Below are 115,343 nucleotides of genomic sequence, written 5' to 3' on the forward strand. Positions count from 1 at the left end.
CTATGTCTCCCGACACCTGTTACCCATGTGTCCCGGCAGAACACTGCGCTCCACCCATCCTACCGATCACCACTCCACTCTCCACGCGGCTGGGCGGTTCGCGAGCAAGCTCGCTCCTACAGGTGTTCTCCTACCAAGTTCTGCGCAAAAAAAACGGGCCCGAAGGCCCGCTGCTAAACGAGGGTGTTGCTCTCTACTTCAATCAATGCGCGATGCACACCGACTTGATCTCGGTATAGGCCTCGACCACGGCGCGGCCGAACTCGCGGCCCATGCCCGACTGCTTGACGCCGCCGAAGGGCATGCTCGGGTCAAGCAGCACGTGGGCGTTGACCCACACGGTGCCGGACTCGATGCGCGGGACCATGTTCATGGCCTTGCTCAGGTCGTTGGTCCACAGGCTCGCACCCAGGCCGTATTCGCTGTCGTTGGCCATTTCGATGGCCTGCTCGTCCTCGTCGAACGGCAGCACCGCCAGCACCGGGCCGAACACTTCGTCACGGGCCACGGCCATCTGCATGGTCACGTCGGCCAGTACGGTGGGCTGCACGTAGAAGCCGCTGCCGCCAACCTGCTCGCCACCGCAGACGATGCGCGCGCCCTGCTCGCCGGCACGGGTGATGTGGTCGAGCACGCTGCGCTGCTGCTTGGCGGAAACCAGCGGGTTGATCTGTGCGGTCGGGTCCATGCCCTCGCCCAGGCTCATGCCGGCCACGGCGGCGGCCAGTTTCTCGACGAACTCGTCGTAGCGCGAACGGTGTACGTAGAAGCGCGAAGCCGCGGCGCAGACCTGGCCGTTGTTCAGCAGGCCGCCCAGCAGCGCGCCCTGCACGGCGTTATCGATGTTGGCGTCGGCAAGGACGATCATCGGGTTCTTGCCGCCCAGTTCGAGGGCGAAGCGGGTCATGTTCTGCACGGCAGCCAGGCCGACGCTGCGACCCACCGCGGTGGAGCCGGTGAAGGAGACCTTGTTGACCAGCTTGTGGCTGGCCAGGCCGCCACCGATGCGCGGGCCGTCGCCGGTCACCAGGTTGAACACACCCGCCGGCACGCCGGCCTCGAAGGCCAGTTCGGCCAGACGCAGAGCGGTCAGCGGGGTTTCCGAGGCGGGCTTGATCACCACACTGTTGCCGGTGGCCAGCGCCGGGATCAGCTTCCACACGGCGATCATCAGCGGGAAGTTCCACGGCACGATGCCGGCGACCACGCCCAGCGGCTCGCGACGGGTGTAGGCGGTGAACTTGGCGCCGGGCGGCAGCGGGATGGAGACGTTCAGCGACTGGCCTTCGATCTTGGTCGCCCAGCCGGCCATGTAGCGCATGAATTCGACGGTGGCGCCGACATCCAGCATGCGCGAGATGTTGATCGACTTGCCCTGGCTGAGGGTTTCCAGCTGGGCCAGCTCCTCGCCGTTGGCTTCCACCAGGTCGGCGAAGCGCAGCAGGATACGCTCGCGGTCGGCCGGGCGCAGGTCGGCCCAGACGCGGGATTTGTAGGCGGCCTGGGCGGACTTCACGGCGCGGTCGAGCAGGTCGGTATCGATGTCGGCGACGCTGGAGATCGCCTGGCCGGTGGCCGGGTTCAGCACGTCGGTACGGGCGCCCTCGGGCACCACCCAGGCGCCGTCGATGAAGCAGCCATGCTTGCGCGCCAGGAAGGCAGTGACCTGAGGCAGGGTCTGTGTGACGTTCATGGTCTCTCCTGATGGATCAGTGCTGCTGGCTCAGCCAGCAGGTGAGCGCCCGCCGCTCGGCCACGTCGGCCAGGCCTGCAAAGGGCATGTAGGTTCCGGGCACGGCGGCCTGGGGCTGGCTGACGAAGGCGTCGAGGTTGTCGCGCGACCAGGTCGCGCCCTTGCCCTTCATCGCCTGGGAATAGCTGAAGCCGGCGAGCGAACCGGCCATGCGGCCGACCACGCCATGCAGGTTGGGGCCCATCATGCCGGGGCCGTCGGCCTTGGCGGTGTGGCAGATCGAGCAGTCGCGGGCGAACACGGTTTCGCCCTGCTGGGCGTCATTGGCCGGGCAATCGCCGGCGTACGCCAGCAGCGGTTGCAGTAGCGCACCGGCCAGCAGCAGGCCGAGGGCGCCGAATCGGAGCTTGTTGCGGGACATCGGGACATCACCTTCGAGTACAGCTTTGCGGCCGGATGGCGCGCGTCATCGAAGGTGATTGTTGCCAGCGGCGCTGGGGAGGGTCTTTTCCTCTGTGCCAGACGTGTTGGCGGGAGTGCCAGGATGGCGGGAAAAGTGAGCGGTCTTACAAGATCAAGTGCCCCTCACCCTAACCCTCTCCCGCAAGCGGGAGAGGGGACCGTTCGGTGCAGGAGGAAACCATGGCGTCAGCCGGCACGGACTGCCCCCTCTCCCTGCGGGAGAGGGCTGGGGTGAGGGGCAAACACCTGCACAAGACTACCGAGGGATACAGTTGTTCTCGCTAAGCGCAGCTCAATTCGCGTAACGCTTGCGGTACTCGCCCGGCGACACCCCGAAGCGGCCCTTGAAGGCCGTGGAGAAGTAGCTCGAATCGGAGAAGCCCCAGGCATAGCCCAGCGCCGACAGCTTCTGCTCGAACTGGGCGTTGCGCAAGGTCTCGGCGCAGAAGTCCAGGCGGCGGTTCTTGATGTACTGCGCCACCACCAGGCCCTTCTTGGCGAACATGCGGTACAGGCCGCGCACCGAGATGCCCACTTCGCGGGCGATCAGCTCGGGGCAGAGTTCTTCGGCACCGATGTGCTGGTCGATGAAGGCGGTGGCCTTGCGGAACATCCGCTCGTGGTTGTCCTGCTCGGCGTCCTGGCCCGCCAGCGCCGGGCGCAGCAGGGTCACCAGGGCGTCCAGGGTCGCCTCGCTCTCCAGCATGCCGAGGCTTTCCTGCTGGCTGGTCTCGACGATCAGGCGGTTGGCGAGTACGGCGATCGGCGAGCTGGCCGGGATCTTCGACGCGCAGGTCACTTCCGACATGCGCAGGCTGCGTTCGATTACCTGGCGCGGCAGGATCAGCGAGAGCTGCCGGGATTCCTCCAGGTAAGTCATGTCGCTCGGCCGGCTGGCATCGATCAGGCTGATGTCACCGCGCGACAGCTCAACGCGGTTGTCACCCTGCTCCAGGCGCGAACGCCCTTCGAGCTGGAACACCGCGTAATAATGCCCGCCCGCGCTGGTGCCGACTTCCTTGCTGCTCCGGTACAGGTGCACCTGAGCCATGTCGACCACGCTGAGCTTGATCGCACCGCCCTGGTATTCGCGCAACCGTCCATGGAACTGGGGGCCGAGGGTGCGCGCATCGAAACGACCGCACGCCTGGTTGACCTGTCCCAGCCACGCCTCGAAGGCGTCATCCCTCAATGTCGATGAAGAATTCATGACCTGCAGAGCCTCACACGCATTGTTTGTTGTTATTCAGCGACGGCCTCCAGGGCCTGTCGTCATTGTCCGTCGCGGTTCTTCTCGGGAAGACCCCGCGCCGGTGTCCTCGCTCTGCAATCGCAGGGCTGCAAAGCGAGAGGCATCTTTCACGCCAACTCCTGTCAGTTCAATCCGCCGAAGCGTTTGTAGAAGCTTTCGCCGACGTCCGGTAGGGGGCCGTCGGCGGTCTCCAGGCTGCGGTTCAGCCAGTCCTCGGCCTTGGCGTGGATCAGTCGGTAGATATTGCGGCACAGCTGCCGCGCCGCGCGCCCTTCCCAGTCGCCCGGCAATAGCTCATCGGGCAGTTGTGGGTCACGCAGGAGCAGCCGGCGGTATTCGTGGATCAACAGGGTGCGCGCCAGGAAGCAGTCTTCCGGGCGCAGCTGCTCCTGCTCGCGCAGCGCCTGCCAGAGCGGGCGGAACAGCTGGATGAACTCGCTGTAGTGCTCGCCCAGCTCGTCGATCTTCCAGCTCTCGCGCACCTGCATGCGCATGGCGCGGGAGGCCAGCACGTCCTGGGCGCGGGTTTCGAAAACGATGCAGTCTTCGGCCACGTCCAGGTCCTGCAGGGTCGCCATGACGTCGCTGCGGTCGGCGCGCGGGCAGGCCATGACGGTCGGCGAGATGGCGCCGAAGCCTTGCCATTCCAGCTCCTCGCGGACCTGCTTGCGCTTGTCGGCGGCGATCTGCGCGAGCATCACCAGGGTCCAGGAACCGTCCCAGGCCGGCAGGCTGGAGCTGTAGACGCGCTTGAAGGCCTTCTCGAAACGCCGCCGGCCGGTGCCGGTCAGGCTGTAGTAGCTGCGCCGGCCGACCTTCTCGGCGGTCAGCCAGTCTTCCTTGGTCAGGCGGAAGATCGAGGTGCGGATCAGCCGCTCGTTGATGCCGAACGGCTCCAGCAGATTGATCAGGCTACCCAGCCAGACGGTGCCGCCATGGGGTTCGATGGCATCGCCATACAGGGTGATGATCAGCGAGCTGGCGCGGATCGGCGTCTGTTCCTGGAAGCGATTGATCAGCTGATTCAGCGGTGCTAGAGCGGTCATGGCACGTTGCGCAGTCGAAGGAGCGGCGACTATACCTGCCCGCCGCACCGCCTGGCCATTGGAGCGAACCCCAGTACTCATGCGTCCTTCCCCGCCCCTGTCTTGGGCCGGAAACCGGAATCGCCCAGGCGCGCGCGCTCTTCTTCTATTTCCGTCAGCGGCTGGCATTCCACCAGGCTGGTGATGCAGCGTTTGGCCAGGGCCTGGTATTCCTCGGTGCCACGGCGTTTCCAGGCAATCTCCTCGTCGCTCAGGCTGCGTTTGACGCTGGCCGGCGCGCCCATCACCAGGCTTTGCGGCGGGCAGTCGAACTTGGCTTTGACGAACGCGGCGGCTGAAACGATGGAGCGCGCGCCGATCCGGGCGTAATCCATGACCACGGCATTCATCCCTACCAGGGCGTCCTCGCCGATACGGCAACCGTGCAGCACCGCGCCGTGGCCGATGTGGCCGTTGCGCTCGACGACGGTATCGCTGTCCGGGAACCCATGCATGACGCAGGTATCCTGGAGGTTCGCGCCTTCTTCGAGGACGATCCGCCCGAAGTCGCCGCGCAGCGCCGCCAGCGGGCCAACATAGCAGCCGGGGCCGACAATGACGTCGCCGATCAGTACGGCGGTGGGATGGACATAGGCGGTCGGATGAACGACCGGGCGCACACCTTCGAGGCTGTAGCAGGGCATCGGGTTCTCCTGTGGCGCTGCCGGCGTTCCGGCATCACCGCACAAAGCGATTTGTTCTTTTGCAAATTTTGTATCACATCAAAACAAATACCTCCAATCTAAATCTGACGTATCACTTCCGGATGACGTCGACAGGACGGAAAGAAGGCTTACCAAACCAGCAAATACGCTGCATGGAAGACAGACTCCAACCACTATGGATACCCAATCGGTGGCACCGGAAGAAATACTTTAGACACGCGATTCAACTTTTGTAGTTGTTTTTCCGTATCGCTTTAGGCCTATACTGCGGAAAGGCCGGAGACGGGCAACGCCTGCCTCCCATAATTCCAATACAGCCGGCCATGCAGCCGCGCGTGCAGCCTGAGGACGATGTCATGCCTCGCACCCTTGCCGTTCAGATGCCTGAAGCGGGCGTCCGCCTGATTACCCTGCAGCGCCCCGAAGCGCTGAACGCCTTGAACACCGAACTGCTCGGCGAACTGGCCGCCGAACTCGACGCCGCCGAGCAGGACAGCGAAACCCGCGCCGTGGTGCTGACCGGTAGCCGCAAGGCCTTCGCCGCTGGCGCCGACATCAAGGAAATGGCCGAGCGCGACCTGGCCGGCATCCTCAATGACCCGCGCGTCGGCTACTGGCAGCGCATTGCCGCCTTCTCCAAGCCGCTGATTGCCGCCGTCAATGGCTTCGCCCTGGGCGGTGGCTGCGAGCTGGCCATGCACGCCGACATCCTTGTCGCCGGCGAAGACGCGCGCTTCGGCCAGCCGGAAATCAACCTCGGCATCATGCCCGGCGCCGGCGGCACCCAGCGCCTGCTGCGTGCCGTGGGCAAGCCGCTGGCGATGCAGATGGTGCTCACCGGCGAAGCCATCGACGCTCGCCACGCCCAGCGCGCCGGCCTGGTCAGCGAAGTCACCCAACCCGAATTCACCGTCGAGCGCGCCCTGCAGATCGGCCGCAGCATCGCCGCCAAGGCGCCGCTGGCCGTGCGCCTGGCCAAGGAAGCACTGCTCAAGGCACAGGACACCGATCTGGCCAGCGGCCTGCGCTTCGAACGCCACGCCTTCACCCTGCTGGCTGGCACCGCCGACCGCGACGAGGGCATCCGTGCCTTCCAGGAAAAACGCAAGCCGGCCTTCCTTGGCAAATAAAAGCCAAGGCCACTGAGCGTCAGCCCCCTTTCTGCCAATTGATGGAGCGAGTCCGCCCATGAACTTCGAGCACATCCTGTTTTCCATCGAGGACGGCGTCGCCCTCCTCAGCCTGAACCGCCCGGAGCAGCTCAACAGCTTCAACGCCGCCATGCATGGCGAAGTGCGCGAGGCGCTCAAGCAGGTCCGGCAGAACCCGGAAGCCCGCGTGCTGCTGCTGACCGGCGAGGGCCGTGGTTTCTGCGCCGGGCAAGACCTGTCCGACCGCAACGTCGCGCCCGGTGCCGAAGTGCCGGACCTCGGCCAGTCCATCGAGCAGTTCTACAACCCGCTGATCCGCACCCTGCGCGACCTGCCGCTGCCGGTCATCTGCGCGGTCAACGGCGTGGCCGCCGGTGCCGGGGCGAACATCCCGCTGGCCTGCGACCTGGTGCTGGCGGCGCGCTCGGCCAGCTTCATCCAGGCCTTCTGCAAGATCGGCCTGATCCCCGATTCCGGCGGCACCTGGACGCTGCCGCGCCTGGTCGGCATGGCCCGCGCCAAGGCGCTCGCGCTGCTGGGCAATCGCCTCTCCGCCGAGCAGGCCGAGCAATGGGGCCTGATCTACCAGGTGGTGGACGACGCCAACCTGCGCGAGGAAGCCCTCAAGCTCGCCCGCCACCTGGCGACCCAGCCGACCTACGGCCTGGCCCTGATCAAGCGCAGCCTCAACGCCAGCCTGAACAACAGCCTCGACGAGCAGCTGGAGCTGGAGCGCGACCTTCAGCGCCTGGCCGGCCGCAGCGAGGACTACCGCGAGGGCGTGTCCGCCTTCATGGAAAAACGCACCCCCAGCTTCAAGGGCCGCTGATCGATGAGCGCACTTTCGAAAGACGCAAACGTCGCAGTGATCGGTGCCGGCGCCATGGGCGCGGGCATCGCCCAGGTCGCCGCGCAAGCCGGCCACCCGGTGAAGCTCTACGACAACCGCCCCGGCGCCGCCGCCCAGGCCATCGACGGCATCGACCGTCAGCTCGGCCGCCTGGTGGAGAAAGGCAAGCTCGACGCCGCCGCCCGCAGCGCCATCGTCGCCCGCCTGCAACCGGTAGAGACCATCGAGGCACTGGCCGATTCGAAGCTGGTGATCGAGGCCATCGTCGAGAACCTGGAGGTCAAGCGCGGCCTGTTCCAGCAGCTGGAAACGCTGTGCGCCGACGACTGCATCCTCGCCAGCAACACCTCCTCGCTGTCCATCACCAGCCTGGCGGCCGGCCTCAAGCGCCCGCAGCAAGTGGTCGGCATGCACTTCTTCAACCCGGCGCCGCTGATGGCGCTGGTGGAAGTCGTCTCCGGCCTCGCCACCGATCCGGAGCTGGCCGACAACCTGTATGCCACCTCGCTGGCCTGGGGCAAGAAGCCGGTTCACACCAAGTCCACGCCCGGCTTCATCGTCAACCGCGTGGCGCGCCCCTTCTATGCCGAAAGCCTGCGCCTGCTGCAGGAAGGCGCAGCCGACTGCGCCACGCTGGATGCGCTGATGCGCGATGCCGGCGGCTTCCGCATGGGCGCCTTCGAGCTGACCGACCTGATCGGCCATGACGTCAACTACGCCGTCACCTGCTCGGTGTTTGCCGCCTACTACGGCGACTTCCGCTTCCAGCCATCGCTGATCCAGAAGGAACTGGTGGACGCCGGCCGCCTCGGCCGCAAGAGCGGCCGGGGCTTCTACGACTACGCCGAAGGCGCCGAACGCCCGCAGCCGGCGAGCCTGAGCAGCACCGCCAACATCACCACCTGCGTCGTGGAAGGCGACCTGGGCGTCGCCCAGCCGCTGGTGCAGCGCCTGAAAGACGCTGGCATCCAGATCATCCAGCGCGCCGGCAGCGGCCTGCTGCGGGTGGGCGATGCGGTTATCGCCCTCTCCGACGGCCGCCTCGCCAGCCAGCGCGCCAGGGAAGACGGCCTGCGCAACCTGGTGCTGATCGACCTCGCACTGGATTACAGCAAGGCTTCGCGCCTGGGCATTTCCGCCTCGGCGGATACCACGCCCGCAGCGCTGGATCAGGCGGTCGCCCTGCTTGCCAAGGCCGGCATCACCGCCAGCCGCCTGAGCGACACGCCCGGCCTCGCCGTGCTGCGCACCGTCGCCATGCTCGCCAACGAAGGCGCCGATGCGGTGCTGCAAGGCGTGGGCAGCGCCGGGGACATCGACCTCGCCATGCGTGCCGGCGTGAACTACCCGCAAGGCCCGCTGGCCTGGGCCGGGCAGATCGGCATCGGCAACGTGCTGCGCGTGCTGGACAACCTGCAGGCCGCCTACGGCGAGGACCGCTATCGCCCGTCCCTGCTGCTGCGCCGCCTGCATGCCGAAGGCGCGTATGCCAAGGAGAGCTGCTTCCATGACTGACGCCACCCAACTGGCCCGCGACTGCGCCGAAGCCATGTACGAGCGCGACCAGGCCACCCGCCGCATGGGCATCCAGTTGCTGGATGCCGGCCCGGGCAGCGCGAAGCTGTCGATGCGCGTGCGCGAGGACATGATCCAGGGCCACGGCACCTGCCACGGCGGCTACCTGTTCGCCCTCGCCGACTCGGCCTTTGCCTTCGCCTGCAACAGCTACAACGACGCCACCGTGGCCATCGGCTGCAGCATCGATTACGTGGCGCCAGCCCGCGAAGGCGACGAGCTGATCGCCAGCGCCTTCGAGCAGAGCCGCAGCGGCCGCACCGGCAATTACGACGTGCGCATCGAGAATTCCCAGGGCCAGCTGATCGCCCTGTTCCACGGCAAATCCTACAAAGTGCGCGGCACCGTGCTGGCGCAGGAGACCTCCGAATGAGCGATATGACCGACGCCCTGATCATCGACGCCGTACGCACACCCATCGGCCGCTACGCCGGCGCGCTGTCCGGCGTGCGCGCCGACGACCTCGCGGCGATCCCGATGAAGGCCCTGATGCAGCGCCACCCGGAGCTGGACTGGAGCGCCATCGACGACGTGATCTTCGGCTGCGCCAACCAGGCCGGCGAAGACAACCGCAACGTCGCCCACATGGCCTCGCTGCTGGCCGGCCTGCCGGTGAGCGTACCCGGCACCACGCTGAACCGCCTGTGCGGCTCGGGCCTGGACGCAGTCGGCAGCGCCGCGCGCGCCCTGCGCTGCAACGAAGCCGGCCTGATGCTGGCCGGCGGCGTGGAATCCATGTCCCGCGCGCCGTTCGTGATGGGCAAGTCCGAGCAGGCCTTCGGCCGCAGCGCGGAAATCTTCGACACCACCATCGGCTGGCGCTTCGTTAACAAGTTGATGAAGAACCAGTTCGGCATCGACTCCATGCCCGAGACGGCGGAGAACGTCGCCGAGCAGTTCAACATCAGCCGCGCCGACCAGGACGCCTTCGCCCTGCGCAGCCAGCACAAGGCCGCCGCCGCGCAAGCCAACGGCCGCCTGGCGAAGGAAATCGTCCCGGTGGAAATCCCCCAGCGCAAAGGCCCGGCCAAGGTGGTCGAGCAGGATGAGCACCCGCGCGGCGACACCACCCTGGAGCAGTTGGCCAAGCTCGGCACGCCGTTCCGCGACGGCGGCAGCGTCACTGCCGGCAACGCCTCGGGCGTCAACGACGGCGCCTGCGCCCTGCTGATGGCGACCCCGGCCGCTGCCGCACGCCACGGCCTGAAGGCCCGCGCCCGCGTGGTGTCCATGGCCACCGCCGGCGTCGAGCCGCGCATCATGGGCATCGGCCCGGTGCCGGCGACCCGCAAGGTGCTGGAGCTGGCCGGCCTGTCGCTGAACGACATGGACGTGATCGAGCTGAACGAAGCCTTCGCCGCCCAGGGCCTCGCGGTCCTGCGCGAGCTGGGCCTGGCGGACGACGACGCGCGGGTAAACCCCAACGGCGGCGCCATCGCCCTCGGCCACCCGCTGGGCATGAGCGGCGCGCGCCTGGTCACCACCGCCCTGCATGAACTGGAGGAGCGCGGCGGCCGCTACGCGCTGTGCACCATGTGCATCGGCGTCGGCCAGGGCATCGCCCTGATCATCGAACGCATCTGATCCATCGGCGGGATCGAACCCCGCACCGCCAGTCGCCCCAGTGCAGCGACTGGCAGGCAGAGCAAAGTCTCTGGCACGGGTTCGAATCCTTCCGCGAACGGGGGCGCTATGCTGCTCCCATGACACTCGCAGCCCTCACCGGGGCTGGCGTACAAGAACAAATCGAGTGAACCCATGAACATGTACCATGATGCCGAACGTGCCCTGCTTGACCCGATGGAAACCGCCAGTGTCGACGAGCTGCGCCAGCACCAGCTGGAGCGCCTGCGCTGGAGCCTCAAGCATGCCCACGACAATGTCCCGCTGTACCAGAAGCGCTTCGCCGAGGCCGGCGTAAACCCGGACGACCTGACCTCCCTGGACGATCTCGCCAAGTTTCCCTTCACCGGCAAGAACGACCTGCGCGACAACTACCCCTACGGCATGTTCGCCGTGCCGCAGCAGGAGATCGTGCGCCTGCATGCCTCCAGCGGCACCACCGGCAAACCCACCGTGGTCGGCTACACGCAGAACGACATCGACACCTGGGCCAACGTGGTCGCCCGCTCCATCCGCGCCGCCGGTGGCCGCAAGGGTGACAAGGTGCACGTGTCCTACGGCTACGGCCTGTTCACCGGTGGCCTGGGCGCGCACTACGGCGCCGAGCGCCTGGGTTGTACCGTGATCCCCATGTCCGGCGGCCAGACCGAGAAGCAGGTCCAACTGATCCGCGACTTCCAGCCGGACATCATCATGGTCACCCCGTCCTACATGCTCAACATTGCCGACGAGATCGAGCGCCAGGGCGTCGACCCGCACAGCCTCAAGCTGCGCCTGGGCATCTTCGGCGCCGAGCCGTGGACCGCCGAGCTGCGCCGCGCGGTCGAGGAGCGCATGGGCATCACCGCGCTGGACATCTACGGCCTCTCGGAAATCATGGGCCCGGGCGTGGCCATGGAGTGCGCCGAGACCAAGGACGGCCCGACTGTCTGGGAAGACCACTTCTACCCCGAGATCATCGACCCGGCGACCGGCGCCGTGCTGCCCGACGGCGAATACGGCGAGCTGGTGTTCACCTCGCTGTCCAAGGAAGCGCTGCCGATGATCCGCTACCGCACCCGCGACCTGACCCGCCTGCTGCCAGGCACCGCGCGACCGATGCGACGCATCGACAAGATCACCGGGCGCAGCGACGACATGCTGATCATCCGCGGCGTCAACGTCTTCCCGACCCAGATCGAGGAACAGGTGCTGAAGATCCGCCAGCTTGCCGAGTGCTACGAAATCCATCTGCACCGCAATGGCAACCTCGACTGCATCGACATCCACGTCGAACTGCGCCACGACCTGCAGAACCTCTCGGCGGACGAGCAGAAGGCCATCGGCAGCGAGCTGGGCAAGCAGATCAAGACCCACATCGGCGTCAGCGCCCGTGTGCTGGTGCAGCCCAGCCACAGCCTCAAGCGCTCGGAAGGCAAGGCCTGCCACGTTTACGACAACCGGCCCAAGGGCTGAGTGTCGGCGTGATCGAACAGCCCCGCTTCGGCGGGGCTTTTTCTTTGCGGTTTTCAGCGCCGCCCCATCCTTGCCGGCGAACCGCACTCTGCCGAGGTTTTGCAGTGGGCGGCTGGGGATCGTGGACGGAGTCCGCTTGTGTCTGCCCTCTCCCCCTGCCCTGGCTGCGCGCCCCGCTCCGAAGGGAGAGGGAGCCATCCGAGCCGGCTGACGCCATAGTTTCAGCCGGCACCGATCCAGTCCCCTCTCCCTTCATGGGGGGGACGCCTAGTCAGAGGGTTAGGGAGAGGGAAACACAGGCACGGGCTATCCAGAGGAAGACAGTCGGCCCTCGTCGGGCTAAGCCGCAACGCTCACGATCGAAGCCGGGCCCGCAGGGCCATTGGGAAAAAAGAAAACGCGGCCGGAGCCGCGTTCGACGAAGGCCGTCGCCCGAGGAAGTGGGCACGGAAGCGGACGGCCGCCCGAGCGGGCGCGTCGACACAAGGGATGCCTGGTGGAGTTCCAGGCGGAACACCAGAGAAGGGAGCCGGCGAACCTGATGGGGGAAGGCCCGCCGGCTTGCAGCAACGCTTTAGAAGAAGCCCAGCGGGTTGATGTCGTAGCTCACCAGCAGGTTCTTGGTCTGCTGGTAGTGGTCGAGCATCATCTTGTGGGTTTCGCGGCCGACGCCAGACTTCTTGTAGCCTCCGAACGCGGCGTGGGCCGGGTACAGGTGGTAGCAGTTGGTCCACACGCGGCCGGACTGGATGCCCCGGCCCATGCGCCAGGCGCGGTTGATGTCGCGGGTCCAGACCCCGGCGCCGAGGCCGAACTCGGTGTCGTTGGCAATCGCCAGGGCTTCGGCTTCGTCCTTGAAGGTGGTCACGCCCACCACCGGGCCGAAGATTTCCTCCTGGAACACGCGCATGCCGTTATGACCCTTGAGCAGCGTCGGCTGGATGTAATAGCCGCTGGAAAGATCCCCCTCCAGGCGCTCACTGGAGCCGCCGGTGAGCAACTCGGCACCCTCGCTCTGGGCGATGTCGAGGTAGGACAGGATCTTCTCGTACTGCTGCTGCGAGGCCTGGGCACCGACCATGGTCTCGGTGTCCAGCGGGTTGCCGCGCTTGATCGCCTTGATCTTCTTCATCACCTCGGCCATGAACGGCTCGAAGATCGACTCCTGCACCAGCGCCCGCGACGGGCAGGTGCAGACTTCGCCCTGGTTGAAGAAGGCCAGCACCAGGCCCTCGGCGGCCTTTTCGATGAAGGCCGGCTCCGCCTGCATGATGTCCTCGAAGAAGATGTTCGGGCTCTTGCCGCCCAGCTCCACGGTGGACGGGATGATGTTCTCCGCCGCGCAATGAAGGATGTGCGAGCCAACCGGGGTCGAGCCGGTGAAGGCGATCTTGGCGATGCGCTTGCTGGTGGCCAGCGCCTGGCCCGCTTCCTTGCCGAAGCCCTGGACGATGTTCAGCACGCCCGGCGGCAGCAGGTCGCCGATGATCTCGGCCAGCAGCATGATCGACAGCGGCGTCTGCTCGGCCGGCTTGAGCACCACGCAGTTGCCGGCGGCCAGGGCCGGGGCGAGCTTCCACGCGGCCATCAGCAGCGGGAAGTTCCACGGGATGATCTGCCCGACCACGCCCAGCGGTTCGTGGATGTGGTAGGCGACGGTGTTCTCGTTGATCTCGGCAGCGCCACCTTCCTGCGCACGGATGCAGCCGGCGTAGTAGCGGAAGTGGTCGGCGGCCAGCGGCACGTCGGCGTTGAGGGTCTCGCGCACGGCCTTGCCGTTGTCCCAGGTTTCGGCGACGGCGAGCTGTTCCAGGTTCTGCTCGATGCGGTCGGCGATCTTCAACAGGATCAGCGAGCGGTCCTGCACCGAAGTGCGGCCCCAGCTGTCGGCAACGGCATGGGCGGCGTCCAGCGCGCGCTCGATATCCTCGGCGGTGGAGCGCGGGAACTCGGCAATCACCTCACCGTTCACCGGCGAGGTGTTGCTGAAGTACTGGCCCAGCACCGGCGCGACGAACTCGCCGCCGATGAAGTTGCCGTAGCGCGGTTTGAGGGTGACGACGGCGCCGGGGGTTCCGGGTGCGGCGTAGATCATGGCGATGCTCTCCTGTCGGTTCCCGGCCTCCATCGGCCAGGTCATGGGACGATCTTAGGCAGCGCCCTTCCCGGCCCGGAATGCACCCATGGGAGCGGTGGCTTACTCATTTGGTAGTAGAAGCGCAGAGCGACTTTTTGTAGGAGCGACGGGGACACCCTGTCGTTGCTCGCGAACGATCTCTGCTGTGATGCCGGGTTCGCGAGCAAGCTCGCTCCTACAGACCGTAGGGCGCATAACGCGCCAGCGTTATCCGCCCGGGCGTACTACACGAGCTGGAGGCGATTGTGGCGTTTGATTGAAGGGTGTCGCCTTCACACAAGCGTCAGGAGGAACACGTCGTAGGATGGCGTGGAGCGCAGCGATACCCATCGATTCCGAGCACCGACAGCATGGGTATCGCCTCGCTCCACCACGTCCTACGTTGGAGCCCCGTCGGCGAGACCGGCGCTGGGGTAGACATAGAATCTCCTACGTAGAGCCCTGCGCGAGGGAAACCCAGGCACGGAGTTTCAGAGAACGACAGTTACTCCTACAAGCTCACCAGCGCGCCGCAAGAAACTCCGCCACGCGCCGGTAGTACCCCTGCACCTCCGGCACCAGGTTACCCATGCGCAGGAAGTCGTGGGTCATCCCGCAGCAGCGCTCCGCCTCCACTTCCACGCCCTGCTCCACCAGTGCGTGGGCGTAGGCGAGGCCTTCGTCCAGCAACGGATCGAACTGGGCCGCAAACAGCAGCGCCGGCGCGCTGCCCTGCAGCGCCACACCAGCATGGACCGGCGAGCAGCGCCAGTCACTACGCTGCGCAACCTCAGGCACGTACTGCTGATAGAACCAGTCCAGGCTGGCCGTCTCCAGCAGATAGCCTTCGGCGAACAGCTCCTGGGATTCGCTGCGCGCACTGGCATCCGCCGCCGGATAGAACAGCAACTGCGCGCAGGGCTGCTCGGCGCCCTCACCCGCCAGCTCGGCGCAGAGCACGGTGGCCAATGTCGCGCCCGCACTGTCGCCACCCACGGCCAGTCGGCGCGGATTCAGGCCGAGGCTGGCGGCCGACTCCAGCAGCCAGCTCCAGGCATCGCGCGCATCGAAGGTCGCCGCCGGGAACGGCGCTTCCGGCGCCAACCGGTAACCCACCGAAATCACCGCGCAATCGCAGTGCTTGGCCAACCACCGGCACAGCCCGTCATGGGAGTCCAGGCTGCCGACCGTGTAGCCGCCGCCGTGGAAATACAGGATCGCCGCGTTACCAGAACCTACTGGCCGGTACAGGCGCACCGGCAGTTGCCGGCCCTCCCGCGCCGGGATCAGCAGCGCTTCCACCGGCATCGACGGCGCCCCGGCCCTGAGCGATTCCGAGGAAGCCTCGAAGTCCTGCCGCGCCTGCTCCAGCGGCAGTTCGTGCAGCGCCGGGCGACCCGCGCGGCGGCCGTCGTCGACCAGGTCCAGGAAGGCGGAAATCTCCGGGTGCAGCATGCCGACCTCTTTCATCATTGCGTTCATACCGTGGCTTGCTCCTGGCGCGCGCCGCTTTCCACCTGGGCGCAGCAATGGCTGATCACCCCTTCCAGTTCCGTGCGCAACTGCGCCATCAGCGCCTCGATGCGCGACGGGCGGAACACCCGGCGGCTGAACAGGCAGCGCAGGGTCAGCTCGCCGTCGTAGACCTGGCCGACGATCTCCAGCCAGTTGTTCATCGGCGTGCTGGCGGCATAGGTGTCGCCGGGTTTTTCCTGCAGCGGCACGAACAGCGCCTTCTCGTCGAAGCTCTGGTCGAACTGGCCGAGGTAGTTGAAAGTGACGCGCGGCTCGGCGCGCGCGGCGAGCTGGCGACGCAACGCGCTGTCGCCCAGGTAACGCAAGGCGCCGTAGCCGATGCCCTTGTCCGGCACCGCGCGCAGTTGCTGGCGGATCGCCGGGATGGCCTGGGCGAAGTCGCCCTGTCCCGGCGTGAGTCGTAGCGGGAACAGGCTGGTGAACCAGCCCAGGGTGCGGCTGTGATCGACGGCATCGAGGATGTCCTCGCGGCCGTGGCCTTCCAGGCCGATCAGCACCGACTCGCTGTCGCACCAGTGGCACAGGGTGCGGCCGAGGGCAGTCAGCAGCAGGTCGTTGATCTGCGTGCGATAGGCCTCCGGCGCCACCTTCAGCAGGCGCTGGGTCTGCTGGCGGTCCAGGCGCAGGAACAGCTGCTCCAGATGCGCCATGCGCTCGGCGCCGCGCGGGTTGTCGCGCGGCGGCTCGCCAAGGCCAGCGGTGTCGGTCTGCTCCAGCCAGTACGGCAGGTCGGCCTGGGCCAGCTGGCTGTCGGCGTAGTTGCGCAGACCTTCGGCCCAGGCACGGTAGGCGCTGGTGCGTTCGAAGCTCGGCGCCGGCTCGCCAATGAGCTGCGCGGCATAACGCTGCTGCAGCTCCTCCAGCAGGATGCGCCAGGACACGCCGTCCACGCCCAGGTGGTGGATCACCAGCAGCAGGCGCTGGGTGCCGTCGGCCATGTCGGTGAGCACACCGCGCAGCAGCCGGCCTTCGCCCAGATCCAGGCTGCGCTGCGCCTGGTTGGCGATCAGCAGCGCCTCCTCGGCATTCGCCGCCTGACGCTGCCAGAGCAGTGCACCGGTGATCTCGCCGGCCTCGCGATAGCGCTGGCGCCACAGGCCGTCAGTCCCACGGGCGAACGACAGACGCAGGCTGCCATGCTCGGCCAGCAGGCCTTGCAGTGCCGCTTCCAGCGCCTCGGCGTCGAGACGCTGGCGGCACTCCAGCAACACGGCCTGGTTGAAGTGGTCCGGCTCCTCCAGTTGTTGCTCGAACATCCATTGCTGGATCGGCAGCAGGCCGAAGGATTCACCGTCGTCGGCCACAGCCACGGTCGCTGTCGGCGCCGCTTCGGCAACGCTCTCGGCGCGCTCCAGCAGGCCGGCGATAGTCTGGTACTGCAACAGGTCGCGCAGGCGGATTTCCACGCCCTCGCCCAGCGCCTGGCGGGCGCGGGAGACGATCTGCAGGCTGAGGATGGAGTCGCCGCCCAGGTCGAAGAAGTTGTCGCGGACGCCGACGCGCTCCACTTGCAGCACGTCCTGCCAGATGATCGCCAGGGCACGCTCGCGCTCGTTGCGCGGTGCCTCGTAGGCCTCGCCCTGCCAGGTCGGTTCGGGCAGCGCCTTGCGGTCGATCTTGCCGTTGGGCGACAGCGGGAAGCGCTCCAGCCGGAGGATCTGCGCGGGCACCATGTAGTCCGGCACCTGCTCGCGGAGGAAGTTGCGCAGCGTATCGCCTTCCGCTGCACCGACCACATAGCCGACCAGCTGCTTGCCGCTGATACCGTCGCGAGCCACCACCAGTGCCTCGCTGACCTGCGGGTGATCCTGCAGGCGCGCCTCGATCTCGCCCAGCTCGATGCGGAAGCCACGAATCTTCACCTGGTGGTCGATGCGCCCGACGTAGTCGATCACGCCATCGGCACGGCCGCGCACCAGGTCGCCGCTGCGGTACAGGCGGCCACCTGCCTGCTCTTGTGATAGGTCGAACGGATCGGCGACGAAACGCTCGGCAGTCAGCCCGGCGCGTTCGTGGTAGCCGCGCGCCAGGCCATCGCCGCCGATATACAGCTCGCCGGCGACGCCCAGAGGCACTTGACGCAGTTGCTCGTCGAGGATGTACAGCTTGCGCGCGCCGACACCCTTGCCGATGGGCGCATAGGCGGCATCGCAGGCGGTCGCGCGGTCGGCCTTCCACAACAACGGCGTGACCACGGTTTCCGTGGGGCCGTAGCCATTGATCAGGTGCTCGGCACGCAACGCGCGCTTGGCCAGTTCGAAGCTGGCGTTGGGCACCGCATCGCCGCCGAAGCAGTAGATGCGCACCGGCGGCGGGTTGCCGTCACGCAGCGCATGCTCGGCCAGTTGCTGCAAGTAAACCGGAGGGAAGGCCGCCACGCTCACCTGTTTGTCGTGCAGTACACGGTAGGTCTGCTCCGGGGTCCACAACTCGTCGCCACGCAGCACCAGGCTGCCGCCGTGCACCAGCGTGGTCAGCCAGCGCTCATGGGCGCCGTCGAAGGCAAAGGACATGAAGTGCAGCTCGCGGGTCGCGGCGTCCATCCGGTACAGCTCGCCAATGGCCGCACAGTGCATGGCCAGCGGGCCATGGCTGACCGCCACGCCCTTGGGCTTGCCGGTGGAGCCGGAGGTGTAGATCAGGTAGGCGAGGTTTTCCGGCTCCAGCGCCACCACTGGCAGGTCGCTGTCTTCGCCGGTCAGATCAAGACTATCGAGTTCCAGACAGGCCACACCCGCCGGCAGCGGCAGGCGCTCGCGCAGGCGGCTGTCGGTGATCAGCAGCGCGATACCAGCATCGGCCATCTGGAATTCCAGGCGCTCGCGCGGGTACTCGGCGTCCAACGGCACGTAGGCGCCGCCGGCCTTGAGCACCGCCAGCAGCGCCAACGGAATGCGCACGCTGCGCGGCAGGGCCACGCCAACGCGGACTTCCGGGCCTACACCGAGGGCCATCAGGCGATGGGCCAGACGGTTGGAGTCGCGCTCCAGCGCCGCGTAGTCGATCTCTTCATCGCCGCAGATCAGCGCCACCTCATCGCCACGCAGCAAAGCCTGGCGGGCGATGGCCAGGTGCACCGGCTCGGCCGGCGGCAGCGACTGCTGCGGGCCACGGCAGGCGGCCAGGGCCGTGCGGTCGCTGGCGGACAGGCACTGCAGCTCGCCGACGCGCTTGCCGGCGCCGTGCAGCAGGCTGTCCAGCACCTGCTCCATATTGCCGCGCAGACGTGCCACGGCGGCGGCGCTGAAATGCGCGCGCAGGTACTGGTACTCGATCTCCAGACGCTCGCCGACGCGCACGGCGAGGTCCATGGGGATGCTGGTCTCGTCCTTCGACTTCAGCTCGCCGAAACGCGGGCCCTGGGCGCTGCGCAGTACCTCGTCGACCGGGTAGTTCTCGAACACGATGATGCTGTCGAACAGCGCCTGCCCGGCCTGGCCGGCCCAGCGCTGGATGTCATACAGCGGCGTGTGCTCGAACTCGCGCACGTCCAGGTTGTAGGCCTGCAGCTCGCGCAGCCAGTCGCCGAGGTCGGCGTGCTCGGCCGGCGCCTGGACGATGGGCAGCGTGTTGATGAACAGGCCCAGCAGGCTGTCGGCGCCGGCCAGTTGCGCGGGACGCCCGGCCACGGTGGCGCCGAAGGCCACGCGCTGCTGCCCGGTGTAGCGCTGCAACAGGAGAATCCACGCCGCCTGCACCAGGGTGTTGAGCGTCACTCGCTGGCTGCGGGCAAAGGCCTTCAGGCGCTCGGTGGCCGCCGCGTCGTAGCGGCTGTATTCCAGGTCGTGGCCGCTGCCTTCGGCCGGGCGCGCCAGGCTGTCGGCAAGCACGGTGGGCTGGGCGAAGCCTTGCAGGCGCGCGCGCCAGAAGTCCTGGGCCTGCTGCTGGTCCTGCACCTGTAGCCAGTGAATGTAGTCGCGGTAGCGGCCCTGCTCGGCGATGCTCTCGCCGTTGTAGCGGCGCAGCGCCTCGGCGAACAGCTGGGCGTTGCTCCAGCCATCGAGCAGGATGTGGTGATGGGTGTAGACCAGTTGGTGGCTGGCCTCGGCACTGCGTACCAGCACCAGGCGCAGCAGCGGCGGCCGTTCCAGGTCAAAGCTGCGGCTGCGCTCGGCGGCAGCCAGTTGGTCCAGCGCCGCGTCCATTTCCTCGCGGCCACGCCAGTCGAGGACTTCAAGCGGCAGCTCGACGTGTTTGTGCACGGCCTGTACCGGCTGTCCGTTGGCTGTCCCAACAGCATGCCAATGCACGCCGGCACGCAGGTTGTCGTGGGCATCCAGCGCGGCCTGCCAGGCGGCGCGGAAGCGCTCCACATCCAGGTCCTGCACCTCCACGCGCAGCTGGTTGACGTAGACGCCGCCCTCGCTGCCATCCATGCCGTGGAACAGCATGCCCTGCTGCATGGGCGACAGCGGGTAGAGGTCTTCGATCTGGTCTGGATTCAGACCGAGTGCGGCCAGTTGTGCGGCGTCCGGTGCCTTGATGGCGGCAACGGCAACCGGCGTATCAATTGCTACCAAGTCACCGGCGACACGGGCCAGCGCCTGCAGCGTCTGGTGCTGGAACAGGTCCTTCGGGCTCAGTTGCAGCCCGGCGGCGCGGGCGCGGCTGACCACCTGGATGGAGACGATGGAGTCGCCGCCCAGCTCGAAGAAGTTGTCGTCCAGCCCCACCCGCTCCAGGCCGAGCACGGCGCGCCAGATGGCCGCCAGGGTTTGCTCGCGATCGCTTTCCGGCGCGCGGAAGGTCTTCTGCAGCAGACTGAAGTCCGGCTCCGGCAGCGCCTTGCGATCGAGCTTGCCGTTGGGGGTCAGCGGCATGCGTTCGAGCGGGACGATCTGCGCGGGGACCATGTAGTCCGGCAGCTCCTCCAGCAAGGCGGCGCGCAGGTCGCTGCCCCGCTCATTCAAAAGAGGGCCCGTCACGTAACCCACCAGTTGTTTCACCTGCCCCGCGTCGCGGGCGATGACTACTGCCTCGCGCACGCCGGGCTGGCCGAGCAGGCGTGATTCGATCTCGCCCAGTTCGATGCGGAAGCCGCGAATTTTCACCTGATGATCGATGCGGCCGAGGTACTCCAGCACGCCGTCGGCGCGCCAGCGCGCGAGGTCGCCGGTGCGGTACATGCGCGCGCCGAGTTCCCTACCGTAGGGATCGGCAACGAAGCGCTCGGCGGTCAGTTCCGGGCGCCCGTGGTAGCCGCGCGCCAGGCCGTCGCCGGCGATGTACAGCTCACCCGCTACACCGATAGGTGCCGGTTGCAGCTCGCTGTCGAGGATGTACAGCTGGGTATTGGCGATGGGCTTGCCAAGCAGCGCACGGGCGCCCTTGTCGATCTTCCAGGCCGCCGACCAGATGGTGGTTTCGGTGGGGCCGTAGAGGTTCCAGAGCGCTTCGCCGCTCTCTTTATCGAAGCGTGCGGTGAGCTTGTCCGCCAGTTCGGCGGACAGCGCCTCGCCACCGCAGAAGAAGCGGCAGCCGCTCAGGCGCGGGAAGTCCTCGTGGCCGCTGAGCAGCGTCCAGGTGCTCGGGGTTGCCTGGATCACCGTCACGCCCTGCTCCAGCGCCACACCGAGCAGGCGCGACGGGTCGCGGGCAACGTCGCGGTCGACCAGCACCACGCGGCCGCCGACCAGCAGCGGCAGGTACAGCTCCAGCGCGGAGATATCGAAGGACAGCGAGGTCAGCGCGAGCACGCGATCCTGCGCACCCAGGCCCGGCTCGCGGGCCATGCTCAGCATGAAGTTGACCACCCCGCCGTGGCGCACCGCAACGCCCTTGGGCTTGCCGGTGGAGCCGGAGGTGTAGATGACGTAGGCGAGATTGTCGGGCTGCGCCAGGTTCTCCAGATCGCTGTCGGCGTAGCCATCCAGCTGCGCCCAGTCGCGGTCCAGGCAGAACGCGCGGGCACCCGATTGCGGCAGCTCGCCGAGCAGGTGCTGCTGGGTCAGCAGCAGACGCACGCCGCCGTCTTCGAGCATGTGCGCCAGGCGTTCGGCGGGGAATTCCGGGTCCAGCGGCACGTAGGCGCCGCCGGCCTTGAGCACCGCCAGCAGGGCCACCGGCAGCTCCACCGAGCGTTCCAGCGCGACGCCGACGCGGCTGTCGGGGCCGACGCCCTGCTCGCGCAGCCAGTGCGCGAGGCGGTTGGCACGGCTGTTCAGCTCGGCGTAGCTGAAGCTGCGCTGGCCGTCGGTGAGCGCCACGTCCGCGGGCGAGCGCTGCACCTGCTGCTCGATCAGCTGGTGCAGGCAGGCGTCGCGCGGGTAGTCCATCGCGGTGGCGTTCCAGCCGTAGAGCAGTTGCTCGCGCTCGCTGCCATCCAGCAGCGGCAGGCGCGCCACCGGGCAGTCCGGGTCGCGCACCAAGGCATGCAGCAGGTTGAGGAAATGCCCGCCGAGGCGTTGGATGGTCGCCACGTCGAACTGGTCGGTGGCGTACATGAACTGCCCGCGCACCTGGCCGTCGCGGCTTTCCTCGGTGTTCAGGGTCAGGTCGAACTTGGCGATGCCGCTGTCCAGCTCCAGGCTTTCCAGTTGCAGGCCGCCGGGCAGCTCGCGCAGGGCGTCGCGGCGGCTCGGCTGGTGGTTGCAGGCCACCTGGAACAGCGGGTTGTAGCTCAGGCTGCGTTCGGGTTGCAGCGCGTCCACCAGTTGTTCGAACGGCAGGTCCGGGTTGGCCTGGGCACCCAGCACCGCTTCGCGGGTGCGGGCGAGGAAGGCGTTGAAGGATTCATCGCCGTCGATGCGCGCCGACAGCACCTGGGTATTCACGAAGAAGCCGATCAGCCGCTCGCTCTCGGCGCGGCCACGACCGGCGATGGGCACGCCCACGCGCAGCTCGCGCTGGCCGCTGCAGCGCGACAGCAGCAGCTGGTAGGCCGCGAGGATCAGCATGAACAGCGTGGCGCCCTGCCCCCGCGCCAGTTCGCGCAGGGAGTCGCTGAGCGCGCGCGGAAGCTCGAAGTCGAAGGTAGCGCCGCGATAGCTCTGCACCAGCGGGCGCGGCCGGTCGCCCGGCAGGGTCAGCAGCAGGGATTCGTCGCCCAGCTGCTGCTTCCAGTAGGCCAGCTGCCGCTCGCCCTCGCCGGCCGCCAGCCACAGGCGCTGCCAGCGAGCAATGTCGCTGTACTGGATCGGCAAGGCTTCCAGCTCGGCCTGGGTGCCTTGCAATTCAGCGCTGTACAGGGCTGCGCTGTATAACCTGGAGAAGTCATCGATCAGCACACCGATGGACCAGCCGTCGGCAATGATGTGGTGCAGGTTCACCAGCAGCAGCGCTTCGCCCGGCAGGCGTGCCAGGTGCAGGCGCAGCAACGGGCCTTCGGCGAGGTCGAAGGAGCGCTGGGCGCATTGGTTGAGCCATTGCCGCGCCTCGGCTTCGCTGCCGAAATCCTTCGCCTCCAGATGCGCCGGTCCCGGCGGCAGGATGCACTGCATCACCTCGCCATCTGCCGCCTTACCCGGCCCACCTTGCGGCGGATGACGCTGCGCGTCATTCGCCTTACCAGAGCAATCCTCTGCCGTGCCATCCGCCCCCCGTAGGGCGCATAACGCGCCAGCGTTATCCGCCGGATCATCGTGCCCGCCACCTGCGCTGCGGAATACGGTGCGCAGGCTTTCATGGCGCGCGATCAGCGCGGCGAAGGCCCGCTGCAGCGCACCCTCGTCCAGCGCGCCGCGCAGGCGCACGGCGGCGGGGATGTTGTAGGCGGCGCTGTGCGGCTCCATCTGCCAGAGGAACCACAGCCGCGCCTGGGCCGCCGAGAGCGGCGCGTGCTGGCGCCCCTCACGCAGGATCGGCAGGCGCGACAGGCTCACGCCTTTCTCGCGCAGCTGACGCAGGAAGATGATCTGCTTGTCCTCGGGCAGCGCGCCCAGGCGCTCCGCGACCTGTTTCAGCTGGGCGTCCATCGGCTGGTTCATTCCCCCACTCATCAAAGATTCTCCAGCTCGCCGAGCAGTTCATCCATCAGGTCCAGTTCCTCTTCCGCGCTGGCCGAATCTGCCCGCTGGGCTTCGATCCAGGCGGCCAGCGCTGCAATGTTGCTCAGCTCGAACAGGCGGTGCAGCGGCAATTCCAGGCCCAGGCGCTGACGCAACGTCAGGCCGACCTGGGTGAGCAGCAGCGAATGGCCGCCCAGTTCGAAGAAGTCGTCGTGCAGGCCGACGCGGTCCACCTGCAGCACGTGCTGCCAGATGCCGGCCAGCTCGACTTCCAGGTCGCTGCGCGGCGCCACATACTCGCGCAGGCTGTCGCCCAGTTGCGGGTCCGGCAGGGCCTTGCGGTCCAGCTTGCCGTTGGGCGACAGCGGCATGGCGTCGAGGGCGATGATCCGCGACGGCACCATGTAGTCCGGCAACTCGCCTTGCAGTGTCTGGCGCAGGGTTTCGGGCTCGGCGCTGGCGACCACGTAGGCCAGCAGCACGCCGTCCTTGGCCACCACCACCGCTTCGCTGACCTGCGGGTGGGCCTGCAGGCGCGCTTCGATCTCGCCCAGCTCGATACGCAGGCCGCGAATCTTCACCTGGTGGTCGAGACGGCCAAGGTATTCGATGGCGCCGTCTTCGCGCTGGCGAGCCAGGTCGCCGGTGCGGTACAGGCGTTCGCCACTGCCAAATGGGTCAGCGACAAAGCGTTCAGCGGTCAAGCCGGGACGTGCGTGGTAACCGCGCGCCAGGCCGACGCCGCCGATGTACAGCTCGCCGGCCACGCCTTGCGGCACCGGCTCCAGGCGCTCGTCCAGCAGCACCAGGCGCAGGTTGTCGATGGGCCGGCCGATGGGCACGACCTGCCGCGCGTTGTCCTCGTCACAGGCCCAGAAGCTGACGTCGATCGCCGCCTCGGTCGGGCCATAGAGGTTGTGCAACTTCGCACTGCTGCGCTGGCGGAACTGCTGTTGCAGCTCGTAGGGCAGCGCCTCGCCGGAACACATCACCTGCAGCAGCGACGGGCAGCGCTCCAGTTCGCCGGAAGCAACGAAGGCCTGCAACATCGACGGCACGAAGTGCAACATGGTGACCTGCCCCGCCTCGATCACCTGGCGCAGCGCCGCCGGGTCGCGGTGCGCGCCGGGCGCGGCAACCACCAGGGCGGCGCCGCTCAGCAGCGGCCAGAAGAACTCCCACACCGACACGTCGAAGCTGAACGGGGTCTTCTGCAGCACCCGGTCGGAGGCGTCCAGCGCGTAAGCCTTCTGCATCCAGTTCAGGCGATTGACCAGCGCGCGATGGCTGTTGCCGGCGCCCTTGGGCTTGCCGGTGGATCCGGAGGTGTAGATCAGGTACGCCAGGTTCTGCGGGCTGCCGGCGATGGCCGGGTTCTGCTCGGAGGCCGTGGCGATCTCGCCCCACTGGCTGTCCAGGCACACCATTTCGGCATTGCTCGCTGGCAGGCGCTGCAGCAGGTGCTGCTGGGTCAGCAGCAGGCCCACGCCGCTGTCGGCGAGCATGTGCTGCAGGCGCTCCTGTGGGTAGTCCGGGTCCATCGGCACGTAGGCGCCGCCGGCCTTGACGATGCCCAGCAGGGCCACCACCAGTTCCACCGAACGTTCGGCGGCCACGCCGACCAGCACGTCCGGGCCGACGCCCTGACCGCGCAGCCAGTGCGCCAGCTGGTTGGCGCGGGCGTTGAGCTGGGAGTAGCTCAGGCGCTCGTCGCCGAACTGCAGGGCCAGCGCCTCCGGGGTTGCGGCGACCTGTCGCTCGATCAGCTCCTGCAACTGCGCGTCGGCCGGGAAGTTCGCCTCGGTGTCGTTGAAGCGTTGCAGCAGCTTGTTGCGCTCCTCGCTGGCGAGCTGGCTGATGCGGCCCAGCGGGCGCTCGGCATCTTCCACCAGGGCCAGCAGCAGGTGCTCGAAGTGGCCACGTAGTTGCTCGATCTGGCTCGCGCTCAGGCGGTCGGCGCGGTAGGTGTAGCGCACGTCCAGTTGCTCGCCGGCGCTGGCCACCAGGGCCAGGGCGTAGTTGGTGCCGTCCACCGGGTGGTGGCCGAGGATGCGCAGGTCGTCCTCGCTGGACGAGGACAGCGCCGCATCCATGGGGAAGTTCTCGAACACGATGATGCTGTCGAACAGCGCCTGGCCGCCACGGCCGGCCCAGCGCTGGATGTCGTACAGCGGGGTGTGCTCGAACTCGCGCACGTCCAGGTTGAAGGCTTGCAGCTCGCGCAGCCAGTCGCCGACGTGCTGGGCGTCATCCGGCGTTTGCAGGATCGGCAGGGTGTTGATGAACAGACCGAGGCTTTCCTCCGCCCCCGGCAGCGTGGCCGGGCGCCCCGCCACGGTGGCGCCGAAGGTCACGCTGCGCTGGCCGCAGTAGCGTTGCAGCAGCAGCGCCCACGCGCCCTGCACCAGGGTGTTGAGGGTGATGCGCTGGGCCTGGGCGAAGCGTTGCAGCGGCGCGCTGTCGAGGCGGCTGTGCAGCTCGCGCAGCGGCTCCTCTCGGAAGCCGGCGTTGCAGGCGGTGGCCAGCAGGGTCGGCTCGTCGAAGCCCTTCAGGCGCTCGCGCCAGAAACTCTCGCCGGCCGCGCCGTCCTGCTCGTGCAGCCAACCGATGTAGTCGCCGTACTGCGCCGCGGGCGCCGGCAGTGCCTCGCCACGGTAGAGGGCAAGCACTTCGCCAATCAGCCGCGCGCTGCTCCAGCCGTCCAGCAGCAAGTGGTGGCAGGTCCAGATCAGGTGGTAGCGGCGTTCGCCCAGGCGTATCAGCGCCAGGCGTTGCAGCGGCGGCTTGGCCAGGTCGAAGCCAAGGTTGCGTTGCGCGTCGGCGACGTTTTCAAGCTGCTGCGCGCTCACCTGCTGGCCGCGCCAGTCGAAGGACTGCACCGGCAACTGCACGTCGCGCAGCACGAACTGCAACGGCGCCGCATCGGCACTGGCGAGGAAGCCGGTGCGCAGGTTGGCGTGGCGGGCGATTACGGCGCGCCAGGCATCGAGGAAACGAGCCTCGTCGAGGCCGTCCAGATCGACGCGCAGTTGGTTGACGTAGAGCGAGGAGCCCGGCACGTCGAGGGCGTGGAACAGCATGCCCTGCTGCATCGGCGACAGCGGATAGAGGTCTTCCACGCCGGCCGGCAGCGGCAGCGCGTCGAGCTGTTGCTGATCCAGACCGAGCACCGGCAGGTCATTTGCGCCGAGCTTGCAGGGATGGCTCAGGCACCAGGCGACCAGCGCTTGCAGCTCGGCACGCAGCAGTGCTTGCAGCTCATCGATGTCCGCCGCGTCGAACATCGCACGGCTGTAGGTGACCTCCAGGCTCAGTTCACCGCCGAGCACGCGGCCGGCGTAGACCAGCGCGTTGCCCAGCGCAGCGTTCAGCGGCTGGCTGCGGCCGACGCCTTCGAAGGCCGGCAGAAAGTCGGCGTCGGCGAAGGCCTGGTCGAGCTGGCCGAGGTAGTTGAAGGTCACCTGTGGCGCCGGCAGGTCGCGCAGGCTGGCGGCGTGCTGGCTGAGGTAGCGCAGTTGGCCGTAGCCGATGCCGGCGCGCGGCAGCTTGCGCAGGTGGTCGCGGGTGGCGCGCAGGTCCGCACCCGGCTCGCCGCCGGCTTGCAGGCGAACGGGATAGAGCGCGGTGAACCAGCCCACGGAGCGGCTCAGGTCCAGCGCCACGTCGCCGTCAACGGCGTCGCGGCCATGGCCTTCCATCTCCACCAGCGCGGAGCTTTCGCCGGTCCAGGCGCACAGGGCGCGGGCCAGCGCGGTCAGCAGCAGGTCGTTGATCTGCAGGCGCTGCGCCTTCAGCGCCGGGCCGAGCAATTGGCGGGTGGTCACGGCATCGAGGCTGAAGCGCGCGTTGGCGGCTTCCTTCCAGGTGGCCGGGGCACCGCTGCGGGCGCGGGTCAGACGCGGTGCATCGCGCAGTTCGGCCTGCCAGTAGCCCAGCTCAGCGGCAGCGCTATTGGCAGCTGCCTGCTGGCGGGCGCTCCAGGCCTGGTAGCTGTCGCTGCGCGGCAGCGCGGCGGGTGTGCGACCGGCGCGCAGTTCGCGGCAGGCGTACTGCAGGTCTTCCAGCAGGATGCGCCACGACACGCCGTCCACCGCCAGGTGGTGGATGACCAGCAGCAGGCGCTCGCTACCATCCGCCAAACTGACCTGCATGGCGCGCAGCAGCGGGCCGTTGGCGATGTCCAGGCTGGCCTGGGCGTCGTCGCACAGTCGCTCCAGGGTTTGCGCGTCGGCGGCGCGGCGGCGCCACAGCAACGTCATATCCAGCGGGCCAAGTTCTGCGTAACGCTGGCGGCTGCCGTCGAAACGCAGGCGCAGCGCGTCGTGCTGGCCGACCAGCCAGTGCAGCGCACGGGCGAGGACGTCGCCACCCAGTGCTTCACGCGGTTGCAGCAGCAGCGCCTGGTTCCAGTGATGACGCTGGGCGCTCGGCACACGCTCGAAGAAGCGCGCCTGTACTGGCGACAGCACCACCTCACCGCTGACGGCGGCCACCGGCGCGGGTGCTGCCGGCGCGGCCGGGGCACGGCTTTCCAGCCACTGCGCCAACTGGCGGACGCTCTGCCGCTCGAACAGCTGTTTCGGGCTGAGCTTGTAACCGAGTTTGCGGATGCGCGCGATGATCTGCAGGCTGAGGATGGAGTCGCCGCCCAGCTCGAAGAAGTTGTCTTCGGCATCGACGCGCTCGACCTTCAGCACCGCTTGCCAGATAGCGGCGATGCGCTGTTCCAGCTCGCTCAGTGGCGCGCTGTCCACGGCCTTGGCGACCGCTTCGACGCGCGGCAGCGCCTTGCGGTCAACCTTGCCGTTGGCGTTCAGCGGCAGGCGCTCCAGCAGCATCAACTGGGCCGGCAGCAGGTATTCCGGGACTTCGCTGGCCAGGGCTTCGCGCAGGCTTTCCACGCTCTGCGCCTCAGTCACGACCCAGGCCAGCAGCTTCATCGGGCCATCGCCGTCACGCTCAGCCAGCGCCACAGCATCGCGCACGCCCGGCAGGCGCTTGAGCGCCTGCGCCAGTTCGCCCGGCTCAACGCGGTAGCCGCGAATTTTCACCTGGTCGTCGACGCGGCCGAGGAATTCCACGGCGCCGCGACGGTTCAGGCGCACACGGTCGCCACTGCGGTACAGGCGCTCGCCGTCGATCTCTACAAAGCGCTCGGCAGTCATCTCCGGCAGGCCGAGATAACCCAGCGCCAGGCCGGCGCCGCCGATGTACAGCTCGCCGGGCACGCCCGGCAGCAGGTCGTGGCCGTTCTCGTCGAGCACGCGGATGGCGCTATTGGCCAGCGGCGTGCCGATGGGCAGGCTGGCGGCCGGCAGGTCGTCCAGCAGTGACCATTCGTGGGTCAGCACGCCCACGGTGGCTTCGCTGGGGCCGTAGTGGTTGACGACGCGCAGCTTGGGCGACAGCTCACGGATCGGCTGCAGCAGCGCGCGGTCGCAGGCTTCACCGCCCACCACCAGCAGGCGGCGCGGCAGCACGGCGGCGGCGTTGGGCGCGGCGGCCAGCAGGCCGGCGAGATGGCTGGGGACGATCTTCAGCACGTCCACGTCCTGCATGAACGCGGCGAAGCGCTCGGCGTCTGCCACGGCCTGGGCGTCCGCCAGGTGCAGGCGACCACCGCCACACAGCGCGCCGAACAGCGTAGTGTGGCCGAGGTCGGCGGCCACCGAGGAGACCATCGCCATGCCCAGGCCCCGGGCGCGGCCCTGGTCCAGTTGCAGGCGTTCGAGCACGGCCTGCACGTAGTTGGCCAGCGCCCCGTGGCTGACGCGCACGCCCTTGGGCTGCCCGGTGGAGCCGGACGTGAAGATCACATAGGCAGCCTGTTGCGGGTCGATGCTCCGTGCCGGCGCAGCAGCGCTGCCCTGCTCCGGGCCGCCGGCCGGGATCAGCGTGGCGGTGTCGCCGATGGTTTCCAGCAGCGCGGCATCACTCACCAGCACACGGCCGATGCCGTTGTCCGTAAGCAACTGGCGCAGACGCTCGGCCGGTTGCGCCGGGTCCAGCGGCACGTAGGTAGCGCCGGCCTTGAGCACGCCCAGCAGCAGGAGCACCCACTGCACGCTGCGTTCCTGGCAGATGGCGATGCACGCGCCCGATTCCACGCCGCTGGCAATCAGCGCGTTGGCCAGGCGGTTGCTGCGCTGGTCCAGCTCGGCATAGCTGTAGCGGAGGCTGTCGTCCTGCACGGCGATGGCGTCCGGCTGCGCGGCAACTTGTGCAGCGAACAGGCCGAGCACGTCCTGCTGCGGCCACTGGCGCGCCTCGCCGCGACGGCGCGAAGCCACCGGGCGCGGCAGTTCGCCGAGGGCGCGCTGCGGCTCGGCGCACAGCTGGCGCAGCAGCGCTTCGAACTGGCCGGCGATGGCGGCGACGCTGGCATCAAGGAACAGGTCGCGGGCATAGACGAAGCTGCCGCGCAGCTCATCGCCCGGCTGGCCGCTGGCGTCCAGCGCCTCGGCCATGTCCAGGGCGAGGTCGAAGCGCGCGCCGTACTGTTCTTCGCTGAACAGTTCCAGCTTCAGCGTGCCGGCATCGGGCAGGCGGCTGACGTCGAAGCCGAAGTTGAACTTCACCTGCACCAGCGGGTTGTAGGCCAGGCTGCGCTCGGGTTGCAGGGCTTCCACCAGTTGCTCGAACGGCAGGTCCTGGTGCGCCTGGGCGCCCAGGGCCAGCGGCTTGAGGCGGGCCAGCAGCGCGGCGAAGGATTCGTCGTCAGCCAGGGTGCAGGGCATGACCTGGGTGTTGACGAAGAAGCCGATCAGCCCTTCGGTTTCCAGCTGCTGGCGGTTGGCGATAGGCACCGCGATGCGCAGGTCGCGCTGGCCGCTGTAACGCTGCATCAGCACCGCGTAGGCACCGAGCAGCAGCATGAACAGGGTGACGTCCTGCTCGCGGGCCAGCTGCTTGAGGCGGCTGCCGAGGCCGGCGTCCAGGCTGAAGCCGAGGCTGCCGCCACGGTAGCTCTGCACCGCCGGGCGCGGGCGATCGGCGGCCAGTTCCAGCACCGGCGTTGCATTGCCGAGCTGCTCGGTCCACCAGTTCAGCTGACGCTGGCCCTCCTCGCCCGCCAGCAGTTTTCGCTGCCACTGGGCGTAGTCGGCGTACTGCACTGGCAGCGGCGGCAGTTGCAGCTCCTCGCCAGCGGCGAAGGCGCCGTAGAGGCGACTGAATTCGTCAACCAGCACGCGGATCGACCAGCCATCGGAGACGATGTGGTGCAGCGTCAGCAGCAGCACATGGTCGTCGTCAGCCAGCCGGATCAAGGTCAGGCGCAGCAGCGGGCCGTTGCGCAGGTCGAACGGACGCTGCGCTTCTTCCTCGGCCAGCTTGCGCGCGGCGCTTTCGGCATCGGTTTCAGCGGACAGATCGACCCGCGCGAGGTCCAGGGGCTGCGCCGGCTGGATGCGCTGGAAGGCCTGGCCGTCCACTTCATCGAAGGTGGTGCGCAGGGTTTCGTGGCGCGCCACCAGGGCATCGAAGGCACGGCGCAGCGCGGACTCATCCAGCTGGCCGCGCAGGCGCAGCGCGCCGGGCACGTTGTAGGCGGCGCTGGCCGGTTCCATCTGCCAGAAGAACCACAGGCGGCTCTGGGCGGCGGACAGTGGCAGGTCGCCGTCGCGGGCAACGGCGCGCAGTGCCGGGCGAGCGCTGGGTGCAAGAGCCGTCAGCCGTGCAGCGAATTCATCCAGGCGGCTGGCTTCGAACAGGTCGCGCAGCGGCACTTCGCAACCCAGGTCGCGACGCAGACGGGAGATGACTTGCGTGGCCAGCAGCGAGTGGCCGCCCAGCTCGAAGAAGTCGTCCTCGCGGCCTACGCCCGGCACGCCGAGCACTTCGGCCCAGACGGCGGCGACGCGGCTTTCCAGGCCATCGCGCGGGGCTTCGGTGATGCTGGCGGCTTCCTGCGGTTCGGGCAGCGCCTTGCGGTCGATCTTGCCGTTGGCGTTGAGCGGCATCTGCTCCAGCACGAGGAGGCGCGACGGCACCATGTAGTCCGGCAGCTGTGCTCGCAGGGCGGCTTTCAGTGCGTCCTCGGCGAGGCTGTCGCCACAGACGTAACCCAGCAGGCGCTTGCCGCGCTCGCTGTCGCGGGCGATCACCGCCGCTTCGCGCACGCCGGGCAACGCACGCAGGCGGGCTTCGATCTCGCCCGGCTCGATACGGAAGCCGCGAATCTTCACCTGCTGGTCGACGCGGCCGAGGTAGTCCAGCGCGCCGTCTTCACGCCAGCGCACGCGGTCGCCGCTGCGGTACAGGCGGAGGCCGTCGGCGTAGGGGTCGGCGACGAAGCGCTCGGCGGTCATGCCGGCGCGCTGGTGGTAACCACGGGCAAGGCCGTGGCCGCCGATGTACAGCTCGCCGGCGACGCCGCGCGGCAGTGGTTGCAGGCGGTCGTCGAGGATGTACAGGCTACGCTCGCCGACCACTTCGCCGATGGGCGCATAGGCCGCGCCGCAGGTGGTGCGGGCGTCGGCCTTCCAGAGCAGCGGGGTGACCACCGTCTCGGTCGGGCCGTAGCCGTTGATCAGGTGCTGCGGTTTCAGCGCCTGGTGCGCCAGTTGGTAGGCTGCCTCAGGCACCGCGTCACCGCCGAAGCAGTAGATGCGCATGCTCGGCGCGTGGCCGTGCTCTTTATCCGGAGCAGCCAAAGCTTGCTCAGCCAGCTGTTGCAGGTAGGCCGGCGGGAACGCGGCGACCGTCACTTCGTGGCGGCGCAGTTGCTGCAGGGTCTGCTCGGCGGTCCACAGCGCATCGTTGCGGATCAGCAGGCTACCGCCGTGGGACAGCGCGGTGAGCCAGCGCTCGTGGGCGCCATCGAAGGCGAAGGACATGAAGATCAGCTCACGGTCGGCATCGCTCATGGCGTAGCGCTGGCCGATGGCGCGGCAGTGCGCGGCGATCTCGCCATGGGCGACGGCAACGCCCTTGGGCTGGCCGGTGGAGCCGGAGGTGTAGATCAGGTATGCGAGGTTCTGCGCCTGGATGCGCACCAGCGGGCGCACGGCCAATGCGTTGCCGAGGTCGGCCTGTTCCAGCACCAGGCGCTCGACGCCTTCGGGCAGCGGCAGGCGTTCGGCCAGCTCGGCGTTGGTCAGCAACAGGTCGACGCCGGCGTCCTGCATCAGCCAGGCCAGGCGTTCCTCGGGGTAGTCGACGTCCAGCGGCAGGTAGGCGCCGCCGGCCTTCATGACGGCCAGCAGGGCCAACGGGATGTCCACGCCGCGCGGCAGGGCCACGGCGACCCGGCGTTCCGCGCCAATGCCGTGCTGGATCAGGCGTTGCGCCAGGCGGTTGGAGCGATCCTCCAGTTCGGCGAAGTTCACCTCGCGCTGCTCGTCGATCAGCGCGACCTTGGCCGGATGACGGCGGGCCTGGGCGGCGATGGTTTCGCTCAGCGCTTCGAAGGCCGGCGCGTCACCGGCCACGGCGATGCTCCAGTCATTGGCGGGCAGCCAGTCGCGTGCATCCAGCACGGCGTCGGCATTCAGCTGCGGCAAGGTGCGCAGCAGGTCGAGGAAGTGCCCGACGAGGCGCTGCATGCCATTGGCGGCGTAACGCTCGCGGGCATAGCAGAAGCTCACACGCAAAGAGTGCTCGCCCTCGCGGACGCGCAGAACCAGGTCGAAGGGGGTTTCCAGGTCGAGCTGTTCCAGGGCTTCCACGCTGACGCCGGGCAGGCCGTTGCCGGCGCGCGGCTGCCATTGGTGGTCGAAGGCGACCTGGCACAGCGGGTGGCGGCCGTGGCCGCGTTCGGGTTGCAGCGCCTCCACCAGTTGCTCGAACGGCAGGCCCTGGTGCGCCTGCGCTTGCAGCAGGTCGTCGCGCAGTTGGCGGAGCACGCCGCGCAGGCTCGCGCCTTCGGGCAGCTCGCTGCGCAGCACCAGCAGGTTGACGAAGAAGCCGACCAGCCGCTCGCTGTCGAGCTGCTCGCGGCCGGCCTGGGTCAGGCCGATGCGCAGGTCGTGCTGGCCGCTGTAGCGCTGCAACAGCAGGTTGTAAGCGCTGAGCAGGAGCATCGGCAGGGTCGCGCCGTGGGCCTGGGCCAGGCTGCGCAATTTGCCGGTCAGCTCGGCGTCCACTTCGCGTTCGATCAGCTCGGCGCTCTGGCCTTTTACGCCCCCGTTCTTTTCTGGAGTGCTGAAGGGCAGCTCCAGCGGCGAATGCTGGTTGCCCAGGCGCTCGCTCCACCAGCCCAGCAGGCGGGCACCCTCGCCCGCTTCCAGCTTGCCCTGCTGGGCGGCGGCGAGGTCGAGGTACTGCCGTGGCAGCGCCGGCAGCACGGGCTCGCGCTGTTCGACGATGGCGCGGTAGCACTCGGCAAACTCGTCCAGCAGCAGGTTCAGCGACCAGCCGTCGGCGATGATGTGGTGGACGCAGAGCAGCAGCGCCTGGCGACCACCGCCGAGGTTCTGCAGGCGCAGGCGCAGCAGCGGGCCGCTGGCCAGGTCGAAGGGCTGCGCGGCGAAGGCATCGGCGTCCTCGCGGGCGGCAATGTCGCGGCGGGCGTTGCCCAGGGAGCTGAAGTCGCTCTCGGTGAGTTCCACCTGGGTAGCGTTGGACAGGCTCAGCGACACCTCGCCATCGGCCCGTTCGATGAAGCGGCTGCGCAGGGTTTCATGGCGGCCCAGCAGTACGGCGAAGGCCTGCTCTACCACCGGGCGGCGCAGCTCGCCGCGCAGGTTCATGCGCCCGGCGATGTGGTAGACGGCGCTTTCCGGCTCCAGCCTCCAGAGGAACCACAGGCGGCGCTGGGCCGGCGACAGCGGCAGCAGGCCGGCGCGCGGGACTTGCGGAACGGGCTCGGCTTCAGTGGTCGGCAATGCTGCCAGGGCGGCGGCGAAGGCACCCAGTTCCGGCGCTTCGAACAGCAGGCGCAATTCCACGGCGCGGCCGAGGCGTTCGCGCAGGCGCGCCATCAACTGGGTGGCCTTGATCGAGTTGCCGCCGAGGGCGAAGAAGTTGTCATCGCGGCGGATCGCCGGCAGCTCCAGCACTTCGCTCCACAGTGCGGCGATGGCTTGCTCTTGAGCCGACAGCGGCGCGACCGGCTTGGCGCTGGCGCCGTCGCTGATCGGCTCGCCGGCGCGCTGGATCGCGTAGGCCTGCAGGCTGCCATCGAGCAACTGGGTGCGGCAGGCCGAACGTTGCAGCTTGCCGCTGGAGGTCTTGGGCAGTGCGCCCGGCTCCAGCAGCGCCACCACCAGCGGCGCCTCCTGGAAGGTTTCCGCCACAGCGGCGGAGATAGCTTTCGCCAGCGCCTCGGCGGAGATCAGCTTGCGCACGCTGCGCCCGACTTCGGCGGCGATGCCGATGCCCTCGCGGCCCTGGTGTTCGATGGCGAAGGCGGAGACGCGGCCCTTGCGCACCAGGTCCACCTCTTCCTCGACGCAGCGTTCCAGGTCCTGTGGGTAGAGGTTCTGGCCACGGACGATGAGCATGTCCTTGAGGCGGCCGGTGACGAAGAGTTCGTCGTTGTGCAGGAAGCCCAGGTCGCCGGTGCGCAGCCAGGTGCGGCCGTCCTTTTCGACGAAGGTACGGGCGCTGGCTTCCGGGTTGCGCCAGTAGCCGAGGGCGACGCTGGGGCCGCTGCTCCAGATTTCGCCGACACGGTCCGGGCCGAGGCTTTCACCGCTCACCGGGTCGACCAGCTGGATTTCATGGTCGGGCTGGGCCCGGCCGCAGTTGATCAGCGAGGTGCCACGGCCTGGGCGGGCGATGTTTTCGCCCAGGGCATCGAGGTCCACTTCCAGCTGGCCGATGCCGTCGCCGCGCACGCCGCCGGTGACGAACAGGGTCGCTTCGGCGAGGCCGTAGCAGGCATAGAAGGATGCGGCGTCGAATTGCGCCGGGGCGAACCAGGCGGCGAAGCGTTCCAGGGTGTCCGGGCGGATCGGCTCGGAGCCGGAGAAGGCCACGCGCCATTTACTCAGGTCGAGGCCTTCCATGGCCGCCTCGTTGACCCGCTCGCAGCACAGGCGATAGGCGAAGTCCGGCCCGCCGCTGACGGTGCCGCCGTAGCGGGCAATGGCTTCCAGCCAGCGGCGCGGGCGTTCGAGGAAGTAGCGCGGCGACATCAACACGCATTCGATGCCGCTGTAGATCGGTTGCAGCAGGCCGCCGATCAGGCCCATGTCGTGGAACAGCGGTAGCCAGCTGACGATCACGTCGTCATCGCCGATGCCGAAGCCGCCCCGAATCAGGCGTTCGTTGGCGACCAGGTTGCCGTGGCTGACCTGCACGCCCTTGGGCGTCGAGGTGGAGCCGGAGGTGTATTGCAGGAAGGCGATGTCGTCGTCGGCCAGCTCGGGCATCTGCCACTCGACGGCCAGCGCCGGGTCGGCCTGGTCCACCGCCAGCAGCAACGGGCTGTCGCCGTTCTCTCGTTCGCAGGCCGGGCGCAGGGCTTCGATCAGCGTGGAGTCGGTGAGCACCAGGCTCGGCTGCGCGTCATCGAGGATCGAGCGCAGGCGCGCCAGGTGCTGCGGGCGCACGGATTCCGGCGGGTAGGCCGGCACGGCGATGATGCCCGAGTAAAGGCACGCGAAGAACGCGGTGACGTACTCCGGGCCGCTGGGCAGCAACAGCACGGCGCGGTCGCCTTGCTGGCCGTGGCGCAGCATCCAGGCAGCCATGGCGCGGGCGCGCTCGTCCAGCTCGCGGAAGCTGATGGGCTGTTCGAGGTTCTCGGCGATGAATCGCAGGGCGGTCTTGCGCGGCATTTCGCTGGCGCGTTGCAGCAGCGCCTCGACCAGGTTTCCTGCGGCTTCGTAGCGGTCGTTCATGACATCACCTGTTCTGTCGGCGAGCGCGTGGGGCCCGCCGGAGGGAAATTCGTGGGTTCAGCTTTTTGCGTGATGGGAATCGGAGAACCGAACTGCTTACTCGCTCCGATCCGTCCCCTCTTCCTCTCGGGGAGGCTCAGGGTGAGGGTGCTACCGGCAACTCCAGCGCCAGGCCATTTCCCTCACCCCCCTCTCCCAGAGGGAGAGGGAGCTATCCGTCCCGGCGTCAGGCATCAGCGCCATGCCCTTGCGCCATCGCCACCACCACCTTGCGTGGGCCACTGAACGGCGCACGCGCATGGGCGGCGAGCATGTTGTCGAGCATCAGCACGTCGCCGCTGTGCCAGGGGAAGCTCACCTTGGCCTCCTCCAGCACGCCGCGAATGTCGTCGAGCACCGAGTGCTCGAGGGGGCTGCCGTCGCCGTAGTAAACGTTGCGCGGCAGGTCTTCCTCGTCGACGATTTCCAGCAGGCTCTCGCGCACTTCCGGCGGAAGATTCGAGACATGGAACAGGTGCGCCTGGTTGAACCAGACCCAGTCGCGGGTGACCGGGTGCTGCGCCACCGCCTGGCAGACCTGGCGGGTGCGCAGCTCGCCGTCTTCCTTCCACTCCCAGCCAATGTTGTGAGCCCTGCAGTAGGCCTCGACCACGGCCGGATCGGCGCTGTTGAACACCTGCTCCCAGGCCACATCCAGGCCGTTGCCGAAGTTGCGGGTGTACATCAGCCCGCGCTCGCTGAAGCGGCGGCGGATGCCCTCGTCGACCCGGCGGTAGATCTCGCGGCTGTCGGCTATCGGCGTCTCGCCGCCGCTCTGCGCGGCCTGCACGCAGTAGAACCAGATCTTCATCGGCCACTCGCGGGTGTAGGCCTGCTCGTTGTGCAGCGGGATGTGCTGGTGCGGCGGGTATTCGGTGGAGGTGTACACGCCGCTGGTGACGTTGCTGCGCGGGGTGGAGCCGAACTCGTAGTTGAGCAGCGGGTGGCCGAAGCCGGCGGCGAACTCGCGGAAGCGCTCCGGCGCGCCAACCTGGAAACCACGGAAGAGAATGCCGGCGCACACCGGCAGGCGCTCAGTCACCAGCGGGCGCAGTTCGGCCAGGGCGTCGAGCAGGTCGATGCCGTCGCCGCGGGCCTGCACCAGCAGCGGCAGGCCGCCACGCGCGTCGGCCAGGGGAGCAATGTCGAACAGAGTGGAGGTGGGCATCGGGGTCTCCGCTTGAATCGATCAGGCCAGCGCTGCGCTGGTCGACTGGCCGGGCTGGCGCAGGCGGCCGAGCAGCAGCTCGAGCAGGCGCGCCTCGCCGGCATGGAGGAAGAAGTGGCCGCCGTCGAGCATCTCCAGGGAGAAGCCGGCGCTGGTTTCGTCCTGCCAGGCCGACAGGGACTCCACCGAGAGCCGGTCGGCCTTGCCGCCGAACACATGGATCGGGCAGGCCAGCGGCGCGCGGCGGCGGTAGTCGTAGCGACCGCAAAGCAGGAAGTCGGCGCGCATCACCGGCAGGGTCAGGCGCAGCATTTCCTCGTCGGCGAACACCGCTTCGGGCGTGCCGCCGAGGCGGCGCATGCGTTCGATCAGTTGGGCGTCGCTCTGCTCTTGCGCCAGCTCGCGGTGGCTGTCGCGGCGAGCGGGCGCTGCGGCCGCCGAGGCAAACAGCGCCTGCGGAGCCGGCAAGCCGCGCTCGCGCAGGGCGTGGGCCAGCTCGAAGGCCAGCAAGCCGCCGAGGCTGTGGCCGAAAATGGCGTAGGGCTGGTCCAGACGCGCGGCGATTTCGTCAGCCAACTGGCCGGCCAGGGCACGCAGGTCGGTCTGCAGGTTTTCGGCGAAGCGCCGGCCACGGCCGGGCAACTCCACCGGGCAGACTTCAATCCAGCTCGGCAGCTGGCGCTTCCAGCGCGCATAGAGCATGGCGCTGGCGCCGGAGTACGGCAGGCAGAACAGACGCAGCATGGGTTATTGCCCCGCCGCCTGGCCGTCCATCTTCTGTCGCAGGCTCAGCGGACGCATGTCGGTCCAGTTGGCTTCGACGAAGGCCAGGCAGTCGGCCTTGCTCCCCTGCTTGCCGGCCTCGCGCCAGCCGGCCGGGACTTCCTTGTAGTCCGGCCACAGCGAGTACTGCTCTTCACCGTTGACCAGCACCTTGTAAACCGCATCGTCGCGATCGAACGCCATCGCCTTTCTCCTTCAGCTGCAGGGGATGCCGGCCACCGGCCATTGCCGATGTTTTCCAGCTCTGCCATGAAGACGAGAGAGGCAATGAAATAGTTAGTGTTCTCGTATGCGATTAATTCTCATAAGATATGCGCCGGCGAAATTTCCTGGCTCGCCCTACCGCAGCAAACCGAAAGATCGGACGAAAGGATGCGAATGAAAAATCTTCACCCTGCCTTGGGAACCCTGTTGCAGAGCACTAGTCCGAGTCTTCCGAATAAATTGATAATAATTATCATTTGATCTAGATTGGCCGCCTCAACCCATGTGGACGTCCCCGCCTCCGCCGCCGCATAGGAAAACCTTGCATGTCCAAGCCAATGCCCGCCGAGTCGCGCCCCGCTCTCCACGAGCTGTTCGCTACCCACCGGCAGACCTTCATCAATGCGGCCGCACGCATCCTCGGCTGCCGCAGCCATGCCGAAGACGTGGTGCACGATGCGTACATCAAGCTCAACGCGAGCGACCTCACTCCCGGCATCCAGTCGCAGAGCGGCTACCTGATGCGCGTGGTGCGCAACCTGGCCATCGATCTTTATCGCCGGCAGGCGCTGGAGAAGCGCTACTCGGGTAGCGAGGAAGAAGGCATGCACGTCGCGACGCCCTCCGCGTCACCGGAACTGGAGCACGAGGACCGGCAGACCCTGGAGGCCATCTCCAGCGCCCTGCAGTGCCTGCCCGAGCGCACCCGCTACGCCTTTGAGATGTATCGCCTGCACGGCCGCACGCAGAAGGAAATCGCCGAGGAACTGGGCGTCTCCCCGACCCTGGTGAACTTCATGGTGCGCGATGCGCTGATCCATTGCCGCAAGACCCTGAAGGGCTTGGAGGCTGGCAAGGCCTGACGTTCAACCTTCCGCCAGGGCGCGGAAGGTCGAGCGGTACTGCTCCGGCGTGGTGCCCGACAGCCGCCGGAACATCGCGATGAACGCCGAAGGGCTGCTGTAGCCCAGGTTGAAGGCGATCTGCTGCACCCCTTCCCCCGATGCCAGTGCCTCGATGGCGGCGAGAAACCGCAGGCGCTGTCGCCATTCGCCGAACGACATCCCCAGTTCCCGCTGACAGGCCCGCGCCAGGGTGCGTTCGGTGCTGTGCACGCGCTCCGCCCAGTGCGCGAGGGTGCGGTTGTCGCCGGGCTCGGCCTGCAACGCGACCAGCACTTCGCCCAGTGCTCCGCCGCTGGCGTACGGCAGGTAGTCGTCGTGGGGCTGCGCGGCCTGTAGCTGGTCGATCACCACATCGGCCAGGCGCTGGTCGGCGGCGCTCTGCGGGACGTTCACCCCTCGCGCGGCGAAGTCGGAAAGGATCGCCTTGAGGATGTCGCTGATCGCCAGGGTGCAAGGGGTCTGCGGCAGCTTGCGCGCCAGTTCGGCGGACACGTAGAGCGAGCGGTAGATGATCGCCTGGCGGTTGTAGCAGCTGTGTTCGCGCCCCGGCGGCACCCACACGGCGTACTGCGGCGGCGAGAGGAAGCGCTGGCCGTCCACTTCCAGCTCCATTACCCCGTGGGACGCGTAGTTGAGCTGGCCCCAGGGGTGGCGATGGCTGGGCGAATGGGTGCCGGCGTCGAACTCGTCGTAGCGGAAGTACAGTTCGGCGGGCAACTGGTCGATGTCGGGAAGCGGGAGCGGCAGTGCGCGGGTCATGTCCGAATGCCGGGGTGGATTGTCCGGTTTTCATTATACGTCTGGTTTCGGACGAGGGGAGAATGGGTGGCATCTGTGGAGCGCCCTCTCCCCAGCCCTGGCCACGCGCCCCGCTCCGAAGGGAGAGAGGACTGGTCCGGTGCAGGTTGAAACCATGACATCAGCCGGCTCGCACTGCTCCCTCTCCCTTCAGGGAGAGGGCTGGGGAGAGGGAAGTAGCCACCACTTCGAAATCAAACCTGAGACCTGCAAGAACTCATGAACTACCTGTTCCCCCTGCTGGCCGTGGTCATCTGGTCCGGCAATACCGTCGTCAACAAACTCGCCGTGGGGCAGATCGCCCCGGCGGAGATCGGCTTCTACCGCTGGCTGCTGGCCGGCGCGCTGCTGACGCCCTTCCTGCTGCGCGCCACCCTCGCCCACTGGCCGGTAATCCGCGCCAACCTCGGCAAGATCGTCACCCTCGGCCTACTCGGCATGGCCGTCTACCAGTGCCTGGCCTACTACGCCGCCGCGCTCACCTCGGCGACCAACATGGGCATCATCCTGTCGCTGATGCCGCTGATGTCCCTCGCGCTGGCGTCGGTGCTGCTGCGCCACAAGCTGAGCCCCGCCGCACTGCTGGGCGCGCTGGTCTCGCTGGGCGGCGTGCTGCTGGTGATCACCCAGGGCAACCCGCAGCAACTGATCAGCCACGGCGTGAACCTGGGCGACGGCATGATGATCGTCGCCACCCTCGCCTACGGCGTGTATGGCGTGCTGCTGAAGAAGTGGAACCTGCCGCTGCCACCGCTGCTGATGCTGTACCTGCAGGTGCTGGTGGCGGTCGTTGCGCTGGCGCCGTTGTATATCGCTTCGCCGCACCATGGCCTGACCGCCGCCAACCTGCCGCTGGTGCTGTATGCCGGGCTGCTGGCCTCCATCGTCGGCGCGCTGGCCTGGATGCAGGGCGTGCAGCGCATGGGGCCGAGCCGCATGGCGCTGTTCTTCAACCTGCTGCCGGTGCTGACCGCCGCCATCGCCGCCGTGGTGCTGGGCGAACAGCTGACCAGCTACCACCTGGTAGGTGGCGCACTGACCCTGGCCGGCGTGCTGCTGGCCGAGCTGTGGCGGCCACGGGTGAAACCCGCCACTGCTGTCAGCGCCCGCTGACTCGGATGCTCTTGTAGGAGCGAGCTTGCTCGCGAACCGCTTGACGCTGATGTCGCCGGGCAACCTGTTCGCGAGCAATGACGATGGCGTCCCCTCTCTTTCCTACAGGCCCGCGCGGAACTCGGCCATAACGGTGGCGACCAACTCCGCCGCCGGCATCTCCCGCGACAGCGGCGCGCCCTGCCCGGCCCACTGCACGGCGAAGTCGCTGTTGCCCTTGGCGGCTGCGGCGGCGGTCAGCGCCTTCGCCGCGTCGTAGGTTGTCGGGTACGCCGGCAGCTCCGGTGCATCGGCGCTGCCCACATCGGTGAACAGCCGGTTCACCATGCCCCGAGCGGCGCGACCGGAAATCGCCGACGTCACTTCGGTGCGCTCCCCGCGCTCGCCACGCAGCGCCGCCTTGAACGCGGCGTTGGCCGAGGACTCGTCGGCGGAAATGAACGCCGTGCCCATCTGCACCGCCTGCGCACCCAGTTCGAACACCGCACGCATGCCCTGCCCGTCCATGACTCCGCCGGCGGCAATGATCGGCAGCCCCGTGGCTTTCGCCAGCGTGCGCACCAGCGCGAAGGTGCCGATGCGCGCGTCTTTCTCCGGCTCGAACACGCCACGGTGTCCGCCCGCCTCATAGCCTTGCGCAACGATGGCGTCGATACCCGCCGCCTCGATGGCGCGGCCTTCCGCAAGGCAAGTGGCGGTGGCCAGCAGACGGATGCCGGCAGCTTTCAGACGGTCGATCCAGTCCTGCGGCGGCAGGCCGAAGTGGAAGCTGACCACGGCCGGCCGCGCTTCGATGAGGAATTCCAGCATCTCGGGGTCGGCCAGGAAGCTGCGGTAGATCTCGCGGATCTGCGCCGGCGGCTGCGCATCGAATTCGGCGAACAGCGGGCGCAGGTGCTCCAGCCAGGCGGCCTCGCGCGCCGGGTCCGCCACGGCCGGGCGGTGGCAGAACAGGTTGAGGTTGAGCGGCTTGTCGGTCAGCGCGCGGGTCTGCTCCAGCAGGGCACGAGCCTGCGTGGCGTTGCTCGCACCCAGGCCGATGGAGCCCAGCCCGCCGGCATTGGACACCGCCGCGGCCAGCGCCGGGGTGGACACGCCGACCATGGGCGCCTGGATGATGGGGTGCTGGATGCCGAGCAGTTCGGTGATGCGCATGACGGGGTCCTCAACGTCGGGGGAGTCGGCGAAATGGCCGCTTGGCCTTTCTCTCGATTGCCTTGCTTTCGCTTGACTTACCATCTCATGAAGAGAATATTCGTCGCAACATATTCTCTATCGAAGATTAATAATGGATCTCTCCAGCCTGGAAATCTTCCGCTGCGTGGCCGAAGAGCAAAGCGTCACCCGCGCCGCCGCCCGCCTGCAACGCGTGCAATCGAACGTCACCACGCGTATCCGCCAGCTTGAGGAAGACCTCGGCGCGGCGCTGTTCCTGCGCGATGGCAAACGCATGACGCTGACCGACCAGGGCCGCGACTTCCTCCGCTATGCCGAGCAGTTGCTGGCCCTGGCCAGCGAGGCGCGGCAGTCGCTGCACCCCAACGGCGCCAGCGGCAGCCTGCGCCTGGGCAGCATGGAAGCCACCGCTGCCAGCCGGCTGCCCGAGCCACTGGCGCTCTTCCATCGGCAGTATCCCGAGGTGGAGCTGCAGGTCAGCACCGGCCACAGCCAGAAGCTGCTGGGTGAAGTGCTCAATCGCCAGCTCGATTGCGCACTGATCGCCCACCCCGAGATTCTCCGCGCCGAGCCGGGCTTCGAGCCGAGGCTGGAGCGCGGCCTGCGCGCCGAGCCGGTATTCCGCGAGGAACTGCTGCTCGTGCTGCCGGGCAACCACCCGCCGGTGAAAAAGCCCGAAGACGTGCAGATTCGTACCCTCGCCGGCTTCACCCGAGGCTGCACCTATCGCCTGCTGGCCGAAGGCTGGCTGAAAGGCGCGCCGCTGGCGGTGCAGGAAGTGGGCTCGTACCACGGCATCCTCGCCTGCGTGAACGCCGGCTCCTGCATCGGCGTACTGCCGCGCTCGGTGCTGGAACTGCAACGGGAAATGCCGGACCTGCAGGCCGTGCCGCTGATGGAGGTGGACACCCTGCTGATCTGGCGCGAAGGCTACGCCACCGGCGCCTTCCAGCGCTGGCGGGAAACCCTCGAGGCTCGCCCGTGAGCCGCACGCCCCGCCTGCCCGCCGCGCTGTCCGCAGCGCTAATCCTGGCCGTGGGCATGGGCTTCGGCCGGTTCGCCTTCACCGGGCTGTACCCGCTGATGGTGCGCGACAGCGTGCTCAGCATCACCGGCGGCTCCCTGGCCGCCTCTGCCAACTACGCGGGCTACCTGCTCGGCGCGTTGCTATTGGCGCGCAGTCATGAAAAGCAGGCGGCGCGAATCTGCGTGATCGCCCTGATCGGCACCCTGGCTACCCTCGCCGCCATGGCCATTCCGGCACCGGCCTGGTTCGCCATCGGCGTACGACTGCTGGCTGGCGTGCTCAGCGCCATGGCCCTGGTCAGCGCCGCGCAGTGGCTGTTGCAGAGCATGGGCGAGAGCCATGGCGCGCCGATGATGTTCGCCGGTGTGGGCATCGGCATCCTGGTCTCGGCGGAGCTGATCGCTGCCGGCAGCGCCTTCGGCCTGGGCAGCTCGGCGATCTGGTGTGTGCTGGCGCTGGCCGGGTTGGTGCTGGCGCTGCTGGCTGCGCCCGCGCTCGGTCGCGAAGCACAGGCCGCGCCGCACCCCGCAGTGGACGGCACGGGACCGGCGCCGGAGCTGTCCGCGCCGATCATCCTGCTGGTCTACGGGCTGGCCGGCTTCGGCTACATCATCACCGCCACCTACCTGCCGCTGCTGATGAAGAGCGGCCTGGGCGCCATTGACCCGTTGCAGGTCTGGGCCGCTTTCGGCCTGGGCGCCGCGCCATCCTGCTTCCTCTGGCATCGCCTGCACCTGAAGCTGGGCGGCCGGCGCGCGCTGGCGCTGAACCTGCTGGTGCAGGCGGTGGGTGTGATGCTGCCGGCGCTGGGCGACTCCGCCTTCCTTTACCTGGGCAGCGCGGTGCTGGTGGGTGGCAGCTTCATGGGCACCGTGACCATCGCCATGCCGGCGGCGCGCGCGGTGGCCGCGCAGGTGCGCTTCAACATGCTCGCGGCGATGACGGCGCTGTATGGCGTCGGGCAGATCGTCGGGCCGCTGGCCGCCAGCGCGCTGCGTGGGCTGACTGGCAGTTTCGTCCCGGCGCTGGGGGCAGCCGCCAGCGCGTTGCTGGTGGGCGCAATGTGCTGTCTGCCATTGCGCCGAATGGAAACCGGTAGCAGCGAGCTTGCTCGCGAACGGATTCACCGGTAGCAGCAAAGTTGGGCTTGTTCGCGAGCAAGCTCGCTCCTACGAAAAGCAGCACGTAGGGCGCATAACCTGGAACAGGTTATCCGCCGACCACCTCACGGCGGATAACGCTGACGCGTTATGCGCCCTATAAATTCACCGGTCAGGCCGGCGGCTGCTGGCGGAAGGACACGCCCAACCTATTCCACACGTTGATCGCGCCGATGGCCACGGTGAGGTCCACCAGTTCCCGTTCGCTGAACTGCTCGCGGGCAAGTTCGAAGACCTCCAGCGGCACCTTGGATTCCGACAGCAGCGTCACTGACTCACACCAGGCCAGCGCTGCCCGCTCGCGTTCGGTGAAGAACGGTGACTCGCGCCAGACGCTGACGGCGAACAGGCGCCGTTCGGTCTCGCCACCGCGCCGCGCTTCCATGGCGTGCATGTCGGCGCAGAAGGCGCAGTGGTTCACCTGCGACACGCGCAAGCGCACCAGCTCCAGCAGCGGTTTCTCCAACGACAGTTCGAAGATGGCGGCTTCCAGCGCCAGCACCGCCTTCAGCGCTTCCGGCGAGGCGGTGTAGTAATCCAGACGCGGCTCCATGACGGCACTCCAGAAGATGACCCGGCCATTGTGCGCCGTGCCGCGCCAGCGGCAGGTGGCCAATCCGCAGAATTTCGGCCGCGCAACTTCACCGCATCACCCGCCAGCGCTACGCTTGCGCCACCGACAACCTCTATTGAGTCCGTGGAGTCCGCCCTTGGAGCTGCACCTGATCATCCACGGCCAGAAGGATCTCGCCGGGCAACTCTATCGCCAGCTGCGCGAAGCCATCGACTCCGGACGCCTCGCCGCCGGCACCCGCCTGCCGCCCAGCCGCCTGCTGGCCGAGCAGTTGGGCATCTCGCGCAAGACCATCTCCGACACCTACGCCCAGCTCACCTACGAAGGCGTGCTGGTGGGCAAGATCGGCAGCGGCACCTTCGTCAATACCCACCTGCCGCGCCACGACCGGCGCCAGGCTGGCGTGCGCTTCGCCAGCCAGGACAACATCGACCGCTGGGCCAACCTCGACACCCGCCTGCGCCACCCCGGCGCCGAGGGCACCGCCAAGGCCGACTTCATCGGCGGCACCACCACCCTGCTGCAATTTCCCCAGGAGGAATGGCGCCGCTGCGTCAACCACGCGCTGCGCCAGATGACCGGCCTGCGCGGACACTACAGCGCGCCCGAGGGCATCGCCCCGTTGCGCGACGGTATCGCCCGGCACATTTCCTATGCCCGCGGGGTGAACTGCCAGCTGGACGACGTGATGGTCTGCAACGGCGCGCAGCAGGCGCTGGACCTGCTCTCCCGCGTCCTGCTTCGCCCCGGTGACAAGGTGGCCATGGAAGACCCTGGCTACACCCCGGCGCGACTGATCTTCCAGACCCTCGGTGCCGAGGTGGCCAGCGTGCCGGTGGATGCCGAAGGCATCCGCGTCGATCTGATCCCCGACGGTACGCGGATGATCTACACCACGCCCTCGCACCAGTTCCCGCTGGGCATGCCGCTGAGCCCGGCACGCCGTGAGGCCCTGCTGGCGCGTGCGCTGGAGCTCGGCGCGCTGGTAATCGAGGACGACTACGACAGCGAATTCCGCTACGAAGGCAGGCCCACCGACGCGCTGCAGAGCCTCGATCGCCACGGCGTGGTGGCGTACATCGGCACTTTCTCCAAGGTGCTACTGCCGGAGCTGCGCCTGGGCTACCTGATCCCGCCGCCCAGCCTGTTCCCGGCACTGGTGCGCGCCCGGCAGATTTCCGACTGGCACAGCTCGACGCTGCCGCAATGGGCGCTGGCCAAGTTCATCAGCGAAGGCTACCTGCTCAAGCACATCCGCCGCTGCCACGGCATCTATGCCGGGCGCCGCGAGCGCATCCTCGCGCGGCTGGCCGGCGACCTGTCACCCTGGCTGGAAGTGGTGCCCTCCGTCGCCGGATTCCACCTCACCGCGCTGCTGCGCCAGCCGACCAACGTGGCGCTGCTCTGCGAGCTGGCGCGCAAGGTCGAGGTGGGTCTGTATGGCCTGGCGCCCTTCCACCAGCAAGTGCCGGTACGTGACGGCCTGCTGCTGGGCTTCGGCGCCATCGACACGCTGGACATCGACCCGGCGCTGGACAAGCTGCGCGACCTGTTGCAGCAGTTGACCTGAATCGAGCCTGGATGCCTCCGGGAGCGTAGGAGCGGACTCTGTCCGCGATCGCTTCCCGGCCGTATCGTGCCGGACCTTGGCCGTCGCGGACGAAGTCCGCTCCTACGCACATGGATAGCGCCGTCATGAGATTGGCCCGGCGGTTTTCCCCGAAATTGGCGGTTCAGCCAGAAGCGGCGCGCCCTTAACCTTTCAGCAGCGGCTTTGAAAGCCGGTTCCGGCCTTTCCCGAGACCCGACGTCAGCGCCCAATGGCCATCTACCCCGCCAGCAAAAGGAGCCTCGCCATGTCCCCGTCCGCCCTTGCCATCGTTCGCGTCCAGGCATTCCCCGGCCAGGCTGCCGCGCTGGGCAACCATCTGAACGAGTTGATCATGCAGGTCCGCCAGCAACCCGGCTGTCAGGGCAGCGAGTTGCAGGAGCTGGCCGCCGACCGCTGGCAGGTGCTCACGCGCTGGGTCAGCCAGGCCGCCCTGGAGGCGCACCTGTCCGGCCCGAAAGCGCAACACTGGCTCGGCCAGCTTGGCTGCGGCGACCTGGCGCTGGGCCTGGAATTCGAGAGCCGCAGCGTCGACTGACTCAGAAGGCCGAACGCACCAGCCCGCCATCCACCCGCAACGCCGCCCCGTTGGTGGCGGACGAAGCCTCCGAGCAGACGTAGAGCACCAGGTTGGCGATCTCCTCCGGGCGGGCGAAACGCTGCAGCAGCGAACCCGGGCGGGCGGTGCGGAAGAATTCGGCCTCGAATTCCTCGAACGGCTGGCCGCCCGAGAGCTTGTCGACGAAGTCGCCCACGCCCTCCGACGCGGTGGGCCCTGGCAGCACGGCATTCACCGTCACCCCGGTGCCCGCGCAGCTTTCCGCCAACCCGCGGGACAGGCCGAGCTGGGCGGTCTTGGTGACGCCGTAATGGATCATCTCGACGGGAATCTGGATGCCGCTCTCGCTGCTGATGAACACCACCCGGCCCCAGTTCTTCTGTTTCATGCCCGGCAGGTAGGCGCGGGACAGACGCACGCCGGACAGCAGGTTGACGTCGAGGAAGCGCAGCCACTCCTCGTCCGGGATGTCCTCGAAAGGCTTGGGATCGAAGATGCCCAGGTTGTTCACCAGCACGTCCACCGCCGGGTAGCGCTGCACCAGCGCGGCGATCTGCTGCGGGTCCGACAGGTCGCCGGCGAAGCCTTCCACCCTGGCGTCCGCCTGCCCGGCGCGAATCCGCCCCAGCGCTTCATCCACGGAGGCCTGGCTGCGGCCGTTGAGGATCACCCGTGCGCCTTCGCCGGCCAGGCCCTGGGCGATGGCGAAACCGATGCCCTTGGTCGAACCGCTGACCAGGGCGAGCTTGTCGGACAGATGCAGGTTCATGGGGACTCTCCAGTAGTCGGGAACGGACGAGTCAGCATAGGCGGCGCTTCCCAACGGCCGCCAGCCAGCCCGTCAGACGTGTGAAAAATGCCGGTTGACGCCTCGGACAGGTTTCAGCACAGCCATTGGCTCGCTTTCGAGGGTCCGTCGGCAGCCGCGCCGACGAGGCCTGCAGCCGATGTTTTGTAGGAAGACTGTTACATTTCTGAGAAAAAAATCGCGTCTATTTGTCGCTTATGTCTCTGTTCTGCTGGCGAAAATTCCATTCCCGACTAGCGTCAATTCCGTAAGCAGATATGTGTAGCACTGCTTTTCTCTGGGGATTGACCAGCCGGAAATAGGGAAATGCAGGCCAAATACCGCTCGAAACTCTTCCAGCCAGCCGCCCACGCCCTGGCCCTGGAACAACGCATCCTGTTCGACGGCGCCGCCGCCGCGGCGGTCGATCAGCAGCATCACGACAGCACCGCCGCCGAGGCGAAGGACACGGCCAAGCCGGCCACCGCCGTCGAGGCCCGCGCGCAGGCAGCCGCGCCCGCGCAAGCGGCGCCGCGCAACCTGGTGGTGATCGATGCACGCCTGGAGAACCGCGACCAGCTCGCCGCCAACCTGCCGGTGGGCACCACCGCACTGGTGGTGGATGCCGGTCAGGACGCCATTGCGGCGATCAGCAACGCGCTGGCGCAACTGGGCAAGGTCGATTCGATCCAGATCTTCTCCCATGGCGCCACCGGCCAGTTCACCCTGGGCAACCAGACTTTCACCAGCCAGAGCGTCGACCAGCTCGGCGACCGGCTGAGTGCCTGGCGCGGCGAGCTGAATGCCGGTGCCGATATCCAGCTCTACGGCTGCGACGTGGGCTCGGGCAGCACCGGGCAGGCGCTGGTCAACGAGCTGGCGCGCTGGACCGGCGCGGATGTCGGCGCCTCCAGCAATGCCACCGGCGCCAGCAGCGCCGGCGGCGACTGGAACCTGGAAGTCCGCAACGGCGACATCGACAAATCCATCGCCCTGAGCGCCGACACCCTGGTGAGCTTCCAGGGACTGCTGGCCGACGCCAGCCCCACGGTGGCCATGGGCAGCGGTGGTTCGACGGTGCGCCTGGGCGACCAATTCACCTTCGATGTCATCTTCAGCAACCCATCCACCCAGGTCGGTTTCGCGCCCTACATCGACCTGTTCATGCCGGCCACCGGGCGCGACGGCAATGACGGCGCCACTTTCGTTTCCGCCACCTACCTGGGCCAGGTGGTCAACCGCTACGTGATCCCCTTCGACGCCAGCGGCAACGCCACCCACCCGCTGGCCAAGGATGCCAATGGCAACGCCCTGGTGATCAACGCCGCCAGCGTCGGCATGAAGCCGGGCGACCAGATGGTTGTGCTGCAACTGCCTTACGCCAGCGTCACCAGTGGCCAGCCGGCGATCGCTATCCAGGTCACCGCGCAACTGAGCAACCTGGCCGATACCAGCTATTCCGACGGTGCGCCCAACCTCACCATCAACGCCCGTGGCGGCTTCGAGTACGGCAACGATTCGCTGAACAACCCCGCGCAGGACCCGACGCTGGTGGAGGCCGCGCTGCATAGCTTCGTGGTCACCCCGACCCTGCTGTCGGTCACCCAGACGGTGAACATGCCCGAGGGTGAAACCGTCACCGGGCCGAACTTCACCCGCACCGAGACGGTCACCGTGACCCCGGCCACCGGCCAGACCCTGACCAACGTCACGGTGACCCAGACGGTGCCCGACCAGGTCCACGTCAGCTCCATCACCCCCGGTACGGGCGGCACCCTGACCTCGGTCACCCTGCACGACGGCACCGTGCTGACCAACCCAACGCTGATCCAGGCCGCGTTGAACAACCCCAACGCCTTCGTCGCCAGCTACAGCATCCACTACGACACCCTGAGCGCCGCCAGCACTACCACGGTCGGCTTCTACGTGCCGGAGATCGACGCGGCCGGGCGGCCGGTGCTCGACCCTGCCACGGGCAACCCGCGCACCATCACTTTCGGCACCGCCACGGTGAACGGCGACTGGAACCCGCTGGACACGCGCGATCGCCCGGTCAACCCAACCGACCCGGACGGCTATCCGTTCACCGTCACCGGCGACGGCGCGGGCATCACCTTCGTCGCCAAGTCGATCACCCTGCTCAAGACGGTGAACCTGCAGACCGACGTCGGCACCCCCGGCATCACGCCCGGCGACACCCTGCGCTACACCATGGACGTGGCCATCTCCGACTTCTATGCCTTCGGCAGGAACATCCTCGGCCAGGGCCGCTTCACCGTCACCGACCAGCTCAGTGACGGCCAGACATTCTCCGCCGCCAACCCGCCCAGCATCGTCATCCAGCAGCACGGCGGCACGCAGGTCATTCCAGTGATCTACACCGCCACCGTGAACGCCGATGGCAGTACCACCCTGGTGTTCGACATCGCCCAGTCGATTGCCGCCGCCGTCCAGGGGCCAGGGGTCTACGCACTGTTCGGCGACCTGTGGGACGGCGATGCGCAGGAAGCTGCCACGCGCCTGACCATCGTCTACGACGCGACCATCGACACCACCTACACCACTGACCACCCGCCCCACGACCAGCTCAACGAGGGCGATAGCGTCAGCAACAACGCGGTAGTGGACGCCAGCGTGCTGCGCGACTCGGTGAACATTGGCGGCGAGCAGACCGATGGCTCCGGCACCACCAGCACCATCGACACCTCCAACATCGATATCACCCTGACCCAGGTGAACGGCGGCAACCCGCCGGCCAACGGCGAGCTGCGCCCGGGCGACGTGGTCACCTTCACCATTACCTATGACCTGCTGGTAGCGGACTACGAGAACTTCAAGCTCACCGCCTACCTGCCGCTGCCATTGCTCAACGCGGCGGGCATCAACTGGAGCATCGGCAACGGCGTCGGCCAGTGGAGCTTCGGCGCCGGCAACACCATCCTCGACGTGCCGGACAGCGTCACCACCGGGGCAGGCAACTCGATCATCTTCGACTTCGGCAACTATGTTTCCGGCGGGCTCAACGGCGGCACCGTACAAGTGCGCTTCACCATGGTGGTCGGCGACCAGCCCTATGCCGACCAGCGCGAACTCGACGTGCTGGCGCAGTCCAGCCAGACCACCACCATCGACAAGACGCCGCTGATTTCCTCGGACGTCGCGGTCATCGAGTCGGTCGCCGAGCCAGTGCTGGAAATCAAGCACGGCGTGGTTTCCAGCACCAACGGCACGGTCACCGGGACCATCGGCGCCTGGGCCCAGCCGGGTACCAGCGGCGTCCCCTTCAGCAGTAACGTGACCAGCCTCGCGGCGGTAGACGGCAACATCAGTGGCATCGACGGCGCCGACACCCTGCGCCTGGCCACCGCGATCAAGAACAGCGGCGGCGGCAACGCCTTCGACGTAGCCACCAGCATCACCCTGCCAGCGGGATTGGCCTTCGTTGGCGGCAGCCTCTCGGCTGCCAACCTGCAAATCTATCGCGGCGACGGCGCCCTGCTGGTACTGGGCACCGACTACAGCGTCAACGGCAACACCATTACCTTCCTCGACGCCAACAACCAGGGCACCCTGCTCGCCGGCCGCACCAATGCGCCTGACGGCAACGATGCCGCCGGGCGCAATGTGGTGGTGATCACCTACGACGTCACGGTGAACAACGCCATCCTCGCCTCCAGCACTCTGCAAAGCAGCGCGGCGCTGACCAACTACGCCAGCGTCGAAGGCGGCCAGGACTTCACCCCGGTGGACATCGTCGAGGTCGCCAACCAGCAGGTGGCCGCGCCGACCATCACCAAGACCTACCAGAACGGCAGCCTCACCAGCGACGACTCCAGCGCCGGCCACACCACCGGCAGCAACCTGGTGATCGGCGAGACGATGACCTATGACATCGTCGTCAGCCTGCCCGAAGGCAGCACCGCCAACCTGCGTCTTTCAGACCTGATCCCCCCAGGGCTGCGCCTGGACCTCACGGCCTTCGGCGGTGCGGGCTACCAGATCATCTACAACGCCGCGAACAACGGCATCGATCCGTTCAGCGGCGCGCTCACGCAGGCCTTCGCCGGCTCTGTCAACGTCCTCACCTTCAGCGGCGATGGCAGCGATGGTGGCGACCTGAACCTGCTGTTCAGTGCCGCCGGCTCCACGGCAGACAACAACATCGGCAACAACGCCTTCGTCATCCGCCTGGTGCTGGTGGCAAGCAACGTGCAGAGCAACCAGCAAGGCGTCACCCTGAACAACGGCGCGCAGCTGACCTACAGCGACCCGGACGGCGACACGCCCAATGGTGCGACGGCGCTGGACCGCACCGTCGCCAGCCCGCAGCAGCCCTCGGTGAGCATCGTCGAGCCGACCCTGACGGTGACCCAGCAGATCACCGCAACCCCGACCTATGGCGGTTTCGACCAGGGCGACATCGTCACCTTCAACATCACCATCAGCAACAATTCTGGCACCGACGCCTTCGATCTCAGCCTGCTGGACCTGCTGCCCACGCAGATCACCAACCTGACCTTCGACGGCGCCATCACCTACAGCGGTGGCGCCAGCAACCATGGCGGCGTCGACTTCATCATCCAGAACGGCCAACTACTCACCGCCACTGGCGCCAACATCGACATTGCCAACGGCGGCAGCATCGTCATCCACCTGACCGGTGTGGTGAACGCCTCGGCCGCCGGCCAGGCGGTTATCCCGAACAACGTCGTGGTGCGCTGGACCAGCCTGGACGGCACCGACAACACCACGGATACCCTTGCGGGCGAGCGCAGCGGCGACGACGGACTGCTCAACTCCGGGGTGCTCAACGACTACCGCCAGATCAACACGCTGCTGATTCCCGTCACCAACGGCATCCAGGTCTCCCGCGTCGGCGGCCTCGACGCCACCCCGCCGGCGACCAACTCCTCCGGTGCCACCGATACCGCCGGCCTGCAGGAAAACGTGGTGGTCGGCGAAATCGTCCGCTACCGCGTGGCCGTGGTGGTGCCCACCGGCGTCAACCCCGAGTACCAGATCCGCATCGAGCTGGCCGCCGGGCTGGAGTTCATTCCCGCGGACCTCAACAACATCCTTATCGCGTTGGGCTCCAGCGCCATTGGCGGCCTCACCACAGACGCCACTGACCTGATCAGCAGTGGCACCCTGGGGATGGTCGGCAACCAGAACAGCGACGTGTCGCTGCCGATCCATCCGGACCTCTCCGGCGACAAGCCCACCGGCGTCTTCAACATCAACAGCGGGCGCCTGCAGATTTCCCCTGATGGTCGGACCATCACCTTCAACCTGGGCAACCTGACCAACAACGAGGTCAACGACGGCGATATCGAAGGGGTGATCCTGGAGTTCAACGTGCGCGTCGCCAACATCGCCTCAAACAGTAGCGGTGCGCAGCTGAGCATGAACGTGTTCGAGCACGTCGGCACCGGCGGCGGGGTCGACCGCGGCCACAGCGCCACGATCTTCGAGCACGTGGTAGAGCCCGGTTTCACCGCGATGGACAAGACGGTCATCGACATCGCCGCGGGCAGCGCCCCCGACACCACCACCGCCACGGTCTCGGTCGGCTTCACCCAGAACGGCGAAGTACCGGCCTACAACGTAGCGTTGCACGACAAGTTCCCCAGCGGCAGCAACTACGCCATCCAGAGCATCATCATCAACGGCACGCCCTACACCATGGGCAACCTGCCGACGGGCGTCACCGCCAGCGACAGTGGCGGCGAGATCGTGGTCACCTTCGCCCAGCTGAACGTCAACGACACGGTGCAAGTGCTCTATAGCGTCACCCTGCCCAACACAATCATCCCCGACGACAGCAACAGTTCAGCGGTGCTGACCTGGACCAGCCTGCCCACCAGCTTCGAGGACAACGGCTGGAGCGGCTCGCTGCCGCTGACCGCCGGTAGCGCCGATGGCGAACGGACCGGCCAGGATGGAACGGGTGGGCTGAACGACTACGTCCTCAGCGACGGTGCCGGCATGGGCGTGGTGCGGGGCACCCTGTGGGACGACACGCGCTCCGCCAACAACAGCGTGACGCCCGACGGGCCCGGCCTGGGCGGCATCAGAGTCGACCTTACCTGGGCCGGTGATGACGGCGTGTTCGGCAACGCCGACGACCGCAGCTTCAATACCCTGACCGCCAGCGACGGCACCTACCAATTCGCCCTCCTGCCCGCGGGCAATTATCAGGTGGCGGTGGCGCAGACCTTCGATCAGACGACCAACAACCGCTTCCACGTACGTGTCGACACCGACACCGGTGCTGCCACCGTGGGCCTGGGCACCATTAACCTGAACCTGGGCGAAGGCGCCATTGGTATCGCCAACGCCGGCTACGTGCACCTCAACGAAGCGCCGATCAACACCGTCGCCGACCAGCATGGCGTCGAGGACACCGTGCTGCACATCATCGGCCTGGCCACCAGCGACGTGGACGTCAACGCCGGCAATGCCGACGGCATCATGACCGTCACCCTCAGCGTGCGGCACGGGGTGCTCTGGCAGACCGGGACAGCGCCCGGGCCGACCGACGCACCGCCTGCCGGCGCCGGCCGCAGCCTGACGCTCACCGGTACCCTGCAGCAGATAAACGTCCTGCTCAGCCAGATCTATTACAAGGGCGACCAGGACTTCAACACCTTCCGCAATCCCGAAACCCTGACCATGGTCACCAATGACCAGGGCAACTTCGGCGACAAGGACGGCGACGGCATACCCGGCGAAAGCTCCGATGACGCGCTGTTCGACAGCGACACGATGAACATCGTCATCGACCCGGTGAACGACGCTCCCATCGCCCACCCCGACATCGCCATTGCCCTGGAGGCTGGGGGCCTGAACAACGCCGACCCCGGCGTCGACCCCACCGGCAACGTGCTGACCAACGACACCGATGTCGACATCGACACCAACAACGACTTCCTCAGGGTAACCCGCCTGGAGAACTCGACCGGCGGCTTCGTAGCGGTGCCCACTGCCGGCGTGGTCAGCCTCGCCGGCCGCTACGGCACGCTCTTCATCACCGCCGGCGGCGGCTTCCAGTACGTGGTCGACAATGCCAATACCGAGGTGCAGGCGCTGCGTACCGCGGGCGACGTGCTGCGCGAGTCCTTCGGCTACTTCATCACCGACAGCGGCGGCCTCGGCAGCTCGACATCCCTGACCATCGACATCCACGGCGCCAACGACACGCCGACTGCCCTTGCCGATACCGGCCCCGCCATCGAAGCGGGCGGCACCAACAACACCAGCGGTGGCCAGGATGCCACCGGCAACGTGCTGACCAATGACACCGACGTGGATTCGGTAGCCCTGGGCGAAACCAAGTCAGTCAGCCTGGTGCGCTACGACGGCATTGGCGGCGGACAAATTTTCCCGGTCGCCTCGGGGGCGCCGGTGACCCTGAAGGTCCTCTACGGCAGCCTGACGATCAACGCCGACGGTACCTATCGCTACGTGGTGGACAACAACAATCCCGTGGTCCAGGCGCTGTCCCCCAGCGACCCCCTACTCACCGAACAATTCACCTACCAGGTGACCGACAAGGGTGGCCTGAGCGCCATCACCACCCTGACCATCACCATTCAGGGCGCCAACGATGCGCCGGTGGCCGTAGACGATCACGCTAATGCCACGGCCGGCGCCAGCGACGGCAGCCCGGCACCCGTTAACACCAGCGGCAACGTGATCACCGGCAACGCCGGGGTGGGCACCGACACCGACGTTGACAATGCCGACCACCCCAACGCCGACAAGCTCAAGGTCGACGGCGTGCGCTCCGGCCTGGAAACCGCTGGCGGGACCTTGACCGGCGTCACCGCCGGCATCGCCACGACCATCACCGGCACCGTTGCGCGGTTGGCCAACGGCAGCATCGTCAGCGGCAATTTCGGCCAACTCAGCCTCAACGACGACGGCACCTACAGCTTCGTGGTCAACAGCGCCGACCCGGCCATCCGCGCCCTCACCGCCAACCAGAGCCTGGACGTCATCTTCACCTACCGCATCCATGACACCGGTGGGCTGACCGATCAGGCGCAGCTGGTGATTACCGTGCGCGGCGTCAACGACCCGCCCATCGTGCAGCCGGTAGTCATCCATGCCACCGAAGCCGGCGGCCTGCTCAACGTGGTTCCGGGCCTGGACCCGACCGGCAACATCCGCAGCTCCTACGTCGACCCTGATGGCGACCCCCTGACCATCACCGCCGTGGTCAACGCCAACGGCGTCAGCGGCAACGTCGGCGCGGACCTGGCCGGCAACTACGGTATGTTGCTGCTCAACGCCGACGGCAGCTACCGTTTCGTGGTCAACAACCTCGATCCGGCGGTGCAGTCGCTGCGTACCTACAACGACACGCTCAGTGACGTCTTCACCTACAGCGTCAGCGACGGTAACGGCAAGACCGTCACCCGCACCTTCACCATCATCATCCACGGGCAGAACGATGTCCCCATCGCCGCCGACGATGCCAAGACCGCCATCGAGGCAGGTGGCACGCTGAACACCACGCCCGGCGCGCCCGCCACCGGCAACGTGTTGCCCAACGACCTGGACGTGGACGGCGCCGCCTACGGCGAAACCCACGTGGTCGACGCCGCGCGCACCGGCGACAAAGGCGCGGCCGGCACGCTGGTCGACCTGACCGCCAGCGGCGGCGTGATCGCTGGCACTTACGGCACCCTGACCCTCAACGCCAACGGCACCTACACCTACGTGGTGAACGACAGCCTGGCCGCCGTGCAGGCGCTGAAGAACGGCGACAGCCTGACCGAGGCCTTCACCTACCGCATGCACGACGCCGACGGCGCCAGCTCCATCGCCCAGTTGACCATCACCATCGACGGCCGCTACGACGCCCCGGTGGCCAACGACGACATCAACTACGCCGTGGCCAACCTCGATGGCAGTGGCGGGCGCAACCCCAGCGGCAATGTGATCACAGGCCTGACCGGGATCTTTGCCGGCATCGGCGCCGACACCGATGTCGATGCCGGCGACCACATGGCCGTCACCAGTATTGCCGTAGGCCCGGAAGGCGCGCAGATCAACACCGTGGCGGTAACGCCGGGCAGCCCGCAGACCATCATCGGCGCCTTCGGCACCCTGGTGATCAACGCCGACGGCAGCTACCAGTACTTCGTCGACAACACCAACCCCGACATCATCGCCCTCGGCCCGCTGGCCTTCGCTCTGGAAGCCTTCACCTACCAGGTGACCGATGATGGCGGACTCAACGACCAGGCCACGCTGATCATCCTGGTCCGCGGCCGGAACCAGGCGCCGGACACCGTGCCGGACTTCGGCACCGCCGTGGAAGACGGCGGCCTGCACAACGCCGTGCCGGGCAGCAACCCGTCGGGCAACGTGCTGGCCAATGACACCGACCCGGACACCATCACCACCATCCCGCAGGACGTCATGCACGTCGTCTCGTTCTGGGCCGGCGACGGCCCCATTCCGGCCGACGCCACGGTTCCAGGCCAGAGCCTGCGCGGCCAGTACGGCACTCTGACGCTGCATGACGACGGCAGCTGGAGCTACGAGCTGGACAACTCCCTGGCGGAAGTCGAAGCCCTGCGCGCCAGCGGCCAGACCCTGCAGGACAAGTTCACCTACCTGGGCGCGGACATCTGGGGCGGTGCAACCCCCGGCCTGCTGACTATCACCATCGACGGACGCAACGACACGCCCATCGCCAGCGACGACAACGCGCAGGCCGTGGAAGCGGGCGGCGTCAACAATGGCACGCCCGGCGTCGACCCTCGCGGCAACGTGCTGGACAACGACACCGACGTCGACGGCGTGCCGTACGGCGAGACCAAGTCGGTCGTGTACTTCACCAACCAGAACGGCGCGACGGTCAACGCCGGCAACGTTCTGCAAGGGCTGTATGGCAAGCTGACAATCAACGCCGACGGCAGCTACGAGTACCGCGTCGACAACGACAACCCCACCGTGCAGGCCATGCGCACGGCCGGCGAGAAGCTGCAGGAAGTCTTTACCTACCGCATGCGCGACACCGCCGGCGCCACCTCCGATGCGCGCCTGACCGTGATCGTCCAGGGCGCCAACGACAACCCGGCGGCGCGCGACGACAGCAACAGCGCCACCGACCAGACGCCCGCCCCGCAGGCGACCGGCAACGTGCTGCCCAACGACAGCGACGTGGATGGCGGCGACTCGCTGACCGTCACCGGCATCCGCGCCGGACAGGAAGCCGGCAGCGGCGCCGCCGGCGTGGTCGGCCAGCCCATTGCGGGGCGTTACGGCACGCTGGTCCTCAACGCCGACGGCAGCTACACCTACACCATCGACCTGAGCAACCGCGAAGTGCTGGCAGCGGCGGGTCTGGGGCAGGTGCTCAAGGACTACTTCACCTACACCATCAGCGACCTGGCCGGCGCCACCGACGATGCCCAACTGACCATCACCCTGGACATCGCCACGCCGTACATCCCACCGGGCCCGCACTTCGACCGCTTCGGGGACGACGGCTACCCGCGTGATCGGATTCCCGACGTGGACCCGGCGATCTTCGTGCAGCCGGTGGTCGAGCGCATCGATGATCGCCTGTCGCTCTCCGCCTGGGGCGCCGACGGCAGCGACATCGACATCTTCGCCACGCCGGAGATCGAGAGCCCGTCGCTGGGCGCACAGCTTGGCGTGGTGAAAGGCCAGTTCGTCGCCCGTGCCGTGGCCGAGAGCCGGCGCGCCGCCACCCTGGACAAGAACTGGGTGGACGGCCGCCACGGCGTCATCAGCCTCAGCGCCGACGGCCTGCTCCCCGATCCGTCGTTGTGGGCGCCCCTGCCCGGCGACATGGTGGCCAAACCCGACAAGACCGCGCAGACCGCACGGGGCTTCCGCGCCCAGTTGCGCGACGCCGCCCAACGTCGGGACGGCAACCCATGATGCGTACGCAAAAATCACGGAAGGACCAAGGACCTCACATGCCCGCCTACGCCCTGAAATGCCTGAGTGCCACCCTCACTGCCAGCATCCTGCTCAGCGCCTGCTCGGCGTTCGAGCCCAAGCCCTACACCGAGGAGGAAATGCGCCAACGGGTGATCGAGGACCAGGCTCGCATGTACAAGGAGCAGGAACCGGTCAGCGGGCCGATCACCTTCTACGAAGCCTCCGCCCGAGCATTGAAATACAACCTCGACTACCGCCTGAAGCTGCTGGAAAGCGCGCTGGCCTCCGACCTGCGCGACGTCACCAGCCACGAGATGCTGCCGCGCGTGGTCGCCTCCGCCGGCTACGCCGGGCGTAACAACGATTCGGGCGGCACCTCCATCGGCATCGAGGACCGCCAGGTCAGCCTGCGTCCGTCCACCTCGGAAGAACGCTACCGCCAGCTCTACAGCCTCGGGCTGTCCTGGAGCCTGCTGGACTTCGGCGTCGCCTACTTCCGCACCCAGCAGAAGAACGACCAGATGCTGATGGCCGAAGAGCGCCGCGAGAAGGTCGCGCAGAACGTCCTGCAGGATGTGCGCAACGCCTACTGGCGCGCGCTCGGCGCCCAGCGCCTGCTGCCGGAAGTGGACGGCCTGCTGATGCGCACCCACCGCGCCCTGACCGCCGCCCGCGAGGCCGAGGGCAAGGGCCTGCTGCCGCGCCAGGACATCCTCGCCTACCAGCGCGCCCTGCTCGACTCGGTGTACATGCTCACCGTGCGCCGCCAGGACCTGGAGTTCGCCCGCGCCGAACTGGCCGCGCTGATGTCGCTGCCGCCGAACACCAAGATGGTCCTGGCCGACATCGGCGAGCAGCCGCTGCCGCTGGTGACCAACAACGTCGAACAGCTCGAACGCCTGTCGCTGGAGCGCCGCCCGGAAATCATGGAGGAGTGGTACAGAAAACGCGTCGACATGAACGACCTGAAGATCGCCAAGGCCCAGCTGTGGCCCAACGTCAGCTTCAACTACGGCTACGAGTACGACTCCAACAAGTACCTGTACAACAACGACTGGAACCAGACCGGCATCAACGTCTCGATGAACCTGCTGCGCCTGGCCCAGTACCCGGACATCAAGGCCGCCGAGGCCAGCCAGGAAAAGACCGACGACATGCGCCGCACCGCGCTGTCCATGGCCATCCTCACCCAGGTCCGGGTCGGCCTGTTGCGCTACCAGCTGGCCAAGCAGGAAGTGGAGTTCGCCGACGAGAGCCTGCGCGTCGACCAGAGCCTGCTCAGCTACGCCCAGTCCGCCCGCGGCGCCGCGCTAGGCAGCGAACTGGAGCTGATCCGCGCCGAAGGCCGCTTCCTGCTCTCGCGCTACCAGCGCGAAGCCGCCTACTCCGACGCCCAGGCCGCCTGGGGCCGGTTGTACAACTCGGTGGGCTTCGAGGTGATGCCCAAGGAAATCCAGAACCACGACGTGAAGACCCTCGCGCGGGAAATCCAGCGCACCCTGGAACAACAGACCAGTACCAACCTGCTCGCCAGCAGCACCGCCAGTGGCAAAGAAGGAACCGCCAATGCCGCGCAGTAAGTCGTACCTGCTCCTCCCGCTGTACCTGATGTTGCTCCAGCCGGTGCTGGCCGATGACGCCCCCACCGGCCTGCCGCCACTGCCCGACAGCCAGGACCCCGGCGCCATCCGCGTGCTGCTGGTGTCCAACCTGGAAACCACCCTCTCCGCCCAGATGAACGGCACCCTCGGCGCGCTCAAGGCCAGCCTGGGCGACAAGGTCGCCAAGGACGCCGAACTCGCTCAGCTCAACTGCGTGGAAGTGAACGCCCGCGCCAAGGTCGCCGGCGCCGAACTGAACATGGCCCGCGCCAACCTCGCCGCCAAGCAGAACCTGCGCAAGCTCGACGCGGTAGGCGACCTGGAAGTCGCCATGGCCAACACCGAGGTACAGAAGGCCGATGGCGCCCTCACCCTGGCCCGTGCCCAGGCGGGCTACTGCCTGGTCGACGCACCGTTCTCCGGGCGCATCGCCAAGGTCTACGTCAAGCCGTACCAGACGGTGACCGCCGGCACGCCGCTGTTCGACCTGGTCAGCGACGGAGCGCTGAAGGTCCGTCTTAACGTGCCCTCTTCCATGCTGCCCAGCCTACGCCCGGACATGCCGCTGGAGGTGGACATCCACGAAACCGGCAAGCACTACCCGGCCAAGGTCAGCGTGATCAACGCGCGGGTCGACGCGGTGGCGCAGACCGTGGAGCTGGAAGCGAAACTGGACGCCAGCTACCCCGAATTGATCGCCGGCATGAGCGGGGTCGCGCGCTTCCCCGAAAGCCATGAGTGAGCTGCTTCCGCCACCCCAGCTGCTGCTGAGCCTGGCCAATGTGCGCGACAAGGCGCTGACGGCCGACTCGCTAGGTAGCCTGGCTTTCAGCATCGCCAACGACCTGTTCCCGCTGCTGCGTTTCCACCAGGCACTGGTGTTCGCCTGCCAAGAGTCGCGCAATGAACTGCTGGCGGTTTCCGGCCTCGCCAAGCCCACGGAAGACTCGCCCTATCTGGTCTGGCTGGAACGCGCCAGCCGCTGGGTTGCCGCACAACTACCCGACGCCACGCCCACCTGGCTGGCTCGCGACGCCATCGAACCGCCCGCCGACATCGCCGAAGGCTGGAGCGAATGGTGGCCCGCCGGGCTCTGGTGCGTGCCGCTGCACGACCGCGCCGGCAAGCGCCTGGGACTGGTGCTGTTCCTGCTCGACGAAGCACCGGCGCGCAACCTGCAACCGCTGCTGCAGGGCATCTGGCAGACCTGGGCGCACGCCTGGGCTTCGTTCGGCCCGCGCACCCGCTTGCGCTACTGGCGGCCGAGCAAGCGCCAGGTACTGGTCGGCATGATCGCGCTGGCCGCGCTGCTGCTGATCCCGGTGCGGCAGACCGCCCTGGCGCCGGCGGAAATCGTCTCGCGCAACGCCCAGGTCATCAGCTCGCCCATCGACGGCGTGATCGTCAAAATGCTGGTGCGCCCGAACCAGAGCGTCGAGGTCGGCACACCGCTCTTCGAACTGGACGAAACCACCCTGCGCAGCCGCGCCGATGTGCTGGCCAAGGAAGTCGCGGTGGCCGATGCCGAACTCATGGCGGCCAGCCAGCGCGCCTTCGACAACCCGCAGAGCAAGAGCGAGCTGTCGGTGCTCGACGGCCGCTCGCGCCAGCGCCGCGCCGAACTGGCCGCCGTACAGGCGCAACTGGCGCGCACCCGCGTGCTTGCGCCGCGCGCCGGCGTGGCGGTGTACAGCGACCCCAACGACTGGCTGGGCAAGCCGGTGGTCACCGGCGAACGCATCCTGCAGATCGCCGACCCGAAGGCGCCCGGCATGCGCATCCAACTGCCAGTGGCCGATGCGATTGCGCTGGAGCCAGGGGCGAAAGTCGCGCTGTTCCTCACCGCTTACCCGCTGGACCCGCTGCACGGGGAAATCCTCGATACCAGTTACCAGGCCAAGCCCAGCGACGAGGGCGTGGCCTCCTACCGCCTGCTGGCCAGCGTGCAGGACGCCCCGCCCCATGCTCGCCTGGGCCTGCACGGCACCGCCAAGCTCTACGGCGAGCGCGTGGTGCTCGGCTACTACCTGCTGCGCCGCCCGCTGGCCTCGCTGCGCGCCTGGACTGGCTGGTAAAGGCAATGGACGTTGCCGCCGAAGACCTGCCCACTCCGCCGCTGCGTGACGACCTGCGCCTGGACGAAGCCGCGCCCGGCCCCGACGGCGAGCCGGTGTGGGTGATCCAGGACTGCGTGCTCAACCGTTTCTATCGCATCGGCTGGCTAGAGTTCGAGTGCCTGCTGCGCTGGGAGCAGACGCCCCGGCAGATCAGCGAGCAGATCGGCGAACAAACCGCGCTCAAGCCCGACGCCGAGCAGGTGCTGGGCTTCCGCCAGTTCCTCGAACACCACCAATTGCTGCGCCCCGGCCCCGAGGCGCTGGCCCGCCTGGCCGCGCGCAGTGAAGGCAAGCAGTGGACGACCTGGAACTGGTGGCTGCACCACTACCTGTTCTTCCGCATCCCGCTGCTGCGCCCGCAGCGCTTCCTGCGCGCCATCGCCGGCAGCCTCGACTGGCTGTTCAACCGCTACGTGGCGATGCTGGTGTTGCTGCTCAGCCTCGCCGGCATCGTGCTGGTGACGCACCAGTGGGACACCTTCACCCACGACGTGGTGGAGTCCTTCTCCTTCGAGGGCCTGCTCAGTTTCGCCGCCGCGCTGGTAGTGGCGAAGACGTTGCACGAGCTGGGCCACGCGCTGGTGGCGACGCGATTGGGCTTGAAAGTCGCGCACATGGGCATCGCCTTCGTGGTGATGTGGCCGATGCTCTACACCGACACCGGCGAGAGCTGGAAGCTGCGCAGCAACCGCCAGCGGCTGGCCATCGCCAGCGCCGGGATCATCACCGAACTGGGCCTGGCCGGGCTCTCGACCCTGGGCTGGGCATTGGCCGACCCCGGCCCCTTCCGTAACGGGCTGCTGTACCTGGCGACCACCAGTTGGGCGCTGTCGCTGGCGTTGAACGCCAGCCCGTTCATGCGCTTCGACGGCTACTTCATCTTCTCCGACCTGCTGGACTTCCCCAACCTGCACGAACGCGCCGGCGCCCTCGCGCGCACCACGCTAAGGCGCAACGTGCTGGGGCTCGACGAGCCCTGGCCGGAGCACTTCCCCACCGGCAAGCGCCGCCTGCTGGTGGCCTTCGCCTTCGGCACCTGGGTCTACCGCCTGCTGCTGTTCCTCGGTATCGCCGTGGCGGTCTATTACTTCTTCTTCAAACTGCTGGGGATCTTCCTGTTCGCCGTGGAAATCAGCTGGTTCATCGTTCAGCCCGTGTGGCGCGAACTCAAGGTCTGGTGGCAGCGCCGCGCGGAAGTGAAGCCGCGACGCAAGCTGGTCTTTCTTGCGCTGCTCGGCGCCATCGTCCTGCTGCTCGCCATTCCCTGGCGCACCCAGGTGCACGCCATGGGCGTGGCCCGCGCGGCGCAGCAGTTGCACGTCTACGCCCCCTTCCCCGCGCTGCTACGCGACCTGCGCCCCGGTGGCGAGGTCGGCAAGGGTGAAACCCTGGCAGTGATGGAGGAGCCCGATATCGCCGCCAAGGTGGCCGGCAGCGAGGCGAGCATCCGCGGCTACCAGGGTCGCCTGGCCGGCATGCTGGCCGACCCGTCGGGGCTTAGCGAGGAAGCCGTCACCCGCCAGCGCCTGGGCGTGGAGTACCAGCAGGCCCGCGCCGCGCGCAACGAGATGGCCCGCCTCACCCTGCAAGCGCCCTTTGCCGGGCGCTGGCTGGACGTCAACCCGGACTGGAAGCCCGGCCAGTGGATCAACACCCGCGAGCCCATCGGCGTGCTGGTGGACCCGCAACACTGGCTGGTGGACGCCTACGTCAAGCAGGACGAAGTGCAGCGCCTCACCGACGGCGGCCATGTGCGCTTCTACCCCGAAGGGGTGCCGCGCCCCATCGACGGCCAGGTGGTGCTGATCGGCACCACGCGCATCGGCCAGCTGGAACAGCCGATGCTCGCCTCGCGTTACGGCGGCCCGCTGAACGTCAACTCGCACGGCGAAGCGCTGGTGCCCAACCCGGCGCTGTTCCATGTGCTGGTGAAGCTGGACGCCCCGCCGCCGGGTTTGCATGAAACCCGTGGCCACCTGCAGATCGAGGGCGCGCGGCGTAGCTGGCTGGGTGAAGGGTTCACCCGGTTGCTGGCGGTGGCGCTGCGGGAGAGTGGGTTCTAGCGGTTAAGCGCGAGACGGAGTTGGGCGAAGTCCATCGCGGACAGAGTCCGCTCCTACGCAAACGGGGGCCGCGGGACCAATCAGACCGTAGGGCGCATAACCCGGAACGGGTTATGCGCCGGTTGCCCAGCGGCGGATAACGCTGGCGCGTTATGCGCCCTACGTTCTTCGGAGCGGGGCCCGCAGGCAAGATCAGGGAGGGGGAGTAGCTGGCACGAGATTTTAGATGCAGACAGTTGCTCCCGCAGGAGGGGCTCAGCGTTGGGCGGTTCGCGAGCAAGCTCGCTCCTACAGGGGACTGCACCGCTCTGGCTCTGGCTCTGGCTCTGGCTCTGGCTCTGGCTCTGGCTCTGATGAGGGTTCCAGAGAAACATCCGCGCACGCCGAATGCCCCGTTCAGGAGGCCTCGTTGAGGCGGAGTTTCAGGGGTTGAGCGACATGGATGTCGCGAGAGCGTTGTCGGGCCAGGGATGGCCCGTCAACGCGGGCCCCTGAAACTGCGCTTCAACGAGGGTATTTTTCGCCCCAAGCGAAAAACCGGATGATTGGGGCAAGACCTTTGCCTTCTTTGGGTCGTTTGCCAAAGAAGGTCGCCCGAGGGGGCGAAACAAGAAGCCCGGGCGTACGCCGAAGCGGCGCTGGAACTCCCAGCCCGAGGCAGCGTAATTGCAGCTCAGGAGGTCAGGAACACCGCCAGCAGACCGCGGGCATAGCCCTCTCCAGCAGGTTCAGCGACGCTCTACGCCACCTCGCTCTCCACCCCTGCATCCAGGTCCACCAGCAGCTCGATCATCGCCCGCGCCGCCGCCGAAAGGCGGTCGCCGCTGCGGGTGACGATGCCGCAGCGGGCCTGGAGGATGTCGACGTTCTGCGGCAGGTTGCGCAAGTGCAGACGCACCAGCTCCCCGCGCGCCATCGGCTCGCTCAGTGCCTCTTCCACGGCGATGCCGATGGCGTCGGTCTGGCTGACGATGCGCACCAGCGAGCCCATGTCCTCGCACTGCACATTGGTGGTGATGTCGATCTTGCCGCTCAAGTTGGCGAGCATCTTCCGCGCGCTGGGCGGGATCAGCGTGGCCGCCAGCGGGTAGGCGAACAGGTCGTTGGTGGAGAGGCTTTCCTTGGCCAGCAACGGGTGCCCCTCGCGGCAGAAGAACAGCCCGCTGCGCGGCTTCAGCGCACGGGTCTGGAAGTTCGGGTCGGCCTCGAAATGGCGAATATCGGCGACGAAGAACTCGATTTCCTCGCGGCTCAGGCTGCGCGCCAGGCGCTCCCAGTTGTCCACGCCGAACTGGATGTGGATGCGTGGGTAGCGCTGGACGAAGCGTGACACGGCGTCAGACACCAGCTTCTGCGCCGGCGCCGGCCCGCTGCCGAAACGCAGCTCGCCGGAATCCAGCTTGTTCAGCCGGGCCACCGCGTGGCTCAGGTTGTTGGCGCCCTGCACCAGGCTCAGCGCGTGTTGCAGCACCACCTGGCCTTCGGGGGTCGGGCGCAGGTCCTTGCTGCCACGGTCCACCAGGCGGCAGCCCAGCTCCTGCTCCAGGCCCTGGATGCTGCGGCTGAACGCCGGCTGGGTGATGCCCATGGCGTCGGCGGCGCGTACGAAGCTGCGGTGTTCGTTGAGGGCGATGAAGTAGCGGAGTTGGCGCAGATCCATGATGCATTTCCGGCATTGAAAATAGTGGGCAAAGGCATTTGCCGCTGGGTATGCGCTGGTTTTAAATGCAAGCTCTTATTCCGTCAACGAAGAATAAAACAAACATCTATTCTTTTATGAACTAAGAATATAGCTCAGACCAGGAGTCGCCCGATGCCAGCCCTGCACCTCCTTTCCTTGCGAATGTGCCTGTCCCGCTGTCGCTGACAGCAAAAGCCGCACCCACCCACAACGAAAAACGTCGTTCGCCACTTTTGCCTGGCGCGGCCCCGTTTTGCCTGCGATCGGCGCGCAAAGGCCTTTCGTTCAAGTTCAAGGACACAGCATGACTTCGAGACATTCGCCCTTCCCCTTCAAGCCGCGCCGGCTGCGCGCTCCGGACTATGCCGTGGTGCTGTTGCTGGCCCTGGGCGGCGCCCTGCCGGTGCTCGCCGAGGAAACCGCGGACGCCACCACCGACGGTGAGCCCGGCAAACCCGTCAGCGCCGCGCCGGCCAAGGCTGACGCCACCCTGGGCAAGGTCACCGTCACCGCCCGCCGCCGCGAGGAGGACTCGCAGAAGGTGCCCACGCCGATCACCGTGGTCGGCGGCGAAACCCTGGAAACCCAGCGCGTCTACAAGGTGCAGGACCTGCAGCAGATCCTGCCCAGCGTGAACGTTGCCTTCATCCACGCGCGGCAATCGAGCATCGCGGTGCGCGGCATCGGCAACAACCCGGCCAGCGACGGCCTGGAAGGCAGCGCCGGGGTCTACCTGGACAACGTCTACCTCGGCCGCCCCGGCATGGCGGTATTCGACCTGCTGGACATCGAGCAACTGGAGCTGCTGCGCGGCCCGCAGGGCACGCTGTTCGGCAAGAACACCACGGCCGGCGTGCTGAACATCAGCACCCGCGCGCCGACCTTCAGCCCCGAGCGCAGCGTGGAAGTCTCCGGTGGCCAGGACGGCTACTTCCAGGGCAAGGGCACTGTCTCCGGCGCACTGACCGACACCCTCGCCGGGCGCGTCTCGGCCTACCGCACCCGCGATGACGGCTACATCAAGAACATCCACGACGACAACGACCTCAACGGCGGCGAGCGCCAGGGCATCCGCGGGCAACTGCTGTTCAAGCCCAACGAGGACTTCGACCTGCGCTGGATCAACGACTACAACGAGGAGGATTCGAGCAACGGCAGCATGGTGGTGTACGGTGCCGCCGACCGTTTCTGGCAGCGCGCCGCCGCCGTGGGCGCCTCGCCGATCCGCGACCCGGACCGGCACAAGGTCAACATCAATGGCCGGCAGAACGTCAGCGTGCACCAGGGCGGCAGCTCGGTGGAGGCCAACTGGAACCTCAACGGCGGCTACAAGCTGACCTCCATCAGCGCCTACCGCTACTGGCACTTCACCCCGGCCAACGACGAGCAGCTCAACGTCTCGGCGATCAACAATACCGGCGTGGAAGTCCACGACCGCCAGTTCTCCCAGGAAATCCGCCTGGCCTCGCCCACCGGCGGCTTCTTCGACTACGTGCTGGGCGCTTACGCGTTCAACCAGAACCTGGGCAACAAGACCTTCACCGACTACGGGCCGCTGGTCGACCGCTACCTGCTCGGCACCAACCTGAATGCGCTGAACAACACCTATTCGAAAGCCAACGGCAAGATCGAGACCGACAGCTTCGCGCTGTTCGCCCAGGGCACCTGGCACCTCACCGACAAACTGGACTTCACCGCCGGCCTGCGCGGCACCTACGAGGAGAAGGACGCCAAGGTCGAGCGTTTCGACCCGGTCGGTGGCGCACCAGTCACCGGTGTCGGCGCGGTAGTACGACGCAACCAGCTGGGCGCCTACGACTCGGGCGACCTCAGCCTCTACAGCTTCGCGCCCTCGGCGCTGCTGAGCCTGAGCTACCAGTTCACCGACGACTTCCTGGGCTACGCGTCGCTGTCCCACGGCGAGAAGTCCGGCGGCGTGAACCTGGCCGTGGCCAGCGCGCCAACGGCCGGCGCGGACTCCCTGCTGGTCGGCCCGGAACGCGCCAACGACGCCGAGCTGGGGATCAAGACGACCCTGTTCGACAACCGTCTGCAGCTCAACACCAACATCTTCTGGACCGGCATCCACGGCTACCAGGCGACCACCCTGTACCAGCCGCCGGGCTCCACCCAGCTGGTTTCGGTGCTCTCCAACGCGGGCAGCGTGCGTTCGCGCGGCCTGGAGTTCGAGGCCACCGCCCTGCCCATTCGCGGCCTGACGCTGAACTTCAACGGCTCCTACAACGACGTCACCTACCTGTCGTTCAAGGACGCCCCTTGCCCGGCGGAAGTCTCCACCCAGCCCGGCGCACCCGCCAGCTGCGACCTCACCGGGCAGCGCGTGGTCGGCGCGTCGAAGTGGATCGGCAACCTCAACGGCGAGTACGCCTGGAACCTCGACGACGGCATCCGCCCCTACGTGAGCGGCAGCTACTCCTACCGCTCCGAGGCCGAGGGCACGCTGGACAACTCCGACCTCTCGAAGATCGACGGCTACGGCCTGGCGAACTTCTCCGTCGGCCTGCGCAAGGACCTCGGCGACGGCCAACTGGACGCCTCGGTATGGCTGAAGAACGCGTTCGACAAGGACTACTACCTGGCCGCCTTCGCCAGCATCAACGGCTCCTACACCGCCTCGGTGGGCCAGCCGCGCACGCTGGGCGCCTCGGTCCGTTACGACTTCTGATCCCCATCCGCCGCGCCAGACGGCGCGGTTCTATTGCCACAGCAAGAGGACGATGAGATGAGCAACGCAGCACAAGCAATCCAGCAGGACGTAGTCAGCCTCGATATCCGCCCAGTTGCCGGGCGCATCGGCGCCGAGATTCGCGGCGTGAAGCTGTCCGGCGAGCTGGACGCCGCCACCACCGACGCCATCCAGGCCGCGCTGGTGAAGCACAAGGTGATCTTCTTCCGTGGACAGGCGCACCTCGACGACCAGGGCCAGGAGGCCTTCGCCAAGCTGCTCGGCACCCCGGTGGCGCACCCCACCGTGCCGGTGCAGGAAGGCACCCATTACCTGCTGGAACTCGACGGCGCCCAGGGCCGCCGCGCCAACTCCTGGCACACCGACGTGACCTTCGTCGACGCCTATCCCAAGGCCTCGATCCTGCGCAACTTGGTGGCCCCCGAGGCCGGCGGCGACACCGTGTGGGCCAACACCGCCAGCGCCTACGACGACCTGACGCCGGAGCTGAAAGCCCTGGCCGATTCGCTCTGGGCGGTACACAGCAACGAGTATGACTACGCCAGCGTGCGCCCGAATGTCGATCCGGCGCGCCTGGAGGAGTACCGCAAGGTGTTCACCTCCACTGTCTACGAGACCGAGCATCCAGTAGTGCGCGTGCACCCGATCAGCGGCGAGAAGACCCTGCTGCTGGGGCACTTCGTCAAGCGCCTGAAAGGCCTCTCGCAGCATGACTCCGCGCACCTGTTCGCCGTGCTGCAGAGCCACGTCACCCGCCTGGAGAACACCGTGCGCTGGCGCTGGCAGCCGGGCGACGTGGCGATCTGGGACAACCGCGCGACCCAGCACTACGCCGTGGACGACTACGGTACCCAGCCGCGCATCGTGCGCCGCGTGACCCTCGACGGCGACGTGCCGGTGGGCGTCGACGGGCAGCGCAGCCGGACGATCAAGAAGGTTTGAGCTCTAACCCCAAAAATTGAAAGCCCCTCTCCCTAACCCTCTCCCTGAAGGGCGAGGGCTGAGGAGAGGGAATCCCCCACTCAGGACTAACCCGATGACTCAATCCAACGCCCTTAAGCAAACCACCCCCGAAGCCTTCGCCATCGTCCCCCTAGACGCCCCGCTGGGCGCCGAAGTGCGCGGCCTGGACGCCCGCGAGCCGCTGACCCCGGAACAGATCCTGGCGATCAAGCAGGCCCACCGCGAGCACCACATCCTGATCTTCAAGGACCAGCAGCTCGACGATCAGCAGTACCTGCGCTTCGCCACCCTGTTCGGCGCGGTGTTCCAGCCGCCCGCCGATGTGCCGGTGCTGTCCTCCGGCACCGACGGCAAGGCCCCGGACATCGTCAAGGTGGCCAACACCGAGGATGGCGAGCTGGGCAACTTCGCCCTGCCGGCCCACGTCGACCACCAGTGGACCCCGGTGCCCTCTTCCGGGTCCTTCCTCTATGCGCTGGAGGTGCCCAGGACCGGCGGCGAAACCCAGTTCACCAACCTCGCCCGCGCCTACGAGACGCTGGATGAAGCGACCCGCGCCGAGATCGACCCGCTGCGGCTGATCAACTACAACCCCTTCATCCGTCTGAAGAGCGGCGGCTACAACGGCACCTTCGTGCGCTACCGCACCCCGGACATCGAGCCCATCCAGGGCACCGAACATCCGCTGGTGCGCACCCATCCGGAGAACGGCAAGCGCGTGCTGTTCCTCTCCGTGCACACCGAGGTGGAAATCCCCGGCGCCGATCCGCAACAGGGCGCCGCACTGGTGGAGAAACTGCGCGAACACCTGCAGCGGCCCGAGCTGATCTACAGCCACAAATGGTCGGTCGGCGACATCGTCTGGTGGGACAACCAGGCCGTGCTGCATGGCCGTAACGCCTTCCCGGCCAGCGAGACGCGCCGCCTGAAGCGCATCAGCCTGTCCGGCAGCCGGCCGTTCTGAGGCAATGTAGGGCGCATAACCTGGAACAGGTTTTCCGCCGGGCTCACCAGCGGCGGATAACGCTGGCGCGTTATTCGCCCTGCAAACTGACGCCATTGCGCCCTCCTGCACCGAACGGTCCCCTCTCCCGCTTGCGGGAGGGGGTTAGGGTGAGGGGCTTTTGATTTTGTAGGAGCGAGCCCAGTAGGGCAGATAACCTGGAACAGGTTATCTGCTGCGGATGGCCCGAAAAACCCTGCAGGCAAGGCTTTCTATGCTTATGCCAAATCGTTTCTTGTGCTGAGTCAATTATTCCTTTTATAGTTTCGGCAACTCGTCATAACAAGTTATGACCTATGGCCGAACTACTCCCCCTCTCCCCCGTTCCGCTCTACAGCCAGCTCAAGGAAGTCCTGCGCACGCGCATCCTCGACGGCACCTATCCGCCGCTCAGCCGCATGCCCTCCGAGGCCGAGCTGGGCAAGGCCTTCGAGGTCAGCCGGATCACCGTGCGCCAGGCGCTGGGCGACCTGCAGAAGGAAGGGCTGATCTTCAAGATCCACGGCAAGGGCACCTTTGTCGCCAAGCCCAAGGCGTTCCAGAACGTCAGCACCCTGCAGGGCCTGGGTGAGTCCATGACCGAGCGCGGCTACGAGGTGATCAACCGCCTGCGCAGCTTCAAGAGCGTGCCGGCCAACGCCCAGGTCGCCGCGCGCCTGCAGGTCGCCGAGGGCGAGAGCGTGGTGCAGATCAAGCGCGCCCGCCTGGTCAACCGCGAGCTGGTGTCGCTGGAGATCACCTGGCTGCCCGAGCACGTCGGCAAGCGCCTGGAGAAGGCCGACCTGGTCAGCCGCGACATCTTCCTGATCCTCGAGAACGACTGCGCCCTGCCCCTGGGCCATGCCGATCTCGCCATCGACGCCATCCTCGCCGACGCCGAACTGGCGCGCGCGCTGGAGGTGGAAGAAGGCTCGCCGGTGATGCGCATCGAGCGCCTGACCCACACCGCCGACGGCACGCCGCTGGACTACGAACACCTCTACTACCGCGGCGATGCCTTCCAGTACCGCCTGCGCATCGACCGCCACAAGGGACAGCACCAATGAGCCAGTTCGACCTCTCCCAGGTTCCCGAGGACAAGGAACTCGCCTACGACATCGTGGTGATCGGCGGCGGCACCGCCGGCCCGATGGCCGCGATCAAGGCCAAGGAAGCCAACCGCGAGCTGCGCGTGCTGCTGGTGGACAAGGCCAACGTCAAGCGCAGCGGCGCCATCAGCATGGGCATGGATGGGCTGAACAACGCGATCATTCCCGGCCACGCCACGCCCGAGCAGTACACCAAGGAAATCACCGTCGCCAACGACGGCATCGTCAACCAGACAGCGGTCTACGCCTACGCCACCCACAGCTTCGAGACCCTGCAGCAGCTGGACCGCTGGGGCGTGAAGTTCGAGAAGGACGAAGTCGGCGACTACGCGGTGAAGAAGGTCCACCACATGGGCGCCTACGTGCTGCCCATGCCCGAGGGCCACGACATCAAGAAAGTGCTGTACCGCCAGCTCAAGCGCGCGCGCATCGAGATCACCAACCGCCTGGTGGTCACCCGCCTGCTCACCGACGCCGACGGCGCGGTCAACGGCCTGCTCGGTTTCGACTGCCGCACCGCGCAGTTCCAGGTGATCCGCGCCAAAGCCGTGGTGCTCGCCTGCGGCGCCGCCGGCCGCCTGGGCCTGCCCTCTTCCGGCTACCTGATGGGCACCTACGAGAACCCCACCAACGCCGGCGACGGCTACGCCATGGCCTACCACGCGGGGGCGGAACTCTCGAACCTGGAGTGTTTCCAGATCAACCCGCTGATCAAGGATTACAACGGCCCGGCCTGCGCCTACGTCACCGGCCCGCTGGGCGGCTACACCGCCAACAGCAAGGGCGAGCGCTTCATCGAGTGCGATTACTGGAGCGGCCAGATGATGTGGGAGTTCCACCAGGAACTCGAAGGCGGCAACGGCCCGGTGTTCCTCAAGCTCGACCACCTTGCCGAGGAAACCATCCAGACCATCGAGGAAATCCTCCACAGCAACGAACGCCCCAGCCGTGGCCAGTTCCACGCCGGGCGCGGCACCGACTACCGCCAGCAGATGGTGGAGATGCACATCTCCGAGATCGGCTTCTGCTCCGGCCATTCGGCCTCCGGCGTTTGGGTCAACGAGAAGGCCGAGACCAGCGTGAAGGGCCTGTACTCGGCCGGCGACATGGCTGCCGTGCCGCACAACTACATGCTCGGCGCCTTCACCTACGGCTGGTTCGCCGGCGCCAACGCCGCGCAGTACGTGGCCGGGCGCGAATTCAGCGAAGTCGATGGCGCCCAGGTGGCCCGTGAACGCGAACGAGTGTTCGCACCCTTGAAACGCGAGCACGGCCTGCCACCGGCGCAGGTCGAGTACAAGCTGCGGCGGATGGTCAACGACTACCTGCAGCCGCCCAAGGTGACAAAGAAGATGGAGATCGGCCTGCAACGCTTCACCGAGATCGCCCGCGACCTCGATCAGCTCAAGGCCAACAACCCCCACGAGCTGATGCGCGCCATGGAAGTCAGCGTGATCCGCGACTGCGCCGAGATGGCCGCCCGTGCCTCGCTGTTCCGCACCGAGAGCCGCTGGGGTCTGTACCACCACCGCGTCGACTACCCGCTGCGCAACGACGCCGAATGGTTCTGCCATGCGCATCTGAAGAAGGGCGAGGACGGCGCGATGACCAGTTTCAAGAAGCCCATCGAACCCTATGTGATCGCGCTGGATGAGGATGAGCAGCAGGCCTACGAGCGGCTGCGGGTGAAGAGCGAAGCGGCTTGAGAGATTGGACTGACGGCCTGAAAGGCCCCTCACCCTAACCCTCTCCCGGAGGGAGAGGGGACTGTCCAGAGCGGCGAATGGGTCGGCGCTCGCCGGCTGACTCAGTGCTTTCCATCCCCACCGAACGGCCCCCTCTCCCTCTGAGCGGGGCGCGCAGCCAGGGCTGGGGTGAGGGAAGGCCCGAGCACCAGATCCACCCCAGCAACACCGAACAGAACCAGCCCGCCGCCACGACGGCCGGCAAGCAACACGATGAGGACCGCGTGCAATGGCCTACCAACCCCAGGAAATCTTCTTCCGCTCCAGCGCCCCGGTAACGGTGGACGAGGACAAGTGCATCGCCGACAAGGGCTGCACCGTCTGCGTCGAGGTCTGCCCGATGGACCTGCTGGCAATCAACCCCGCCACCCAGAAGGCCTACATGGCCTTCGACGAATGCTGGTACTGCATGCCCTGCGAGAAGGACTGCCCGACCGGCGCCGTGCGGGTCGAGATTCCGTACCTGCTGCGTTAATCCGCACCGCCGCTGCTCTTGTAGGAGCGAGCTTGCTCGCGAACCAGGGCCGGCAGACGGGCTGTTCGCGAGCAAGCTCGCTCCTACGAAGAACCTAATAAGAAATGCCATCCGGCCCCACCGCCGGACGCCTGATGCACCGCCCCTCGTTTCCCACCGCAAGACCTGCGGCGGAGACGATTCCAATACTGATGATTCGAGGGGAACACCCATGACCTTGCGCACCACCCTGGCCGGCCTCGCGCTCGCCATTGCCAGCATCACTGCCCACGGCGAGACCATCCGCGTCGCCATCGGCACCCAGGACACCACCATCAACTGCGCCGCCGGTGGCCTGTTGATCCGCGAACTCGGCCTGCTCGACAAGTACCTGCCGCACGACGGTGCGTACAAGGACGCCCAGTACGACGTGCAATGGAAAAACTTCACCAGCGGCGCGCCGCTGACCAACGAGATGGTTGCCGGCAAGCTCGACTTCGGCGCCATGGCCGACTTCCCCGGCTCGCTCAACGGCGTCGCCCACGAGGCCGCCGGCAAGCGCAGCCTGTTCATCAGCGTACTCTCGGGCAGCATCGAGGGCAGCGGCAACGGCATCGTCGTGCCCGCCGCCTCCAAGGTGCAGTCGCTGGCCGAGCTCAAGGGCCAGACCATCTCCGTGCCCTTCGCCTCCACCGCCCACGGCCTGCTGCTGCGCGCCATCGCCGCGCAAGGCTGGGACCCGGAGAAGGACGTGACCATCATCGCGCAGCCGCCGGAAGTCGCCGGCTCCGCGCTGCAGGCCAACAAGATCGCCGCCCACGCCGACTTCGTGCCCTTCGCCGAGCTGTTCGAAAACCGTGGCATCGCCCGCAAGATCTACGACGGCTCCCAGGCCAAGGCGCCGACCTTCCATGGCGCGCTGGTGGAAGCGGACTACGCGCAGAAGCACCCGGAGATCGTCGAGGCCTACCTGCGCGCCACCTACGAGGCCAACCAGCTGCTGGCGCAGGACCCGGAGAAGTACAGCGAGCTGATCGAGAAGGTCGCCGGCATTCCCGCCGAGGTGAACTACCTGTTCCACGGCCCGCTCGGCCTGCAGACCCGCGACCTGACCTGGAAGCCGGAATACCGCCAGGCCGTGGCCACCGCCATCGACACCCTGAAGCTCTTGAAGAAGGCCGACCGCGGGCTGAACGTCGAGCAGTTCGTCGACGACCGTTACATTCGCGCCGCCTTCAAGGCCTCCGGCGCCGACTACGAGCAGGCGCTGAAGAACTACGCGCAGCAGCCACTGCTGGGTAACGACGCGCTGACCAACAAGCCGATCACTGACACCCGCAAGGTGGCGCAGGTCTGGGTACGCGGCGAGCCGAAGGTGCGCAGCTACGCGACCGCGAAGGAAGCGCTGGGCCAGCTGGCCGAGCTCAAACAGCAGGGCAAGGACATCCGCGCGGTGTACGCCCAGGCCAGCGACAGCGGTATCAAGCTGCTCGCCGGGCAAGCCTGGTTCGTGCGCGGCAAGGATGGCGCGCTGGACGCCTTCCTGCTGCGCGAACAGGCCGACGCCTTCGCCCGCCAGCATGGAGGCGAGGTTGCCGACTTCGCCGCCGCCAGCCAGCAGGCCGTGGCCAGCCGCTGAATCGAAGACCAGCCCCGGCGCCCACGCGCCGGGGCTGGCGGAGACCGAAGATGAACACCACCACCCTCACCCGCTGGAGCCTGCGCCTGGCCTCGCTGCTGGTCTGCCTCGCGCTCTGGCAGGTGCTCAGTGCGCGCCACGTGAACCTCGGCGTGGTCACTTTCGCCAACGTGCCCGGCCCGCGCGACGTGTTCGACGCCGCCTGGAACCTCGCGCAATCGAGCAAGCTTGGCCGCCACCTGGGCAGCAGCCTGCTGCGGGTGCTCGCCGGCTACCTGCTGGCAGCCTTCGCCGGCATCCTCCTCGGGCTGGTCATTGGCCGGGGCCGCTGGGCCCGCGACAGCCTGTTGCCGCCATTGGAAGTGCTGCGGCCGATCCCGGCGGTGGCGTGGATTCCGCTGGCGATCCTGATGTTCCCCAGCTCCGAGCTGTCGATGATCTTCATCACCTTCACCGGCGCGCTGTTCCCGGTCCTGCTCAACACCATCCATGGCGTCGAAGCCGTCGACCCACGCCTGCTCGCCTCCGCCCGCAGCCTCGGCGCCGGGCGCCTGGCACTGCTGCGCGAAGTGGTGCTACCGGGCGCCGCACCGAGCATCGTCACCGGCCTGGCCATCGGCATGGGCACCTCGTGGTTCTGCCTGGTGACCGCCGAGATGATCTCCGGGCAATGGGGCATCGGCTATTACACCTGGGAGTCCTACACCTTGCAGAACTACCCCGACATCGTCGTCGGCATGCTGCTGATCGGCGTGCTCGGCATGGCCAGCAGCCTGCTGGTGCGCCAGCTCGGCGCACTGGTCACGCCCTGGCAGCGCCAGGCCGGAGGCAAGCCATGAACCTGCCCGCCAGCGCACCGGGGCGCGTGCGCGTCGACGGCCTGTCGATCCACCTGGGCAGCGGCCGCGACGCCTTCGAGGCCGTGCAGTCCCTGAGCTTCTCCATCGAGCCGGGCGAGTTCGTCTGCGTGCTCGGCCCCTCCGGCTGCGGCAAGTCCACCCTGCTCGGCGCCCTGGCCGGGCACCTGACGCCCAGCGCCGGCCAGCTGGAAGTGGACGGCCACACCGTCGCCGGCCCGTCGCCCGAGCGCGGCATGGTGTTCCAGCACCACACCCTGCTGCCCTGGCGGCGGGTGCGCGACAACGTCGCCTTCGGCCTGAAGATGCGCGGCGTGCCCCGCGTCGAGCGCCATCGGCAGGCGGACGAAATGCTCCAGCTGGTGGGCCTGAACGGCTTCGCCGACCGCTGGCCATCGCAGCTTTCCGGCGGCATGCAGCAGCGCGTGGAAATCGCCCGCGTGCTGATCAACCAGCCGCGCCTGCTGCTGATGGACGAACCCTTCGGCGCCCTCGACGCACAGACCCGGATGATGATGCAGGAGCTGCTGCTGGATATCTGGACGCGCCTGCGCACCAGCGTGCTGTTCATCACCCACGACATCGACGAGGCGCTGTTCCTCGCCGACCGCATCCTGGTGATGAGCCCGCGACCGGGGCGCATCCTCGAAGACCTCCGCCTCGACTTCCCGCGCCCGCGCCACGCCGACCTGCTCACCACGCCTGAATTCTCCCGGCTCAAGCGCCACTGCCTGGAACTGCTGCGCCATGAAGACGGCCGCCAGCTGCCACGCCTGACCCCGCTGGGCCTGCCCACTCCACAACGGATACCGCGATTCGCCATATGACCGATTTCAATCCCTCATCCAACATCAGCACCGACAACCCCGACATCCTCGACCTGCGACCGCGCCTGCAGGACGCCGACGCCGGCGTGCGCCGCATCGCGCTGATCGAGCTGGCCGACCTGGAAGAGCCCGGCGGCCTGCCCTGGCTGGCCCACGCGCTGAACCATGACGCCGCCGCCAGCGTCCGTGCCGAGGCCGCACGCCTGCTGGAAGCCTGGGAAGAACCCGACGTGGTGGACGCCCTCTGCCAGGCCCTGGCCGACCCTGACGACGACGTGCGCGAAGCCGCCGCCCAGAGCCTGAGCGAGCTGAAAACCGCCGAAGCCGGCGTACGCCTGCTGCCGTGGGCGACCCACGCCGACATCTTCGTTCGTCGCAGCGCCCTGCGCGCCCTGCGTGAACTGCGCCTGGAAGAGGCCGCCGAACCGGCCCTGGCTGCGCTGGGCGACAGCGACGCCGGTGTGCGCCGCGAAGCCGTGGGCATCCTCGGCTGGCTCAAGCGCACCGACGCCCTGCCGCACCTGGCGCGGCTCACTCGCGACGACCCGGACGCCGAAGTCCGCCGCGCGGCTGCCGGCGCCCTCGGCCTGGCCATCGATGCCAGCGTGCTGCCGGCCCTGCAGGCGGCGCTGGCCGACCCGGCCTGGCAGGTACGCGAGGAAGCCGCCGGCACCCTTGGCAAACTGGCGCTGCCGGAAGCCGGTGATGCGCTGGTACACGCACTGGAAGATGACTTCTGGCAGGTGCGCCTGCGCGCCGCCCGCTCGCTGGGCAAGCTGCGCTACCTGCCAGCGCTGGACGGCCTGAAGTTGGTGCTCGGCCACGGTATCGCCAACCTGCGCAAGGAAGCCGCGCTGGCCCTGGGCGAACTGGGCAGCGGCGAGGCCGTCGAAGCACTGCGCAACGCCGAGCACGACGGCGACCCGGAAGTCCGCAAGGCCGTGCGCATCGCGCTGGCTCAGTTGGAGCAAAAGCCGCACCCGGGCCAATCGGCATGAACACACCAGTCGCTCTGCACCGCTCCAGCGCCGATGGCGAGCTGCGCATCCGCTGGGACGATGGCGTCGAACAGTGCATCCCTTTCACCCGCCTGCGCGGCGCCTGCCCCTGCTCGCAGTGCCGGGCGGCGCGCCTTCAGGGGCGCATCGAGCTGGTTTCGGCCGGGGTCGTCCTGCAGGAACTCAACCTCCAAGGCTATGGAGTGCAGCTGGTGTTCGACGATGGCCACGACCGGGGTATCTATCCCTGGTCGTATCTGCGTGAGCTAGGGCGGCAGGCGCTCAGTTGATCGCACGGGTCAGGTGCTCCAGCACACGCTCGACCGCACGCTCCAGGCAACCCTTGAAGAAGTGGTCGGCGCCGGCATAGAGCACCACCTCGCGCTTCGCCGGGCGCGCCCAGTCCAGCAGGTTGGCCAGCGGCGCCATCTCGTCCGCCTCGCCGTGCAGCAGCAGGCAATCGGCCGGCAGCTCCTGTGCTTCGTAGGCGCGGCCACCGGGCACCGTGCCCACCGGCAAGCCCATCAGGGCAATGGCCTGCGCAGGCGGTGACAGGTCGCCGGCCACGCGGGCGAACACATAAGAGCCGAAGGAAAAGCCCACCAGTGCCAACGGCAGCTCGGGATGCTCGCGACGCAGGTGCGCGATCACCGCGAGCATGTCCTGCGCCTCGCCGATGCCTTCGGCGTACTCACCCTCGCTGCCGTCCACGCCACGGAAGCTCGGCCGCACGGTCAGCCAACCGGCGCCACAGAGCCTGCGCGACAGGGTCAGCGGCACGCGGTGCTTCGGGCTGCCGCCAAGCAACGGCTGCGGATGGCTGATCAGCGCGATGCCTTTCACCGGCACACCCGGCCGATCGATCAGCAACTGCAGCTTGCCCACCGGGCCGTCGATCAGTTGCGTGCTGCGCTCTTCGTCGGCGGGCATGGGATGTCCTTGGGGCGGGAGGGAACACGCATTGTAGGACCGGCGCAGTCCCGCGTCATGGCAGGCAAGGCCTGCCGCGGGTCCGCCAGGACAACAGCGGATCGGATGTCGTTCGCCCCTTCATCGGGAGTGGCAAGCGAATGACGAACAAACTGACGCTTCCCACAAGAAAAGCAGACCCAAATTTGACCGGTTTCAACCTCGCCCGAACTGCCGCCCCGCGACCCGGCTCCGCCCCCTACCCTGACCTCACCGCCATGCCCATGGCGGTACGCACGAAGAAGCTCTCATGCCATCTCGTGCATCTTCCGCAAGCCTCCGGGTTCTGCAATTCCAATGGGAGTGTGAGACATGAACACCTACCCCTTTGACGAGCAGAAGGACCTGCTGCGTTGGCAAGACGTCTGCTATGGAGCGTCACCCCTGATCTACATTCACGGCCTGGGTTGCGCATCGAGCAGTGACTATCCGGCGGTCATCGCGTCGGACGCCTATTGCCGGCGCCGCTCCTGGCTGGTCGACCTGCCCGGCGCCGGTTTCAGCGACAAGCCCGACGCCACCCTCTACGGCACAACGGCCCAGGCCCAGACGCTGGAGAACTGGATTCTCAGCACTGGGGTCCCCCGCTGCAGCCTGTTCGGCCACAGCGCCGGCGCCTTCATCGCTATCAAGCTCGCGGCCGCCATGCCAAACAAGGTCAACAAGCTGATCCTCTGCCAACCCGGCCTCACCGACTATGGCATCGCCCTGCTCGAATCCATCACGGCCATGAGTGAAAGCGAGTTTGTCGCCATCGGCTTTTCACAATTGCTCGAACAACTCAAGGAGGACGGCGACAACGAAGCCTGGCTCGGCTCCTTCCAGATCTGCTCGCCTCAGGCCATCTACCAGTGGGCCGGCGCAGCGCTCGCCGACTACGACTCAGGCAGGTGGATCGAGGCCCTGAAAGTGCTGCGTACCCCCAGGAAGGCCGTGATTCTCTCGGACAATACCCCCCTGAACGACATCCGCCTGTATCACCAGACCGGCTGCCAGGTCGAAATCGTTGCCCATAGCGGGCACATGATCGCCTACGACAACCCGGATGGCCTGGCGCAGGCGATTTCCCACCTCGCCTATTAGACCCACCGCGTGCAGCACCGGCGCCCCGGAAACGAGACGCCGGCGCCAGTCACTACAGGATCGACAGCGGGTAGTCGACGATCAGGCGGAACTCGTTGACGTCGCCTTCGGCCTGGTCGGCGTTACCGCGATGGATCGCCTCGCGCAGGCGGAACGAGAGGTCCTTCGCCGGCCCGGACTGCACCACGTACCGGGCTTCCAGGTTGGTCTCGTGGTGCTTGCCGTCCTCGCCGTAGCCATAACCGCGGTACGGGCTGTCGGCGGCCATTTTCGTGCCGTCGATGCCATGGCCGTTGACGTAGCGGGCCATGAAGCTCAGGCCGGGGATGCCGTAGGTGGCCATCGCCAGGTCGTAGCGCAACTGCCAGGACTTCTCCTCCGGACCATTGAAGTCCGAGTACTGGATGGAGTTGGCGAGGAAGATCGAGTCACCGGTATCGCCGGGGCCGTTGACGCCGAAGGCCACGTAGTCGAACGGCGTATCGCCGTGGACCTTCTGGTAGGCCAGCGTCAGGGTGTGCGCGGTGAGGAAGGTGTACGCGGCAGCGGCGGACCAGGTGGTGTTGCTGATCTCGCCGGCCTTGGCGCTGCCGTCGTCGTTGGTGCGGTAGAGGTTGAAATCGAAGTTCAGCGACTGGTCGTCCGCCAGCGACAGCGTGTAGTTGGCGTTGCCGTAGTACTGGCGCCACACGTCTTCGAGCTTGGAGGCATAGAGCGAGAAGTTCAGCGCGTCGTTGACCGCGTACTTGCCGCCCACGTAGTCGATGCTGCTGGCCTCGACGTTGGCGTAGGAGGCCCAGATGCCGTGGTCGCCATTGGTGGTCACCGGGCCGTTGCCGCCGGTGAAGTGGCCGCCGTCCAGGTCCAGCCCCTCGATCTCGCTGCTGAGCACGTTGAAGCCGGTGGCGGTCTGCGGGAACAGGCGGGTGCCTCCGGCGGCGAACACCGGCGCGGTGGGTTGCAGGTCACCCCAGCGCAGTTCGGTCTTCGAGACGCGCAGCTTCACGGCGCCGCCAGCGCGGCCGTACTCGCTTTCCGGCGAACCGTCGTCGCGCACCGGCAGGTTGCCGGTGCCGGAGGTGCCGGCGCCGCCGTCCAGGCGGATGCCCCAGTTGCCGAAGGCCTCGACACCGAAGCCGACGGTGCCCTGGGTGAAGCCGGAGCTGTAGTTCAGCGTGAAGCCCTGGGTCCAGTCCTTGCGGTCACCGGCGCCGGACTTGCGGTCGCTGTTGTAGTAGTAGTTGCGCATCAGCAGCGAGGCGCTGCTGCCTTCGATGAAGCCGGTGGCCTCGGACTGGTCGGAAACGGCGGCGGCGTGCGCCAGCTGGAACGGAATGCCGACGACGATGGCACCCAGCATTGAAACACGAGTGGAAAGACGGAACGCGGACATCTGCTACCCCTTTATTGGACTTGTCTTGGCAGGTGTATCGATTGAATTCTGAACAACTTTCTTATATTTCCCCGCCATTGGCAGAGTGTGCGAAGAGATAACAATCCGTCGCCCGCGTCTCCAACCAGCTTTGTCGATAGTCGATATCGAGACGAATGATTCAGCATTTATCGCCATCGCCGTTAAGCTTGCGCCCCGATGAAGCACATGAGTCCCGGATGCCCGCTCCAGAGCGTCCGGGAGATTGCTCCACTTCATCATCCTTTGGTTTGGCCGCCTCCCCAGGCGGCCTTTTTTTGCCTGAAGGAAAGTAATGGAACAGCCGTTCCAGACCATTTCCCGGATAATTATCCCGGCCACTTCCCGAGTTATTCCGGCGGTACTTCCCGCCAACTTTCCCTGAACTTCTCCGGGCAAGTTCCGCAGAATCGGGCAACCATTGCGCCAGCCGGAAGTTCACCCGGCACACCGTTCATCCCCTGCGCCGCCCCTTCCCTGACGAGTCACTTGCGCAAAGCAAGTCACCGAATTAGATTACGACCATAATCTTTTCCAGCCAGACCTTGCCTGTCGCCTTGCCAGGCCCGTGACAAGGCGGCCCGATTAGATGACGGTATTCATGTAAAGAGGTACAACCATGCGCAGAACCAGCTTCGACCACCTGCCCTGCCCCGTGGCCCAGGCGCTGGACCTGATCGGCGACAGCTGGAACGTGCTGATCCTGCGCGAAGCCTTCTACGGCTCCACCCGCTTCGACCAGTTCCTCGCACGATTGGGCATCGCCAGCAACGTGCTCACCCGCCGCCTGCGCGCCCTGGTGGACAGCGGCCTGCTGCAGCGCCGCCAGTACAACGATCACCCGCCGCGCTTCGACTACCTGCTCACCGAGCGCGGCCGCGACCTGCGCCCGGTGCTGCTGACCCTGCTGCAGTGGGGCAAGCGCCACGCCGGCATGGCCGGACACGCCGAGCTGGTGGACACGCGCAGCGGCCGCCCGGTGCGCATCGCCCTGGTGGACGCCGACAGCGGCGAGCCCATCGGACCGCAACACCAGATTCACCGCCGCGAAGGCGATCAGCTCGTCCCCGTCTTCCCGCAAGCAAATCCCCAGCCCATCCCCCACGCCGATCACGCCTGAGCGAGGCCTCCATGAACCAGCCCGTCACCCTCCCCGCCACGCCAGCCGTCGACACGGTCAAACCGAAATCCCGCAAGGCGCTCAAGCTGGCTGTCGCCACGGCGGTCATCCTTGGTGCGGGCGCTTATGCCGGGCACTGGTGGCTCGACGGACGCTTCCTGGAGAAGACCGACGATGCCTACGTCGGCGGCGACGTCACCGTCATCAGCCCGCGCGTGGCCGGCTACATCGCCGAGTTGAAGGTGAGCGACAACCAGTTGGTGCACGCCGGCGACCTGCTTGCCCGCATCGACGACCGCGACTACCGCGCCGCGCTGGCGAAAGCCGAGGGCGCGGTGCACGCCGAGGAAGCGGCGCTGGGCAATGTCGACGCCCAGGCCTCGCTGCAGGACGCGCTGATCCGCCAGAGCCAGGCGGAGATCGACGCGGCGGCCGCCGAGGAAGTGCGCACCCGCGACGACCAGCGCCGCTACGCCACCCTGGTGCGCACCAACGCGGTGTCGGTGGAAGCCGCACAGCGCGCCGACGCCAGCTTCAAATCCGCCCATGCCAACAGCGACAAAGCCCGCGCCAGCCTGCTCGCCGCGCGCCGCCAGCTCGACGTGATCCACAGTCAGCGGCAGCAGGCCCAGGCCGCGCTGGAGCAGGCCGTCGCCGCCCGCGACCTGGCGCGCCTGGACCTCAGCTACACCGAACTGCGCGCCCCGGTGGACGGCTACATCGGCAACCGCCGTGCGCGGGTCGGCAGCTACGTCGCCGCCGGCACCCAGTTGCTCGCCGTGGTGCCCGCGCAAGGCCTGTGGGTGGACGCCAACTTCAAGGAAGACCAACTGGCGCGCATGCAACCCGGCCAGGCAGTGACCATCGAGGCCGACATCCTCCCCGGCAAGGTCTTCCACGGTCACCTGGACAGCCTGGCCCCGGCCACCGGCGCGCAGTTCAGCATCCTCCCGCCGGAGAACGCCACCGGCAACTTCACCAAGATCGTCCAGCGCGTGCCGGTGCGCGTGCACCTGGACGACGCCGACGGCCGCCTGGGTAACCTGCGCCCCGGTCTGTCGGTGCTCGTCGAAGTGGACACCCGCGCACATGCTCCGCATACAGCCGATCAACGTGTCGCCCAGGGCACCCGGCCGTGAGCATCTGGAGCAACAAGCTCTGGAGCAATGAGACGATCCCGGTGGAAAGTCTCTCCACCGGCCGCAAGGTCATCTCCTTCGCCTGCATGTGCCTGGGCATGTTCATCGCCCTGCTGGATATCCAGATCGTCTCCGCCTCGCTGCGCGACATTGGCGGCGGACTATCGGCCGGCGCCGATGAACTGGCCTGGGTGCAGACCAGCTACCTGATTGCCGAGATCATCGTCATCCCGCTCTCCGGCTGGCTGTCCAAGGTGTTCTCCACGCGCTGGCTGTTCGCCGCCTCAGCATTGGGCTTCACCCTGACCAGCCTGCTCTGCGCGATGGCCTGGAACATCCAGAGCATGATTGCCTTCCGCGCGCTGCAGGGCTTCCTCGGCGGCTCGATGATCCCCCTGGTGTTCACCACCGGCTTCCTCTACTTCGACGGCAAGCAGCGGGTGATAGTCGCCGCCACCATCGGCGCCATCGCCTCCCTCGCGCCGACTCTCGGGCCGGTGGTCGGCGGCTGGATCACCGATATTTCCTCCTGGCCCTGGCTGTTCTACATCAACCTGGAGCCGGGGCTGTTCGTCGCCATCCTGGTGCCGATCATGGTGCGCATCGACAAGCCCGACCTGTCGCTGCTCAAGGGCGCCGATTACCCGGCGATGGTGCTGATGGCGCTGTTCCTCGGCTGCCTGGAATACACCCTGGAGGAAGGTCCGCGCTGGAACTGGTTCAGCGACGACACCATCGTCGCCACCGCGTGGATTTCCGGCCTGTGCGGCATCGCCTTCATCCACCGCAGCCTGACCGCCGCGCACCCCATCGTCGACCTGCGTGCCCTGAAGGAGCGCAACTTCGCCCTCGGCTGCCTGTTCAGCTTCGTCACCGGCATCGGCATCTTCGCCACCATCTACCTGACCCCACTGTTCCTCGGCCGGGTGCGCGGCTATGGCGCGCTGGACATCGGCCTGGCGATCTTCTCCACGGGCATCTTCCAGATCATGAGCATCCCGCTCTACGCCTTCCTCGCCAAACGCGTCGACCTGCGCTGGATACTCTTGCTGGGCATGGTGATGTTCACCCTGTCGATGGTTGAATTCGCCCCGCTGACCCACGACTGGGGCGCGGCGCAGCTGATGTTCCCGCAGGCCCTGCGCGGCATGGCGCAGCAGTTCTGCGTGGCGCCGACGGTGACCCTGGCACTGGGCTCATTGCCACCGGAGCGCCTGAAGCTGGCTTCCGGGCTGTTCAACCTGATGCGCAACCTGGGCGGCGCCATTGGCATCGCCGCCTGCGCCACGGTGCTCAACGACCGCGCCAACCTGCACTTCCTGCGCCTGGCCGAGCACCTGAACAGCGGCAACGAAGCGCTCAACCACTGGCTGGCGCCTTCCATGGATTTGAATGGCGAACCCTCGCAGCAGGCGCTGAAACACCTGTGGGACCTGACCTGGCGCGAGGCACAGACACTGACCTTCGCCGACGCCTTCCTGCTGGTCGGCGCGTGCTTCGCGGTGACTCTGCTGCTGGTGCCGCTGATGCGCAGGATCGACCCGCCCACGCAGCCCAGCGCGGACAGTCACTGAGCCGTCAATCGCGGCGCCTCAGGCCATGTCGCTCTGGTTGAATTCTTCGGCGAGGAAGTCGATCAGCGTGCGCACCGAAGGCAGCAGGCCACGGCGCGACGGGAAGATCGCGTGGACGATGCCGCACTTGGGCCACCAGCCCGGCAACAGCTCCACCAGCGTGCCGGCGGCCAGGTCCTCGCGCACCGACACGCGCGGCACGTGGGCGATACCGACACCGGCGAGGACGGCATTGCGCAGCGCCAGCAGGTCATCGGTGACCATACGCGGCTTGTGCGAGATCAGCAGGCGCTCGCCCTCCTCGTTGAACAGCTCCCACTGGTATTCGCGCTGCATGCCGCCCCAGTGCAGGCTCGGCAACTGACCGAAGCCCAGGGGCGAGCTATCGCCGGCCATGCGTTCGAGGAAGTCCGGGCGCCCCACCAGGCACTGGGTACTGTTACCCAGCACTTTCATCACCATGTCGGTGTTCTCCAGCGGCGGGAAGCGCACCCGCAGAGCGATGTCGAAACCTTCGTGGAGCAGGTCGACGCGGCGGTTGGTGCTCTCGATGAACAGCTCCACCAGCGGGTACTTGAGCAGGTAGCGAGTGAGCATCGGCCCGACCCAGGAGTTGAGCAGCGTCGTCGGGCAGGCCAGCCGCACCAGGCCGCGTGGTTCGGCGCGGTTGCGCTCGATGACCTCGGACGCCCCTTCCGCCTCGATGCGCATGGCCACGCAGCGCTGGTAGTACTCCTGGCCGATCTCGGTCAGCGAGCAGTGCCGGCTGGTGCGGTGCAGCAGGCGCACGCCCAGGCGTTCCTCCAACTGGGCGATGCGCCGGCTGAGCTTGGACTTGGGAATGTCCAGCGCGCGGCCGGCCGCGGCGAAGCCACCCTGCTCCACCACCTGGGTGAAGTAATAGAGGGTGTTGAGGTCTTCCATGGGTCGTTCTCCAGATGGAACGCTGGGAAAGCTGCGCAGCTTACCGTATCGGTGGCGGCGCGGGGCTTGCGCTGCCGCGTTATGCGCCCTGCAGACTGTGCCATTCGGTTCGCGAGCAAGCTCGCTCCTACGAGGAGCGCCAAACCCTGCGCGCGAAATCCCGCGCGGCGGAATGCGTTGTTGCCGGCAAACACCAGTGCGTAGGGCGGATAACGCCGCAGCGTTATGCGCCCTACAGACTGTGCCGTTCGGTTCGCGAGCAAGCTCGCTCCTACAAGGAGCGCCAAACCCTGCGCGCGAAATCCCGCGCGGCGGAATGCGTTGTTGCCGGCAAACACCAGTGCGTAGGGCGGATAACGCCGCCGCGTTATGCGCCCTACAGACTGTGCCATTCGGTTCGCGAGCAAGCTCGCTCCTACAAGGAGCGCCAAACCCCGCCCGCAAAATCCCGCGCGGCGGAATGCGTTGTTACCGGCAAACACCAGTGCGTATCGCCCATCTGTAGGAGCGAGCTTGCTCGCGAACCCGCCCCTGAGACCACCTGCCCGGGCAATCGACTCCTACGGAACTACCCCAAATCCCCCGAAACTTCCCACCGGCAAACCGCCTTGTGGGCCTACAAGAGCCATCGCTAGATTCCAACCCGCCACGGTCAATCCCGTGGTTGGGTTTGGTGACCTGATAACCAGCGCGACTGCGCTGCAAGCGCATGCGAAAACGGCGAATCGTTTTCGTAGGCCCCCACGCAACTGTAGGAAACTACAGCGCTGATATGGCGGATCGCGTGGGGAGGCCTTCGGGCCTGCCGGCTCTGGTTCCGGTTCACCAACCTCACGCGGTCCGCCTCCCTTCCGGGACGCGGCTCTCTCCCCGAGTTGGAGTACCTGCCATGGATGCCCTGATTGCCGTCACCGCCACCACCTTCCTGCGCCACAACCGCCCCGTACGCGCCGTGATGATCGACAACCAACCCTGGTTCGTCGGCACCGATGTCGCCCGCCTGCTCGGCCTGCACCACCCCACCGTTCTCGCCCGCCGCCTGGAAGAAGGCGAAGCCAAAATCGTCCGCCTGCTGTGCAACAGCGGCAGCGAGGAGGAAGTGGAGGTCATCAGCGAAGCAGCGCTGTACATGGCGTTCTACCGCCACAGCCACCCGGAAAACCGCACCCTTCGCCAGTGGTTCAGCCACGAAGTGATCCCGCTGCTGCGCGATGAGCATCAACAATGCCCTCACCAGCCCCGGCGCATGCGCATGACCTGGCTCGACGGCTTCGTCACCGTGCTCGACTGGCAGGGCGAGGTCTGGGTGCCACTGGACGACTTGCCGACCTTCACCACCGTCAACGACAAGCCCAAAGGCCCACGCGGATTCTGGAAGCGCTGAGACGACAAGGCCCGCCATGTGGCGGGCCTTGTCGTTCGCCGGGGGGCAACTTAACCGGGGGGAAACTCAGCGCAGCGTGTAGCCATTGTCGACGATCAGGTCCTGCCCGTAGATGCCGCGCGCCTGGTCCGAGAGCAGGAAGACGATGGCATCCGCCACACTCTCTGCGTCGAGGAACTGCCCACCCAGCAAGCGCTGGTTGACGCTGGCAGCGACGCTTTCCAGGGCGCTGGCTTCCAGGCCCAGGGTGCCCCAGATGGCCGTGGCGGTCGGCCCTGGCGATACCATGTTGATGCGCACGCCCTCGCCCGCCAGCTCCACGGCCAGCGTCCGCGCCTGGGCACGCAGCGCGGATTTCGACGCGATGTAGGCCGCCAGCCCCGGGAAGGTCACCTGGGACAGGAAGGTGCCGATGAACACCACGGACGCCGGGCGCGCCAATTGCTCGCGTAGTGCAGCGAGGGTATTCAGCGCGCCGGCGCCGTTCACCGCCCACTGCCGCTGGAAGGCAGATTCGTCAAGGCCATCGGCCAGTTCGGCGATACCGGCGTTGGGCAGCAGGTAGTCGACCGGGCCCAGCTCGCGGGCCAGTTCGGCCAGGCGACGGAGGTCTTCGGCGCGCGTCACATCGCCGGAAAGCCAGTGCAGGCGGCCGCCGGCAATCTCCTGCAACGCTCCCGGCGCTTCGTTGCGTCGCGCCACGGCCAGTACACGGTTACCCTCTCGCAACAGGCGCTGCGCCACAGCCAGCCCGATGCCGGAGCCTGCGCCGGTGATGACGGCCAAGGGAGTTCTGGTTTCACTGCTGGGCATCTGTCTTTCTCCTTCAATGACAGGTCGCGAGCGCTGCATCACAGCGCGTCGCAGTACATGCGAATGCGCATGCACGATTCACAATCCAAGCTCCGTGCCAGGCTCAGCGCCCAGGAAATTCAAGGCATCGCAGGAAACAGATGTCAGAATGACCCGGCAATCAAGAAGTCAATCGGACTGCAAAGGTCCGTTTTACCCGATTCCAGCCGGACCACCCGAGGCCGGCATTTCGGCCTTCCAGGAGGACAAACAGCATGCAGCACAACATTCGTCCCGAACGCCCGGAAGACGTCAGCGTCATCCGTGAAGTGACCACCGCCGCCTTCGCCGTGGCCGAGCACAGCAGCGGCACCGAGGCGGCCATCGTCGACGCCCTGCGCACGGCAGGGGCGCTGAGCATTTCCCTGGTCGCCACGGTGGAGGGCGAGGTGGTCGGTCATGTGGCGTTCTCGCCCGTCACCCTGGATGGCGCAGACCTTGGCTGGTACGGGCTGGGGCCGGTCTCCGTGCGACCCGACCTGCACGGACAGGGCATCGGTGCCGAGCTGATCCGCGCCGGGCTGGAGCGCCTCAAAGCCTTGGGTGCACGGGGCTGCGTGGTGCTGGGCGACCCGGCCTACTACCCGCGTTTCGGCTTTGCTCAGGACCCGGCGATCCAGTACGAAGGCGTGCCGCCGGAGTACTTCATGGCGCTGTCGCTGGACGGTTCGAAGGCCGCCGGCAAGGTCGCCTACCACAGCGGGTTCTCCGCCACCTGAATACGAGAACAGTCCCCATGTCTCCCTCGATCCGCCCTGTATCGATCCGCGCCGCCACCCCGGCGGACATCGACACCCTCTTCGACATCCGCACCAGCGTGCGGGAGAACCACCTGAGCCGCGAGCAGATGGCCGAACTGGGCATCACGCCGCAGGCGCTGGCCGAGGCGATCGAATCCGCGCCTTGCGCGTGGATCGCCGAGATCGAGGGCGTTGCCGGCGGCTTCGCCATGGTGGATTCCGAGGAGGGAGAACTCTTCGCCCTGTTCGTGCGCCCGGAGTGCGAGGGGCTGGGCATGGGCCGCCTGTTGCTGGCGGCGGCCGAGGAGCAACTGTTCCACGAGCACGAGAACATCTGGCTGGTGACCGATGGCGGCGCCGGGATTCGCGCCAATCCCTTCTATCGTCGCCACGGCTGGCAGCTCGTCGGGCGCGTGGATGAGCGGGATGTGCGCTACGAGAAATCCCGGTTGAGCGCAACGTAGGATGGGTATCGCTTCGCTCCACGCCATCCTACAAAAGCGCGCCACCGATGAGCGCAACGCACCTACACATTCCGCAGGCAGGGGCGTCAGAGCAGCGACTTGCCCTGGCTGAGGACCTTGTCGCACACCTGCTTGGTGACCTTCTCCTTGATACCGCTGGCGGACAGGTCAAGGCTCTTGCCGTCGCTGCCGGTGAGGATGCCCTTGGCGCCGTCCTTGTAGCCGCTGTCGCTGGTGGTGGTATTACCGGGCAGCTTGCCGAGCAGCGAGTCCTTCACCTGGGTCGCGGCGTCGGCGTTGAGGTAGTTGTTCTTCGCGCAGTACTCCAGCAGGCCGGCAACATTGCCACTGCTGCTGGAGGACATCGATGACAGGTTGCCAAGGCCACCGAGCTGGCCAGTGACATCGCCCAGGGAGGCGGCCTGGGCCAGCGACCAGGGCAGCAAGGCGGCGGTGAGAACGGTGGGAATCAGTTTGCGGGCATTCATGACGATCTCCTGGTTGCGGACGACGCGGCGCGAAGGGCCATTGCGAGTGTAGCCCCCGTCCGCGCCAGACAATTCAATAGCCCACCGACTTCAGCACTTCATCCACGTCCTGGCTCGGCGGGCGACCGAGGAACTTCAGCAACTGGTCGGTGCGGTTGGTGAAGAAGCCGTCCACGCCGGCCTTGGTCAGCTTGTCGAAGTCCACGGCGTCATCGACGGTGTAGGCATGAACGAACAGGCCCCGCTCGTGGGCGGCCTGGTTCATCCAGGGCTGCACCAGGTCCATGTAGCTCTGGTCGCCACGGGCAGTCAGGGTTGCCGAGGGGCCAGTGCCCAGGGCGCCGTGGGCCTTGGCCCAGTCGAGCCAGGCGAAGAGTTCTTTCCGGGATTTCACTTCCTGCCGGGCATAGAAATCCGCTTTGATCTTCTCGCCGGACTGGGCGAAGGTGGTCGGCTTCTTCGCCGCCAGGTAGCCGTCGCCGACCCACAGCAGCAGCACCTTGGGCACCTTCGGCATGCTCTTGTGCAACAGCTCCAGGCTGCTCTTCTCGAAGGTCTGCAGCACGACCTTGCCCTGCGGTTCGCCCTCCGCATCGAGCCAACCACGGTTTTCCAGGACCTTGCGCAGGTCTTCCTCGATGCCGGGAAACTGCCCCGGTGCCTTGGTCTCCAGGTACAGGCCGGGGGTTTCGCCACCGCCTTCGGCGATGTCGATCAGCTCGTCCAGGGTGAGGATGCGCAACCCGGCAAACTTGGAGCGGGCACGCTCGGGATAGGCGCTGTTGAACCAGCTGCCGGCGTCCAGGCGCTTGAGTTCAGCCAGGGTGAAATTGCTTACAGGGTCCTTCTCGCGGCCGGGGAAGACCCTGGCGATATCGGTGGTGCGCTCCAGGGTGTCGTCATGCAGCGCCACCAGCACGCCATCTTTCGTGCGCTGCAGGTCCGCCTCCAGGTAATCCGCGCCCAGGTCGCGGGCGGCGAGGTAGGCCGGCGCGGTCTCCTCCGGGGCGTCGTGGGAGGCGCCCCGGTGGGCAATCACCGTCGGCCAGGGAATCCCGGCGGCCTCGCTGAGGGCCCGCGCGGGGGCATCCTCGGCGCTGGCGGTGAAACTGGCGGCGGCCAGTGCGAAGGTGCCCAGTACAGCGATGATGCGACGGCGCATGTGCGAAACCCCTTTGGCTGGGTAACGGATAAGCGGCCCAGTCTGGCGCGGGAGCATGACGCTCGTGTAACCAGGCGCGAAGAGTAGCTGTATCAGCACACGAGCATAGGACCCTGCCCGCCCCACGCAATTCCGTCGGGATCACACATGAAAAAGCCCGTGGACGATCGCCCGTCCACGGGCTTTGCCTCTGAATGACGCTTTTCGCAGGAACGAGCTTGCTCGCGAACCGCATTCCAGATGGGCTTGGTTCGCGAGCAAGCTCGCTCCTGCAGGGCTACGTCAGCGCGGCAGGTCGAAGCGGTCGAGGTTCATCACCTTGGTCCAGGCCTTGACGAAGTCGTGGACGAACTTGCGTTCGCCGTCCGAGCAACCATAGACCTCCGACAGCGCCCGCAGCTGGGAGTTTGAACCCAGTAGCAGGTCGATACGGCTGCCGGCCCACTTCGCCTCACCGGTCTTGCGGTCGCGACCTTCGAACTGGGTGTTGTCCGCCGAGGTCGGTTTCCACACGGTGCCCATGTCCAGCAGGTTGACGAAGAAGTCATTGCTGAGGGTGCCGGGGCGCGCGGTGAACACGCCGTTCTGCGAGTCGCCGGTGTTGGCGCCCAGTACACGCAGGCCGCCGATCAGCGCGGTGACTTCCGGCGCGGTCAGGGTCAGCAGCTGCGCCCTGTCGATCAGCAGCGCTTCGGCCGGTATGGCGAACGTCGACTTCTGGAAGTTGCGGAAGCCATCGGCCGCCGGCTCCAGCATGCCCACCGAGTACACGTCGGTCTGCTCCTGGCTGGCGTCCATGCGGCCTGGTGCGAACGGCACGCTGACCTTGTGGCCACCCTTGCGCGCCGCCTCTTCCACGCCGGCATCGCCGGCCAGGACGATCAGGTCGGCCAGGGAGACTTTCTTGCCGCCGGCGGCGGAGGCGTTGAACTCGGCCTGGATTTCCTCCAGCACGCCGAGCACCTTGGCCAGCTGTTCGGGCTGGTTCACCGGCCAGTCCTTCTGCGGCGCCAGGCGGATGCGCGCGCCGTTGGCGCCGCCGCGCTTGTCGGAGCCACGGAAGGTCGAGGCGGAGGCCCAGGCGGTGGACACCAACTCGGAAACCGACAGGCCCGAGGCCAGCACCTTGGCCTTGAGCGCGGCGACGTCCTGCTCGTCCACCAGCGGGTGGTTGACCGCGGGGATCGGGTCTTGCCAGATCAGTTCCTCTTTCGGCACTTCCGGCCCCAGGTAACGAGCCAGCGGGCCCATGTCGCGGTGGGTCAGCTTGAACCAGGCGCGGGCGAAGGCATCGGCGAAGGCGTCCGGGTCTTCGTAGAAGTGCCGGGAAATCTTCTCGTAGGCCGGGTCGACGCGCAGCGAGATGTCGGTGGTGAGCATCGACGGCGCGCGGCGCTTGGATTTGTCGTGGGCGTCGGGAATGCTGCCGGCGCCTGCGCCGTTCTTCGGCTGCCACTGGTGGGCGCCGGCCGGGCTCTTGGTCAGCTCCCATTCGTAGCCGAACAGGTTCCAGAAGAAGTTGTTGCTCCAGCGCGTCGGCGTGGACGTCCAGGTGACTTCCAGGCCGCTACCGATGGCGTCGCCAGCCGACCCCGTGCCGAAGCTGCTGACCCAACCCAGGCCCTGGTTTTCCAGGCCGCAGGCTTCCGGGGCAGCGCCGACGTGGTCCGCCGGGCCCGCGCCGTGGGTCTTGCCGAAGGTGTGGCCGCCGGCGATCAGGGCGACGGTTTCTTCGTCGTCCATGGCCATGCGGGCGAAGGTTTCGCGGATGTCGCGGGCAGCGGCCAGCGGGTCGGGGTTGCCGTCGGGGCCCTCCGGGTTCACGTAGATCAGGCCCATCTGCACGGCGGCCAGTGGGTTCTCCAGGTCACGCTCGCCGGTGTAGCGCTTGTCGCCGCCCAGCCAGGTGGTCTCCTCGCCCCAGTACACGTCCATGTCCGGTTCCCAGACATCCTCGCGACCACCGGCGAAGCCGAAGGTCTTGAAGCCCATGGACTCCAGGGCGACGTTGCCGGTGAGGACGATCAGGTCGGCCCAGGACAGCTTGGCGCCGTATTTCTGCTTGATCGGCCAGATGAGTCGGCGCGCCTTGTCCAGGTTGACGTTGTCCGGCCAGCTGTTGAGCGGGGCGAAGCGCTGCTGGCCACGGCCGGCGCCGCCACGGCCATCGCCGATGCGGTAGGTGCCGGCGGCGTGCCAGGCCATGCGGATGAACAGCGGGCCGTAGTGGCCGAAGTCGGCCGGCCACCAGTCCTGGGACTGGGTCATCAGCGCACGCAGGTCGGCCTTCACCGCGTCCAGGTCGAGGCTCTTGAAGGCCTCGGCGTAGTTGAAGTCCTCACCCATGGGGTTGGACTTGGAAGAATGCTGGTGCAGCAGATCCAGCCTCAGCTGGTTCGGCCACCAGTCACGGTTCGACGTGCCACCACCGGCGGTCTGGTGGAAGGGGCAGCTACCTTTCTTTTCTTCACTCATTGCAGGCTCCTTGTGGGCGCCTGTGCGGCGCCGCCTATTCGCACAACCCTTCAGAAGATAGATCAACTGGGGCTGGCTGCTATTGCAGTTATTGATGGGCTCGAGCGGTAAAAGGCTATCGATGGGTGGAATGGTCTGGATCGCGGGCTGGGCCGTATCGGAGAGGTAGAAACGTAGGAGCGAGCTTGCTCGCGAACAGGCGGTCGGCTCCTTCGGTGCGAGGGAGGTTCGCGAGCAAGCTCGCTCCCGCAAAGGCACGCGCGAATCGCCGGTACGCGGGGGAGCCCTAGGTCTTGCAGCGTAGGTTCCGCCAGGATCGGCCGAACCTTGAGGTATGACAGGCCCGGTGCAACCCCTGCCGTTTAGTCTGGAGTGAGTCCCATTTTCCCAACAGGCAGGAGCCGGGAGTCGCAGCATGACGGCACAGCAAACCACCGACGGCAAACCGCGAAGCACCGAACCCAAAGGCACCGACTGGTACCGCAAGAGCGTCGAGCAGGCCCTGGCCGATCTGCAAACCAGCGCGGAAGGTCTTACCCCCGACGAAGCCGATGCGCGACTGCTGCGCGTCGGCCCCAATGCGTTGCCGGCCAAGGAGGCCGACCCGCTCTGGCTGCGCTTCGCCCGGCACTTCAACGACGTGCTGATCTATATCCTCCTGGCCGCTGCCGTGGCCACCGCGCTGATGGGCCACTGGACCGACACCCTGGTCATCCTGCTGGTGGCGGTGATCAACGCCGGCATCGGCTTCTTCCAGGAGAACAAGGCGGAGAAATCCCTCGCCGCCCTGCGCGGCATGCTCAGCAGCACCGCCCGCGTGGTGCGCAATGGCAAGAAGATCGAGATCGACGCCGCCCAGCTGGTGCCCGGCGACATCGTCATCCTGCGCCCCGGCGACAAGATTCCCGCCGACGTGCGCCTGTTCGACGTGCACCATCTGCAGGTCGAGGAATCCATGCTCACCGGTGAATCCCTCACCGTGGGCAAGCACGCCGACGCGCTGGACAAGGAAGCGCTGCTGGCCGACCGCACCAACCTCGGCTTCTCCGGCACCCACGTCAGCGCCGGCAACGCGCGCGGCGTGGTGATCGAAACCGGCCCGGCCACCGAACTGGGGCGCATCAACAAGCTGATCGCCAACGTCGACGAGAGCGAAACGCCGCTGCTGCGGCAGATCGCCGAGCTGGGCAAGCGCATCTTCCAGCTGATCGTCGGCATGATGCTGGTGCTCTTCGTCATCGGTTTCTTCTGGCACGACTACCCCTTCGGCGAGCTGCTGCTGTCGCTGATCAGCCTGGCCGTGGCCTCGGTGCCCGAGGGCCTGCCGGCGATCGTCTCGATCATCCTGTCGCTGGGCGTGCAGCGCATGGCGCAGAACAAGGCGATCATCCGCAAGCTGCCCACCGTGGAAACTCTGGGCGCCATGAGCGTGATCTGCTCGGACAAGACCGGCACCCTGACCATGAACGAGATGACTGTGAAGAGTGTGCTGCTCGCCAACGGTCTCTACGGTGTCGAGGGCCAGAGCTACGAGCCCAGGGGCCGCATCACCTTCGGCAGCACCAGCGACGAGCTGGACTGGTCGCAACACGCCGCTCTGGAGTCCTTCATCCGTGCGGTGGACATCTGCAACGACAGCAGCCTGCAACAGGGCGACGAAGGCCGCTGGGGCGTGGTCGGCGGGCCCACCGAGGGCGCGCTGAAGGTCCTGGCGCGCAAGGCGAATCTGCCGGAGATCGAGTTCCAGAAGTTCGGCAAGATTCCCTTCGACTCCGCCTACAAGTACATGGCACGGCGCTGCGATGTCGCCGGGCAGAGCCTGGTCTACCTCAAGGGCGCGCCCGACGTGCTGCTGCGCATGTGCCAGCAACAGCTCGGCGCCCATGGCGTGGAGCCGCTGGACCGCGAGTACTGGGAGCGGGAAATGCACCACATCGCCGCCCAGGGCCTGCGCATGCTGGCTGCCGCCTACAAGCCGGTACAGCCTGATGACGGCGTGATCGACCACGACGATGTGCAGGACGGCATGATCTTCCTCGGCGTTGCCGGCCTGCTCGACCCGCCGCGCCCCGAGGCCATCGAGGCCATCGCGCTGTGCAAGCGCGCCGGCATCCAGGTGAAGATGATCACCGGCGACCACCCGGACACCGCCGTGGCCATCGCCGGCATGCTCGGCATGGGCGTTGAGCTGCGCGCCATGACCGGCCAGGAGCTGGAACAGGCCGATGACACCCAATTGAAAGCCCTCGCCATGCAGTATTCGGTGTTCGCCCGCACCAGCCCCGAGCACAAATTGCGCCTGGTGCGCGCGCTACAGGCCAATGGCGAAGTGGTCGGCATGACCGGCGACGGGGTCAACGACGCCCCGGCGCTGAAGCAGGCCGACGTCGGCATCGCCATGGGCATCAAGGGCACCGAGGTGACCAAGGAAGCCGCCGACATGGTGCTCACCGACGACAACTTCTCCACCATCGCCGGCGCCGTGCGCGAGGGCCGGCGGGTCTACGACAACCTGAAGAAGACCGTGCTGTTCATCCTGCCGACCAACATGGCCCAGGGCCTGCTGATCGTCATGGCGATCCTCGCCGGCGCGGTGATCCCGCTGGCTCCGCTGCAGATCCTCTGGATGAACATGGCGACCTCCACCACCCTGTCCTTCGCCCTGGCCTTCGAGCCTGGCGAGCCGGGAATGATGCGCCGGCCGCCGCGCAACGCGAAGGAGTCGATCCTCAACGGCTTCGCCGTCTGGCGGGTGCTCTACGTGGGCGGCCTGCTCACTGCCGCGGCGTTCCTGCTGGAAGCCTGGCTGGTCAGCAACGGCCAGGACACCGACCACATCCGCACGATGATCCTGCACACCCTGGTCACCGCGCAGTGGGCGTACCTGTTCAACTGCCGCCTGCAGGAGGAGTTCTCGCTGAACCTGGCGCTACTGCGCAACGGCGCGCTGCTCACCGTGACCCTGGCGCTGATCCTGCTGCAGTGCTTCGTGATCTACGTGCCCTTCATGCAGACCGCCTTCCACACTGTCGCCCTGCCCTTCAGCGGCTGGCTGATCTCGCTGGGCATCGGTATCGCGGTGTTCTTCGCGGTGGAGCTGGAGAAGCTGGTGATCCGTCGCTGGAAGGCTTCGCGCCGGTAATCCGCAGGGCGCATGGCGTCGATCGCTATGCGCCCGATTCCCCGGGAAACGTAGGAGCGGGCTCCGTCCGCGATGGTTTCGCCCAGCTCCCTGGTCGAATGGAGCGGCGATGAATCGATCGCGGACAGAGTCCGCTCCTACCTGAAACTCCGTGCCAGGGCTTGCCCTCACCCTGGCCCTGGCTGAGGTGAGGGGGAAGCACAGGCACGGGCGATCCAGAGGAAGACAGTTGCTCCTACGACTCGCGGGTCTGGTCCGCGGATCACTGGTGCAGGCGCAGCACGTAGGGCGCATAACCCGGAACGGGTTATGCGCCATGCATCACTGATGATCCGTCGCTGGAAGGCCTCACGCCGGTACTGCCATTTCTGTAGGAGCGAGCCTGCTCGCGAATAACCTCAAGCCCCTCCCTTCAGCTGGAGGGGCCTCGTTTGCGGAAAGAGGTTCGCGAGCAAGCTCGCTCCTACCATTCGACGCGCAGCCAGCTTCAGTTTATTGATGCAACCGCAGCACTGCCTCCAGCTCTTCGCGCAGCCAGGGCTCGTCGATCTCCGGCAGGCGCTGGGTGATCTGCCGGGCGACCCAGCGCTGGCCACGGCCGATGAAGTCGAAGCGCAGTTCCAGGTCCTCGATGGCCATCGCGCTGGCATGGAAGTCGCCGACGCCGCCGTCGGGCTTAGCGCCCAGGTGTTCCAGGCAACGGCGCAGGCGCCGGCAACTCTCCGCCTCGCCTTCGTGCAGGCGCTCCAGGCGCTGGCGGACGATGGGTTCGTCGGTCTGCCGCAGGCTGTCGAGCATGACCCGCGCGCCGGCGCGTTCGGCACGCATCAGGGTCTGTAGCCAGTGAATGAGGTCGTCGGACATGGAAGCCCCCGGTGATAGTGAAGGCCCATGCTAGACCCTCGCGGCCTGTGGTTTTAAATGAATTGAATTGCACTGACACTGCAATTTTCCGAATACCTCCAGCTGGCTCCGTACCTCCACATTTCCGCTGCGCCGCTCATCGGCCTTGATCCCGGACAAGGCATCGCAGAGCGGTCGCATGCCAGCCCTTCGCGTTAAAATCAAAATAACTGCACTTATGCAGCATTATTATTCGTTTGCTGCATTCATCGCGTCTATTCAGACTGTTTGGGCTCCCTGCGGCGAATTGCCTCCTAACTGCCTGATTCGCACTCCCCAACGCCGCTAACCACAGCAATGGGGCCAGGGAGCCGTCAGTCAACCGGAGTACGACGGAATCAAGATGGACAGCGCGATACCCCTCGATCAGCACACCTCGCACGACGCCGCCTACAACTACGACATCGTTCGCCGTTTCACCCTCACCACTCTGGGCTGGGGCATCCTCGGGATGTTCATGGGCGTGTTCATCGCCGCCCAGCTGGTGTGGCCGCAACTCAGCTTCGACCTGCCCTGGACCAGCTTCGGGCGCATCCGGCCGATCCACACGAATCTGGTGATCTTCGCCTTCGGCGGCAGCGCCTTGTTCGCAACTTCCTTCTATGTGGTGCAGCGCACCTGCCGCGTGCGGATCATCTCCGACTCCCTGGCCAACCTGTTGTTCTGGGGCTGGCAGGCGAGCCTGGTGGCAATGCTGGTGAGCTACCCGCTGGGCATCACCACCTCCAAGGAATACGCCGAGATGGAGTGGCCCATCGCGCTCTGGGTCACGGTGCTCTGGGTGATCTACGCCTACCTGTTCTTCGGCACCATCGCCCGCCGCAAGGTGCGCCATATCTACGTCGGCAACTGGTTCTACGGCGCCTTCATCGTGGTCACCGGGATGGTCCACGTGGTCAATCACCTGGCGGTGCCGGTGACGCTACTCAAGTCCTACCCGATCTACTCGGGCGCCACCGACGCGATGATCCAGTGGTGGTACGGCCACAGCGTGGTGGGCTTCATCCTCTCGGTGGGCTTCCTCGGCATGATGTACTACTACGTGCCCAAACAGGCCGAGCGGCCGATCTACTCCTACCGCCTGTCCATCGTGCACTTCTGGGCGATCATCACCCTGTACATCTGGGCCGGCCCGCACCACCTGCACTACACCGCCCTGCCCGACTGGGCGCAGAGCCTGGGCATGGTGATGTCGCTGATCCTGCTGGCCCCGAGCTGGGGCGGCATGATCAACGGCATGATGACCCTCTCGGGTGCCTGGCATAAGTTGCGCACCGACCCGATCCTGCGCTTCCTCGTGGTGTCGCTGGCCTTCTACGGCATGTCCACCTTCGAGGGCCCGATGATGGCGATCAAGACGGTGAACTCGCTGTCGCACTACACCGACTGGACCATCGGCCACGTTCACGCCGGTGCCCTGGGCTGGGTGGCGATGATCTCCATCGGCGCGCTCTACCACATGATCCCGAAACTCTACGGCCGCGAGCAGATGCACAGCGTCGGGCTGATCAACGCGCACTTCTGGCTCGCCACCATCGGCACCGTGCTGTACATCGCCTCGATGTGGGTCAACGGCATCACCCAAGGCCTGATGTGGCGCGCCATCAATGCCGACGGCACGCTGACCTACTCCTTCGTCGAAGCGCTGACGGCCAGCCATCCGGGCTACATCGTGCGGCTGATCGGCGGTTCCACCTTCGCCAGCGGCATGTTGCTGATGGCCTGGAACACCTGGGCCACGGTACGCGCCGGCAAGCCGGTGTCGAACCTCGAAGCGGCTGCGGCCTGAGGGACTCGTCCATGTTGCTCAGCCTGATTGGCCTGATCGCCTGCGCCGCCGCCTGCTGGCGGACCTGCCACGGCAACGGTGATGAACAGGCAGCACTGCTGCCCTTCGCCGACGACCCGGAAGCCGCGCGACGCATGAGCGCGGCCACCGGCCGGCACTGCGAAAGGATCGTCCAGCCGCTGCCGGAGCCGCCACCGCCGTACCGAATGCGCGCTTGACTTTCTGCGCTGCTGTTTTCCAGCGCTGCTGTTTTCCAACCCCAAGGACGGGGCCTCCCCGAGTGCCGATTTCGGCACCTTGCAGGGCTCTTCCCCGCGAGAGCCCGTTTTTTTTCAGACTTCGCTCCCCGGATCTCCCGATGCCTGCCCTCACCGGCTGGCGGCACCGCGCCGCCGCATACCTGCCCGACGTTCCCCACACCCGCCCGCGCGAATGGCTGCGCGCCTCGCTCGGCGCCAGCCTGGGCTTTCTACTCAGCGCCGCGACCTGCGGCCTGCTGTTCGGCTCCTCCGTTGCAGTGCATTTCGCCGGCCCCTGGGCGGCCTCGGCGGTGCTGTTGTTCGCCGTTTCCTCCGGCGCCCTCGCCCAACCCTGGTCGGTGCTCGGCAGCTACCTGTGCGCCTCGCTGGTGGCCTTGCTGCTCGGCTTCTGGCTGCCCGCCGGTTTCGTCAGCGCTGCTCTCGCCCTGGGCCTGAGCCTGCTGCTGATGTACCCGCTGCGCTGCCTGCATCCGCCGGGCGGCGCGCTGGCCTTCTGCATGGTGTTCGCCGCGCCGCTGCCCGGCCAACCGGCCTGGATGGCGCCGCTGCCGGCCATCAGCGGCGGCCTCGGTCTGGTGCTGCTGGCCCTGTTGTTCAACAACCTGACGCGCATGCCCTACCCGCGCCGCCGCAGCCTCGCGCCAGATAACCACCAGACCCAGGACCCGCCGCCCGGCGCGCGAGTCGGCATCCAGTCCGCCGACCTCGACCAGGCGCTGGACGAGCTGGACGGCTTCGTCGACATCACCCGCGACGACCTCGAACGCATCGTCCGCAGTACCGAACGCCACGCCCTGCGCCGCAGCATGGGCGACACCCGCGCGCGCGAGGTGATGTCCCGCGATCTGATCTGCGCCTCGCCGGAAACGCCGGTCAGCCAAGCCTTGCGCCTGCTGGTGAAGCACCACCTGAAAGCCCTGCCGATCCTCGATGAGGATCGGCGGCTGGTGGGCATCGTCAGCCTGATCGACCTGCTCGCGCCCAAGCGCAAGGGCGGTTGGCTCAAGAGACTGCTTGGAGGCATCGGTCTGCGCCGCGACCGCGTGCTGGCCGACGTGATGACCAGTCCGGTGCTGCATGTGGACGCCGACACCCACGCGGTGGAGCTGATCCCGCTGCTCTCCGACCACGGCCTGCACTGCCTGCCGGTGCTGGAGCGCGGCGAACTGGTAGGCGTGATCACCCAGACCGACCTGATCGCCGCGCTCGAACGGGACCTGCTCGCTCACCTTTCCTGACCCGCGACTGAGCTAACCGGTAAACTGCCCGCCTGATTCATGCAGAAGCTTGTGAATGGACATCGACCTCACCCGCACCTTCCTGGAAATCGTCCGCCACGGCAGCTTCGTGGCTGCCGCCGAACGCATGCATGTCACCCAGACCGCCGTCACCGCGCGGGTGCAGAAGCTGGAGGCGCACCTCAACTGCACGCTGTTCGTGCGTAATCGCGCCGGCGCGCGCCTGACCCCGGACGGCGAAGCCTTCGTCACCTACGCCAACCAGATCCTGCAGACGTGGGAGTCCGCCCAGCGCGACCTGCCGCTGCCCGAAGGCATCCACAACGTGCTGCACATCGGCGGCGAGGTGAGCCTGTGCAACCCGCTGATGCTGCGCTGGGTCAGCCGCATCCGCCAGGCTATCGGCGGCCACGCGGTGCGCGCCGAGATCGGTGACGGCCAGAGCCTGCTGCGCCAATTGGAGCTGGGCGTGCTCGACGCCGCCCTGGTGTACCAGCCGACGTACTGGCCGGGCATGCAGGTGGAGCAGTTGCTGGAGGAAAAGCTGATCCTGGTACGCGCGCAGAACCCCGAGCCCTATGTCTATATCGACTGGGGCGAAGGCTTCCGCCAGCAGCACGACAGCGCCCTGCCGGAACTGTCCAAGGCCCCTGTGTCGTTCAACCTCGGTCCGCTGGCATTGCAGTACATCCTCGAGAACGGCGGCTCGGGCTACTTCCGCACGCGGGTGGTGCAGAGCTATATCGACCGCAAGGTGCTGCGCCGGGTGCCCAAGGCCCCGGAATTCAGCTACCCGACCTATCTGGTGTATTCGCGGGACCGCGATTCGCAGGCGCTGCAACAGGCCTTCGCCCTGCTGCGCGAGGTGGTGGCGCAGGATGCGGACTGGTCGCAGCGCTGGGACCCGATGATCTGACCGCTTTTCCGGGCGAGGCCCACGCGAGCCTCGCTCCGGCGCCGCCCCGGCTCAGTTGTCGAGGGACATCCGATACTCGATCACCCCCGGCCGCTCAGCAATCCAGTCATAGAGCCGCTGCGCCCTGTGGTTGGTTTCCTGGGTATGCCAATACAACCGGTCGCACTGTTTCTCCCGCGCCTGCCGCTGCACGTATTCGATGAGTTTCTTGCCGATCTTCTGGCCTCTCACACTGGAGGACACGTAGAGGTCTTCCAGGTAACAGAACTGGTTCCGGCCCCACGTCGAGCGGTGGTAGACGAAATTGACGAAGCCGAATATCCGCTCGCCGTCCGTTGCAACCGCGCAGTGAACCGGTTCGCTGGCCTCAAAGAAGCGCGCCCAGGTGAGCCGGGTGGTTTCCTCGCTCAGGTCCACCCCGTAGAAATCCTGATACCGGGCCCAGTATTCGGACCACTTCTCGAAGTCTTCCTGCACTACCGGGCGAATCGAGATGAGCTGTTGTATGGCTGTCATGTCATGTCTCCTTGATCACTGTGGGCTTGTCCCTTGTCATCAGCGACGGGGGCCATCGCTCCGGCCTGCCGGGCCTTGTGCTTGACCGGTGCTGATTTATATCGCCCTAATGGCACGGATAACCCAGCCAATTCCTGCATGAGTGGCAGACCAATTGTTCAAGAACTCCCTGCTCGAATCGGTCAAGGCCGCGATGGCGCACCCGGAGCTTCTGAGCCTGCCGCTGCATTCACGTATCCAGCGGGCGCTGCGCCAACTGATTCTCGAGGGTGCGCTGGGCACCGGCAGCGCTTTGCCCGCTTCACGCCTGCTGGCCAAATCGCTCGGGGTATCGCGCGACACCATCGAGTCGGCCTACTCGCACCTGCATGCAGAGGGCTTCATCGAGCGCCGCGTCGGCAGCGGCAGCTTCGTCGCCGAAGCCACGCGCCTGTCGCCCGGCCGACGTACCCGGCGGCGCGCAAACAACCCGCCAGCAGGTGCGGCCAACCTCAGCCAGCGCGGCCAGGCAATGCTCCACAATGGTGGGGTACGCGAGCAGCTCGCACCTCGGCCCTTCGCACCTGGTGTGCCCGAGACCCGCACCTTTCCGCTGCCGACCTGGGAACGCCTGCAACGCCAGGTGCTGAAGGAGTTCGGTTCACGCGCGCTGGCACATGGCGACCCTCAGGGCATGCAGCCCCTGCGACAGGCCATCGCCGACTACGTCAATCTGGAGCGCGGTGCCCGAACCACGGCCGATCAGGTACTGGTGCTCACCAGCTCGCAGCAGGCGCTGAGCCTTTGCGCCAGCGTGTTGCTGGATGCAGGCGAGAGGATTTTCATCGAGGACCCGGTCTACTACGGTGCGCGCAAGGCCTTCGCCGCGGCAGGGCTCGACTGTCAGGCGATACCGGTCGACGCACAGGGCCTTCGGGTAGATCAGTTGCTGGCCCACCCACACCCAGCCAAGGCCGTCTACCTGACCCCGTCGCACCAGTTCCCCAGTGGAGCGACCCTGTCCCTGGCGCGGCGCCTGTCGCTGATCGAATGGGCCCAGCGCGAGCAGGCCTGGATCATCGAGGACGACTACGACAGCGAATTCCATTACGCCGGCAAACCCACCGCCTGCGTGCAGGGCCTCGACGCCCATGAGCGGACGCTGTACATCGGCACCTTCACCAAGTCGCTGTTTCCGGGTCTGCGCATCGGCTACCTGGTCCTGCCGCCGTCGCTGGTCGAGCCGATGACGATTGCCCGTTCCCTGCAGGACGGCCACACCGCCTCCATTGCCCAACTGACACTGGCCCGCTTCATCACCGGCGGCCACTTCGGCGCTTATGTGCGCTCCATGCGCAACCTCTATGCCGAACGATTGCAGCTGTTGGCGAAGCTGGTGGAGCAGCGGCTAGGCGGAATCCTGCAGCCGCGGATACCCGCTGGCGGGCTGCAGATGCCGTGTCTGTTGAGCGGTGAGATAACGGAGCAAGCGGTGCTGGCGGCAGCGCGTACGGCGGGTATCGAACTGCTGGGGTTGAGCGGCCTGTTCGTCACCCGGCCTCCTGAGCCTGGGTTCCTGATGGGCTTCGCCGCCTATACGCCGCAGGAACTGCAGCGCGCCGTCGATGATCTGGCGCGCAGCCTGGGCCAGCGGATACCGACGTCGCCACGGCCGCGTTGAGCCCAGTGCCAAGCCGGCCGCCGTAGGAGCGAGCCCGCCCGCAAGCCCCGCCCGGACAACCATGGCCGGCAGGCTCGCCCCTACAGGTGCCACGCCCTTGTCCTCCCCAGGTTCCCGGCCCTTCGCTGTCATGCCAAGGGGGCGCTTACCGGGTGCTCCCGTGTTCGTTGAAACCTGCTGCCTCGTGTTCCTTGGAGGGCATCAGCGCCGATCTGTTCCCGCCTGGTCATGAATCGACACCGGTGCCGGGCGCAGAATGCACAAGGCCCGCCGGTGGCGGGCCTTGTGTCACAGCGAAGATCGGCTCAGAGCGCCAGGTCGCTGGCGGCTTTTTCCGGCGCCGGGGCGGCGTCGGTCGGCTGGGCGGCCGGAGCCGGGTCGATGGCTGGCGGCGGGTCCAGTTGCAGGACCTTGGCGGTGTAGCTCCACTCGGCGAAGGTCTTCTCCGGGCTGTCATTGAGCTTGGTGCCATAGCTCGGGACGATCTGCTGGACCTTGGCCTGCCATTCAGGGGTGGCGAGTTTGTCCTTGAACACCTTCTCCAGCACGCTGAGCATGATCGGCGCGGCCGTGGATGCACCCGGCGATGCACCCAGCAGGCCGGCGATGCTGCCGTCGGCGGAAGCGACGATCTCGGTGCCGAGCTTCAGCACGCCGCCCTTGTCGGCGTCACGCTTGATGATCTGCACGCGCTGGCCGGCCTGCCACAGGCGCCAGTCCTCGGCCTTGGCTTCGGGGAAGTACTCGCGCAGGGCAGCCAGGCGGTCGTCGTCGGAGAGCATCAGTTGGCCGGCGAGGTATTCCACCAGCGGGTACTCGTCGATGCCCACGCGGGTCATCGGCCAGACGTTGTGGACGTTGGTGCTGCCCAGCAGGTCGAGGTACGAGCCTTCCTTGAGGAACTTGGTGGAGAAGGTGGCGAACGGCCCGAAGAGGATCACCCGCTTGCCATCGAGCACGCGAGTGTCCAGATGCGGCACGGACATCGGCGGTGCGCCGACCGACGCCTTGCCGTAGGCCTTGGCCAGGTGCTGCTGGGCGATGGTCGGGTTCTCGGTCACCAGGAACGAGCCGCCCACCGGGAAGCCGGCGTAGTCCCTGGCTTCCTCGATGCCGGACTTCTGCAGCAGGCGCAGAGCGCCGCCGCCGGCGCCGATGAAGACGAACTTCGCGTCGGTCTCGGTGATGCTGCCGTCCTTGAGGTTCTTGTAGCCGACGCGCCAGGTGCCGTCGGCGTTGCGGGTGATGTCCTCGACTTCGCTGGAGAGCTTCAGGCTGAAGTTGGGCCTGGTCTGCAGGTACCCGGCGAACTGGCGGGTGATCTCGCCGAAGTTCACGTCAGTGCCAAGCGGGGTCCAGGTGGCGGCGATCTTCTGCGACGGGTCGCGGCCCTGCATCATCAGCGGGACCCACTTGGCGATCTGCGCCGGGTCCTCGGAGTACTGCATGCCTCGGAACAGCGGGCTGGCCTGCAGCGCCTGGTAGCGCTTCCTGAGGAAGGCGATGTTGTCGTCGCCCCAGACGAAGCTCATGTGCGGGGTGGAGTTGATGAACGAGCGCGGGTTCTTCAGCACGCCGTTCTGCACCTGCCAGGCCCAGAACTGACGGGAGATCTGGAACGACTCGTTGATCTCCACGGCCTTGGCGATGGTGACCTTGCCGTCCTTGTCCTCGGGGGTGTAGTTCAGCTCGGCCAGGGCCGAGTGGCCGGTGCCGGCGTTGTTCCAGCCGTTGGAGCTTTCCTGGGCGACGCCGTCCAGGCGCTCGACCATCTCCATGCTCCAGCCCGGCTCCAGCTCGTTGAGCCAGACACCCAGGGTGGTGCTCATGATGCCGCCACCGATCAGCAGCACATCGACTTTCCTGGTTTCCGCAAAAGCGGGCGCGCAATTCACTGCAAAAGCGAGGCCCAGCAGTGCCCCGCTAACTTTCTTGATCATCGAAAGGTTTCTCGTCGTTAGGGCTTGCCCTTTCCCACCGGCGTCATACAGCGTGAAGGCCGAGCCCCGCGCACGGGGCGCGAACGATGGGCAAGGCGACAGATGACGAGGATGAGTCGGGACTCAGTTCCCTCCTCCGCCGGCTCTGGGGCCTGCTTGCTGGAATGAGGGACGTCCTGCGCAGAGAGACACGCAAAGCCTTCGGCTTTGGCTCTTGTTGTGGGAGGGATGCATGGTCTGCTGAAACGTTTGTGCATTCTATAGAAAGCAAACTGCATCACCAACCTTTGCAGTCAACTATCGACAGGCTGATCTACCAGTCAGCGCCTTCTGATTGTTACAAACCATTGTCGGATCGGGACTTCCATGCGGAGGCTCCCAGCGATGCCGTTCGCGAGCAAGCTCGCTCCTACAAAGAGCACCGATCCCAACCTGTAGGAGCGAGCTTGCTCGCGAACCGTCCTGGCTCCGACCTTCCCGGCAAATCGGCGCCAGCGCCCGAGTCCGCAGAGGAGCCCCGCACCACAACGTTACCGAAGCGCACCGCGAACGCGCACGAATCGCCCTATCCGTTACCGTTTCGCCCCGTTCCCGCACGCCCGCTCCTATACCGTTTTCGTACGCCCATCGCTCTACCCCGCCCAATTCCAGTCACTTGGCCAGCATTGGCACGGCAACTGCTTTATTGCATGCATGGATAATTGGATCCAAAAATCCACGAGGAGACACCCCCATGCGCCTGGTACCCGCTGCCCGCCCGCCGATGAGCGCCGAAGACGAGGCCTACGACTACCTCCTCCAAGCCATCTGCACCGGCCGCTACAAGACCGGCGACCGCCTGGTGGCGGAGGATATCGCCAGCGAGATCGGCATGAGCCGGATGCCGGTGCGCGGTGCCTTCAAGCGCCTGGACGCCGAGGGCCTGGTCACCCTGCGACCCAACCGCGGCGCCATCGTCAGCGGCCTGAACATCGAGGAAATGCGTGAAGTCTTCGAGATGCGCAGCGCCCTGGAAGGCCTGGCCATCCGCATCGCCGTGCCGCAACTCACCGACCGCGACCTGTCCCGCCTGGAGCGCATGCTCGACGAGATGGACGACTACCGCGACGACAGCGCCCAGTGGGTCAGCCGCCACCGCGCCTTCCACGAATACCTCTGCAGCCTTGCCAGGCGTCCGCGCCTGCTGCGCCAGATCATCGCGCTGTATTCGGTGATCGAGCCGCACATGCGCCTGTGGCTGCAGCACGTCGACAAACCCATGAGCGCCCGCGAGGAGCACACCGTGATCCTCGACGCCCTGCGCTCGGGCGATGCCCGCGAGGCCGAGCGGGTGATCTGCGACCACATCGAGGGGACCATCCCGTCCCTGGCCAGGTTTCTGGAGGCGCAAGCCACCTGAAAGCGCAATCCACCCAAGCGCAATCCATGAAGCCGATCCATGAAGCCGATCCACGAAGCCGATCCACGAAGAAGAGAATCGAAGCAACGGGCGCCTAGACCCGTACTTCTGTGTCCCTGAACTGCCCTGGCAACCCCACCCCGGAGCTCAACATGTTCGAACGCAGGATCCCGCAGTGCCTTCTCGCCCTTTGCCTGGCCGCCCCACTGGCGCACGCCGATGTGAAGATTCCCGACCGCTTGCAGAACGCCAGCAAGGTGACCTTCTGCGGCGGCATGGACTCCCCGCCCATGGGCTTCTATGACACCAACCAGAAGCTCACCGGGGTCACCATCGACCTGGGCGAAGCCATCGCCAAGCGCCTGGGCGACAAGAAGATCGACTGGCGCATCACGCCCTTCTCCGGGCTGATCCCGGCACTGCTGGCCGGCCAGTGCGACATGCTGGTGGACCAGCTGTTCGACAAGCCCGAACGGCGCGAAGTGATCGACATGGTCAACTACATGTACTCCAGCCAGGCCGTGGTGGTCGCCAAGGGCAACCCCGAGGGCATCCGCAGCCTGGACGATCTCTCCGGGAAGAAGGTCGCGGTGCTCAACGGTTCGACCATCCGCACCCTGCTCGACGCCCACAACGAGAAACTCGCCAAGGCCGGCAAGCCGCCGATGAAGGTGGTGGTCTACAACACCGACACCGACGCCTTCCAGTCCCTGCGCATCCGCCAGACCGACGCCTACGGCACCACCGTGGAAACCGCCGGCTACTACCAGAGCATGGCGCCGGACCTGTTCGAGATCGGCGTGCCGGCTTTCGCACGCATCCTCACCGGCCTTGGCATCCGCAAGGAAGACAAGCAGCTGAGCGAAGCGGTCACGCAGATCATCAAGGACATGCAGGCCGACGGCAGCTACGCCGCGCTCCTGGCCAAGTGGCACATCGAAGGCGACAAACTGGACTGAGGTAACGAGACATGAACTTCAGTTGGGACGTGTTCTGGCAGTACCTGCTGCGGCCGAGCGACATCTACCTCTACGGCCTCTGGCTGACCTGCGTGATCGCCGTCAGCGCCATGCTCCTGGGCTGCGTGCTCGGGCTGCTGGCGGCGCTGATGCGCCTGTCGAGCAATCCGCTGCTGCAATACCCGGTACGTTTCTACGTATGGCTGATGCGCGGCACGCCGCTGCTGGTGCAGGTCGTCTTCCTCTACACCGCGCTGGCCGCCGGCGGCATCTTCCGCTTCGAGGACCTGGACCTGGGGCTGTTCATCCTGCCGGGCAACATCCAGGCAGCGATCATCGCCCTGGGCCTCAACGAAGGCGCGTACATGGCCGAAATCATCCGCGCCGGTATCGGTGCGGTGGACAGGGGCCAGTACGAGGCCGGCAAATCCCTGGGGATGACCTTCCCCAAGCTGATGCGCCGCATCGTGCTGCCCCAGGCCTTCCGGGTGATCGTTCCGCCGCTGGGCAACGAGTTCAACGTGATGCTGAAGAACACCACGCTGGTCAGCGTGATCGGCGTGCAGGAACTGCTGCTGAGCACCCAGATGGTCACCTCGGCGACCTTCCGCGTGTTCGAGCTGTACCTGGTCGTGGCGATCTACTTCCTCGCCCTGACCACCCTCTGGGGCTTCTTCCAGCGCTGGCTGGAACAGCGCTTCGGCAAATCCGACGGCCACGCCACCGCACCGAACCGCCTGTTCGGCCGGCAGGCGATGAAACTGCTGAGGGGGCGTTGAGATGATCCCGGACATGCAAGACCTGGTGATCCAGGCACGCGACGTACACAAGGCCTTCGGCGAACTGGAAATCCTCAAGGGTGTTTCCCTGGAGGTACGCCGTGGCGAAGTGGTGGTGCTGATCGGCGCCTCGGGCTCGGGCAAGACCACCTTCATCCGCTGCATGAACCACCTGGAAGACATCCAGGGCGGCAGCATCCGCGTCAACGGCGAGCTGATGGGCTACCGCGAACGTCCCGACGGCAAGCTGGTGCGCGACTCGGAAAGCAACATCGCCCGCCGCCGCCGCGACATCGGCATGGTGTTCCAACGCTTCAACCTGTTCCCGCACATGACCGTGCTGGAGAACATCATCGAGGCGCCAACCCAGGTGCTGGGTGTGCCCAAGAGCGAGGCGCTGGACCAGGCCCGACGGCTACTGGCGCGGGTACGCCTGTCGGACAAGGCCGAGCAGTACCCCGGTCAGCTTTCCGGCGGCCAGCAACAGCGCGTGGCCATCGCTCGCGCCCTGGCGATGAAGCCCCAGGCCATGCTCTTCGACGAACCCACCAGCGCCCTCGACCCGGAAACCGTCGGCGAGGTGCTGCAGGTGATGAAGGAGCTGGCCGACGAAGGCATGACCATGGTGGTCGTCACCCACGAGATGGGCTTCGCCCGCGAAGTAGCCGACCGCGTGGTGGTGCTGCACCAGGGTGAGCTCATCGAGGAGGGCCCGCCCGCTCAGGTCTTCGGCAATCCGCACCACCCGCGCACGCGGGAATTCTTAAGTCGCGTTCTCTAACCACGCTTTCAAAGCTCACAAGGATAAGTCATGCGTAAACGCGTTCTGTTCGCCAGCACTCTGACCCTCCTCGCCTGCGCCACCACCGCGCAGGCCGACGACAAGCTGGTGCGCTTCTACAACTGGTCCGACTACATGGGCCCGGACACCCTGAAGAACTTCCAGAAGGACACCGGCATCAAGGTCCAGTACGACGTCTTCGACACCAACGAGATGCTCGAGGCCAAGCTGCTCTCCGGCCACTCGGGCTACGACCTGGTGGTACCGTCCAGCCAGTTCCTCACCAAGCAGATCAACGCCGGCGTCTACCAGAAACTCGACCGCGCCCAGTTGAGCAACTGGAAGCACCTCGACCCGCGCCTGATGAAGCGCCTGGAGGCCGCCGACCCGGGCAACCAGTACGCCGTGCCCTACATGTGGGGCACCGTCGGCATCGGCTACAACGTCGACAAGGTCAAGGCCGCCCTGGGCGACAGCGCGCCGCTGGACTCCTGGGACCTGATCTTCAAGCCGGAAAACCTCGCCAAGCTGCACGGCTGCGGCGTCGCCTTCCTCGACGCGCCGGTGAAGATCATCCCGCAGGCGCTGCACTACCTGGGCCTGGACCCGAACAGCACCAACCCCGAGGACTACACCAAGGCCTCCGCCCTGCTGCAGAAGCTCGCCCCGTCGATCACCTACTTCAACTCCTCCAAGTACACCACCGACCTCGCCAACGGCGACATCTGCGTGGCGGTCGGCTACTCGGGCGACGTGATGCAGGCGCAGACCCGCGCCCAGGAAGCCGGCAAGAAGATCGACGTGCGCTACGTGATCCCCAAGGAAGGCGCCAACCTCTGGTTCGACATGCTCGCCATCCCGCGCGACTCGAAGAACCCCAAGGGCGCCCACGCGCTGGTGAACTACCTGCTGCGCCCGGAAGTGATCGCACCGGTCAGCGACTACGTCGGCTACGCCAACCCCAACCCCGACGCCACCGCCCTGCTCGACCCCAAGGTGCGTGACAACCCCGGCATCTACCCCAGCGACGCGGTGATCGAGAAGCTCTACGTCTCCGCCGACCTACCACCGAAAATCCAGCGCGTGATCACCCGCGAATGGACCCGAATCAAGACTGGCCAATGACCTTCGAAGAGCCCTGCCATGCTTAAGTTTTCCGCCCACGAATATCCCTACGCCTCCCAGCGCCAGAGCGTGTTCGCCCGTAACGGCATGGTCGCCGCCTCGCAGCCACTGGCTGCCGAGGCCGGCATCGCCATGCTGCGCGCAGGCGGCAACGCCATCGACGCCGCCATCGCCACCGCCGCCGCGCTGACCGTGGTCGAACCCACCGGCTGCGCCATCGGCGGCGACGCCTTCGCCCTGGTCTGGGTCAAGGACCAACTGCACGGCCTGGACGCCAGCGGCCACGCGCCCGCCTCCCTTTCCATCGACAAGGTCAAGGCTGCTGGCCACAACAAGATGCCGGTACACGGCTGGCTGCCGGTCACCGTGCCGGGCATTCCCTCGGCCTGGGCCGAACTGTCCGCGCGCTTCGGCAAGCTGCCCTTCGCCGACCTGCTGCAGCCCGCCATCGCCCTGGCCCGTGACGGCTTCCCGGTATCCCCGGTGGTCGCCCACCAGTGGGAAATCGCCCGCCGCGAATACCAGGAAAGCCGCGCCGCCGTGCCGGTGCTGGAAGCCTGGTTCGACACCTTCACCGTCAACGGCGAAGCCCCGCGCGCCGGCCAGCTGTTCCGCAATCCAGCCCAGGCGAAAACCCTCGCCGAGCTGGCCGAGACGAAGTGCGAAAGCTTCTACCGGGGGGCCATCGCCGAGCGCCTGGCCGCCCACTCCGCTGCCACCGGTGGCGAGCTGAGCGCCGCTGACCTGGCCGGCTACAAGCCCAAGTGGGTCGATCCGATCAAGGCCAACTACCGCGGCTATGACGTCTGGGAAATCCCACCGGCCGGCCAGGGCCTGATCGCCCTGATGACCCTGAACATCCTCCAGGGCTACGACTTCGACCAGCGCGACAGCCAGCTCACCTGGCACCGCCAGCTCGAAGCGATGAAGAAGGCCTACGCCGACGGCCTGCACTACATCACCGACGCCGAGCACATGCGCGTCAGCACCGCCGCGCTGCTGTCCGATGACTACGCCGCCCGCCGCCGCGCCGAGATCAGTGAAGTCGCCGCCGAGCCCAAACATGGCGACCCGCACTCCAGCGGCACCGTCTACATCGCCACCGCCGATGGCGAAGGCAACATGGTCTCCTTCATCCAGAGCGCCTACCACGGCTTCGGCTCCGGCGTGGTGCTGCCTGACAGCGGTATCGGCCTGCAGAACCGTGGCTCGGAGTTCAGCCTCGATCCGGCGCACTCCAATGCGTTGGCGCCGGGCAAGAAGACCTTCCACACCATCATCCCCGGCTTCCTCAGCAAGGATGGCGTGGCCGTCGGCCCGTTCGGCGTCATGGGCGGCTACATGCAGCCCCAGGGCCATGTGCAGATGGTGATGAACCTGGTGGACTTCGGCCTCAACCCCCAGGCCGCGCTGGACGCCCCACGCTGGCAATGGCTGGGTGGCATGAAGGTCGGCATCGAGCAGCACGCCAACCGTGACCTGGCCTTCAGCCTGGCGCGACGTGGCCACGACGTCGAGATCGCCTGCGACCTCACCGACTACGGCCGCGGGCAGATCATCGTCCGCGACCCGCAGACCGGCGTGCTCTGTGGCGGCACCGAGCCGAGGGCGGATTCGCATATCGCAGTGTGCTGAGGCTCGCGTCCCCTCTCCGGCTGCGGGCGGTGAGGGGACGGCTTTTTTTGCGCAGGGCAGTCGATCAAGCCAGCACTCACTTCTTCGTGCAAGCCCCTCCCTCGGGCGTCAGGGTGATCTCGACACGCCGGTTGGCATTCCTGCCCTCCCCCGTGTCGTCACTGGCAACCGGTTCGCTCGCTCCCGCGCCGCGCACGACGAAGCAGTCATCCGGGATATCCCCCATGCGCTGCATCCAGTCGCGAACCGCTGCGGCGCGATTGCGCGAGAGCTCCACATTGCGTTGCACATCCCCGGTGGAATCGCTGTGCCCGGTGATGACGATCAACCAGCCGGGCTGGGCCTTGACGTTGATCAGGCTGTTGATCAGCACCTTGGTCGACTCGGGCCGGAGCTGCGCCTTTCCCGCTGGGAACAACAACTGGCCATCCAGGCGAATCGGGGTGGACGGGCCCGCCGGCGGCTCCGTCTCGGAAGGTCGCTCCCCCACAGGGGACGACAGAGCCGACGGAGCGGCCACCGTCCACATGTCCTGCCACCGATAGTGGCTGTATGCCCAGGCGAACAGGCCGGTGAGTGCCATCAGCACCGCCAACAGGAGCAGCCATAACCGCAGCGGCCATCGAGTACGAGGCGAATTCCGCGTCGACGGAGGGTCGGCGCTATCGAGCTTGAGCACGACCACCGCCGGCAGATCGCCGGGTACTTTGCGCGCCCTTCGGCGCGCTTTCAGGGGCGCGGAGTTAACCGTGGCCGGTGCGACTTCGTTCGATGTGACCGCCAGGGGCTCTGCCGCCGATTCAGCAGCGACCGGCATGTCGACCGGCCCCACCACGGTCTCCGGCGCCAGACGCTTGAGCAAACCCAGCAGTTGGCTACGCAATGCCTGCAGGGGCACCAAGGGTGCCTGTGCCCGCCGATCCAGAAGTTCGGCCAGCCCCTTGAGTTGCTCCCCCTGCCGGAGCAAGTCCGGCACGTCCGCCACTGACAGCGGCACGCCGCGCAACCAGGGGCGCAGTTGCGCAAACAACCACTCGAGAATCTCCCTTCGAACCGGCAGTGCCGGCGGCCACAGTCGATCCCAGTCGCGATCCAGCAGGCGCTCGATGAGGCTCACGCCTTCATACAGGCCTTGCAGGCCATGCAACTGCGCCCGCGCCAGGGCAAATGCACTCACTGACTGCAGCTCTACACCCTGTTCGCGGAACAGCGCCAGGCACAAACGCTCTACCCGTGCCCAGTCCATATCAGGCCGCGCCGGGTGGTTCAGCTTCGCCAGCTCCCAGCCCAGGGCGGCGGAGTGCTCATGCCCCTGGGGATCACCGCCCAGGCGCAGGTTTTCCTCGATCACACTCATTTTTCCACCGAGCTCACGCGCCATCAGCGCGCCAGGTATTCGCGTTGTTTCAGGTGACGCACCAGCACCTTGCCTTCCGGCGCGAGCGTCGTCCCGAAGGTCGCCTGGGCGCCGTCGCGCAGCTTGAGCTGAAGGCTGTATTCCAGATGCCCGGGGCACGTCTGTGGCAGGAGTTCGACTTGTACCTCGGCAAGGCGCGGCTCGTACTTGAGCAGCATGCCGGTCAGGGTCGCCATCAGCCCGTGGGCGCTGCCTGGCATGCCATGGAGGATCTGGCTCATGTCCGGCAGACCGTAATCGGGCAGGTGGCTGAGGGTTCCGGCACGACAGTTGAGAATGCGCTGGAGGCTGTCCAGCACGGACAGCATCGACTGGTCCTCCTCGCGCACCT

General features: G+C 67.0%; 77 protein-coding genes (1 of these 77 running past the window's edge). 47 read left to right on the forward strand and 30 right to left on the reverse strand.

The genetic code is table 11. The features are described from left to right. Positions 1 to 202 precede the first annotated feature (202 nt). The 5 genes from CTR55_RS03120 to paaY all read right to left on the reverse strand — a co-directional run bounded on the left by CTR55_RS03120 (position 203) and on the right by paaY (position 5,136). The gene (locus CTR55_RS03120; RefSeq protein ID WP_296284089.1) at positions 203 to 1,693 is read right to left on the reverse strand and encodes an aldehyde dehydrogenase family protein; all 1,491 of its coding nucleotides are present in this window, start codon (positions 1,691 to 1,693) and stop codon (positions 203 to 205) included. A gap of 16 nt (positions 1,694 to 1,709) precedes the next feature. Next, entirely contained in the window at positions 1,710 to 2,114 is a 405-nt protein-coding gene (locus tag CTR55_RS03125; RefSeq protein WP_296284090.1) for a c-type cytochrome, read from the reverse strand. 333 nt (positions 2,115 to 2,447) lie between these two features. Next, the gene (gene feaR, locus CTR55_RS03130) at positions 2,448 to 3,365 is read right to left on the reverse strand and encodes a transcriptional regulator FeaR (RefSeq protein WP_296284091.1); all 918 of its coding nucleotides are present in this window, start codon (positions 3,363 to 3,365) and stop codon (positions 2,448 to 2,450) included. Between the two features lie 164 nt (positions 3,366 to 3,529). Beyond that, positions 3,530 to 4,453 (reverse strand): phenylacetic acid degradation operon negative regulatory protein PaaX, encoded by a 924-nt coding sequence (gene paaX, locus CTR55_RS03135; RefSeq protein WP_296284092.1) that lies wholly within the window; start codon positions 4,451 to 4,453, stop codon positions 3,530 to 3,532. Positions 4,454 to 4,530: 77 nt separating this feature from the next. After that, positions 4,531 to 5,136, reverse strand: a complete 606-nt coding sequence (gene paaY, locus CTR55_RS03140) for a phenylacetic acid degradation protein PaaY (RefSeq protein WP_296284093.1) — start codon at positions 5,134 to 5,136, stop codon at positions 4,531 to 4,533. Positions 5,137 to 5,513: 377 nt separating this feature from the next. Here paaY and paaF point away from each other — a divergent pair, with 377 nt between their 5' ends. The 6 genes from paaF (at position 5,514) to paaK (ending at position 11,811) form a co-directional block, all read left to right on the forward strand. Beyond that, the gene (paaF, locus tag CTR55_RS03145; RefSeq protein WP_296284094.1) at positions 5,514 to 6,287 is read left to right on the forward strand and encodes a 2,3-dehydroadipyl-CoA hydratase PaaF; all 774 of its coding nucleotides are present in this window, start codon (positions 5,514 to 5,516) and stop codon (positions 6,285 to 6,287) included. A gap of 58 nt (positions 6,288 to 6,345) precedes the next feature. Next, on the forward strand, positions 6,346 to 7,137 hold the full coding sequence (gene paaG, locus CTR55_RS03150; RefSeq protein WP_296284095.1) for a 2-(1,2-epoxy-1,2-dihydrophenyl)acetyl-CoA isomerase PaaG: 792 nt from the start codon (positions 6,346 to 6,348) through the stop codon (positions 7,135 to 7,137). Between the two features lie 3 nt (positions 7,138 to 7,140). Further along, positions 7,141 to 8,673: a 3-hydroxyacyl-CoA dehydrogenase PaaH gene (gene paaH, locus CTR55_RS03155; protein ID WP_296284096.1), complete on the forward strand. Its 1,533-nt coding sequence runs from the start codon at positions 7,141 to 7,143 to the stop codon at positions 8,671 to 8,673. Then, positions 8,666 to 9,106 (forward strand): hydroxyphenylacetyl-CoA thioesterase PaaI, encoded by a 441-nt coding sequence (gene paaI, locus CTR55_RS03160; RefSeq protein ID WP_225606059.1) that lies wholly within the window; start codon positions 8,666 to 8,668, stop codon positions 9,104 to 9,106. Before paaH ends, paaI begins: the two co-directional genes overlap by 8 nt. After that, entirely contained in the window at positions 9,103 to 10,317 is a 1,215-nt protein-coding gene (gene pcaF / locus CTR55_RS03165; RefSeq protein ID WP_296284097.1) for a 3-oxoadipyl-CoA thiolase, read from the forward strand. The genes paaI and pcaF overlap by 4 nt, the downstream gene beginning before the upstream one ends. 174 nt (positions 10,318 to 10,491) lie before the next feature. Beyond that, positions 10,492 to 11,811, forward strand: coding sequence for a phenylacetate--CoA ligase PaaK (paaK, locus tag CTR55_RS03170; protein WP_296284098.1), 1,320 nt, complete (start codon positions 10,492 to 10,494; stop codon positions 11,809 to 11,811). Between the two features lie 574 nt (positions 11,812 to 12,385). Here paaK and CTR55_RS03175 read toward each other — a convergent pair. From CTR55_RS03175 to CTR55_RS03205, 7 genes are all read right to left on the reverse strand, one after another. Beyond that, positions 12,386 to 13,906 (reverse strand): aldehyde dehydrogenase family protein, encoded by a 1,521-nt coding sequence (locus tag CTR55_RS03175; RefSeq protein WP_296284099.1) that lies wholly within the window; start codon positions 13,904 to 13,906, stop codon positions 12,386 to 12,388. 540 nt (positions 13,907 to 14,446) lie between these two features. Continuing rightward, the gene (locus CTR55_RS03180) at positions 14,447 to 15,409 is read right to left on the reverse strand and encodes an alpha/beta hydrolase (RefSeq protein WP_296284100.1); all 963 of its coding nucleotides are present in this window, start codon (positions 15,407 to 15,409) and stop codon (positions 14,447 to 14,449) included. Further along, a complete protein-coding gene (locus tag CTR55_RS03185) occupies positions 15,406 to 23,388 on the reverse strand; it encodes a non-ribosomal peptide synthetase (RefSeq protein WP_296284101.1) in 7,983 nt (2,660 codons plus the stop codon). The genes CTR55_RS03180 and CTR55_RS03185 overlap by 4 nt, the downstream gene beginning before the upstream one ends. Positions 23,389 to 23,399: 11 nt before the next feature. Further along, positions 23,400 to 36,197: a non-ribosomal peptide synthase/polyketide synthase gene (locus CTR55_RS03190; RefSeq protein ID WP_296284102.1), complete on the reverse strand. Its 12,798-nt coding sequence runs from the start codon at positions 36,195 to 36,197 to the stop codon at positions 23,400 to 23,402. A gap of 226 nt (positions 36,198 to 36,423) precedes the next feature. Further along, positions 36,424 to 37,404 (reverse strand): TauD/TfdA family dioxygenase, encoded by a 981-nt coding sequence (locus tag CTR55_RS03195; protein WP_296284103.1) that lies wholly within the window; start codon positions 37,402 to 37,404, stop codon positions 36,424 to 36,426. Between the two features lie 21 nt (positions 37,405 to 37,425). Continuing rightward, entirely contained in the window at positions 37,426 to 38,148 is a 723-nt protein-coding gene (locus CTR55_RS03200) for an alpha/beta fold hydrolase (RefSeq protein ID WP_296284104.1), read from the reverse strand. A 3-nt stretch (positions 38,149 to 38,151) separates the two neighbouring features. Continuing rightward, positions 38,152 to 38,370 (reverse strand): MbtH family protein, encoded by a 219-nt coding sequence (locus CTR55_RS03205; RefSeq protein ID WP_296284105.1) that lies wholly within the window; start codon positions 38,368 to 38,370, stop codon positions 38,152 to 38,154. Between the two features lie 347 nt (positions 38,371 to 38,717). Here CTR55_RS03205 and CTR55_RS03210 point away from each other — a divergent pair, with 347 nt between their 5' ends. Further along, on the forward strand, positions 38,718 to 39,254 hold the full coding sequence (locus tag CTR55_RS03210) for an RNA polymerase factor sigma-70 (RefSeq protein WP_296284106.1): 537 nt from the start codon (positions 38,718 to 38,720) through the stop codon (positions 39,252 to 39,254). Positions 39,255 to 39,257: 3 nt separating this feature from the next. Here the strand turns inward: CTR55_RS03210 and CTR55_RS03215 are convergent, their stop codons facing one another. Continuing rightward, positions 39,258 to 40,055, reverse strand: coding sequence for a helix-turn-helix transcriptional regulator (locus tag CTR55_RS03215; protein ID WP_296284107.1), 798 nt, complete (start codon positions 40,053 to 40,055; stop codon positions 39,258 to 39,260). A gap of 258 nt (positions 40,056 to 40,313) precedes the next feature. Between CTR55_RS03215 and CTR55_RS03220 the strand changes: the two genes are divergently transcribed. Continuing rightward, positions 40,314 to 41,207 (forward strand): DMT family transporter, encoded by an 894-nt coding sequence (locus CTR55_RS03220; RefSeq protein ID WP_296284108.1) that lies wholly within the window; start codon positions 40,314 to 40,316, stop codon positions 41,205 to 41,207. A 102-nt stretch (positions 41,208 to 41,309) separates the two neighbouring features. Here CTR55_RS03220 and CTR55_RS03225 read toward each other — a convergent pair whose 3' ends face one another. Next, on the reverse strand, positions 41,310 to 42,362 hold the full coding sequence (locus tag CTR55_RS03225; protein ID WP_296284109.1) for a nitronate monooxygenase: 1,053 nt from the start codon (positions 42,360 to 42,362) through the stop codon (positions 41,310 to 41,312). A 133-nt stretch (positions 42,363 to 42,495) separates the two neighbouring features. On the opposite strand from CTR55_RS03225, the gene CTR55_RS03230 reads away from it, so the two are divergent. Together CTR55_RS03230 and CTR55_RS03235 are read left to right on the forward strand one after the other, a co-directional pair. Beyond that, a complete protein-coding gene (locus tag CTR55_RS03230; RefSeq protein WP_296284110.1) occupies positions 42,496 to 43,368 on the forward strand; it encodes a LysR family transcriptional regulator in 873 nt (290 codons plus the stop codon). Continuing rightward, positions 43,365 to 44,543 carry a YbfB/YjiJ family MFS transporter gene (locus CTR55_RS03235; protein ID WP_296284111.1) on the forward strand — a complete coding sequence of 393 codons (1,179 nt, stop codon included), beginning with the start codon at positions 43,365 to 43,367 and terminating at the stop codon, positions 44,541 to 44,543. Before CTR55_RS03230 ends, CTR55_RS03235 begins: the two co-directional genes overlap by 4 nt. Positions 44,544 to 44,682: 139 nt before the next feature. On the opposite strand, the gene CTR55_RS03240 is transcribed toward CTR55_RS03235, so the two are convergent. Next, entirely contained in the window at positions 44,683 to 45,123 is a 441-nt protein-coding gene (locus CTR55_RS03240) for a carboxymuconolactone decarboxylase family protein (RefSeq protein WP_296284112.1), read from the reverse strand. 157 nt (positions 45,124 to 45,280) lie between these two features. On the opposite strand from CTR55_RS03240, the gene CTR55_RS03245 reads away from it, so the two are divergent. Next, positions 45,281 to 46,714 (forward strand): PLP-dependent aminotransferase family protein, encoded by a 1,434-nt coding sequence (locus CTR55_RS03245; protein WP_296284113.1) that lies wholly within the window; start codon positions 45,281 to 45,283, stop codon positions 46,712 to 46,714. A 286-nt stretch (positions 46,715 to 47,000) separates the two neighbouring features. Then, entirely contained in the window at positions 47,001 to 47,291 is a 291-nt protein-coding gene (locus CTR55_RS03250) for an antibiotic biosynthesis monooxygenase family protein (protein WP_296284114.1), read from the forward strand. Between the two features lies 1 nt (position 47,292). Here CTR55_RS03250 and CTR55_RS03255 read toward each other — a convergent pair whose 3' ends face one another. After that, positions 47,293 to 48,081 (reverse strand): SDR family oxidoreductase, encoded by a 789-nt coding sequence (locus CTR55_RS03255; RefSeq protein ID WP_296284115.1) that lies wholly within the window; start codon positions 48,079 to 48,081, stop codon positions 47,293 to 47,295. A gap of 345 nt (positions 48,082 to 48,426) precedes the next feature. Here CTR55_RS03255 and CTR55_RS03260 point away from each other — a divergent pair, with 345 nt between their 5' ends. The 5 genes from CTR55_RS03260 to CTR55_RS03280 are packed head-to-tail and all read left to right on the forward strand — an operon-like array spanning position 48,427 to position 64,806. Further along, positions 48,427 to 59,022, forward strand: coding sequence for a VCBS domain-containing protein (locus CTR55_RS03260; protein ID WP_296284116.1), 10,596 nt, complete (start codon positions 48,427 to 48,429; stop codon positions 59,020 to 59,022). Between the two features lie 38 nt (positions 59,023 to 59,060). Next, positions 59,061 to 60,605: a TolC family protein gene (locus tag CTR55_RS03265; protein WP_296284117.1), complete on the forward strand. Its 1,545-nt coding sequence runs from the start codon at positions 59,061 to 59,063 to the stop codon at positions 60,603 to 60,605. Next, positions 60,592 to 61,368, forward strand: a complete 777-nt coding sequence (locus CTR55_RS03270) for an efflux RND transporter periplasmic adaptor subunit (RefSeq protein WP_296284118.1) — start codon at positions 60,592 to 60,594, stop codon at positions 61,366 to 61,368. The genes CTR55_RS03265 and CTR55_RS03270 overlap by 14 nt, the downstream gene beginning before the upstream one ends. Further along, complete coding sequence (locus tag CTR55_RS03275; protein WP_296284119.1) at positions 61,361 to 62,701, forward strand: HlyD family efflux transporter periplasmic adaptor subunit; 1,341 nt, start codon at positions 61,361 to 61,363, stop codon at positions 62,699 to 62,701. The genes CTR55_RS03270 and CTR55_RS03275 overlap by 8 nt, the downstream gene beginning before the upstream one ends. Positions 62,702 to 62,706: 5 nt before the next feature. After that, the gene (locus tag CTR55_RS03280) at positions 62,707 to 64,806 is read left to right on the forward strand and encodes an HlyD family efflux transporter periplasmic adaptor subunit (protein WP_296284120.1); all 2,100 of its coding nucleotides are present in this window, start codon (positions 62,707 to 62,709) and stop codon (positions 64,804 to 64,806) included. Between the two features lie 739 nt (positions 64,807 to 65,545). Here CTR55_RS03280 and CTR55_RS03285 read toward each other — a convergent pair. Beyond that, positions 65,546 to 66,466: a LysR family transcriptional regulator gene (locus tag CTR55_RS03285; RefSeq protein ID WP_296284121.1), complete on the reverse strand. Its 921-nt coding sequence runs from the start codon at positions 66,464 to 66,466 to the stop codon at positions 65,546 to 65,548. Positions 66,467 to 66,791: 325 nt separating this feature from the next. Between CTR55_RS03285 and CTR55_RS03290 the strand changes: the two genes are divergently transcribed. From CTR55_RS03290 to CTR55_RS03340, 11 genes are all read left to right on the forward strand, one after another. Then, on the forward strand, positions 66,792 to 69,173 hold the full coding sequence (locus CTR55_RS03290; protein ID WP_296284122.1) for a TonB-dependent receptor: 2,382 nt from the start codon (positions 66,792 to 66,794) through the stop codon (positions 69,171 to 69,173). Between the two features lie 57 nt (positions 69,174 to 69,230). Continuing rightward, positions 69,231 to 70,136, forward strand: a complete 906-nt coding sequence (locus tag CTR55_RS03295) for a TauD/TfdA family dioxygenase (RefSeq protein WP_296284123.1) — start codon at positions 69,231 to 69,233, stop codon at positions 70,134 to 70,136. Positions 70,137 to 70,230: 94 nt separating this feature from the next. Further along, a complete protein-coding gene (locus CTR55_RS03300) occupies positions 70,231 to 71,121 on the forward strand; it encodes a TauD/TfdA family dioxygenase (RefSeq protein ID WP_296284124.1) in 891 nt (296 codons plus the stop codon). Between the two features lie 335 nt (positions 71,122 to 71,456). After that, positions 71,457 to 72,206, forward strand: a complete 750-nt coding sequence (locus CTR55_RS03305; RefSeq protein ID WP_296284125.1) for a GntR family transcriptional regulator — start codon at positions 71,457 to 71,459, stop codon at positions 72,204 to 72,206. Then, positions 72,203 to 73,954 (forward strand): fumarate reductase/succinate dehydrogenase flavoprotein subunit, encoded by a 1,752-nt coding sequence (locus CTR55_RS03310; protein WP_296284126.1) that lies wholly within the window; start codon positions 72,203 to 72,205, stop codon positions 73,952 to 73,954. The genes CTR55_RS03305 and CTR55_RS03310 overlap by 4 nt, the downstream gene beginning before the upstream one ends. 268 nt (positions 73,955 to 74,222) lie before the next feature. Continuing rightward, entirely contained in the window at positions 74,223 to 74,468 is a 246-nt protein-coding gene (locus CTR55_RS03315) for a ferredoxin family protein (RefSeq protein WP_024767017.1), read from the forward strand. 211 nt (positions 74,469 to 74,679) lie between these two features. Further along, positions 74,680 to 76,086, forward strand: coding sequence for an ABC transporter substrate-binding protein (locus CTR55_RS03320; RefSeq protein ID WP_296284127.1), 1,407 nt, complete (start codon positions 74,680 to 74,682; stop codon positions 76,084 to 76,086). A gap of 50 nt (positions 76,087 to 76,136) precedes the next feature. Further along, positions 76,137 to 76,925, forward strand: a complete 789-nt coding sequence (locus CTR55_RS03325) for an ABC transporter permease (protein WP_296284128.1) — start codon at positions 76,137 to 76,139, stop codon at positions 76,923 to 76,925. After that, positions 76,922 to 77,770, forward strand: a complete 849-nt coding sequence (locus CTR55_RS03330) for an ABC transporter ATP-binding protein (RefSeq protein WP_296284129.1) — start codon at positions 76,922 to 76,924, stop codon at positions 77,768 to 77,770. The genes CTR55_RS03325 and CTR55_RS03330 overlap by 4 nt, the downstream gene beginning before the upstream one ends. Next, positions 77,767 to 78,768 carry a HEAT repeat domain-containing protein gene (locus CTR55_RS03335; RefSeq protein ID WP_296284130.1) on the forward strand — a complete coding sequence of 334 codons (1,002 nt, stop codon included), beginning with the start codon at positions 77,767 to 77,769 and terminating at the stop codon, positions 78,766 to 78,768. The genes CTR55_RS03330 and CTR55_RS03335 overlap by 4 nt, the downstream gene beginning before the upstream one ends. After that, complete coding sequence (locus CTR55_RS03340; protein WP_296284131.1) at positions 78,765 to 79,058, forward strand: gamma-butyrobetaine hydroxylase-like domain-containing protein; 294 nt, start codon at positions 78,765 to 78,767, stop codon at positions 79,056 to 79,058. Before CTR55_RS03335 ends, CTR55_RS03340 begins: the two co-directional genes overlap by 4 nt. On the opposite strand, the gene CTR55_RS03345 is transcribed toward CTR55_RS03340, so the two are convergent. After that, positions 79,051 to 79,698 (reverse strand): alpha/beta family hydrolase, encoded by a 648-nt coding sequence (locus tag CTR55_RS03345; RefSeq protein ID WP_296284132.1) that lies wholly within the window; start codon positions 79,696 to 79,698, stop codon positions 79,051 to 79,053. The two genes, CTR55_RS03340 and CTR55_RS03345, sit on opposite strands and share 8 nt — an antisense overlap. Before the next feature lie 351 nt (positions 79,699 to 80,049). Here CTR55_RS03345 and CTR55_RS03350 point away from each other — a divergent pair, with 351 nt between their 5' ends. Then, positions 80,050 to 80,820, forward strand: coding sequence for an alpha/beta hydrolase (locus tag CTR55_RS03350; protein ID WP_296284133.1), 771 nt, complete (start codon positions 80,050 to 80,052; stop codon positions 80,818 to 80,820). Positions 80,821 to 80,872: 52 nt separating this feature from the next. Here the strand turns inward: CTR55_RS03350 and CTR55_RS03355 are convergent, their stop codons facing one another. Then, positions 80,873 to 82,180: an OprD family porin gene (locus CTR55_RS03355; RefSeq protein WP_296284393.1), complete on the reverse strand. Its 1,308-nt coding sequence runs from the start codon at positions 82,178 to 82,180 to the stop codon at positions 80,873 to 80,875. Positions 82,181 to 82,850: 670 nt separating this feature from the next. Between CTR55_RS03355 and CTR55_RS03360 the strand changes: the two genes are divergently transcribed. The 3 genes from CTR55_RS03360 (at position 82,851) to CTR55_RS03370 (ending at position 86,064) form a co-directional block, all read left to right on the forward strand. Continuing rightward, on the forward strand, positions 82,851 to 83,351 hold the full coding sequence (locus tag CTR55_RS03360; protein WP_296284134.1) for a helix-turn-helix domain-containing protein: 501 nt from the start codon (positions 82,851 to 82,853) through the stop codon (positions 83,349 to 83,351). 11 nt (positions 83,352 to 83,362) lie between these two features. Beyond that, on the forward strand, positions 83,363 to 84,490 hold the full coding sequence (locus tag CTR55_RS03365; RefSeq protein WP_296284135.1) for an HlyD family secretion protein: 1,128 nt from the start codon (positions 83,363 to 83,365) through the stop codon (positions 84,488 to 84,490). Positions 84,491 to 84,576: 86 nt separating this feature from the next. Continuing rightward, on the forward strand, positions 84,577 to 86,064 hold the full coding sequence (locus CTR55_RS03370) for a DHA2 family efflux MFS transporter permease subunit (protein WP_296284394.1): 1,488 nt from the start codon (positions 84,577 to 84,579) through the stop codon (positions 86,062 to 86,064). A gap of 18 nt (positions 86,065 to 86,082) precedes the next feature. Here CTR55_RS03370 and CTR55_RS03375 read toward each other — a convergent pair whose 3' ends face one another. Further along, the gene (locus CTR55_RS03375; protein ID WP_296284136.1) at positions 86,083 to 86,988 is read right to left on the reverse strand and encodes a LysR substrate-binding domain-containing protein; all 906 of its coding nucleotides are present in this window, start codon (positions 86,986 to 86,988) and stop codon (positions 86,083 to 86,085) included. Between the two features lie 889 nt (positions 86,989 to 87,877). Here CTR55_RS03375 and CTR55_RS03380 point away from each other — a divergent pair. Further along, complete coding sequence (locus CTR55_RS03380) at positions 87,878 to 88,372, forward strand: BRO family protein (RefSeq protein ID WP_296284137.1); 495 nt, start codon at positions 87,878 to 87,880, stop codon at positions 88,370 to 88,372. 66 nt (positions 88,373 to 88,438) lie between these two features. Here the strand turns inward: CTR55_RS03380 and CTR55_RS03385 are convergent, their stop codons facing one another. After that, on the reverse strand, positions 88,439 to 89,185 hold the full coding sequence (locus CTR55_RS03385) for an SDR family oxidoreductase (protein WP_296284138.1): 747 nt from the start codon (positions 89,183 to 89,185) through the stop codon (positions 88,439 to 88,441). A gap of 254 nt (positions 89,186 to 89,439) precedes the next feature. Here CTR55_RS03385 and CTR55_RS03390 point away from each other — a divergent pair, with 254 nt between their 5' ends. Together CTR55_RS03390 and CTR55_RS03395 are read left to right on the forward strand one after the other, a co-directional pair. Beyond that, positions 89,440 to 89,943 carry an N-acetyltransferase gene (locus tag CTR55_RS03390; protein ID WP_296284139.1) on the forward strand — a complete coding sequence of 168 codons (504 nt, stop codon included), beginning with the start codon at positions 89,440 to 89,442 and terminating at the stop codon, positions 89,941 to 89,943. A gap of 17 nt (positions 89,944 to 89,960) precedes the next feature. After that, entirely contained in the window at positions 89,961 to 90,428 is a 468-nt protein-coding gene (locus tag CTR55_RS03395; protein WP_296284140.1) for a GNAT family N-acetyltransferase, read from the forward strand. 86 nt (positions 90,429 to 90,514) lie between these two features. On the opposite strand, the gene CTR55_RS03400 is transcribed toward CTR55_RS03395, so the two are convergent. The 3 genes from CTR55_RS03400 to katG form a co-directional block, all read right to left on the reverse strand. After that, on the reverse strand, positions 90,515 to 90,916 hold the full coding sequence (locus CTR55_RS03400; RefSeq protein ID WP_296284141.1) for a DUF2501 domain-containing protein: 402 nt from the start codon (positions 90,914 to 90,916) through the stop codon (positions 90,515 to 90,517). 73 nt (positions 90,917 to 90,989) lie between these two features. Next, positions 90,990 to 92,078 (reverse strand): glycerophosphodiester phosphodiesterase, encoded by a 1,089-nt coding sequence (locus tag CTR55_RS03405; protein WP_296284142.1) that lies wholly within the window; start codon positions 92,076 to 92,078, stop codon positions 90,990 to 90,992. A 282-nt stretch (positions 92,079 to 92,360) separates the two neighbouring features. Continuing rightward, positions 92,361 to 94,553 (reverse strand): catalase/peroxidase HPI, encoded by a 2,193-nt coding sequence (gene katG / locus CTR55_RS03410; RefSeq protein ID WP_296284143.1) that lies wholly within the window; start codon positions 94,551 to 94,553, stop codon positions 92,361 to 92,363. Positions 94,554 to 94,968: 415 nt separating this feature from the next. Here katG and CTR55_RS03415 point away from each other — a divergent pair, with 415 nt between their 5' ends. Further along, positions 94,969 to 97,695 carry a cation-transporting P-type ATPase gene (locus CTR55_RS03415; RefSeq protein ID WP_296284144.1) on the forward strand — a complete coding sequence of 909 codons (2,727 nt, stop codon included), beginning with the start codon at positions 94,969 to 94,971 and terminating at the stop codon, positions 97,693 to 97,695. A gap of 492 nt (positions 97,696 to 98,187) precedes the next feature. Here CTR55_RS03415 and CTR55_RS03420 read toward each other — a convergent pair whose 3' ends face one another. Next, positions 98,188 to 98,559, reverse strand: coding sequence for a DUF892 family protein (locus CTR55_RS03420; protein WP_296284145.1), 372 nt, complete (start codon positions 98,557 to 98,559; stop codon positions 98,188 to 98,190). Positions 98,560 to 98,941: 382 nt separating this feature from the next. On the opposite strand from CTR55_RS03420, the gene ccoN reads away from it, so the two are divergent. From ccoN to CTR55_RS03440, 4 genes are all read left to right on the forward strand, one after another. Further along, on the forward strand, positions 98,942 to 100,387 hold the full coding sequence (ccoN, locus tag CTR55_RS03425) for a cytochrome-c oxidase, cbb3-type subunit I (RefSeq protein ID WP_296284146.1): 1,446 nt from the start codon (positions 98,942 to 98,944) through the stop codon (positions 100,385 to 100,387). A gap of 11 nt (positions 100,388 to 100,398) precedes the next feature. Next, the gene (locus tag CTR55_RS03430; RefSeq protein WP_296284147.1) at positions 100,399 to 100,605 is read left to right on the forward strand and encodes a hypothetical protein; all 207 of its coding nucleotides are present in this window, start codon (positions 100,399 to 100,401) and stop codon (positions 100,603 to 100,605) included. 140 nt (positions 100,606 to 100,745) lie between these two features. Then, entirely contained in the window at positions 100,746 to 101,885 is a 1,140-nt protein-coding gene (locus CTR55_RS03435; protein WP_296284148.1) for a CBS domain-containing protein, read from the forward strand. A gap of 55 nt (positions 101,886 to 101,940) precedes the next feature. After that, complete coding sequence (locus CTR55_RS03440) at positions 101,941 to 102,801, forward strand: LysR family transcriptional regulator (protein WP_296284149.1); 861 nt, start codon at positions 101,941 to 101,943, stop codon at positions 102,799 to 102,801. A gap of 51 nt (positions 102,802 to 102,852) precedes the next feature. On the opposite strand, the gene CTR55_RS03445 is transcribed toward CTR55_RS03440, so the two are convergent. After that, positions 102,853 to 103,317, reverse strand: coding sequence for a GNAT family N-acetyltransferase (locus CTR55_RS03445; protein ID WP_296284150.1), 465 nt, complete (start codon positions 103,315 to 103,317; stop codon positions 102,853 to 102,855). A 106-nt stretch (positions 103,318 to 103,423) separates the two neighbouring features. After that, a complete protein-coding gene (locus CTR55_RS27360) occupies positions 103,424 to 103,471 on the reverse strand; it encodes a hypothetical protein (protein WP_363710538.1) in 48 nt (15 codons plus the stop codon). Here CTR55_RS27360 and CTR55_RS03450 point away from each other — a divergent pair, their 5' ends adjacent. Further along, positions 103,472 to 104,977: a PLP-dependent aminotransferase family protein gene (locus tag CTR55_RS03450; protein WP_296284151.1), complete on the forward strand. Its 1,506-nt coding sequence runs from the start codon at positions 103,472 to 103,474 to the stop codon at positions 104,975 to 104,977. A gap of 305 nt (positions 104,978 to 105,282) precedes the next feature. Here the strand turns inward: CTR55_RS03450 and mqo are convergent, their stop codons facing one another. Continuing rightward, on the reverse strand, positions 105,283 to 106,917 hold the full coding sequence (gene mqo, locus CTR55_RS03455; protein WP_296284152.1) for a malate dehydrogenase (quinone): 1,635 nt from the start codon (positions 106,915 to 106,917) through the stop codon (positions 105,283 to 105,285). Between the two features lie 733 nt (positions 106,918 to 107,650). Between mqo and CTR55_RS03460 the strand changes: the two genes are divergently transcribed. The 6 genes from CTR55_RS03460 to CTR55_RS03485 all read left to right on the forward strand — a co-directional run bounded on the left by CTR55_RS03460 (position 107,651) and on the right by CTR55_RS03485 (position 113,595). Next, positions 107,651 to 108,316 carry a GntR family transcriptional regulator gene (locus tag CTR55_RS03460; RefSeq protein ID WP_296284153.1) on the forward strand — a complete coding sequence of 222 codons (666 nt, stop codon included), beginning with the start codon at positions 107,651 to 107,653 and terminating at the stop codon, positions 108,314 to 108,316. 152 nt (positions 108,317 to 108,468) lie between these two features. Next, positions 108,469 to 109,275 carry an ABC transporter substrate-binding protein gene (locus CTR55_RS03465; RefSeq protein ID WP_296284154.1) on the forward strand — a complete coding sequence of 269 codons (807 nt, stop codon included), beginning with the start codon at positions 108,469 to 108,471 and terminating at the stop codon, positions 109,273 to 109,275. An 11-nt stretch (positions 109,276 to 109,286) separates the two neighbouring features. Further along, positions 109,287 to 110,054 carry an amino acid ABC transporter permease gene (locus CTR55_RS03470; RefSeq protein WP_296284155.1) on the forward strand — a complete coding sequence of 256 codons (768 nt, stop codon included), beginning with the start codon at positions 109,287 to 109,289 and terminating at the stop codon, positions 110,052 to 110,054. Position 110,055: 1 nt separating this feature from the next. Then, a complete protein-coding gene (locus tag CTR55_RS03475) occupies positions 110,056 to 110,835 on the forward strand; it encodes an amino acid ABC transporter ATP-binding protein (protein ID WP_296284156.1) in 780 nt (259 codons plus the stop codon). A gap of 30 nt (positions 110,836 to 110,865) precedes the next feature. Continuing rightward, on the forward strand, positions 110,866 to 111,960 hold the full coding sequence (locus CTR55_RS03480) for a polyamine ABC transporter substrate-binding protein (protein WP_296284157.1): 1,095 nt from the start codon (positions 110,866 to 110,868) through the stop codon (positions 111,958 to 111,960). Between the two features lie 18 nt (positions 111,961 to 111,978). Next, entirely contained in the window at positions 111,979 to 113,595 is a 1,617-nt protein-coding gene (locus CTR55_RS03485) for a gamma-glutamyltransferase family protein (protein WP_296284158.1), read from the forward strand. A gap of 76 nt (positions 113,596 to 113,671) precedes the next feature. Here CTR55_RS03485 and CTR55_RS03490 read toward each other — a convergent pair whose 3' ends face one another. Next, positions 113,672 to 114,952: an OmpA family protein gene (locus tag CTR55_RS03490; protein WP_296284159.1), complete on the reverse strand. Its 1,281-nt coding sequence runs from the start codon at positions 114,950 to 114,952 to the stop codon at positions 113,672 to 113,674. A gap of 23 nt (positions 114,953 to 114,975) precedes the next feature. Further along, positions 114,976 to 115,343: the 3' portion of a type VI secretion system baseplate subunit TssE gene (gene tssE, locus CTR55_RS03495; RefSeq protein ID WP_296284160.1), read on the reverse strand. The gene runs 70 nt beyond the window's last position; 368 of the gene's 438 nt are visible here — the last part of the coding sequence; its start codon lies beyond the right edge, outside the window — the gene reads right to left on this strand; it ends in the stop codon at positions 114,976 to 114,978.

Origin of the sequence: Pseudomonas sp., assembly GCF_002796985.1 — a bacterium.
Lineage (GTDB): Bacteria > Pseudomonadota > Gammaproteobacteria > Pseudomonadales > Pseudomonadaceae > Pseudomonas.

Excerpts from the sequence above, each read along its gene's own strand:
- CTR55_RS03120 (WP_296284089.1), bottom strand. The coding sequence starts at position 1,693 with ATGAACGTCACACAGACCCTGCCTCAGGTCACTGCCTTCCTGGCGCGC.
- CTR55_RS03125 (WP_296284090.1), bottom strand. The coding sequence starts at position 2,114 with ATGTCCCGCAACAAGCTCCGATTCGGCGCCCTCGGCCTGCTGCTGGCC.
- feaR (WP_296284091.1), bottom strand. The coding sequence starts at position 3,365 with ATGAATTCTTCATCGACATTGAGGGATGACGCCTTCGAGGCGTGGCTG.
- paaX (WP_296284092.1), bottom strand. The coding sequence starts at position 4,453 with ATGACCGCTCTAGCACCGCTGAATCAGCTGATCAATCGCTTCCAGGAA.
- paaY (WP_296284093.1), bottom strand. The coding sequence starts at position 5,136 with ATGCCCTGCTACAGCCTCGAAGGTGTGCGCCCGGTCGTTCATCCGACC.
- paaF (WP_296284094.1), top strand. The coding sequence starts at position 5,514 with ATGCCTCGCACCCTTGCCGTTCAGATGCCTGAAGCGGGCGTCCGCCTG.
- paaG (WP_296284095.1), top strand. The coding sequence starts at position 6,346 with ATGAACTTCGAGCACATCCTGTTTTCCATCGAGGACGGCGTCGCCCTC.
- paaH (WP_296284096.1), top strand. The coding sequence starts at position 7,141 with ATGAGCGCACTTTCGAAAGACGCAAACGTCGCAGTGATCGGTGCCGGC.
- paaI (WP_225606059.1), top strand. The coding sequence starts at position 8,666 with ATGACTGACGCCACCCAACTGGCCCGCGACTGCGCCGAAGCCATGTAC.
- pcaF (WP_296284097.1), top strand. The coding sequence starts at position 9,103 with ATGAGCGATATGACCGACGCCCTGATCATCGACGCCGTACGCACACCC.
- paaK (WP_296284098.1), top strand. The coding sequence starts at position 10,492 with ATGAACATGTACCATGATGCCGAACGTGCCCTGCTTGACCCGATGGAA.
- CTR55_RS03175 (WP_296284099.1), bottom strand. The coding sequence starts at position 13,906 with ATGATCTACGCCGCACCCGGAACCCCCGGCGCCGTCGTCACCCTCAAA.
- CTR55_RS03180 (WP_296284100.1), bottom strand. The coding sequence starts at position 15,409 with ATGAACGCAATGATGAAAGAGGTCGGCATGCTGCACCCGGAGATTTCC.
- CTR55_RS03185 (WP_296284101.1), bottom strand. The coding sequence starts at position 23,388 with ATGAACCAGCCGATGGACGCCCAGCTGAAACAGGTCGCGGAGCGCCTG.
- CTR55_RS03190 (WP_296284102.1), bottom strand. The coding sequence starts at position 36,197 with ATGAACGACCGCTACGAAGCCGCAGGAAACCTGGTCGAGGCGCTGCTG.
- CTR55_RS03195 (WP_296284103.1), bottom strand. The coding sequence starts at position 37,404 with ATGCCCACCTCCACTCTGTTCGACATTGCTCCCCTGGCCGACGCGCGT.
- CTR55_RS03200 (WP_296284104.1), bottom strand. The coding sequence starts at position 38,148 with ATGCTGCGTCTGTTCTGCCTGCCGTACTCCGGCGCCAGCGCCATGCTC.
- CTR55_RS03205 (WP_296284105.1), bottom strand. The coding sequence starts at position 38,370 with ATGGCGTTCGATCGCGACGATGCGGTTTACAAGGTGCTGGTCAACGGT.
- CTR55_RS03210 (WP_296284106.1), top strand. The coding sequence starts at position 38,718 with ATGTCCAAGCCAATGCCCGCCGAGTCGCGCCCCGCTCTCCACGAGCTG.
- CTR55_RS03215 (WP_296284107.1), bottom strand. The coding sequence starts at position 40,055 with ATGACCCGCGCACTGCCGCTCCCGCTTCCCGACATCGACCAGTTGCCC.
- CTR55_RS03220 (WP_296284108.1), top strand. The coding sequence starts at position 40,314 with ATGAACTACCTGTTCCCCCTGCTGGCCGTGGTCATCTGGTCCGGCAAT.
- CTR55_RS03225 (WP_296284109.1), bottom strand. The coding sequence starts at position 42,362 with ATGCGCATCACCGAACTGCTCGGCATCCAGCACCCCATCATCCAGGCG.
- CTR55_RS03230 (WP_296284110.1), top strand. The coding sequence starts at position 42,496 with ATGGATCTCTCCAGCCTGGAAATCTTCCGCTGCGTGGCCGAAGAGCAA.
- CTR55_RS03240 (WP_296284112.1), bottom strand. The coding sequence starts at position 45,123 with ATGGAGCCGCGTCTGGATTACTACACCGCCTCGCCGGAAGCGCTGAAG.
- CTR55_RS03250 (WP_296284114.1), top strand. The coding sequence starts at position 47,001 with ATGTCCCCGTCCGCCCTTGCCATCGTTCGCGTCCAGGCATTCCCCGGC.
- CTR55_RS03255 (WP_296284115.1), bottom strand. The coding sequence starts at position 48,081 with ATGAACCTGCATCTGTCCGACAAGCTCGCCCTGGTCAGCGGTTCGACC.
- CTR55_RS03260 (WP_296284116.1), top strand. The coding sequence starts at position 48,427 with ATGCAGGCCAAATACCGCTCGAAACTCTTCCAGCCAGCCGCCCACGCC.
- CTR55_RS03265 (WP_296284117.1), top strand. The coding sequence starts at position 59,061 with ATGCCCGCCTACGCCCTGAAATGCCTGAGTGCCACCCTCACTGCCAGC.
- CTR55_RS03270 (WP_296284118.1), top strand. The coding sequence starts at position 60,592 with ATGCCGCGCAGTAAGTCGTACCTGCTCCTCCCGCTGTACCTGATGTTG.
- CTR55_RS03275 (WP_296284119.1), top strand. The coding sequence starts at position 61,361 with ATGAGTGAGCTGCTTCCGCCACCCCAGCTGCTGCTGAGCCTGGCCAAT.
- CTR55_RS03280 (WP_296284120.1), top strand. The coding sequence starts at position 62,707 with ATGGACGTTGCCGCCGAAGACCTGCCCACTCCGCCGCTGCGTGACGAC.
- CTR55_RS03285 (WP_296284121.1), bottom strand. The coding sequence starts at position 66,466 with ATGGATCTGCGCCAACTCCGCTACTTCATCGCCCTCAACGAACACCGC.
- CTR55_RS03290 (WP_296284122.1), top strand. The coding sequence starts at position 66,792 with ATGACTTCGAGACATTCGCCCTTCCCCTTCAAGCCGCGCCGGCTGCGC.
- CTR55_RS03295 (WP_296284123.1), top strand. The coding sequence starts at position 69,231 with ATGAGCAACGCAGCACAAGCAATCCAGCAGGACGTAGTCAGCCTCGAT.
- CTR55_RS03300 (WP_296284124.1), top strand. The coding sequence starts at position 70,231 with ATGACTCAATCCAACGCCCTTAAGCAAACCACCCCCGAAGCCTTCGCC.
- CTR55_RS03305 (WP_296284125.1), top strand. The coding sequence starts at position 71,457 with ATGGCCGAACTACTCCCCCTCTCCCCCGTTCCGCTCTACAGCCAGCTC.
- CTR55_RS03310 (WP_296284126.1), top strand. The coding sequence starts at position 72,203 with ATGAGCCAGTTCGACCTCTCCCAGGTTCCCGAGGACAAGGAACTCGCC.
- CTR55_RS03315 (WP_024767017.1), top strand. The coding sequence starts at position 74,223 with ATGGCCTACCAACCCCAGGAAATCTTCTTCCGCTCCAGCGCCCCGGTA.
- CTR55_RS03320 (WP_296284127.1), top strand. The coding sequence starts at position 74,680 with ATGACCTTGCGCACCACCCTGGCCGGCCTCGCGCTCGCCATTGCCAGC.
- CTR55_RS03325 (WP_296284128.1), top strand. The coding sequence starts at position 76,137 with ATGAACACCACCACCCTCACCCGCTGGAGCCTGCGCCTGGCCTCGCTG.
- CTR55_RS03330 (WP_296284129.1), top strand. The coding sequence starts at position 76,922 with ATGAACCTGCCCGCCAGCGCACCGGGGCGCGTGCGCGTCGACGGCCTG.
- CTR55_RS03335 (WP_296284130.1), top strand. The coding sequence starts at position 77,767 with ATGACCGATTTCAATCCCTCATCCAACATCAGCACCGACAACCCCGAC.
- CTR55_RS03340 (WP_296284131.1), top strand. The coding sequence starts at position 78,765 with ATGAACACACCAGTCGCTCTGCACCGCTCCAGCGCCGATGGCGAGCTG.
- CTR55_RS03345 (WP_296284132.1), bottom strand. The coding sequence starts at position 79,698 with ATGCCCGCCGACGAAGAGCGCAGCACGCAACTGATCGACGGCCCGGTG.
- CTR55_RS03350 (WP_296284133.1), top strand. The coding sequence starts at position 80,050 with ATGAACACCTACCCCTTTGACGAGCAGAAGGACCTGCTGCGTTGGCAA.
- CTR55_RS03355 (WP_296284393.1), bottom strand. The coding sequence starts at position 82,180 with ATGCTGGGTGCCATCGTCGTCGGCATTCCGTTCCAGCTGGCGCACGCC.
- CTR55_RS03360 (WP_296284134.1), top strand. The coding sequence starts at position 82,851 with ATGCGCAGAACCAGCTTCGACCACCTGCCCTGCCCCGTGGCCCAGGCG.
- CTR55_RS03365 (WP_296284135.1), top strand. The coding sequence starts at position 83,363 with ATGAACCAGCCCGTCACCCTCCCCGCCACGCCAGCCGTCGACACGGTC.
- CTR55_RS03370 (WP_296284394.1), top strand. The coding sequence starts at position 84,577 with ATGTGCCTGGGCATGTTCATCGCCCTGCTGGATATCCAGATCGTCTCC.
- CTR55_RS03375 (WP_296284136.1), bottom strand. The coding sequence starts at position 86,988 with ATGGAAGACCTCAACACCCTCTATTACTTCACCCAGGTGGTGGAGCAG.
- CTR55_RS03380 (WP_296284137.1), top strand. The coding sequence starts at position 87,878 with ATGGATGCCCTGATTGCCGTCACCGCCACCACCTTCCTGCGCCACAAC.
- CTR55_RS03385 (WP_296284138.1), bottom strand. The coding sequence starts at position 89,185 with ATGCCCAGCAGTGAAACCAGAACTCCCTTGGCCGTCATCACCGGCGCA.
- CTR55_RS03390 (WP_296284139.1), top strand. The coding sequence starts at position 89,440 with ATGCAGCACAACATTCGTCCCGAACGCCCGGAAGACGTCAGCGTCATC.
- CTR55_RS03395 (WP_296284140.1), top strand. The coding sequence starts at position 89,961 with ATGTCTCCCTCGATCCGCCCTGTATCGATCCGCGCCGCCACCCCGGCG.
- CTR55_RS03400 (WP_296284141.1), bottom strand. The coding sequence starts at position 90,916 with ATGAATGCCCGCAAACTGATTCCCACCGTTCTCACCGCCGCCTTGCTG.
- CTR55_RS03405 (WP_296284142.1), bottom strand. The coding sequence starts at position 92,078 with ATGCGCCGTCGCATCATCGCTGTACTGGGCACCTTCGCACTGGCCGCC.
- katG (WP_296284143.1), bottom strand. The coding sequence starts at position 94,553 with ATGAGTGAAGAAAAGAAAGGTAGCTGCCCCTTCCACCAGACCGCCGGT.
- CTR55_RS03415 (WP_296284144.1), top strand. The coding sequence starts at position 94,969 with ATGACGGCACAGCAAACCACCGACGGCAAACCGCGAAGCACCGAACCC.
- CTR55_RS03420 (WP_296284145.1), bottom strand. The coding sequence starts at position 98,559 with ATGTCCGACGACCTCATTCACTGGCTACAGACCCTGATGCGTGCCGAA.
- ccoN (WP_296284146.1), top strand. The coding sequence starts at position 98,942 with ATGGACAGCGCGATACCCCTCGATCAGCACACCTCGCACGACGCCGCC.
- CTR55_RS03430 (WP_296284147.1), top strand. The coding sequence starts at position 100,399 with ATGTTGCTCAGCCTGATTGGCCTGATCGCCTGCGCCGCCGCCTGCTGG.
- CTR55_RS03435 (WP_296284148.1), top strand. The coding sequence starts at position 100,746 with ATGCCTGCCCTCACCGGCTGGCGGCACCGCGCCGCCGCATACCTGCCC.
- CTR55_RS03440 (WP_296284149.1), top strand. The coding sequence starts at position 101,941 with ATGGACATCGACCTCACCCGCACCTTCCTGGAAATCGTCCGCCACGGC.
- CTR55_RS03445 (WP_296284150.1), bottom strand. The coding sequence starts at position 103,317 with ATGACAGCCATACAACAGCTCATCTCGATTCGCCCGGTAGTGCAGGAA.
- mqo (WP_296284152.1), bottom strand. The coding sequence starts at position 106,917 with ATGATCAAGAAAGTTAGCGGGGCACTGCTGGGCCTCGCTTTTGCAGTG.
- CTR55_RS03460 (WP_296284153.1), top strand. The coding sequence starts at position 107,651 with ATGCGCCTGGTACCCGCTGCCCGCCCGCCGATGAGCGCCGAAGACGAG.
- CTR55_RS03465 (WP_296284154.1), top strand. The coding sequence starts at position 108,469 with ATGTTCGAACGCAGGATCCCGCAGTGCCTTCTCGCCCTTTGCCTGGCC.
- CTR55_RS03470 (WP_296284155.1), top strand. The coding sequence starts at position 109,287 with ATGAACTTCAGTTGGGACGTGTTCTGGCAGTACCTGCTGCGGCCGAGC.
- CTR55_RS03475 (WP_296284156.1), top strand. The coding sequence starts at position 110,056 with ATGATCCCGGACATGCAAGACCTGGTGATCCAGGCACGCGACGTACAC.
- CTR55_RS03480 (WP_296284157.1), top strand. The coding sequence starts at position 110,866 with ATGCGTAAACGCGTTCTGTTCGCCAGCACTCTGACCCTCCTCGCCTGC.
- CTR55_RS03485 (WP_296284158.1), top strand. The coding sequence starts at position 111,979 with ATGCTTAAGTTTTCCGCCCACGAATATCCCTACGCCTCCCAGCGCCAG.
- CTR55_RS03490 (WP_296284159.1), bottom strand. The coding sequence starts at position 114,952 with ATGAGTGTGATCGAGGAAAACCTGCGCCTGGGCGGTGATCCCCAGGGG.